Source organism: Streptomyces sp. Ag109_O5-1, assembly GCF_003814875.1.
GTDB classification, from domain to species: Bacteria; Actinomycetota; Actinomycetes; order Streptomycetales; family Streptomycetaceae; genus Streptomyces; species Streptomyces sasae.
Window position 1 is genome coordinate 4338914 of the sequence record NZ_RKQF01000001.1, and the last position, 114548, is coordinate 4453461.

The 114548-nt window shown below is 71.0% G+C and carries 103 protein-coding genes, 2 tRNA genes and 1 pseudogene (2 of these 106 running past the window's edge); 35 read left to right on the plus strand and 71 right to left on the minus strand.

The window, feature by feature from the left end; translation table 11 throughout:
• The 4 genes from EDD90_RS19660 to EDD90_RS19675 all read right to left on the minus strand — a co-directional run.
• Positions 1-2 (minus strand) — tRNA-Met (locus EDD90_RS19660); it reaches 72 nt to the left of the window's first position.
• A gap of 84 nt (positions 3-86) precedes the next feature.
• Entirely contained in the window at positions 87-1928 is a 1842-nt protein-coding gene (locus tag EDD90_RS19665; RefSeq protein ID WP_123974274.1) for an SEL1-like repeat protein, read from the minus strand.
• A 238-nt stretch (positions 1929-2166) separates the two neighbouring features.
• Positions 2167-2240, minus strand: a tRNA-Met gene (locus tag EDD90_RS19670).
• A 41-nt stretch (positions 2241-2281) separates the two neighbouring features.
• The gene (locus tag EDD90_RS19675; protein ID WP_123974275.1) at positions 2282-5254 is read right to left on the minus strand and encodes a UPF0182 family protein; all 2973 of its coding nucleotides are present in this window, start codon (positions 5252-5254) and stop codon (positions 2282-2284) included.
• 207 nt (positions 5255-5461) lie between these two features.
• Between EDD90_RS19675 and EDD90_RS19680 the strand changes: the two genes are divergently transcribed.
• Positions 5462-6004, plus strand: coding sequence for a PPA1309 family protein (locus tag EDD90_RS19680; protein ID WP_260327947.1), 543 nt, complete (start codon positions 5462-5464; stop codon positions 6002-6004).
• Positions 6005-6108: 104 nt separating this feature from the next.
• Here the strand turns inward: EDD90_RS19680 and EDD90_RS19685 are convergent, their stop codons facing one another.
• From EDD90_RS19685 to EDD90_RS19695, 4 genes are all read right to left on the minus strand, one after another.
• Positions 6109-7206, minus strand: a complete 1098-nt coding sequence (locus EDD90_RS19685) for a PDZ domain-containing protein (protein WP_123974276.1) — start codon at positions 7204-7206, stop codon at positions 6109-6111.
• Positions 7207-7265: 59 nt separating this feature from the next.
• Positions 7266-7430 carry a hypothetical protein gene (locus EDD90_RS55550; protein ID WP_185149156.1) on the minus strand — a complete coding sequence of 55 codons (165 nt, stop codon included), beginning with the start codon at positions 7428-7430 and terminating at the stop codon, positions 7266-7268.
• 116 nt (positions 7431-7546) lie between these two features.
• Complete coding sequence (locus EDD90_RS19690; RefSeq protein WP_123974277.1) at positions 7547-8008, minus strand: molybdenum cofactor biosynthesis protein MoaE; 462 nt, start codon at positions 8006-8008, stop codon at positions 7547-7549.
• A 173-nt stretch (positions 8009-8181) separates the two neighbouring features.
• Complete coding sequence (locus EDD90_RS19695; protein ID WP_123974278.1) at positions 8182-9294, minus strand: SDR family oxidoreductase; 1113 nt, start codon at positions 9292-9294, stop codon at positions 8182-8184.
• 192 nt (positions 9295-9486) lie between these two features.
• Here EDD90_RS19695 and EDD90_RS19700 point away from each other — a divergent pair, with 192 nt between their 5' ends.
• Positions 9487-10926 carry a zinc-dependent metalloprotease gene (locus EDD90_RS19700; RefSeq protein WP_123974279.1) on the plus strand — a complete coding sequence of 480 codons (1440 nt, stop codon included), beginning with the start codon at positions 9487-9489 and terminating at the stop codon, positions 10924-10926.
• A complete protein-coding gene (locus EDD90_RS19705; RefSeq protein ID WP_123974280.1) occupies positions 10923-11444 on the plus strand; it encodes an NUDIX hydrolase in 522 nt (173 codons plus the stop codon). The genes EDD90_RS19700 and EDD90_RS19705 overlap by 4 nt, the downstream gene beginning before the upstream one ends.
• A 67-nt stretch (positions 11445-11511) precedes the next feature.
• Here EDD90_RS19705 and EDD90_RS19710 read toward each other — a convergent pair whose 3' ends face one another.
• The 4 genes from EDD90_RS19710 to EDD90_RS19725 form a co-directional block, all read right to left on the minus strand.
• Positions 11512-12267 (minus strand): AIM24 family protein, encoded by a 756-nt coding sequence (locus EDD90_RS19710; RefSeq protein ID WP_123974281.1) that lies wholly within the window; start codon positions 12265-12267, stop codon positions 11512-11514.
• A gap of 17 nt (positions 12268-12284) precedes the next feature.
• A complete protein-coding gene (locus EDD90_RS19715) occupies positions 12285-12965 on the minus strand; it encodes an AIM24 family protein (protein WP_123974282.1) in 681 nt (226 codons plus the stop codon).
• Between the two features lie 11 nt (positions 12966-12976).
• Positions 12977-14644: a TerD family protein gene (locus EDD90_RS19720; protein WP_123974283.1), complete on the minus strand. Its 1668-nt coding sequence runs from the start codon at positions 14642-14644 to the stop codon at positions 12977-12979.
• 137 nt (positions 14645-14781) lie between these two features.
• Complete coding sequence (locus EDD90_RS19725) at positions 14782-15378, minus strand: M48 family metallopeptidase (RefSeq protein ID WP_123974284.1); 597 nt, start codon at positions 15376-15378, stop codon at positions 14782-14784.
• A gap of 236 nt (positions 15379-15614) precedes the next feature.
• On the opposite strand from EDD90_RS19725, the gene EDD90_RS19730 reads away from it, so the two are divergent.
• Together EDD90_RS19730 and EDD90_RS19735 are read left to right on the plus strand one after the other, a co-directional pair.
• Positions 15615-16820: a TOMM precursor leader peptide-binding protein gene (locus EDD90_RS19730; RefSeq protein ID WP_123974285.1), complete on the plus strand. Its 1206-nt coding sequence runs from the start codon at positions 15615-15617 to the stop codon at positions 16818-16820.
• Positions 16813-18201, plus strand: coding sequence for an AarF/ABC1/UbiB kinase family protein (locus EDD90_RS19735; RefSeq protein ID WP_123974286.1), 1389 nt, complete (start codon positions 16813-16815; stop codon positions 18199-18201). The genes EDD90_RS19730 and EDD90_RS19735 overlap by 8 nt, the downstream gene beginning before the upstream one ends.
• Before the next feature lie 19 nt (positions 18202-18220).
• Here the strand turns inward: EDD90_RS19735 and EDD90_RS19740 are convergent, their stop codons facing one another.
• The 5 genes from EDD90_RS19740 to EDD90_RS19760 all read right to left on the minus strand — a co-directional run bounded on the left by EDD90_RS19740 (position 18221) and on the right by EDD90_RS19760 (position 22110).
• Positions 18221-18433, minus strand: coding sequence for a hypothetical protein (locus tag EDD90_RS19740; protein WP_123974287.1), 213 nt, complete (start codon positions 18431-18433; stop codon positions 18221-18223).
• Positions 18434-18570: 137 nt separating this feature from the next.
• On the minus strand, positions 18571-18897 hold the full coding sequence (locus EDD90_RS19745; RefSeq protein WP_123974288.1) for a hypothetical protein: 327 nt from the start codon (positions 18895-18897) through the stop codon (positions 18571-18573).
• The gene (locus EDD90_RS19750) at positions 18894-19262 is read right to left on the minus strand and encodes a WhiB family transcriptional regulator (protein ID WP_123974289.1); all 369 of its coding nucleotides are present in this window, start codon (positions 19260-19262) and stop codon (positions 18894-18896) included. The genes EDD90_RS19745 and EDD90_RS19750 overlap by 4 nt, the downstream gene beginning before the upstream one ends.
• 172 nt (positions 19263-19434) lie before the next feature.
• Positions 19435-19716, minus strand: a complete 282-nt coding sequence (locus EDD90_RS19755) for a hypothetical protein (protein ID WP_394365605.1) — start codon at positions 19714-19716, stop codon at positions 19435-19437.
• A gap of 198 nt (positions 19717-19914) precedes the next feature.
• Positions 19915-22110, minus strand: coding sequence for an ATP-dependent DNA helicase UvrD2 (locus tag EDD90_RS19760; protein WP_260327948.1), 2196 nt, complete (start codon positions 22108-22110; stop codon positions 19915-19917).
• Positions 22111-22286: 176 nt separating this feature from the next.
• Here EDD90_RS19760 and EDD90_RS19765 point away from each other — a divergent pair, with 176 nt between their 5' ends.
• Positions 22287-22529, plus strand: coding sequence for a mycoredoxin (locus tag EDD90_RS19765; RefSeq protein ID WP_123974292.1), 243 nt, complete (start codon positions 22287-22289; stop codon positions 22527-22529).
• 53 nt (positions 22530-22582) lie between these two features.
• Here the strand turns inward: EDD90_RS19765 and EDD90_RS19770 are convergent, their stop codons facing one another.
• From EDD90_RS19770 to EDD90_RS19795, 6 genes are all read right to left on the minus strand, one after another.
• Positions 22583-23185: a bifunctional 2-polyprenyl-6-hydroxyphenol methylase/3-demethylubiquinol 3-O-methyltransferase UbiG gene (locus tag EDD90_RS19770; RefSeq protein WP_123974293.1), complete on the minus strand. Its 603-nt coding sequence runs from the start codon at positions 23183-23185 to the stop codon at positions 22583-22585.
• Between the two features lie 10 nt (positions 23186-23195).
• On the minus strand, positions 23196-24140 hold the full coding sequence (gene nudC / locus EDD90_RS19775; protein ID WP_123974294.1) for an NAD(+) diphosphatase: 945 nt from the start codon (positions 24138-24140) through the stop codon (positions 23196-23198).
• 152 nt (positions 24141-24292) lie between these two features.
• The gene (locus EDD90_RS19780; RefSeq protein WP_123974295.1) at positions 24293-25696 is read right to left on the minus strand and encodes a dipeptidase; all 1404 of its coding nucleotides are present in this window, start codon (positions 25694-25696) and stop codon (positions 24293-24295) included.
• Between the two features lie 10 nt (positions 25697-25706).
• Positions 25707-29306, minus strand: a complete 3600-nt coding sequence (locus tag EDD90_RS19785; protein ID WP_123974296.1) for a UvrD-helicase domain-containing protein — start codon at positions 29304-29306, stop codon at positions 25707-25709.
• Between the two features lie 45 nt (positions 29307-29351).
• Positions 29352-32645, minus strand: coding sequence for an ATP-dependent DNA helicase (locus tag EDD90_RS19790; RefSeq protein WP_123974297.1), 3294 nt, complete (start codon positions 32643-32645; stop codon positions 29352-29354).
• 266 nt (positions 32646-32911) lie between these two features.
• Complete coding sequence (locus EDD90_RS19795) at positions 32912-33298, minus strand: MGMT family protein (RefSeq protein WP_123974298.1); 387 nt, start codon at positions 33296-33298, stop codon at positions 32912-32914.
• Between the two features lie 162 nt (positions 33299-33460).
• On the opposite strand from EDD90_RS19795, the gene EDD90_RS19800 reads away from it, so the two are divergent.
• The 3 genes from EDD90_RS19800 to EDD90_RS19810 all read left to right on the plus strand — a co-directional run bounded on the left by EDD90_RS19800 (position 33461) and on the right by EDD90_RS19810 (position 39509).
• The gene (locus EDD90_RS19800) at positions 33461-36202 is read left to right on the plus strand and encodes a lysylphosphatidylglycerol synthase domain-containing protein (RefSeq protein WP_123974299.1); all 2742 of its coding nucleotides are present in this window, start codon (positions 33461-33463) and stop codon (positions 36200-36202) included.
• A gap of 62 nt (positions 36203-36264) precedes the next feature.
• Positions 36265-37803, plus strand: coding sequence for an alpha/beta hydrolase (locus EDD90_RS19805; protein WP_123974300.1), 1539 nt, complete (start codon positions 36265-36267; stop codon positions 37801-37803).
• A 158-nt stretch (positions 37804-37961) separates the two neighbouring features.
• Positions 37962-39509, plus strand: a complete 1548-nt coding sequence (locus tag EDD90_RS19810; protein ID WP_123974301.1) for an alpha/beta hydrolase — start codon at positions 37962-37964, stop codon at positions 39507-39509.
• Between the two features lie 62 nt (positions 39510-39571).
• Here EDD90_RS19810 and moeZ read toward each other — a convergent pair whose 3' ends face one another.
• From moeZ to EDD90_RS19865, 12 genes are all read right to left on the minus strand, one after another.
• Positions 39572-40750 carry an adenylyltransferase/sulfurtransferase MoeZ gene (moeZ, locus tag EDD90_RS19815; protein WP_123974302.1) on the minus strand — a complete coding sequence of 393 codons (1179 nt, stop codon included), beginning with the start codon at positions 40748-40750 and terminating at the stop codon, positions 39572-39574.
• 63 nt (positions 40751-40813) lie between these two features.
• On the minus strand, positions 40814-41563 hold the full coding sequence (locus tag EDD90_RS19820) for a spherulation-specific family 4 protein (protein WP_123974303.1): 750 nt from the start codon (positions 41561-41563) through the stop codon (positions 40814-40816).
• Positions 41551-42510 (minus strand): NAD(P)-dependent oxidoreductase, encoded by a 960-nt coding sequence (locus tag EDD90_RS19825; RefSeq protein ID WP_123974304.1) that lies wholly within the window; start codon positions 42508-42510, stop codon positions 41551-41553. The genes EDD90_RS19820 and EDD90_RS19825 overlap by 13 nt, the downstream gene beginning before the upstream one ends.
• A 217-nt stretch (positions 42511-42727) precedes the next feature.
• On the minus strand, positions 42728-43798 hold the full coding sequence (locus EDD90_RS19830) for a hypothetical protein (protein WP_123981394.1): 1071 nt from the start codon (positions 43796-43798) through the stop codon (positions 42728-42730).
• 257 nt (positions 43799-44055) lie between these two features.
• Entirely contained in the window at positions 44056-45795 is a 1740-nt protein-coding gene (locus EDD90_RS19835) for a DUF3492 domain-containing protein (protein WP_123974305.1), read from the minus strand.
• A gap of 194 nt (positions 45796-45989) precedes the next feature.
• Positions 45990-47582, minus strand: a complete 1593-nt coding sequence (locus tag EDD90_RS19840) for an ABC transporter ATP-binding protein (RefSeq protein WP_123974306.1) — start codon at positions 47580-47582, stop codon at positions 45990-45992.
• Positions 47579-48577, minus strand: coding sequence for an ABC transporter permease (locus tag EDD90_RS19845; RefSeq protein ID WP_123974307.1), 999 nt, complete (start codon positions 48575-48577; stop codon positions 47579-47581). Before EDD90_RS19845 ends, EDD90_RS19840 begins: the two co-directional genes overlap by 4 nt.
• Complete coding sequence (locus EDD90_RS19850; protein WP_123974308.1) at positions 48574-49632, minus strand: ABC transporter permease; 1059 nt, start codon at positions 49630-49632, stop codon at positions 48574-48576. Before EDD90_RS19850 ends, EDD90_RS19845 begins: the two co-directional genes overlap by 4 nt.
• Positions 49633-49636: 4 nt before the next feature.
• A complete protein-coding gene (locus tag EDD90_RS19855; protein WP_123974309.1) occupies positions 49637-51355 on the minus strand; it encodes an ABC transporter substrate-binding protein in 1719 nt (572 codons plus the stop codon).
• A gap of 166 nt (positions 51356-51521) precedes the next feature.
• The gene (locus tag EDD90_RS58595; protein ID WP_311737210.1) at positions 51522-51614 is read right to left on the minus strand and encodes an Ms4533A family Cys-rich leader peptide; all 93 of its coding nucleotides are present in this window, start codon (positions 51612-51614) and stop codon (positions 51522-51524) included.
• A gap of 56 nt (positions 51615-51670) precedes the next feature.
• A complete protein-coding gene (locus EDD90_RS19860; RefSeq protein ID WP_123974310.1) occupies positions 51671-53131 on the minus strand; it encodes a DUF3152 domain-containing protein in 1461 nt (486 codons plus the stop codon).
• A gap of 7 nt (positions 53132-53138) precedes the next feature.
• Entirely contained in the window at positions 53139-54182 is a 1044-nt protein-coding gene (locus EDD90_RS19865) for an alpha/beta fold hydrolase (protein ID WP_123974311.1), read from the minus strand.
• Between the two features lie 218 nt (positions 54183-54400).
• Between EDD90_RS19865 and EDD90_RS19870 the strand changes: the two genes are divergently transcribed.
• The 4 genes from EDD90_RS19870 to EDD90_RS19885 all read left to right on the plus strand — a co-directional run bounded on the left by EDD90_RS19870 (position 54401) and on the right by EDD90_RS19885 (position 56289).
• Entirely contained in the window at positions 54401-54625 is a 225-nt protein-coding gene (locus tag EDD90_RS19870; RefSeq protein WP_123974312.1) for a hypothetical protein, read from the plus strand.
• Between the two features lie 180 nt (positions 54626-54805).
• Positions 54806-55450: a TetR/AcrR family transcriptional regulator gene (locus tag EDD90_RS19875; RefSeq protein ID WP_123974313.1), complete on the plus strand. Its 645-nt coding sequence runs from the start codon at positions 54806-54808 to the stop codon at positions 55448-55450.
• A 163-nt stretch (positions 55451-55613) separates the two neighbouring features.
• Positions 55614-55841 carry a DUF3107 domain-containing protein gene (locus EDD90_RS19880; protein WP_185149157.1) on the plus strand — a complete coding sequence of 76 codons (228 nt, stop codon included), beginning with the start codon at positions 55614-55616 and terminating at the stop codon, positions 55839-55841.
• 175 nt (positions 55842-56016) lie between these two features.
• Positions 56017-56289, plus strand: coding sequence for a hypothetical protein (locus EDD90_RS19885; RefSeq protein ID WP_123974315.1), 273 nt, complete (start codon positions 56017-56019; stop codon positions 56287-56289).
• A 124-nt stretch (positions 56290-56413) separates the two neighbouring features.
• On the opposite strand, the gene EDD90_RS19890 is transcribed toward EDD90_RS19885, so the two are convergent.
• Positions 56414-57160 carry a ferritin-like fold-containing protein gene (locus EDD90_RS19890; RefSeq protein WP_123974316.1) on the minus strand — a complete coding sequence of 249 codons (747 nt, stop codon included), beginning with the start codon at positions 57158-57160 and terminating at the stop codon, positions 56414-56416.
• Between the two features lie 498 nt (positions 57161-57658).
• Between EDD90_RS19890 and EDD90_RS19895 the strand changes: the two genes are divergently transcribed.
• Entirely contained in the window at positions 57659-60205 is a 2547-nt protein-coding gene (locus tag EDD90_RS19895) for a DEAD/DEAH box helicase (RefSeq protein WP_185149158.1), read from the plus strand.
• 127 nt (positions 60206-60332) lie between these two features.
• Positions 60333-61229 carry an alpha/beta fold hydrolase gene (locus EDD90_RS19900; protein ID WP_123974318.1) on the plus strand — a complete coding sequence of 299 codons (897 nt, stop codon included), beginning with the start codon at positions 60333-60335 and terminating at the stop codon, positions 61227-61229.
• Here the strand turns inward: EDD90_RS19900 and EDD90_RS19905 are convergent.
• The gene (locus tag EDD90_RS19905) at positions 61226-62116 is read right to left on the minus strand and encodes an NYN domain-containing protein (protein WP_260327952.1); all 891 of its coding nucleotides are present in this window, start codon (positions 62114-62116) and stop codon (positions 61226-61228) included. The genes EDD90_RS19900 and EDD90_RS19905 overlap by 4 nt on opposite strands.
• Positions 62117-62285: 169 nt before the next feature.
• On the opposite strand from EDD90_RS19905, the gene EDD90_RS55555 reads away from it, so the two are divergent.
• Entirely contained in the window at positions 62286-62438 is a 153-nt protein-coding gene (locus EDD90_RS55555) for a hypothetical protein (RefSeq protein ID WP_185149159.1), read from the plus strand.
• Positions 62439-62554: 116 nt separating this feature from the next.
• On the opposite strand, the gene EDD90_RS19910 is transcribed toward EDD90_RS55555, so the two are convergent.
• From EDD90_RS19910 to EDD90_RS19925, 4 genes are all read right to left on the minus strand, one after another.
• Positions 62555-63160: a MarC family protein gene (locus tag EDD90_RS19910; RefSeq protein ID WP_123974319.1), complete on the minus strand. Its 606-nt coding sequence runs from the start codon at positions 63158-63160 to the stop codon at positions 62555-62557.
• Between the two features lie 56 nt (positions 63161-63216).
• A complete protein-coding gene (locus tag EDD90_RS19915) occupies positions 63217-64074 on the minus strand; it encodes a PHP domain-containing protein (RefSeq protein ID WP_123974320.1) in 858 nt (285 codons plus the stop codon).
• A gap of 216 nt (positions 64075-64290) precedes the next feature.
• Positions 64291-64932 (minus strand): DUF6758 family protein, encoded by a 642-nt coding sequence (locus EDD90_RS19920; protein WP_123974321.1) that lies wholly within the window; start codon positions 64930-64932, stop codon positions 64291-64293.
• A gap of 211 nt (positions 64933-65143) precedes the next feature.
• Positions 65144-65740, minus strand: coding sequence for a suppressor of fused domain protein (locus EDD90_RS19925; protein WP_123974322.1), 597 nt, complete (start codon positions 65738-65740; stop codon positions 65144-65146).
• A gap of 485 nt (positions 65741-66225) precedes the next feature.
• On the opposite strand from EDD90_RS19925, the gene EDD90_RS19930 reads away from it, so the two are divergent.
• Together EDD90_RS19930 and EDD90_RS19935 are read left to right on the plus strand one after the other, a co-directional pair.
• Positions 66226-67356, plus strand: a complete 1131-nt coding sequence (locus EDD90_RS19930; RefSeq protein ID WP_123974323.1) for a magnesium and cobalt transport protein CorA — start codon at positions 66226-66228, stop codon at positions 67354-67356.
• Between the two features lie 10 nt (positions 67357-67366).
• Positions 67367-67879, plus strand: coding sequence for a hypothetical protein (locus tag EDD90_RS19935; protein WP_123974324.1), 513 nt, complete (start codon positions 67367-67369; stop codon positions 67877-67879).
• Between the two features lie 519 nt (positions 67880-68398).
• On the opposite strand, the gene EDD90_RS19940 is transcribed toward EDD90_RS19935, so the two are convergent.
• Positions 68399-69124 carry a hypothetical protein gene (locus EDD90_RS19940; protein WP_185149160.1) on the minus strand — a complete coding sequence of 242 codons (726 nt, stop codon included), beginning with the start codon at positions 69122-69124 and terminating at the stop codon, positions 68399-68401.
• A gap of 199 nt (positions 69125-69323) precedes the next feature.
• On the opposite strand from EDD90_RS19940, the gene EDD90_RS19945 reads away from it, so the two are divergent.
• The 3 genes from EDD90_RS19945 to EDD90_RS19955 are packed head-to-tail and all read left to right on the plus strand — an operon-like array spanning position 69324 to position 72388.
• On the plus strand, positions 69324-70625 hold the full coding sequence (locus EDD90_RS19945) for a magnesium transporter MgtE N-terminal domain-containing protein (RefSeq protein WP_123974325.1): 1302 nt from the start codon (positions 69324-69326) through the stop codon (positions 70623-70625).
• Positions 70615-71211 carry a DUF1003 domain-containing protein gene (locus EDD90_RS19950; protein WP_123974326.1) on the plus strand — a complete coding sequence of 199 codons (597 nt, stop codon included), beginning with the start codon at positions 70615-70617 and terminating at the stop codon, positions 71209-71211. The genes EDD90_RS19945 and EDD90_RS19950 overlap by 11 nt, the downstream gene beginning before the upstream one ends.
• Positions 71212-71254: 43 nt before the next feature.
• Positions 71255-72388: an Mrp/NBP35 family ATP-binding protein gene (locus EDD90_RS19955; RefSeq protein ID WP_123974327.1), complete on the plus strand. Its 1134-nt coding sequence runs from the start codon at positions 71255-71257 to the stop codon at positions 72386-72388.
• Between the two features lie 134 nt (positions 72389-72522).
• Here EDD90_RS19955 and EDD90_RS19960 read toward each other — a convergent pair whose 3' ends face one another.
• The 5 genes from EDD90_RS19960 to sigE all read right to left on the minus strand — a co-directional run bounded on the left by EDD90_RS19960 (position 72523) and on the right by sigE (position 77907).
• Positions 72523-73194: a hypothetical protein gene (locus tag EDD90_RS19960; RefSeq protein WP_123974328.1), complete on the minus strand. Its 672-nt coding sequence runs from the start codon at positions 73192-73194 to the stop codon at positions 72523-72525.
• Between the two features lie 222 nt (positions 73195-73416).
• On the minus strand, positions 73417-73866 hold the full coding sequence (locus tag EDD90_RS19965; protein WP_123974329.1) for a sec-independent translocase: 450 nt from the start codon (positions 73864-73866) through the stop codon (positions 73417-73419).
• A gap of 201 nt (positions 73867-74067) precedes the next feature.
• Positions 74068-75585 (minus strand): S1C family serine protease, encoded by a 1518-nt coding sequence (locus EDD90_RS19970; protein ID WP_398928553.1) that lies wholly within the window; start codon positions 75583-75585, stop codon positions 74068-74070.
• 643 nt (positions 75586-76228) lie between these two features.
• Positions 76229-77194: a zf-HC2 domain-containing protein gene (locus EDD90_RS19975; protein WP_123974331.1), complete on the minus strand. Its 966-nt coding sequence runs from the start codon at positions 77192-77194 to the stop codon at positions 76229-76231.
• Entirely contained in the window at positions 77191-77907 is a 717-nt protein-coding gene (sigE, locus tag EDD90_RS19980) for an RNA polymerase sigma factor SigE (RefSeq protein ID WP_123974332.1), read from the minus strand. The genes EDD90_RS19975 and sigE overlap by 4 nt, the downstream gene beginning before the upstream one ends.
• A 250-nt stretch (positions 77908-78157) precedes the next feature.
• Between sigE and EDD90_RS19985 the strand changes: the two genes are divergently transcribed.
• Entirely contained in the window at positions 78158-78841 is a 684-nt protein-coding gene (locus EDD90_RS19985) for an O-methyltransferase (protein WP_123974333.1), read from the plus strand.
• A gap of 87 nt (positions 78842-78928) precedes the next feature.
• On the opposite strand, the gene EDD90_RS19990 is transcribed toward EDD90_RS19985, so the two are convergent.
• Positions 78929-79096: a DUF3117 domain-containing protein gene (locus tag EDD90_RS19990; RefSeq protein ID WP_069751535.1), complete on the minus strand. Its 168-nt coding sequence runs from the start codon at positions 79094-79096 to the stop codon at positions 78929-78931.
• A gap of 379 nt (positions 79097-79475) precedes the next feature.
• Between EDD90_RS19990 and EDD90_RS19995 the strand changes: the two genes are divergently transcribed.
• The gene (locus EDD90_RS19995) at positions 79476-80279 is read left to right on the plus strand and encodes an enoyl-CoA hydratase/isomerase family protein (protein ID WP_123974334.1); all 804 of its coding nucleotides are present in this window, start codon (positions 79476-79478) and stop codon (positions 80277-80279) included.
• Positions 80280-80360: 81 nt separating this feature from the next.
• Here the strand turns inward: EDD90_RS19995 and EDD90_RS20000 are convergent, their stop codons facing one another.
• Together EDD90_RS20000 and EDD90_RS20005 are read right to left on the minus strand one after the other, a co-directional pair.
• Positions 80361-80948, minus strand: a complete 588-nt coding sequence (locus tag EDD90_RS20000; RefSeq protein WP_123981400.1) for a DNA-3-methyladenine glycosylase I — start codon at positions 80946-80948, stop codon at positions 80361-80363.
• A gap of 14 nt (positions 80949-80962) precedes the next feature.
• Positions 80963-81322 carry a DivIVA domain-containing protein gene (locus EDD90_RS20005; protein ID WP_123974335.1) on the minus strand — a complete coding sequence of 120 codons (360 nt, stop codon included), beginning with the start codon at positions 81320-81322 and terminating at the stop codon, positions 80963-80965.
• A gap of 160 nt (positions 81323-81482) precedes the next feature.
• Between EDD90_RS20005 and folP the strand changes: the two genes are divergently transcribed.
• Positions 81483-82343: a dihydropteroate synthase gene (gene folP, locus EDD90_RS20010; protein ID WP_123974336.1), complete on the plus strand. Its 861-nt coding sequence runs from the start codon at positions 81483-81485 to the stop codon at positions 82341-82343.
• A 94-nt stretch (positions 82344-82437) separates the two neighbouring features.
• Here the strand turns inward: folP and EDD90_RS20015 are convergent, their stop codons facing one another.
• Positions 82438-83196, minus strand: coding sequence for a TIGR00730 family Rossman fold protein (locus tag EDD90_RS20015; protein WP_123974337.1), 759 nt, complete (start codon positions 83194-83196; stop codon positions 82438-82440).
• 104 nt (positions 83197-83300) lie between these two features.
• Positions 83301-84380: a succinyl-diaminopimelate desuccinylase gene (dapE, locus tag EDD90_RS20020; protein ID WP_123974338.1), complete on the minus strand. Its 1080-nt coding sequence runs from the start codon at positions 84378-84380 to the stop codon at positions 83301-83303.
• Positions 84381-84473: 93 nt separating this feature from the next.
• Here dapE and EDD90_RS20025 point away from each other — a divergent pair, with 93 nt between their 5' ends.
• Both EDD90_RS20025 and EDD90_RS20030 read left to right on the plus strand, forming a co-directional pair.
• On the plus strand, positions 84474-85472 hold the full coding sequence (locus EDD90_RS20025; RefSeq protein ID WP_185149162.1) for a heavy metal transporter: 999 nt from the start codon (positions 84474-84476) through the stop codon (positions 85470-85472).
• A gap of 319 nt (positions 85473-85791) precedes the next feature.
• Positions 85792-86226 (plus strand): ATP-binding protein, encoded by a 435-nt coding sequence (locus EDD90_RS20030; RefSeq protein WP_123974339.1) that lies wholly within the window; start codon positions 85792-85794, stop codon positions 86224-86226.
• A gap of 161 nt (positions 86227-86387) precedes the next feature.
• Here EDD90_RS20030 and EDD90_RS20035 read toward each other — a convergent pair whose 3' ends face one another.
• Both EDD90_RS20035 and fdxA read right to left on the minus strand, forming a co-directional pair.
• Positions 86388-87482, minus strand: a complete 1095-nt coding sequence (locus EDD90_RS20035) for a bifunctional succinyldiaminopimelate transaminase/glutamate-prephenate aminotransferase (protein WP_123974340.1) — start codon at positions 87480-87482, stop codon at positions 86388-86390.
• Positions 87483-87631: 149 nt separating this feature from the next.
• Complete coding sequence (gene fdxA / locus EDD90_RS20040) at positions 87632-87952, minus strand: ferredoxin (RefSeq protein WP_079659886.1); 321 nt, start codon at positions 87950-87952, stop codon at positions 87632-87634.
• Positions 87953-88092: 140 nt separating this feature from the next.
• Here fdxA and EDD90_RS20045 point away from each other — a divergent pair, with 140 nt between their 5' ends.
• On the plus strand, positions 88093-89124 hold the full coding sequence (locus EDD90_RS20045; RefSeq protein WP_123974341.1) for a GNAT family N-acetyltransferase: 1032 nt from the start codon (positions 88093-88095) through the stop codon (positions 89122-89124).
• Positions 89125-89168: 44 nt separating this feature from the next.
• Positions 89169-90026: a transglutaminase-like domain-containing protein gene (locus tag EDD90_RS20050; RefSeq protein ID WP_123974342.1), complete on the plus strand. Its 858-nt coding sequence runs from the start codon at positions 89169-89171 to the stop codon at positions 90024-90026.
• A 252-nt stretch (positions 90027-90278) separates the two neighbouring features.
• Here the strand turns inward: EDD90_RS20050 and EDD90_RS20055 are convergent, their stop codons facing one another.
• The 10 genes from EDD90_RS20055 to EDD90_RS20100 form a co-directional block, all read right to left on the minus strand.
• On the minus strand, positions 90279-90893 hold the full coding sequence (locus tag EDD90_RS20055; RefSeq protein ID WP_123974343.1) for a response regulator transcription factor: 615 nt from the start codon (positions 90891-90893) through the stop codon (positions 90279-90281).
• A complete protein-coding gene (locus EDD90_RS20060; protein ID WP_123981404.1) occupies positions 90890-92089 on the minus strand; it encodes a sensor histidine kinase in 1200 nt (399 codons plus the stop codon). Before EDD90_RS20060 ends, EDD90_RS20055 begins: the two co-directional genes overlap by 4 nt.
• A gap of 5 nt (positions 92090-92094) precedes the next feature.
• Positions 92095-92835, minus strand: a complete 741-nt coding sequence (locus tag EDD90_RS20065) for an ABC transporter permease (RefSeq protein ID WP_123974344.1) — start codon at positions 92833-92835, stop codon at positions 92095-92097.
• A complete protein-coding gene (locus EDD90_RS20070; protein WP_123974345.1) occupies positions 92832-93764 on the minus strand; it encodes an ABC transporter ATP-binding protein in 933 nt (310 codons plus the stop codon). Before EDD90_RS20070 ends, EDD90_RS20065 begins: the two co-directional genes overlap by 4 nt.
• Before the next feature lie 147 nt (positions 93765-93911).
• Positions 93912-96239: a hypothetical protein gene (locus EDD90_RS20075; RefSeq protein WP_185149163.1), complete on the minus strand. Its 2328-nt coding sequence runs from the start codon at positions 96237-96239 to the stop codon at positions 93912-93914.
• Positions 96240-96392: 153 nt separating this feature from the next.
• Positions 96393-96809 carry a DUF6113 family protein gene (locus tag EDD90_RS20085; protein WP_123974348.1) on the minus strand — a complete coding sequence of 139 codons (417 nt, stop codon included), beginning with the start codon at positions 96807-96809 and terminating at the stop codon, positions 96393-96395.
• Entirely contained in the window at positions 96806-97672 is an 867-nt protein-coding gene (gene mshB / locus EDD90_RS20090; RefSeq protein ID WP_123974349.1) for an N-acetyl-1-D-myo-inositol-2-amino-2-deoxy-alpha-D-glucopyranoside deacetylase, read from the minus strand. The genes EDD90_RS20085 and mshB overlap by 4 nt, the downstream gene beginning before the upstream one ends.
• On the minus strand, positions 97669-97809 hold the full coding sequence (locus EDD90_RS55560; protein ID WP_185149164.1) for a hypothetical protein: 141 nt from the start codon (positions 97807-97809) through the stop codon (positions 97669-97671). Before EDD90_RS55560 ends, mshB begins: the two co-directional genes overlap by 4 nt.
• Positions 97810-97900: 91 nt before the next feature.
• Positions 97901-98155 carry a hypothetical protein gene (locus EDD90_RS20095; protein WP_123974350.1) on the minus strand — a complete coding sequence of 85 codons (255 nt, stop codon included), beginning with the start codon at positions 98153-98155 and terminating at the stop codon, positions 97901-97903.
• Positions 98152-98391 carry a hypothetical protein gene (locus EDD90_RS20100; protein WP_260327953.1) on the minus strand — a complete coding sequence of 80 codons (240 nt, stop codon included), beginning with the start codon at positions 98389-98391 and terminating at the stop codon, positions 98152-98154. The genes EDD90_RS20095 and EDD90_RS20100 overlap by 4 nt, the downstream gene beginning before the upstream one ends.
• 97 nt (positions 98392-98488) lie before the next feature.
• On the opposite strand from EDD90_RS20100, the gene EDD90_RS20105 reads away from it, so the two are divergent.
• A complete protein-coding gene (locus tag EDD90_RS20105) occupies positions 98489-98680 on the plus strand; it encodes a DUF397 domain-containing protein (RefSeq protein ID WP_123974352.1) in 192 nt (63 codons plus the stop codon).
• Positions 98681-98920: 240 nt separating this feature from the next.
• On the opposite strand, the gene EDD90_RS20110 is transcribed toward EDD90_RS20105, so the two are convergent.
• Positions 98921-99115, minus strand: a complete 195-nt coding sequence (locus EDD90_RS20110) for a hypothetical protein (protein ID WP_046733847.1) — start codon at positions 99113-99115, stop codon at positions 98921-98923.
• A 190-nt stretch (positions 99116-99305) separates the two neighbouring features.
• On the opposite strand from EDD90_RS20110, the gene EDD90_RS20115 reads away from it, so the two are divergent.
• The gene (locus EDD90_RS20115; RefSeq protein WP_123974353.1) at positions 99306-101426 is read left to right on the plus strand and encodes a prolyl oligopeptidase family serine peptidase; all 2121 of its coding nucleotides are present in this window, start codon (positions 99306-99308) and stop codon (positions 101424-101426) included.
• A 247-nt stretch (positions 101427-101673) separates the two neighbouring features.
• Here the strand turns inward: EDD90_RS20115 and EDD90_RS20120 are convergent, their stop codons facing one another.
• The 5 genes from EDD90_RS20120 to EDD90_RS20140 are packed head-to-tail and all read right to left on the minus strand — an operon-like array spanning position 101674 to position 107272.
• On the minus strand, positions 101674-102762 hold the full coding sequence (locus EDD90_RS20120) for an ABC transporter ATP-binding protein (protein ID WP_123974354.1): 1089 nt from the start codon (positions 102760-102762) through the stop codon (positions 101674-101676).
• On the minus strand, positions 102755-103729 hold the full coding sequence (locus tag EDD90_RS20125) for an ABC transporter ATP-binding protein (RefSeq protein WP_123981406.1): 975 nt from the start codon (positions 103727-103729) through the stop codon (positions 102755-102757). Before EDD90_RS20125 ends, EDD90_RS20120 begins: the two co-directional genes overlap by 8 nt.
• A gap of 8 nt (positions 103730-103737) precedes the next feature.
• Complete coding sequence (locus EDD90_RS20130; protein ID WP_123974355.1) at positions 103738-104718, minus strand: ABC transporter permease; 981 nt, start codon at positions 104716-104718, stop codon at positions 103738-103740.
• Positions 104711-105634, minus strand: coding sequence for an ABC transporter permease (locus EDD90_RS20135; RefSeq protein ID WP_123974356.1), 924 nt, complete (start codon positions 105632-105634; stop codon positions 104711-104713). The genes EDD90_RS20130 and EDD90_RS20135 overlap by 8 nt, the downstream gene beginning before the upstream one ends.
• 6 nt (positions 105635-105640) lie before the next feature.
• The gene (locus EDD90_RS20140; protein WP_123974357.1) at positions 105641-107272 is read right to left on the minus strand and encodes an ABC transporter substrate-binding protein; all 1632 of its coding nucleotides are present in this window, start codon (positions 107270-107272) and stop codon (positions 105641-105643) included.
• A gap of 507 nt (positions 107273-107779) precedes the next feature.
• On the opposite strand from EDD90_RS20140, the gene EDD90_RS20145 reads away from it, so the two are divergent.
• The 5 genes from EDD90_RS20145 to EDD90_RS20165 all read left to right on the plus strand — a co-directional run bounded on the left by EDD90_RS20145 (position 107780) and on the right by EDD90_RS20165 (position 113885).
• Complete coding sequence (locus EDD90_RS20145) at positions 107780-108808, plus strand: ABC transporter permease (protein ID WP_185149165.1); 1029 nt, start codon at positions 107780-107782, stop codon at positions 108806-108808.
• An 81-nt stretch (positions 108809-108889) separates the two neighbouring features.
• On the plus strand, positions 108890-110647 hold the full coding sequence (locus EDD90_RS20150) for an ABC transporter substrate-binding protein (protein ID WP_123974359.1): 1758 nt from the start codon (positions 108890-108892) through the stop codon (positions 110645-110647).
• Between the two features lie 102 nt (positions 110648-110749).
• Complete coding sequence (locus EDD90_RS20155) at positions 110750-111730, plus strand: ABC transporter permease (RefSeq protein WP_123974360.1); 981 nt, start codon at positions 110750-110752, stop codon at positions 111728-111730.
• A 49-nt stretch (positions 111731-111779) separates the two neighbouring features.
• A complete protein-coding gene (locus tag EDD90_RS20160; RefSeq protein ID WP_123974361.1) occupies positions 111780-112817 on the plus strand; it encodes an ABC transporter ATP-binding protein in 1038 nt (345 codons plus the stop codon).
• A 24-nt stretch (positions 112818-112841) separates the two neighbouring features.
• A complete protein-coding gene (locus tag EDD90_RS20165; RefSeq protein ID WP_123974362.1) occupies positions 112842-113885 on the plus strand; it encodes an ABC transporter ATP-binding protein in 1044 nt (347 codons plus the stop codon).
• A 241-nt stretch (positions 113886-114126) separates the two neighbouring features.
• Here EDD90_RS20165 and EDD90_RS20170 read toward each other — a convergent pair.
• Positions 114127-114548 (minus strand): annotated as a pseudogene (locus EDD90_RS20170) (hypothetical protein); it runs 480 nt beyond the window's last position.

Sequence of the window (114548 nt, forward strand, 5' to 3'; positions counted from 1 at the left end):
CGTCGGTGAACTGAACATTACGTGAGGGACGCAGGCAGAGGCAAATCGATCTCGGTCAGCCCGTCTGACCTGCGAGAAGGCGCGGGCTATGCGGACAGCTCCTCCCGCAGCGCATCCCGCAGCCGGCCCGCCCGTTCCGCCACCTCCGCCGGTCCGAGCGCCACCGCCCGGTCGGCCCACTGCTGCCCCACCGCCAGCTCTCCCCGACGCGCGTAGACGAGAGCGAGCCGTAGCGCCGCCCGTCCGTGGCCCGCGTCGGCCGCCCGCTCCCACCACACGGCGGCCTCCGGCTCGCTGCCCTCCCGGGCCAGCAGCAGCCCCAGATTGAACGCCCCGTTCCGCGACCCGGCCTCGGCCGCCGCCCGGTACCACCGTGCGGCCTCCACCACGTCCCCGCGCGCCGCGGCGAGCATCCCGACCCGCACCTGGGCCCTGCGGTGCCCCTGCGAGGCGGCCCGCTCGTACCACTCTTCGCACTCGGTCTTCACGTTCAGCGACGACTCTCCCAGCTCGTGCTCGGAGACGGTCGGACGGCGCGCGTCGAGCACGGCGGCGAGCCGGTACGCGGCCTCGGGGCTCCCCCCGCCTGCCGCACACCGCAGATGCCGCTCGGCGGCCGCCTCGTCCCCGTCCCGCAGCCGGGCGATCCCGACCTGCAGGGCGGCCTCGGTGTGCCCGGCGGCGGCGGCACGCTCGTACCACCGCAGCGCGACCCGCTCCTCGCCCCTTCCGGCGTAGAGGATCCCGAGGTTGAACGCGGCGTCCACGCTCCCGGCCTCGGCGGCCTTGGAGAACCACGGCTCGGCACCGGTCGGGTCGCTGCCCTGGAGCAGCAGGATGGCCAGCGCGTTCGCCGCCTCCCGGTGTCCGGCGTACGCGGCCCGCCGGTACCACTGCTCGGCCTGCGCGGTCCGCCCCTGGTCGGCGCAGAGCAGCCCGAGGTTGTACGCCCCGTTGTCGTCGCCGGCGTCCATCGCCGCGCGGTACCAGCGCTCCGCGGTCTGTGTCTCGCCGCGCTCGGCGTGCAGCGCGCCGAGCGCGTTCGCCGCGTTGCCGTCGCCGTCCTGTGCGGCCCGCAGCCACCAGACGGCCGCGCTCTCGGTGTCCCCGGCGTCGCGCAGCAGGAAGCCGAGCGCACAGGCGGCGCGGGCCTCGCCGTCCTTGGCGGAGGTCAGATACCAGCGGCCGGCCTCCTTGAGCTCGCCCCGCCGCTCCAGGATCGCCCCGAGGTGCAGCGCGGCCCGCCGGTGTCCGCGCGCGGCGGCCTGCCGGTACCACTGCTCGGCCTCCTCGGTCTCCATGGCCCCGGCCGCGGCCTCCGCCCCGATACCGTTGTCACCCCCGGTCTCGCCCTCGTCCGTGACCGGTCTGCGGTCGAGCGCACGCGCCAGCCGGTACGCCGCCTCCCGGTGCCCGCGCTCGGCGGCGGCCCGCATCCACCGGCCGGCGGCCGTGTCCCCCCGGTGCTCCAGCAGGTCGGCCAGTGCGTAGGCGCCGAGCGCGTGTCCCTGCTCGGCGGACTGGCGCAGCCAGTACTCGGCGGCGGGCTCGTCCCCGCGCTCACGGTGGTGACGGCCCAGTGCGTGGGCGGCGGCCGCGGAGCCGGCGACAGCGGCGATCCGCCACCATCCGGCGGCCTCCTCGGGGTAGCCGCGCTGATGGAGGAGGACGCCGAGGTTATTGGCGGCGGCGCGGTCACCCGCGGCGGTGGCGGCACGCAACTGGGGTTCGGCTCCGTCGAGGTCGCCACGGCGCAGCAGCACGGCGCCGAGGACGCTCATCGCCTCGACGTCGCCGGCAGCGGCCTGCAGCCGACGGCGCGCCTCTTCGGCGGCCTCGGCGGCCTCGTCGCGGGTCGGCTCCTCGCCCGAAGGCTGCACAAATCGCCCTGTCTCGAACAGAGTTGCCTTGTCCCCCATAACGTTCATCGTCGCACCACCTGCAACCTGGATACACCCGGTATATCGCAACCCGAGAGGTCACTTCAGCGTTTTGTCGACATGCCCACAGAACGACAAGTCAAACACATCTCCGCCAACTCCCCACAGCGGCACGGCGACCATGCCCATCGGTACATGCGTTCGTCGTCCGCCCGGACACCACGAGCCGTCCCCACGCACACCACGAAGGCCCGGATCCCAAGAGGATCCGGGCCTTCGACTTGAGTAGCGGGGACAGGATTTGAACCTGCGACCTCTGGGTTATGAGCCCAGCGAGCTACCGAGCTGCTCCACCCCGCGCCGTTGCGTTGCAACCGTATCACGGCGCGGGGCGGAGCTGATCATCCGCTCGGACTGGGGCTTGGACTGGCACTGGCACTGGCACTAGGAGCGGCGCCGGCACTGGCGCTCGCGCCGGTGTCGGCGCTCGGGCTCGCGGTCCCGGCGCCGCCCTTGTCCGCGGCCTTGGACTGCGCCTCCTCGGCCCGCTTCAGCGCGTCCTGCAAGTCGGCCTGGGCCTTGCCGTACGCCGTCCAGTCGCCCTTCTTCAGAGCCTCCTGGCCCGCTTCGAAGGCCTTCTGGGCGTCGTTCAGCGCCTCTTGGACCGTGGCGTTGCCGGACGCCGGGGGTGTGGTCGTCCCGTTGTCCGAGGATCCCGTGTCCGAACCGTCCGTCCCGAACACCTTGTTGAGCGCCTCGTCCAGGGTGTCCTCGAAGGCGGTCTTGCCCTCGTAGGTGACCAGCACCTTGCGCAGAAGCGGGTACTTGACGCCGGCGCCGCGGACGTAGACGGGCTCCGCGTACAGCAGGCCCCCGTCCAGCGGCACGGTCAGCAGATTGCCGTACTCGACCTCGGAGTCGCCGCCCTTGAGGAGCTTGATGGCGGCGGCGATGTCCTGTTCGGAGTTGAACTTGCTCTGGACCTGTTTGGGTCCGTCGACGGTCGTACTGGTCGGAAGTTTCAGGATTCTGATCTTGCCGTAGTCCGGCGAACCGGCCTCGGAGTCCACCGACATGAACGCGCTGAGGTTGTTCCGGCCGTTGGGCGTGAACGTCGTCGACAGCGAGAACGCCTGCGCGCTCTGGTCCGGCATCTTCATGCTCAGGTAGTACGGCGGCACCGCATTGCCCGACTTGTTGGTCGGATCGTCGGGCACCTGCCACACCTCGCTGCCGGTCAGGAACGTCTGGGCGTCCGTCACGTGGTAGCGGGTGAGCAGCTCGCGCTGGACCTTGAACAGGTCCTGCGGGTACCGGAGATGGTCCATCAAGGACTGCGAGATGGCACTCCTGGGCTCCACCGTGCCGGGGAACGCCTTCATCCAGGTCTTCAGCACCGGGTCTTGGGTGTCCCACTGGTAGAGCTTCACCGCACCGGTGTACGCGTCGACGGTCGCCTTCACCGAGTTGCGGATGTAGTTGACCTGGTTCTGCTGGGCGACCACCGCACGGGAGTTGTTGGTCGCGGTCAGCGAGTCGGCGGTCGTGTCACCGAGGGTCGTACGGGAGGCGTACGGATAGCCGTTGGTCGTCGTGTAGGCGTCGACGATCCACTGGATACGGTGGTCCACCACCGCCGGATAGGCGTCGCCGTCGATGGTCAGCCAGGGGGCGACCGCCTCGACGCGCTCCTTGGGCGTGCGGTTGTACAGGATCCGCGAGCCCTCGCCGATCGCTCCGGAGTAGAGGATCTGCGGCTCGTTGAACGCCACCGCGTACGCGGCCCGGTTGATCGGGCTGGAGAGGCTGACCCCGCTCTTGCCCGCGTAACTGGTGGTCTTCTCGCCGCTGTCGTCGGAGTAGTCGATCTCCTTCTGGGGACCGCCGACGATCGAGTACGTGGTCGTCTTCTCGCCGTAGTAGACGCGCTGCTGGTACGTGCCCAGGTCACCGGTGGACGGCAGGTCGGACTCGGTGAAGACGGGCTGGCCCTGGGAGTCCGCCTCGGTGCCCTTGGCGGCGACCACGCCGTAGCCGTGGGTGTAACGGAAGTGGTCGTTGATCCAGTTGTTCTTCGGGACGCCGTCGAGGTTCAGTTCGCGCAGACCGAGGACGGTGTCCTGGACCTTGCCGTCCTTGGTGTAGCGATCCACGTCCAGATTGGTCGGAAACGCGTAGTAGTTCCACATCTGCTGGGCCTGCTGGAACGTCGGCGAGACGATGTTCGGGTCCATGATCCGGATGCTCGCCGTGGCGTCGACGTCGCCGCGGAGCTTGGTCTTGTCCGTGGTGGTGCTCTTGCCCGTGTACTCGCTGACCTCGGTGTCGTCGATGCCGTACGCCTCGCGGGTCGCCTTGAGGTTCTTCTGGACGTACGGGGCTTCCTTGGCCTGCTCGTTGGGCTGGACCTGGAACTTCTGGACGATCGCCGGGTAGAGGCCGCCGATGAGGATCGCCGAGAGGACCATCAGGCCGAAACCGATGACGGGCAGCTGCCAGGTGCGCCGCCACAGGGTGGCGAAGAACAGCAGCGCGCAGATGACGGCGATGCAGAACAGGATCGTCTTGGCGGGCAGATACGCGTTCGCGTCGACGTATCTGAGGCCCGTCCAGTTGTCGGTGGCCTTGAAGTCGCTCGACTTCACCGCCAGTCCGTACCGGTCGAGCCAGTATGCGACCGCCTTGAGGGCGACGAAGAAGCCGAGCAGCACCGAGAGGTGGCCGGTCGCGGCGCCGGTGGCGCGGGCACCGGGGCTGGTGACGCGCAGCCCGCCGTACAGGTAGTGGGTGAGCGCGGCGGCGATCAGGGACAGGATCGCGGTGGCGAAGCCGAAGCCCAGCAGGAAGCGGTACCAGGGCAGGTCGAAGGCGTAGAAGGAGACGTCGAGGTGGAACTGCGGGTCCTTCTGGTGGAAGGGCACGCCGTTGACCCACATCAGCCAGGTGCGCCACTGACCGGCCGCGGACGCGCCGGCGATCAGCCCGACCAGCGCGGTGACCGCGAGCAGCAGCCACCTCTTGTACGGCGCGATGCCCATCCGGTAGCGGTCGAGGCTCTGCTGTTCCATGGACATGGCGCTCAGCGGGGGCCGCAACCGGTGCGCGAGCCAGATGTTGAACCCCACCGCGGCCGCCATCAGCAGACCGAAGACGCAGAACAGCCCGATCTTGGTCCACAGGGTGGTGGTGAACACCGAGGAGTAGTGCACCGACCGGTACCAGAGCCAGTTCGTCCAGAACCCCGCGAACATGCTGAACGCCATGCCGAGTACGGCAAGGACGCCCAGTGTCATGAGCAGGGTCCGGACGCGCCGGGACGGGCGGCCCGCCGCTCTGATCCGTGGCCCCGTCGGGCCTCCGCCGCGGTCCGGCATCTGGAAAGCCAAGGTGCGCACCTCGAAGTCGCTGTTGATCCGCTGCTGGCTTGCAGCTGGTCTGCTGTTGATCCGCTTCTGTTCCGTCAGGCCCCCGTGCTCGTGGGCCCTCCGTGGCCCCCTGTGATCGCGGGGCCATACCTATGCAACTTACTCACGGTTTACTCGGTTCCCGATTCCGGCCATGAACGAGGCAGGATTGTGACCATGTCCAACACTCCCATGGCAGCGAACCCGCTCACCCGGGCCGTACTCGAGATCGACGAGTACGCCTCCGGCCTCGGCTGGGACCAGCCCGCTCGCCTCTTCGCCCTCGTCGACACCGCACGGCTGCGCACCCAGGAACCGGCTCTCGCCGCCCAGCTCGGACTGGAGGACGAGTCCGCGACCGCCGGTCTCACTCCGATCGAGCAGGACGAAGTGCCAACGGACAAGGCGCTCGACGAGTTCCTGGGCACCATCGCCTGGCCGGACGCGGTGGTCGGCTGCGCGCTCACGGTGGAGCGCCTGATGCTGCCCCCGTCCGCCGAGTCCCAGGTCCCGGAGGGGCTGAGCGGGGCCAAGCTGACCAAGTGGGTGGCGCAGCATCCCGACCGCCAGGAGGTCCGGATGACGGTCGCCGTGCTGCGCGACGGCAGCCGCGACTCAGCGGTGCGCCTGCGTGAGAAGGACTCGCCGACGGAGGTCCTCACCGGCCCCGACCTGGTTCCGGGCCTGGCGGAGGCCCTGAAGGCGACGTTCGAGGACTGAGGTCCTGTCCTGTCCTGGGGCACCGGGGGGGGTGCCCTCTCCTACGTCACCGGGGGCGCCCCTCGTCAGGAAGGGCGCCCCCGGCCTTTGTGACTCCTGCTTCCTCAGCCCTTGGTGCTGCACTTCGGCAGGGCGCCGGTGTCGCCGCTGCGGATGTCCTTCAGTGCGCCGAGGGCGTCGCCGATCGTGCTGACCTTGACCAGGGTGAGCCCGCTCGGGGTGTCCTGGGCGGCCTCGGCGCAGTTGTCGGCCGGGGTCAGGAAGTACTGGGCGCCCTTGCTGCGCGCGCCGATGGTCTTCATCGAGATACCGCCGATCGGCCCGACCTTGCCGTCGTCGTCGATCGTGCCGGTGCCGGCGACGAACTTGCCGCCGGTGAGGCTGCCCGGCGTCAGCTTGTCGTAGATCCCGAGCGAGAACATCAGCCCCGCGCTGGGCCCCCCGACGTCGGCGAGCTTGATGTCGATGGAGAACGGGAACGTGTGATCGGTCCCGGCGGAGATCCCGACGATGGCCCGCTTGGTACCGCTGTCGTCGGACGTGGTGGTCTTGATGGTGACGTTCTCGGTCTTGGTGGCCGTCTTGTTCGCCTTCTCGGCGGCGGCCTGCTCCTTGGCCCGCACGACGGTGAAGACGACGTCCTGGCCGGGCTTGTGCTTGGTCACCAGCGTGGAGACGTCGGTGGGCTGCTTGACCGCCGTACCGTCGACGGCCTTGATCACGTCACCGGCGTGCAGCCTGCCCTCGGACGGCGAGCCCTTGACGACCGTCGACACGATCACCCAGGAGTTCACCGGGACGCCCAGTTCCTTGAGGGCGGCGACCTTCGCGCTCTCCTGGGACTGGCTGAACTCCTCGGCGTTCTCCTGGGTGGACTGCTGCTCCGTCTTGCCGTCCGGGTAGAGGGTGTCGTGCGGCACGACCTTGTTGTCGTGCGACAGCCACCCGTAGACCGCCTCGACGAGATTCATCTTGTAGTCGGCACTGGTGACCCTCACCGTGGTCATGTTCAGGTGCCCGGAGGTCGCGTAGGTCTTGTGCCCGGAGATCTGCAGCACCGGCTCGCCGTCGTGGTCCCCCAGCGTGTTCACCGTCGGGCCGGGGGACATCTCCGAGTACGGCACGTTGATGAGCACTCCGGCGCACAGGAGTGCGATCAGCATCAGGGTGGAGGCGAGCATCGTCGCGGTGCGGCGTGGCATGCAACGACAGTACGGGACGCGTCTGTCAGCGCACCGTCAGGGCCGCCCACACACTCGCCTCAGCCGCCGGAGTGGGACTTCTCCATGGCCTCGCGAAACCGTGCGTACCCGTCCAGTTCGGGCCCGTCGCTCCGCACTCTCCTGGTCCGATTGGCCCAGCTGCCCCACAGACCGGCACCGACCGCGGCCACCAGCGGAATCAGCAACCAGACGAGCGCCGCCATGCCGACCTCCCAACCCCTTGAGCGTCCGCGACTGACTGATCAGCAGATTAACCATCCGCACTGACAACGCTCACGCTGGGGGTTCGGTTACGCAACCGGAGTCCGGACGGGGTCTTTCAGCAGGCCCCGACCCATTCCTCGGTACCGTCCGAGAACGTCTGGTGCTTCCAGATGGGCACCTCGTGCTTGAGGTCGTCGATCAGCTTCCGACAGGCTTCGAAGGCGTCCCCCCGATGCGGACACGACACGCCGACGACCACGGCGAGATCACCCACCCGCAGGTCCCCCACCCGATGCACCGCGGCCAGCGCCCGCACCGGGTACTCGGCGACGACCTTCTCCGCGATCCGCCGCATCTCGCTCTCGGCACTGGGATGACACGAATACCCGAGCGCGTCCACGTCGGCGCCCCCGTCGTGGTTCCGCACGGTCCCCACGAACAGCGCGACGCCTCCGGCGGCGTCGTCCCCCACGGCCGCGAAGACCTCGTCCACGGAGAGCGCGCTCTCCCGGATCCCGATCAGCCTGATGGGATCGTCAGCACCCTGCTCGCCGGGATGATCATTCATAGCAGCCATACCTCCATCGTGCCGCAAGCCCGGGAGCACTCGGAATACGCCTGACATCAGGCACACGCGCGTGCGGCTTTGGAGACTCCTACAGGAGTCCTGCGGGAGCCCTGCGGGAGCCCTGCGGAGTGCTGCGGGAGGGAAGTCCCGTGGCGAAGAGCGACGCCCTCCCGCAGCGGAGTTCAGATCCGCCGCCGGGCCTTCCGAGCCCGCCGCACCACAGCCGCCGCACCCAACAGAGCGACCGTCGCCCCCGCGGCCCCCGCGGCCGTCGCGTCCTTCCGTCCCAGCCGCCGCCCGACAACGGTGTGCCGCCCGGCCACCTCCTCCAGCAGCTCGGCCAGCACCTCCTCGTTCGTCCACCCCGGCCGCCACCCGGCATCGTGCAGCCGGCTCCCGCTCACCACCCACGGATACATCGTGTAGGCAAGATCCCCGGCCGGCGACGGCGTCAGCCCGATCCGGTGCAGCCGAGCCGCGGCGCCCAGCGCGACCGCCGACGGCAGCTCCATCCGCCGGATCCCGCTCAGCTCCTCGACCTCCTCCTGCTCCAGCCATCCGTCGCAGCCGACGGCGAGCTCCCCCTCGACCTTCTCCAGGACGGCGTACTCGAGCGCACTGCACAGATCCTCGACATGGCAGAACTGCCAGGCGGGCCGCGATCCTGCGACCACCAGCAGCCGGGGCGACTCGAAGTACCTGGTCAGCGCGGTGTCGGTGCCACCGACGAGCACCGCGGGTCGCACGACGGTGACATTGAGTCCAGGATGCGCGCGGGGCGCCCGGCGCGCGAGCCGCTCGACTTCGAGCAGGTCGCCGACCCCCGTGGCCTCCGCGGTCGCCCGCAGCTCCGCGTCCTCGGACAACGGCAGCTCGTTGTCCGGCAACGCGCCGTAGACCATCGAGGACGTGCACAGCACCACGCGGTGCACCCCGGCCGCGGCCGCCGCGGTCAGCACGGTCTGCGTCCCGCGCACGTTGTAGGCCGTACGGGCGGCGGGATCGGTCTCCAGATCCAGGTCGAGCGCGAGATGCACCACCACGTCGGCCCCGCGCAGCTTCTCCGCGATGGCCGGATCCCGCACGTCGAGGATGTGCCACTGGGCGTCCGGGCACTCCCCGCGCCGCTCGTCGATGGCGATGACCTGCTTGATCTGCTCCGACGCGGCCAGCCGCTCGGTGAGCAGCGCGCCGACCCCGGTCGCGGCGCCGGTCACGGCGACGACGGGCCCGCGCACGGCGGGAGGGGTTGAGTGGTTTCGCGCTGCGCGAACCTGCGGATCTGGGGAACTCACCGGGCGTCTCCAGCGGTTGTCTTCAGTACGGGCGCGAGTGACGCGTACGTACCAGGTGGCATCCATCCTGCCGCAGGCCGAGTGTCGGCGAAGCACCGAGGCCCGATCGGGCTCGGGTGTCTACGCTGGGTGGTGTTGTCGGGCAGCCGCGCCGCCGGAGAGAACCGGTGGCCTTACCAGCCGAGGATTCCCGTGAGTGACACCCCATTCGGTTTCGGCCTTCCGCCGGAGGAGCCGGAAGACGGCGACGAGGGCAAGAAGAAGGACCAGCAGAGCGGCGGTGGGCAGGGACCGGCCAGCCCGTTCGGCTTCGGCACGCCCGGAGCCGGCGGCTTCGGCAGCCCCGGCTCCGACAATCCGTTCGCTGCCATGTTCGGTTCGCTGAACCCCACCGACCTGGGCGCGGCCTTCCAGCAGCTGGGCCAGATGCTCTCCTACGAGGGCGGCCCGGTGAACTGGGACATGGCCAAGCAGATCGCGCGGCAGACGGTCTCCCAGGGCACGTCGGACGGCGTCAAGGACGCGAGCGTCGGCCCCGCCGAGCGCACGGCGGTCGCGGAGGCCGTGCGGCTGGCCGACCTGTGGCTGGACGACGCGACGTCGCTGCCGTCCGGTTCCGGTTCGGCGGTGGCGTGGTCGCGTGCGGAGTGGGTCGAGGCGACGCTGCCCGCCTGGCAGGAGCTGGTCGACCCGGTCGCCGAGCGGGTCGGCGCCGCGATGGGCGATGTCCTGCCGGAGGAGATGCAGGCCATGGCGGGCCCGCTGATCGGCATGATGCGCTCGATGGGCGGCGCCATGTTCGGCACGCAGATCGGGCAGGCCGTCGGCGTGCTCGCGGGCGAGGTCGTCGGCTCGACCGACATCGGCCTGCCGCTGAGCCCGGCCGGCAAGGCCGCGCTGCTGCCGGTGAACGTCGATGCGTTCGGCAAGGACCTGGGCGTGCCGAAGGAGGAGGTGCGGCTGTATCTCGCGCTGCGCGAGGCGGCCCACCAGCGCCTGTTCGCGCATGTGCCCTGGCTGCGCTCGCACCTGTTCGGCGCGGTCGACGGCTACGCGCGCGGCATCAAGGTCGACACGGCGAAGCTGGAGGACGTGGTCGGCCAGTTCGACCCGCAGAACCCCGAGCAGCTTCAGGACGCCCTCCAGCAGGGCATGTTCCAGCCGGAGGACACGCCCGAGCAGAAGGCGGCGCTGGCCCGTCTGGAGACGGCCCTGGCGCTCGTGGAGGGCTGGGTCGACGCGGTGGTCCACGCGGCGGCGAAGCCGCGTCTGTCGTCCGCCGACGCGCTCCGCGAGACCCTGCGCCGCCGCCGCGCCACGGGCGGCCCCGCGGAGCAGACGTTCGCCACGCTGATCGGCCTGGAGCTGCGGCCGCGCCGGCTGCGGGACGCCTCCCGGCTGTGGGCCTCGCTCACGGACGCGCGCGGTGTCGACGGCCGGGACGCGCTGTGGGCCCACCCGGACATGCTGCCGACGGCGTCCGACCTGGACGACCCGGACGGCTTCGTACACCGCGAGCAGCTCGACTTCTCAGAGCTGGACAAGATGCTCGGCGAGGCGGCGGAGAAGCCCGACGTGCGCCCCGACCTGCGCAAGAAGGACGACCAGGCAGAGGGCGACGACACCGAGTGAGCCTGTACGACGACGCGGTCCTCGTTCTCAAGGGGTACGAGGACCAGGACGAGCTGCGCCAGGCCTACCTGGACCACCTCGCGGCCCACCCGGACGGCATGTGGAAGGCCTGTCACGCGGGCCATCTCACGGCGAGCGCCCTGGTCGTCGATCCCGGGCAGGGCCGGGTGCTGCTGACCCTGCACAAGAAGCTGCGGATGTGGCTGCAGATGGGCGGCCACTGCGAGCCGGGCGACGCCACCCTGGCCGCGGCGGCCCTGCGGGAGGCGACGGAGGAGTCCGGGATCCCCGGCCTGACGCTGCTGCCGGGCGGCCCGGTCCGCCTGGACCGGCATCCGATCCCGGCGCCGTGCCACTGGCACTTCGACGTCCAGTACGCGGCCCTCGCCCCGCAGGGCGCCGCCCATGCGATCAGCGACGAGTCCCTCGACCTGCGCTGGTTCGCCTACGACGAGGTCGCGGCGGTCGCCGACGACTCGGTCGTACGACTGCTGGAAGCGACCCGCGCGCGGCTCTGAGCCGATGTTTCCGGGGACATGCATAAGGGGCGCCCTCGTTGTCGGGCGCCCCTTACTTTTCGGGCTCTCAGCTCCAGACGTTGCCCTGGTTCATCCCGCGCGCGCCCTGCTGACCCATGCCGAACTGGGCGGCGACACCGTGACCGATCTGGGCGTTCTGCGGTGGCAGCAGTTCACTCGGCTGGACCAACGCGAAGCCACTTCCCATGAAACTGAGCTCCCAGCCCTCCCCGGTGTTGCCCCGGCGCCGCCACACGCCCGAGGAATGCGTCTGGGCCTGCATCTGGACGCGCAGCCCGGTGGACCAGGCGACGATCGCGTCGGCGTCGCAGTTGACGTACTTGTCGGGCGTGACCTGCATCAGCAGCGGCGCGCCGGAGGTCATCAGGGCGACCTTGCCGCGTCCGGTGATGTTGAGCTGGTACTTCCCGGACCCGGAGATGCCGTACAGGCTGTCGACGGCGACGACCTCGTAGTGCAGCGAGGAGTCCATGGCGAGGACGTAGCCGCTGTCCACGGTCAGGCCGTCCTGCTCGACGTCCAGGACGTGGATGTGCTGGGCGAGGTTGGCGAAGTAGACCGTGCCCTGCCCGTGGCAGCGCATCAGGTCCAGGCCCTCGCCGGTGTACGCACGCGCGCGTGCCTGGTTGTGGCCCTGGTACTCGGCGTCGAACTCGACGAGTCCCTGGTAGGCGACCATGGTGCCCTTGCGGGCGAGGATGTCGTCGTGGCCCTCCAGGACGACCCGCAGCATCTGTTTGTTCTGGAGGCTGTAGCGGTCCCTGGCCTGGGAGTCGTTGAAGGCGAAAAGCGGGCTCTGCATGGTTTCCTGACTCCCCCTCAGCCCCGGAACCGGAGACGGTCGGTGCTGTCCTCACTGGGCTGAACAACGACGATGCCCTGGCCCGAGAAGGCCATCTGGTAGGCCTCGCCGCTGCCCCGGCCGATCAGCGACTGCGCCTTGAAGCTGCGCTTGCCCTTCACCTTGAGGTTCGGGGACCAGGCGACCAGCGCGTCCGGGTCGACGTACGTCTCGTCCTCGCCGCCGCCGCAGTCGACGACGATCGGCTTGCCCCGGGAGGTCAGCGCGACCCAGCCCTGCCCGGAGATCTTGGTGTTCCACAGCCCCTGCCCGGCGAACTTCGCAAGCCCCTTGACCCGTTCCACACCCCACGTCAGATGGGCGTCGAAGGCGAGCAGGTTGGTGGCGTTGACGGAGATGCCGTCGCCGTCGAGGTTGATGACGACGACGTTCGCGCCGTAGTCGGCGAGGTAGAGCAGCCCGTCCCCGGAGCACTTCATCAGGGGGGCGCCCTCACCGGTCATCCAGTCCCGGGCGATCTGGCGCACGGCCGGCGGGTTGGGTTCGTACTGGACGAAGCCCTCGTAGGCGACCATCGACCCCACGCGCGCGAGGAGGTCGTTCCCGGTCTGCATGGCGACCTTGAGCATGTGGTCGCCATGGTTCTCCATACGGGCGGTGACGGGTGCGGGGGCGTAGCCCGCGAGCGGCTGGTTCATGACGGGCTCCCTCAGACCTCGTACGGCTGGACGACGATGAAGTTCCCGGGCGCGCCGCGGAACTGCAGGTTGACGCTCTCGCCGGTGTCGCCCGGGTAGGCGTTGCGGCGCATCCGGACCTGGCTGGAGACGATCACCTGGGAGGCCGCCGACCAGGCGACGATCGCGTTGCAGTCGGCGAAGGTCGTCGGGGTCACGGGCAGCACGACGGGCGTGCCGTGCGTCTTGACGACGATGGTGCCGGTGCCCTGGAACTGCATCGTGAACAGCGCGCCGCCCGGGATGCCGTGGCCCTCGATCCGGCGGACCTCGTGCTGGAGGCTCTCGTCGAAGGCGAGGACGCTCTCGGCGGAGACGCAGATCGCGTCGCCCTGGAGTTCGATGGGGTGCAGATGGGCGGAGTTCTCGGCGAAGAACACCTGTCCGTTGCCGGTGCAGCGCATCAGCTGCATCTCCTGGCCGGTCGCGTTGCCCACGATCCGGCCGGCGAATCCGGCGCCCTTGTAGCTGAAGTCGACCTTGCCCTGGTAGAGCACCATGCTGCCCTGCCGGGCCAGCACCGGCTGGCCGCCCATGCCCAGGTCGGCACGGATGAGCTTGCTGTTCTGCGGCGTCCAGCGCTGCCCGGTGGGCGTCTCCTTGAACTTCTGGAGCGCGGCACCGACTCCGGCACCGCCCTGGGAAGCGCCTTGCGGGACCGCGTAGTTCTGCTGGCCGGGGACCTGCCCGAACGGCTGCTGCTGGCCGTAGCCCGGGGGCGGGGGCGGGGCCTGGGGGTATCCGGGCGGCGGGCCCGGGGCCTGGGGAGGCGCCGGGGGCTGGCCGTAGCCGGGTGGCATGGGCGCGTTCGGGGCGGGCGGCTGGCCGTAGGGCGCGGGCGCCGGACCCGGGGGCGGCACGGTACCGGTGGCGGGCGGGGTCATCGGGGCGATGAGGGTGGGCGCGGCATGCACGTTCGAAGCCGACGCGGGGCCGGGGGCCGGGGGCGGGGTGAAGCCCTGGGGGGCCGGCGTGGGGGCGGGGGCCGGCGCAGGAGTGGGGGCGACTGGGGCCGGGGCGGGCGCGGACGGGGCGCCGAAGGCGGGCGGCGCGAAGCCGGGCGCGGCCCCGGTCTGCGGCTGCTGGGGCGCGGGCGCGGCGGGCGCCTCCTCCTCCAGCACCTCGCCGCCGAAGTTCTTCAGCAGCGCCTCCAGACCGCCGTCGAAGCCCTGTCCGACGGCGGCGAAGCGCCACACGTCCTTCAGGTAGAAGTCGCCGAGCATCACGGCGCGCTCGGTGGAGAACTCCGAGCCGCTGAAGGAGTACCGGGCCACTTCCTCGCCGCCCGCGACGATACGGATGTATCCGGGAGCGACCTGCGACATCTGCCCGGTGCCGTCGACGGTCGCCGTGAACGACAGCTTCTGGATCTGCGGCGGGATCCGGTCCAGCGTGACCCGGAAGGACTCCGTGTCGCCCGCCTGCGCACCCAGCAGCTGGATGGACTCCTCGGGGGACTTCGGCTGGTTGAAGAAGACGAAGTAGCGGTCGTCCGACAGCCGTTCGTCGGCGTCGAGGCCGAAGCAGCTGATGTCGAAGGACAGTCCGGGCCCGGAGATCTGCACGCCTACGTACAGATCCGTGCCCGCCGTGAGGTCACTGATCCTGGCCTTGTGGCCGCGTTGGAATTCCCTGGCCATGCGTTACGACCGTCCCCCATCCCGAATGCGAGTGCGTCGCGCCAGGCTAACCGCTAACTCGGACATCGGAAGAAGTCGGTACAGACCCGGTACACAACCGCGCTCAGCGCCCCCGAGGGGAGCGCTCCCGGGGTGCGTCACTCATCTCGCGCGCCGGGCCCATGGGGCAGCCGGTCGGCGGCGACCACCCCTTCGAGGTAACCCCGGGCCCGCTCGGTGCGCGGATACGCCTCCAGCAACCGCCAGAACCGGGGGCCGTGTCCCGGCACCAGCAGATGCGCAAGTTCGTGGCAGAGCACGTAGTCGACGACGTACTCGGGCATGCCCTGGAGCCGGTGCGAGAGCCGGATGCTGCCCTCGGCCGGGGTGCACGAGCCCCAGCGGGTGTTCTGGTTGGTGACCCAGCGCACCGAGGCGGGACGGGCCCGGCCGCCGAAGTACTGGTCCGACAGCCGCTGGGCGCGCTCGGCGAGTTCGGCGTCGCCGAGCACTCGCTTGCTCTCCTGGGCAGCGAGCTTCTTGAGCATGACGGTCACCCAGCGTTTCTCCTCCGCCTCGGACATCCGGGCAGGGATCAGCACGACGGTGCGATCGCCCTCGCGGTACGCGGACACGGTCCGGCGGCGCCGGGCGCTTCTGCGAACCTCGATCGCGCTCGCCCCCGAGCCGCTGGGCGGCTGGCTCGTCGTGCTGCGCTGTCGGTTTCCGGCGCTGTGCAGTGGGTCGGCGGGCACGCCCCGACGTTACCCGCTGCACATGCGGGAAGTCCCGGGTCCGGGACGGTTCGATGCCGATCCCCCACCATGCGTTTGATTTGTACGACGAATGCCCACCGCCTGTGGACAACTTTCGGCACCCACCGGGCGGGCCGGGCATGCTGGCACTCGTCGCCACTCGTCCGCGGAGCACGACCGGCTCCACCGGCAGACGGGGACGTTCCATCACCTTTCGACGGCTACGGGGGCCTGTCATGCATCCTTTGATGAAGCCCGCGCTCCGGCGCGGCTGGCGTGATCTCAACACCGTGCAGTTCGGGATGACTCCGGCGCACGCGATGACACTCGGACCGATGGACACGGCGACCGGGAGCTTCCTGGACCTGCTCAACGGCACCCGGGGGCTCGCGCTGCTGCGCGAGGAAGGGCGCCGCATGGACCTGCCGGACGGGCATGTCGACGCGCTGGTGGAGCGGTTGTCCCGGGCCGGGCTCGTCGACGACGCGCATGGCGGCGGGCCGGCGGCACAGTCGCTGCGCGAGAGGAAGCAGGTGCTGGAGCGGTTGCGCCCCGATCTGGAGTCGCTCTCCCTGATCACCCCGGAACCGGGCGGCCCGCTCGGCCGGCTGGCGGCCAGGCGTGCGCTGCGGGTACAGGTGCGGGGCGCGGGCCGGGTCGGTGTCACGCTGGCCGCGCTGCTGTCCGGTACGGGTGTCGGCGAGGTCGACGTGCGGGACGTGGGCCGGGTCCAGCCGTGGGACGTGACACCGGGTGGGCTGCCGGCGGAGGCGGTCGGCGAGCGCCGGGACGAGGCCGCGCGCAGGGTCGTCCGCAGAGCGGCCCCGGACCGTCCGCCGCGCCGTCCGGACCCGGCCGCGGAAGAACCCGGTCTGGCCCTGGTGATCATCGCCCCGCGCGACGACGTCCTGGTGCACGCCCCGGACGCGCGCGCCGCCGAGCCGCTCATGGCCTCGGGGACCCCGCACCTCTATACGGGTGTGGTGGAGGGCACGGGCGTCGTCGGCCCGCTCGTCCTCCCCGGCGGGACGGGGTGCGCCCGCTGTCTGCACGAGCACCGTACGGACCGGGATCCTGCCTGGCCGCGCCTGGTCGCCCAGTGGCGTTCCGGACAGGCCCGCCGGGTCGGCGCCTGCGATCTGACGCTGGCTGCGGCCGTGGCCGGTCTGGCCGCCGCCCACGCCCTGGCCTTCCTCGACGGGGAGTCGCCGTCCGGGACGGGAGTGCGCTGGGAGGCGTCCGTGCCTGCTCTGCACTGGCACGCGCGCCCGGTCCGGCCGCATCCCGCATGCCCTTGCGGAGCTGCGGAGAAAGCCAAGGGGGAACACTCCTCAACGGACGGGGATCCACACGCGACAATGGTGGGGCAACGGCCGTCGGCGGAGCGACGAGAGCACGCGGACGCGGCGCGGCCGACTGGGACTTGGAGGGCGCATGTCTGATCTTCCCCGGAAGGCGGTCACCCGGACCGCCAAGCTCGCCGCGCTCCCGCTCGGCATCGCCGGGCGGGCGACCTGGGGTCTGGGCAAGCGCATCGTGGGTGAGTCCGCGGAGATCGTCAGCCGGGAGCTGCAACAGCGCACCGCGGAGCAACTCTTCAAAATTTTGGGAGAGTTGAAAGGCGGGGCGATGAAATTCGGGCAGGCCCTGTCCGTCTTCGAGTCCGCTCTCCCGGAGGAGGTCGCCGGTCCCTACCGGGCCGCCCTCACCAAGCTCCAGGACGCCGCACCGCCGATGCCGACCCGCACCATGCACGCGGTGCTCGCCGAGCGGCTCGGAGAGGACTGGCGTGAGCTGTTCCTGGAGTTCGAGGACAAGCCCTCGGCGGCCGCCTCGATCGGCCAGGTGCACCGGGCGGTCTGGCACGACGGCCGCGCGGTCGCCGTCAAGGTCCAGTACCCGGGAGCCGGCGAGGCCCTGCTGTCCGATCTGGGACAACTGAGCCGTTTCGCACGACTGTTGGGGCCGTTGATCCCCGGCATGGACATCAAGCCGCTGATCGCGGAGCTGCGCGACCGGGTCTCCGAGGAACTGGACTACGCCCTGGAGGCACAGGCTCAGGCGGCGCACGCGGAGGAGTTCACGGACGACCCGGATGTGGTGGTCCCCTCGGTGGTACACCAGTGCGACCAGGTCCTGATCACGGAGTGGATCGACGGGATACCGCTCTCCGAGATCATCTCGCAGGGTACGCCGGAGCAGCGCGACCGGGCCGGCCAACTCCTGGCCCGCTTCCTGTTCTCGGGTCCGGCCCGCACCGGCCTGCTGCACGCCGACCCGCACCCGGGCAACTTCCGTCTGCTGCCCGGTGAGCCGGAGGACGAGGAGGAGTGGCGCCTGGGCGTGCTGGACTTCGGCACCGTCGACCGCCTCGCCGGCGGCCTGCCCGCTCCGATCGGCGACTCCCTCCGGATGACGCTGGACGGTGACGCCGAGGCGGTCTACGAGCTGCTGTGCGCCGAGGGGTTCGTCAAGGAGTCCATAGAGCTGGACCCCGATGCCGTCCTGGACTATCTGCTGCCGATCATCGAACCCGCCCAGGTCGACGAGTTCACCTTCACCCGCAACTGGATGCGCAGCCAGGCGGCCCGTATCGCCGACCCCCGCAACCCGGCCCACCAGCTGGGCAAGCAGCTCAACCTGCCGCCCGCCTACCTCCTGATACACCGGGTGACCCTGAGCACCATCGGCGTGCTGTGCCAGCTGGGCGCGACGGTACGGCTGCGGGAGGAACTGGAGGCGTGGCTGCCGGGGTTCGTACCCGAAGAGGTCGAGTACGCGGAAGAAGCCGAAGCGGCAGAGGCGGCCGTGGAGGCGCAGTAGGGGCGGGCGGTGCCGGTGTTCACCACCAGGGCGAGTCGAGCCGGCCCTCGATCGCTCTGAGGTTCTCCCTGGCGCAGGCGTCGCAGAAGAACTGGCGGACGCCGTTCTCCACGGAGCAGGTCCAGGTGGTGGGCTGGGGGCCGTCGGCCTGGGTGCCACAGCGGGCGCACACGAGAGGGTGGGGCTCCGTGGCGGAGCCGCCGTGATCACTGCCTCCGGAAAGACTCGTCACCTGGTGACGATAACTCCGCCGCGGGCGGATCAGCGCGCACAACGCACCGCAGGGGCCGGTCCGTTCGGACGGACCGGCCCCCGCGGGGAGCATTCGCCTCCCTCGGCCGGGGAGGCCACCGCTTCAGGTGTTCGGGATCACTGCATGACGGCCATGGCGAGCGCACGGCGGGCGCGCATCGAAGCGCGCTCGGCCCGGCGCTGCATCCGGCGAGCGGTCGCCAGGCGCACGGCCCGGCGTTCCTGCTCGGCCTCGTACAGTCGCTCGTGCATATGCGCACGAGCCAGGGCTTCTGGGATGAGTTGCATCTCTCGGGTCCTGTTCTGACGCGAGCCGGTGGTCGTACCGGCGGTGGTGAAGTCTGGAGTCGCGGAGCCTGTGGGCTCGCTGGTGGACGGCTTCATCGGGGCCTGCTTCTTGGGGTCGTGCGTGAGGGGGCGGTCGATCGTTCCGAGGATGTTCATGCCGTGACCGGGTTCTTGCGCGGGCGGCCACGCGGCCGCTTCCGGGCGACGACGACACCCTGGACGAAGAGCTCGCCACCCCAGACACCCCAGGGCTCGCGCCGCTCCTGGGCACCGGCGAGGCAGGCCTCGATCAGCGGGCAGGTGCGGCAGAGGGACTTGGCGTACTCGACGTCCGCCGGCGACTCGGCGAAGAAGACCTCCGGGTCGTAGGAGCGGCAGGGGACGGGTACGCCGAGGTTCTCGATGGCGTCGTCGAGCGCGGTGAGCGCGGTGAGCGGGATCAAGGTGGAGTCCTCCGTGAGGCCGGGCGGGGGGATCGTTTCGGAAGGCGGTACGGACGGGGCGTGCGCTTCGAGTTGCACGGTTGGTCTTCCTCGTCTGGTCGTTCCGGTCCGGTCGGACCGGTTGGCGGCTGGTACCGGGTTCTGCTCTCGTCCCGAGGCTCCTTCGCTTTGCTCTCCCCGTTCGGGGAAAACAGAAGGGCCGCGGATCCCGGATGGGGTTCCGCGGCCCTGAAGGCGCCGGCCTGATCTATCAGGCTGGATCACTCCAGGGTTCTGGCCCACGGAAGGCCCACATCAGGTGGTGCTGCGTCGTCTGCTTCCGGCTTGCGGCACCGGCGGCCGTAAAGGCATAGGCCTTGGCCTGTGCCACTACTGCTTCCAGTGCCTTGGTCGGTCGCTCGTTCCGCTCACGGACGGGAAGACCCGCGAGAGAAACGGAGGACGCCGGACGCACGGCAGGAATGCCGGACACACCGGTGCCCCGGTTGGAGACGCCGAGCATGCACACGGAGACGGCCGAGAGATCGGTCATTTTGGCCGCGCTGATGTTGGTCTCGATGCTGATCACTGGACTCGCCTCCTCTCGGCGTCTAAGGAACTGGCTGGGCCAGTCCGTTCGGATATGCAAGTACATCACGGAACCGGGCCTTCGAGAAGGCCGCCGCTTCCGTGCCTAGAACCTATGGGGATTGCTGGGGCATGCGCAAACTATTTTTTCGACGAGTTGAAGTCATTCCGTCTCGGTGCCTCCCTCGGGCTCCTGGCCTGCGCAGATGGCCAGAACATCGGCTCCGTAACGGTTGAGCTTGCGCATGCCGACACCGGGGATGCAGGCCAGCTCGCGATCGTCGTCCGGGGCACTCTCGGCGATGGCCATCAGTGTCCTGTCGGTGAAGACGCAGAAGGCCGGCTGACCGCTGAGCCGGGCCTGGTCCGCGCGCCACTCCCGCAGCCGCTCGTAGAGGCCCTCGTCCATGTCGGAGGGGCAGCCGTCGCAGCGCATCAGTTTCATCTCGCCCGCGTCGGTGAGGGTACGTCCGCAGACCCGGCAGCGGGCGGGGGAACGCTGGGTGCGCCGGGGCACTGCCACGGGGCCGCCGGTGAAGCCGCGTTCGACACCTCCGCCGCCCGCGCCGGAGCCGCGGCCGACGGTGCCGGTGGAGCCGGGGCGCAGCCCGTCCAGGAAGTGGCTGGGCCTGCGGTTGGGCCTGCCTCCGGGGGTGCGGGAGAGGGACCAGGAGACATGGAGCCGTTCCCTGGCGCGGGTCACACCGACATAGAGGAGACGGCGTTCCTCCTCGACCTGCTCGTCGGTCTTCGCATAGGTGATCGGCATCATGCCCTCGGCGACCCCGACCAGGAACACGACGTCCCACTCCAGCCCCTTGGCCGAGTGCAGGGAGGCAAGGGTGACGCCCTGGACGGTCGGCGCGTGCTGCGCGCTGGCCCGCTCGTCGAGTTCGGCGACGAAGTCGGCGAGGGTGGCGGCGGGCCGGGCGGCGGAGACGTCGCGGGCGAGGTTGACCAGGGCGGCCAGTGACTCCCAGCGTTCCCGGACCGCGCCGGAGCCGGCCGGAGGCTCGGTGGTCCAGCCTTCCCCGGAGAGGACCGCACGCACCTGGGACGGCAGATCCACGGTGTCGTCGAGCAGCGCGTCGTTGCCGCCGAAGCGGGCCGCGGCACGCAGGGCGACGCCCGCCTTGCGCACCTCGGGCCGGTCGAAGAACCGCTCGGCGCCGCGCAGCTGGTAGGACACCCCGGCGTCCGCGAGTGCCTGTTCATAGGCCTCGGACTGGGAGTTGGTGCGGAACAGGACGGCGATCTCGGCGGCCGGGACCCCGGCGGCGATGAGTTCCCGGATGCGGCGGGCGGCGCCCTCGGCCTCGGCGGGCTCGTCGACGTACTCGGTGTAGACGGGCTCGGGTCCCGCCGGGCGCTGGGAGATCAGCTCCAGGCGGTGGTCGGCGGCCCGTCCGCTGGCCTGGGCCAGCAGACCGTTGGCTAGGCGGACGACCTGGGGTGTGGAGCGGTAGTCGCGGACCAGCTTGACGACGGTGGCACCGGGGTGACGGATGCGGAAGTCGAGCAGATGGTCGGGGGTTGCGCCTGTGAACGAGTAGATGGTCTGACTGGCGTCACCCACGACGCACAGGCTGTCGCGGTCGCCGAGCCACAGCTCCAGCAGGCGCTGCTGAAGGGGGCTGACGTCCTGGTACTCGTCGACGACGAAGTGCTGGTACTGGGCGCGGACCTGGTCGGCGATGTCGTGCCGGTCCTGCAGGACGGCGACGGTCAGCAGCAGGACGTCCTCGAAGTCGATGACCGCGCGATCGCGCTTGAGGTCCTCGTACACCGAGTAGATCTGGGCGATCTCGGCCGGATCACGGGGGGCCTCGCGGCCGGCCTTCACGGCGGCGAGCGGATAGTCGGCGGGGACGGTCTGGGTGACCTTGGACCACTCGATCTCGGCGGTGATGTCCCGCAGCTCACCCCGGTCGAGCCGGACACGGCAGGCGGCCGCCGCGTCGGCGACGAGCTGGATCTTGCGGTCGACGAGCCGGGGCAGGGAGCCACCGATCGCTTTCGGCCAGAAGAACTGGAGCTGACGCAGCGCCGCGGAGTGGAAGGTGCGGGCCTGCACCCCCTGGGCGCCGAGCTGACGGAGCCGGCCGCGCATCTCTCCGGCGGCGCGGTTGGTGAAGGTGACGGCGAGCACGCTGGACGGCTGGAGGATGCCGGCCCGCACCCCGTAGGCGATCCGGTGGGTGATCGCCCGGGTCTTGCCGGTACCGGCTCCGGCCAGCACGCACACCGGTCCGTGCAGGGCGGTCGCCACCTCGCGCTGCTCGGGGTCGAGTCCTTCGAGCACCGCGTCGGCCGAGTCCGGTGCCTGCGGGAAGAGGGAGGAGTGCGTTGCTGCTGTCACACGGCAATGCTGCCAGGTCGCCGGAGACGGCTGCGCCGGTTGTCCACAGGCAACCCCTTGCAGTCGTACCAATGCGACAGGCGTCACTCGGGGCCGGTGCTGCGGGAATGGCGGACGGGTCGCGTACGTTCCTTCCCTGGACGACCTTCCCGACCTGCCGAAGGAGCGCGAGCGAGATGCAGGGCACTGTGACGATGTACAGCACCACGTGGTGCGGCTACTGCCGCCGGCTGAAGAGCCAGCTGGACCGCGAGGGCATCGCGTACACCGAGATCAACATCGAGCAGGACCCGGAGTCGGCCGCGTTCGTGGAGAAGGCGAATGGCGGAAACCAGACGGTCCCCACGGTGCTCTTCGCCGACGGCTCGACGTTGACGAACCCCTCGCTGGCCCAGGTGAAGCAGAGGGTCGGCGCGTAGGTTTTCCGGCGCGAGGGCGGTCCCTGACCCGGTCAGGGACCGCCTTCGCGCGTTCAGCGTGGTTTGTCCCACACCGCCGTGTAGCGCCACAGCAGCCGGCGCCGGTACCGGCGTCCGGGGAGCAGGTGCGCGGTGGCCTGCCGGACCTCTCCCCAGTGCATGGGGGAGTCCTCGACGGGCATCCCCGCCGGGGCCCGCTTGCCGCCCCGCAGAAGCGCGTTCAACCGGCTCGCGGGCACTCCGCAGCCGCTGATCACCCAGTCCAGAGGGGTGTGGTTGAACGCCATGCCCACGATGACCAGCCGACCGCCGGGCGCCAGCAGGCTCACCAGCCGGTCGATCGCGTCGTCGAACGGCGCATGGTGGATGACGGCGACGGCGCTGACGAAGTCGTAGCTCCCCTCGCCGAGGAGGGCGTCGTCGAGATAGTCGCCCTCGAGGAAGGTGACGTTCCCGGCGTCCCGTTTGCCGGCCTGCCGGATCATCTCGGCCGACCGGTCCACGCCGGTCACCGACTCCGCCCTGGTCGCGAGCTTGGCGGCCAGCAGGCCGTCGCCGCAGCCGACGTCCAGGGCGGTACGGCAGCCGTCCGGTACGGCGTCCAGCACCAGCGGGTGGTAGTGGACGTTGTGGTTCCAGTACGTCTCGACAGTCATCGCGGAAGCCTCAGACGAAGCTCCTCGTGGGCAGTGGCTTGCCGTACCACATCTCGATCAGGCGGGCCGCGATGGAGATGCCGTACGGCGGCAGGACGTCACCCGAGTCGAAGGCGGCGCCCAGTTCGTCGCGGGAGAACCAGCGGGCCTCGTGGATCTCGTCGCCGTCGACGTTGACCTCGGTCGAGGTCGCGCGGGCCATGAAACCGAGCATGAGGCTGGACGGGAACGGCCAGGGCTGGCTGGCGACGTACTCGACCGGGCCGACGGTGATCCCGGCCTCCTCGAAGACCTCGCGGCGCACCGCCTGCTCGATGGACTCCCCGGGCTCGACGAAGCCGGCGAGCGTGGAGAAGCGGCCCTCGGGCCAGTGGACCTGGCGGCCGAGCAGGATGCGGTCGTCCTCGTCGGTGACGGCCATGATCACGGCGGGGTCGGTGCGCGGGTAGTGCTCGGCGCCGCAGGCGGGGCAGCGGCGGATGTGGCCGGCGGCGGCGATGACCGTGCGCTCGCCGCAGCGGGAACAGAAGCGGTGGGTGCGCTGCCAGTTCTCCAGGCCGACGGCATGCACCATCAGGCCGACGTCACGGGGTGACAGCAGCAGCCCGGCCTCGCGCAGGCCCGCGGGCCGCGCGGACTGGTCGATACGGCCGGGCAGGGCGTCCTTCTGGAGCGCGAAGTAGCTGACGCCGTCCTCGTCGGTGCCCAGGAAGTAGCGGTGCGCCTCGGTGAGGGGGGCCTCGAAGGAGGGGGTCATCACGAGTTCGGTCCGGCCGTCGGACGTCTCGTCGATGAGGACCTGGCCGCCGGAGACCACGAAGCAGCGGGTGTCGGGGTGGCTCCACGCCGCCGCGAGCCAGGCCTCGTCGAGCCGGTGGTGCGCGGCGCGGTCGATGCCGCTCGGGGCGGTGAGCGAGATGGGTCGGTCTGCGGTGCGGTCGGTCCAGGTGGTCACGGGTGCTTCCAACTCCCCCAGTGCAACGGTTGTTTCAGCGGGCGGTTCAGCGGGACGAAGGGCGGGAGGAGACCGGGTCGGGCGGCGGGGCGGGCGGGGCGGCCCTTCCAGTGTGCCCCGCGCGCGGTGCCGCTCCGGACGGCGCAGGCGGCTCAGGGCGCATGGCGCCAGTTCTCGGCGAGATCGCTCCACAGGTAGGCGCTGGTCTCGACGCCCTTGAGGAGGAGGTCCAGCTCGACCTTCTCGTTGGGGGCGTGCCAGCCGTCGGAGGGGACGGAGATGCCCAGGAAGAGGACGGGTGCGGCAAGGACGTCCTGGAGGTCCGCAGCGGGGCCGGAGCCACCCGAACGGGTGAACCGGATCGGTCCCTCGAAGGCCCGGCCCATGGCGCGGGCCAGCGACTGGAGGCCGGGGTGGTCCAGCGGGGTCAGGCAGGGGCGGGTGGCCGGCAGGAAGGTGATCTCGGCGCGGATCCCGGCCGGGATCCGCTCGGCGGCCCAGGCTCGGACGATCTTCTCGATGTGCTCGGGGTCCTGTCCGGCGACCAGCCGGAACGACAGCTTCAGCAGCGCCGAGGACGGGATGATCGTCTTGCTGCCCGGGCCCTGGTAGCCGCCGCCGATGCCGTTGACCTCGGCGGTGGGGCGGGCCCAGATGCGCTCCAGGGTGGTGTGCCCGGCCTCGCCCTCGGTGGCGTACGAGTGTGCTTCGCGCAGCCAGCTCGCCTCGTCGAAGGGCAGCTCGGCCCAGAGCCGCCGCTCGCGGTCGCCGAGTTCGACGATGCCGTCGTAGAAGCCGGGGATCGCCACGCGCGCGTGCTCGTCGTGCAGTGCGGCGACCAGGCGGGCGGCGACGGTGGCGGGGTTGGGGACGGCGCCGCCGAAGGCGCCGGAGTGGATGTCCTGGTCGGGGCCGTGCAGGACGATCTCGCACTCGGCGAGCCCGCGCATGCCGGTGCACACCGTGGGGGTGTCCTCGGACCACATGCCGGTGTCGGAGACGATCACGGCGTCGGCGGCGAGCCGGTCCGCGTGCTGCTCGACCAGCGCCCGGAAGTGCGGGGAACCGGACTCCTCCTCGCCCTCGATCAGCAGCTTCAGGTTGACCGCGGGGGCGGTGCGGCCGGTGGCGGCGAGGTGGGCGCGGACGCCGAGTGTGTGGAAGAACACCTGGCCCTTGTCGTCGGCCGCCCCGCGCGCGTAGAGGCGGTTCTCCCGGACGACGGGCTCGAAGGGCTCGCTGTCCCAGCCGTCCTCCCGGGTGGCGGGCTGCACGTCGTGGTGGCCGTAGACAAGGACCGTGGGCGCCTCGGGGTCGCCCGCGGGCCACTCGGCGAAGACGGCCGGGGCGCCCGGTGTCTCCCAGACCTCGGCGGTCGGGAAACCGGTCTCCGTCAGCTTGGCGGCGAGCCAGTCGGCGCTGCGGCGTACATCGGGGGCGTGGTCGGGCTGGGCCGACACGGAGGGGATGCGCAGCCATTCGGCGAGGTCGTCGAGGAAGGCGGCGCGATGCTGCCCGATGTACGTACGGACGGCGCTGTCCGGGGTCTGGCTCATGGTCACGAGCCTAGCGGCCCGCGCCGACATCCTCGGCGGGCGGTTCGTCACACTCCGCTTGTCCGACGATCAGCTTTTCCAGGGCCGCCCGGTCGGGCAGCCCCTCCGGGCGCTCGATCTCGCCGGTGCGTACGTGCACGAACGCGACCGTGACCGCCTCGGGCGGCACGCCCTGCTGCTCGGCCCAGCCGATCCGGTAGATCGCCAGCTGGAGCGGGTCGGCGAGACGGGTGCGGCTGGTCTTCCAGTCCACGATCTCGTACGTCGCCTCGTCGCCGTGCCCGGTCCTGTAGACGGCGTCGATACGGCCCCTGACGACCCGGCCCGCGAGGGCGAGCTGGAAGGGTGCCTCCACGCGGTAGGGCGTGCGGTGGGCGTACTCGGTGCGTTCGAAGGCCTCCTTGAGGGCTTCGAGGTCGCGTTCGTCGGCGATCTCGGCGTCACTGCCGGGGAGCTCGTCGGGCTCCAGCATGGGCAGCGTGAGCTCCTCGAAGCGCGCCTCGACCCAGGCGTGGAACCGGGTGCCCCGGCGTGCGGCCGGTTGCGGAGGGCGCGGCATGGGGCGCGCGAGTTCCTGTGCGAGCCCGTCCGGGTCCTCGGCCAGCCGCATCAGCTGGGTGGCGGAGAGCGTCGCCGGCAGGGGTACGTCGGTGACGGCCTGCCGGGCGCGCAGGAGCTCGCCGGTGAGGGCGTCGAGGTCACGGTCCCAGGAGGCGATGGCACGGGCCTCCTCGGGGGTGAGGGGGGCGCGGTCGTGGTCGGGCACGCGCGCATGCCCGGGCTCCAGGGCGCGCACGTGTTCGGGCTCCGGGGCGCGTCCGTGCTCCGGAGCCGCGGCGCGTCCGTGCTCCGAGGCCGGGGCGCCTTCCTGATCCCGCGCACGCGGGGGTGTGCGTTCGGCGGGCGCGGCCTGGTGCGGGACCGTGGGGCGGTCGGGGCTCCAGGAATCCCAGTCCGCCGAGTCCCCGTCCGGGAAGTCGTCCTCGTAAGGGTCGGGCTCCTCGTCCTCGGGCGGCGGGGGCCAGTCCGGGTCCTCGTGACCGCTCGGGTCATGGGCGGCCGGCGGGTGTACCGACGACGGATGGCCGTCCGCGTCTCCCGTGAGGGCGTCCAGGTGGGCGAGGACGGTCTCGGCGGCCGCGCGGCGGCGCGCCAGGGCGGCCTCGTCCAGGGGCAGGGGCCACACCTGGTCGGCGCTCGCCGTGTGCAGGGCCGGGTTCTCCTCGTCCTCCGCCGGTTCGTCGGCCCAGACCTCGATCTCGCCCTGTCCGGCGGCGCAGTGGTCGTACAGGTCCTGGAGGAAGTCGGAAGGACCGCGCGGTTTCTTCTGGTTGGGGCCCCACCAGTGGCCGGAGCCGAGGAGGAGGGACCGGGGGCGGGTGAAGGTGACATAGCCGAGGCGCAGTTCCTCGGTGTGCTGGTGCTCCTTCATCGCCTCGTGGAAGGCCTTCATGCCCCGCGAGTCCCAGGCCTCGACGTCGGGCAGGGTCTCGCGGTCGCCGCGCAGGGCGTGCGGGAGCACCTTCGCCTGGGCGGTCCACTTCTCGCGGCCCTGGCTGCTCGGGAAGGTGCCCTTGACCAGCCCGGGAACGGCGACGACGTCCCACTCCAGGCCCTTGGACTTGTGAGCGGTGAGCACCTTGACGGTGTTCTCGCCGCCGGGCAGGGCGTTGTCGAGGCCCTTCTCGTACTGGGCGGCGGTGCGCAGGAAGCCGAGGAAGGCGAGCAGGGTGGCCTCCTGGTCGCCGGCCGCGAAGGAGGCGGCGACGTCCAGGAAGTTGGAGAGCGTCTCACGGCGGCGGGCGGCCAGCGCGTGCGGGGACGCGGACAGTTCCACTTCCAGGCCGGTGACCGCGAGGACGCGGTACAGGACGTCCATCAGCGGGTCGGACAGGGCGCGGCGCAGTTCGCGCAGTTCGGTGGCGAGGCGGGCGAAGCGCACGCGCGCGTCCGGCGAGAACGGCAGTCCGTCGTCCTGCTGCCCGAACTGCTCGGTGCCGAGCGGCAGCTCCAGGAATGTGTCCAGGGCGTCCGCGAGCGATATCACCTCGGCGGGGTCGACGCCCTCGACGGCCTCGGCGAGCCGGCGGTCCGGGTCGTCGGCGTCGCCCACGCGCGCGTGCGTCACGAGCAGCCGGGCGCGGCGGCCGAGGAGGGCGAGGTCGCGGGGGCCGATGCGCCAGCGCGGGCCGGTCAGCAGCCGCACCAGGGAAGCGTTGGCCCCGGGGTCCTGGAGCACCTCGCAGACGGCGACGAGGTCGGCCACCTCGGGCAGGTGCAGCAGTCCGGAGAGGCCGACCACCTCGACGGGGATGTCGCGGGCGACTAGGGCGCCCTGGATCTCGGCGAAGTCGGTCGCCGTACGGCACAGGACCGCGATCTCGCCGGGCGCGGTGCCGGTGCGGACGAGGTGGGCGACGGAGTCGGCGATCCAGTCCATCTCCTCGGCGTGGGTGCGCAGCAGGGCGCAGCGGACCGTGCCGTCCTGTTCGGCGCCCGGGGCAGGGCGCAGGGCCTCCACGCCCGCGTGCATGGCGCGCAGCGGCTCGGCCAGGCCGTTGGCGAGGTCGAGGAGGCGGCCGCCGCTGCGGCGGTTCTCGCTGAGCGCCCGGCGGGTGGCGGGGCTGCCGTCGGCGTGTGCGAAGTGCTCGGGGAAGTCGTCGAGGTTGGCGACGGAGGCGCCGCGCCAGCCGTAGATGGCCTGGCAGGGGTCGCCGACCGCGGTCACGGGGTGGCCGGTGCCACCGCCGAACAGGCCCGCCAGGAGTACCCGCTGGGCGACCGAGGTGTCCTGGTACTCGTCGAGGAGTACGACGCGGAACTCGTCGCGCAGCAGCCGGCCCACCTCGGGGATGCCGGCCAGCGACGCGGACAGTGCGATCTGGTCGCCGAAGTCGAGCAGGTCACGTTCGCGTTTGGCGGCCCGGTAGCGCAGGACGAGCCCGGCCAGTTCGCGGCGTGCGGCCGCGGTCTCGGGCACCTTGCGCAGGTCGGCGTTGCTCAGCTTGGCGCCCGCCAGGGTGTTCAGCAGCCCGGCGTCCCAGGTGCGCAGGTCCTCGGGGCGTACGAGGTGCTCGGCGAGCTCGGAGTCCAGGGTGAGCAGGTCGCTGACCAGGTCGGCGAAGGAGCGGGTCAGGGCCGGGTAGGGGCCGGGGGCCTCGCGCAGCACGCGTGCGGCGAGCTGGTAGCGGGTGGCGTCGGCGAGCAGCCGGGAGGTCGGCTCCAGGCCGATGCGCAGACCGTGGTCGGTCAGCAGCCGGCCCGCGAAGGCGTGGTACGTCGAGATGACCGGCTCGCCGGGCGGGTTGTCCGGGTCGATGGCGTCGGGGTCGGTGACGCCCGCCTTGACGAGCGCCTTGCGGACGCGCTCGGCGAGCTCCCCGGCCGCCTTGTTGGTGAAGGTGAGGCCCAGAACCTGTTCCGGGGCGACCTGTCCGGTGCCGACGAGCCAGACCACGCGCGCCGCCATCACCGTCGTCTTGCCCGACCCGGCTCCGGCCACGATCACCTGCGGGGCGGGCGGCGCGGTGATGCAGGCCGTCTGCTCCGGGGTGAACGGGATGCCGAGGAGCTCCTTGAGCTGCTCGGGGTCGGTGATGAGGGCGGGCATGAGGAAAGAGGCTAGCGGTGGGCACTGACAATCGGGACACGGCGCTCACTCCACCACGTGCCGCCCCTCGGGCCGCGCGCTGCACGAGGCGCGGAAAGCGCAGTGCGTGCAGTGCTGGCCGGTGGTCGGGGTGAAGCGTTCGTCGAGGACCTTTCCGGCGGCGGTGGCCAGCAGGTCACCGACCCACTCCCCCTCCAGCGGCTCCTGTGCCTGCACCTTGGGCAGGGTCTCGCCGCCGTCGCGCTGGGCGGCGCCCTGTCTGAGGTGGACCAGTTCGGCGCCGCCGGGCTCGGGTCGTACGCCGTCGAAGGCCTCGTCCACGGCACCCTCGCGGACCGCGAGCTGGTAGACGGCGAGCTGCGGGTGGCGGGCCACCTCGGCCGCGCTCGGCGCCTGCTTGCCGGTCTTGAAGTCGACGACGTACGCGCGGCCCTCGCCGTCCGTCTCGACGCGGTCCATCTGGCCGCGGATGCGCACCTCGTAGTCGCCCGCTCCGAGGGTGACGTCGAAGTCCTGCTCGCTGGCCACGGGTGTGCGTTCGGTGCGGTCCAGGACGTGCCACTTCAGGAAGCGTTCGAGCGCCACGCGCGCGTTGTCCTTCTCCTGCGCCGACTTCCAGGGGGCGTCGAAGGCGAGCGCGTTCCACACCGACTCCAGGCGCTCCATGAGAACGGCGAGGTCGGCGGGGGTGCGTCCGGAGGCGACCTCGTCGGCGAGGACGTGCACGACGTTGCCGAAGCCCTGGGCGGTGGTGGCGGGGGCGTCGGCCTTCACCTCGCGGCCCAGGAACCACTGCAGGCTGCAGGTGTTGGCGAGCTGGTCGAGGGCGCTGCCGGAGAGCACGACGGGCTGGTCGCGGTCGCGCAGCGGCACCTTGCTCTCGGTCGGCTCGAACATGCCCCACCAGCGGTAGGGGTGGGCGGACGGCACCAGGGGGCGGCCGTCCTCGTCGGCGAGCGCCGCCAGCCGGGCCAGACGGCGGGCGGCCGCCTCCCGGAGGACGTCGGACGCGCGCGGGTCGACCGTGGTCGCGCGCAGCTCGGCGACCAGGGCGGCCACGGAGAGCGGGCGGCGGGGACGTCCGGTGATGTCCTGGGGCTCGACGCCCAGCTCGGTGAGGAACCGGGAGGGCTGGTCGCCGTCGTCCGCGGGTGCCTTCACCGCGGTGACGACGAGGCGTTCACGCGCGCGCGTGGCGGCGACGTAGAACAGGCGGCGTTCCTCGGCGAGGAGCGCGCCCGGGGTGAGCGGTTCGGCGAGCCCGTCGCGGCCGATGCGGTCCGCCTCCAGGAGCGAGCCGCGGCGGCGCAGGTCGGGCCAGAGTCCCTCCTGGACGCCGGCGACGACGACCAGGCTCCACTCCAGACCCTTGGCACGGTGCGCGGTCATCAGGCGCACGGCGTCCGGGCGTACCGCGCGGCCGGCGAGGGTGTCGGCGGCGATGTCCTCGGCCTCGATCTCCGCCAGGAAGTTCAGGGCGCCGCGGCCTCCGCTGCGCTCCTCCGCGCGGGCGGCGGTGGCGAACAGGGCGCACACGGCGTCCAGGTCACGGTCGGCGTTGCGGCCGGCCGCGCCGCCGCGCCGGGCGGTGCGCTCCAGGCGTGAGGGCCAGGGTGTGCCGTTCCACAGGTCCCACAGCGCCTCCTCGGCCGTACCGCCGCCCGCCAGGCGCTCCCTGGCCTTCCTGAGCAGCGCGCCGAGCCGCTGGGCCCCGCGCGCGTAGCCGGGGTCGTGGACGGCCAGCCGCTCGGGCTCGGCGAGCGCCCGCGCGAGCAGGTCGTCCGAGGGCGGCGGGAGCGCGTTGCCGGCCGCGCGCTCCTCGTCGCGCAGGGCGCGGCCGAGGCGGCGCAGGTCGGCCGCGTCCATGCCGGCGAGCGGGGAGGTGAGCAGGGTGAGGGCGGTCTCGGTGTCGAGCAGGCAGGCACCCTCTTCCGGATCCTGCGCGGCTTCCGCCTCCGCCACCGCCCGGAGCGCCGTCAGCAGGGGTGCCACCGCCGGTTCGTGGCGCAGCGGCAGGTCGTCGCCGTCGATGTCCAGGGGTACGCCGGCCGCGGTGAGGGCGCGGCGGACGGCCGGGATGGTGTGTGACCCGGCGCGCACCAGGACGGCCATGTCGCTCCAGCGGACGCCGTCCTCCAGGTGCGCGCGCCGCAGGATGTCGGCGATGTTGTCGAGCTCGGTGCCGGACGTCGGGTACGTGTAGACCTCGACGCCGCCCCCGTCCCGCGCCGCGGTCAGCTCCCGGTGGGCGCGCACCTTGTCGGCGGGCAGCCGGGTCAGCGGCATCCGACGGGTGAGCAGGCGGGTCGCGGCCAGCAGGCCGGCGCCGGCCCGGCGGGACGTGCGCAGCACCTCCACCGGGGCGGGACGGCCGTCCACGCGCGCGAAGGCCGACGGGAACTCCAGGATGCCGTTCACGTCGGCGCCCCGGAAGGTGTAGATCGACTGGTCCGGGTCGCCGAACGCGATCAAGGTGCGGCCGCCGCCGGCCAGGGCTTGCAGCAGTCGCACCTGGGCCGGGTCGGTGTCCTGGTACTCGTCGACGTAGACGGCGTCGTAGCGGCTGGCGAGGTCCAGGGCGACCTCGGGACGCTGGGCGAGCAGCACCGCGCGGTGGACGAGTTCGGCGTAGTCGAGGACGCCCTGGAGGTCGAGGACGTCGAGGTACTCGGCGAGGAACGCGGCCGCGGCCCGCCAGTCGGGGCGGCCGATACGGCGGGCGAAGGCGTCCAGGGCGGCCGGGTCCAGGCCCAGTTCGCGGCTGCGGGCGAGGACCGCGCGGACCTCGTCGGCGAAGCCCCGGGTGGTCAGGCAGGCGCGCAGTTCGTCCGGCCAGCGCACATGGTTCAGCCCGAGCCGCTCCAGGTCGGGCTGGCCGGCCAGCAGGTCGCGAACGGCGACGTCCTGCTCGGGACCGGACAGCAGCCGCAGCGGGTCCACGAACAGGCCGCTGTCCTGGTGGGCACGGACCAGGGCGTAGCAGTACGAGTGGAAGGTGGTCGCCCGGGGCGCGCGGGCCGCGCCCACGCGCAGGGCCATGCGGTCGCGCAGTTCGACGGCGGCCTTGCGGCTGAACGTCAGCACCAGGATCCGCTCGGGGTCCCCGCCCCGGGCGATCCGCGCGGCCACGGACTCGACCAGGGTGGTGGTCTTCCCGGTGCCCGGACCCGCGAGGACGAGCAGCGGCCCCGGCCCGTGGTCAACCACGGCGCGCTGTGCGGCGTCAAGACGAGGGGGATCCACATCGGCCGGCGGGGTACGGACCAGTCGGTAAGCGCCACGGCTCCCCTGTCGCACCTGGAGGTGCGACAGGCGCCTGGTGGAGGAAGAGGAGCTCACGTGGTTCGCCGGTCCTGGTGGGTGTGCTGGTTGACTCGCGGTCGCGCGTGCGCAGCGGTGGCCGCGGGGTGAGCGGGACACGTGCAGCCGACGCTACGCCGACGAACCGGACGGAAGCAGAGCTTCCGCTTGTTCCCGTCCGCCTCGGGCGGCACTCGTGGCACGTGCGCCCCGCGTCTCTCGAACGTACGTCATGCCACGGACGTCCCCGGTGTCCCTCGTACGGGCCATGGGTTCCCCTCGGGGGCCTCCGATGGCGGAAGCTGTCAGGTGTGAGCCTCCGTGTCCGCGCCGCCGTCCCACCGCGCCCGCTTCATGTCGAGCCGCGGCAGATGGCCCTCCGCGGCCCTGCTCGCCTCCTTCAGCGGTGTGCCCTCGGCGCGGTAGTGGTCCAGGGCGCCCAGTTCGTGCCCCGGGAGCAGCACCCCGTCGGAGCGCACCACACGCCACCACGGGACGGCACCGCCGTAGAGGGACATCACACGTCCGACCTGGCGCGGCCCTCCCTGCTCCAGCCACTCCGCGACGTCGCCGTACGTCATCACACGTCCGGGCGGGATCCGCTCCGCGACCTCCAGGACCCGCTCGGCGTACTCGGGCAGTTCGTCCGGGTACCCCTCCCGGGTGTCCTCGGGAAGGCTCTGCTCGCTCATTCGCCCCATCCTGCCGCACCCCACCGACAACCGGCGCGGTGCGCGTCAGGCCTCCGTCTCGCCCTCGGGCGGCGCTTCGGGCAGACTGTGCGCCCCCGCATTCTGCACCCTGATGCCCTCGTGTGTCGGTGGAGCATGCCACCATCGTGCGGGCGGTGACTGGTGATACGAGATCAAGAAGAGACGACCAAGCAGCAGAGCGTGCACCCCGACGGCGCGGCGGGCACCTCTGACGCCGCCGCACGCCCGGACGACACGCCCCCCGGCTCCGTGGAGCCGGACACCGCCGCCGGATCCGACGTCTCCGAGGCGGAACACGTGCCGGACGACGAAATGCACACCGACGAGGTGGAGGGCGACGAACCGCTGCTCCCCGCGCGCGTGCACCGCCCGTCCGACCTCATGCGGCTCCTGGTCGGCGTGCTCGCCATCGCCGTGCTGCTCGGGATCGCCGCGTTCGCGCACGGCACCACCTCGGGGCTGGAACAGGACATCAACAAGGGCACAGGGCAGGCACCCGACCTGCTCATCAGGTTCGCGGGGCTGGCCTCCAGCATCGCGATCCTGCTGGTGCCGGTCGCGTTCGCCATCGAGCGGCTGATCAAGCGGGACGGGCTGCGGATCGCCGACGGCGTGCTCGCCGCCGTTCTCGCACACGGCGTGACCCTCGCCACGGACCTGTGGGTGGCCCGGGCCGCCCCGGGCTCGATCCAGGAGGCGCTCACCCAGCCCTCCCCCGGTGACATCCACGCCCTCACCGACCCGGTGCACGGCTATCTCGCGCCCGTCATCGCCTATATGACCGCTGTCGGCATGTCACGGCGGCCCAGATGGCGCTCGGTGCTGTGGATCGTGCTGATGCTCGACGCGTTCTCCATGCTGGTCACCGGCTACACGACGCCGTTCTCGATCATCCTCACCGTGCTGATCGGCTGGACCGTCGCCTACGGCACGCTGTACGCGGTCGGCTCGCCGAACGTCCGCCCCACCGGGCGGACCCTGCTGGCGGGCCTGCGGCACGTCGGCTTCCACCCGGTCGGCGCGGCCCGCGAGGAGGTCCTGGACTCCGAGAACGGCGACCGGGGCCGGCGCTACTTCGTCACCCTTGAGGACGGCCCGCCACTGGACGTGACGGTCGTCGACCGGGAACAGCAGGCCCAGGGCTTCTTCTACCGCGCGTGGCGCAACCTGACCCTGCGCGGCTTCGCCACCCGCTCCAGCCTCCAGTCGCTGCGCCAGGCCCTGGAACAGGAGGCGCTGCTGGCGTACGCGGCGATCGCGGCCGGCGCCAACGCGCCCAAGCTGATCGCCACCTCCGAGCTGGGCCCCGACGCGGTGATGCTCGTCTACGAGCACACCGGCGGCCGCACGCTCGACTCGCTGGCCGACGAGGAGATCACCGACGAACTGCTGCGCAACACCTGGCACCAGGTGCAGGCGCTGCAGTCGCGCCGGATCGCGCACCGCAGGCTGGCGGGTGACGCCATCCTGGTGGATCGTTCCGGCAAGGTGATCCTCACCGACCTGCGCGGCGGCGAGATCGCGGCCGGCGAGCTGCTGCTGCGCATGGACGTCGCCCAGCTGGTCACCACGCTCGGCCTGCGGGTGGGTGCCGAACGGGCGGTGACCTCGGCGGTCGGCGTCCTCGGTCCCGACGCCGTCGCCGACTGTCTGCCGATGCTCCAGCCGATCGCGCTCACCCGCTCCACGCGCGCGACGCTGCGAAGACTGGCCAGAGAACGCGCCCAGCGCGAACGCGACGCGGTCCTGGAGGCGTCCCGGCAGGCCAAGCAGGCCCGCTCGGAGGAGGCCGAGAAACCCGACAAGAAGACGGTGCGGGCCGAGCAGCGGGCCGAGAAGCGGGCCCTGGACGATGCACTGGAAGAGGCCCGCGAGGAGGACCTGCTCACCCAGATCCGGCACCAGGTGCTGCGGATCAGGCCGCAGGCACCCGTCGAACCGGCCCGTCTGGAGCGGGTGCGGCCACGCACGCTGCTCAGCTTCATGGCCGGGGCGATCGGCGCGTACTACCTGCTCACGCAGCTCACCCACATCGAGTTCGGCACCCTGTTCGCGCAGGCCCAGTGGGGCTGGGTGCTCGCCGCGGTGGCATTCTCGGCGCTCAGCTACGTCGCCGCCGCGATGGCTCTGCTCGGGTTCGTGCCGGAGCGGGTGCCGTTCGTGCGGACGGTGGCGGCGCAGGTCGCCGGCTCCTTCGTGAAGATCGTGGCACCGGCCGCCGTCGGCGGTGTCGCCCTCAACACGCGCTTCCTGCAGCGCGCCAAGGTGCGCCCCGGTCTCGCGGTGGCGAGCGTCGGCGCCTCGCAGCTGTTCGGGCTCGGCTGTCACATCCTGATGCTGCTGTCCTTCGGCTATCTCACCGGCACCGAGAAGACGCCTTCGCTGTCGCCGTCCCGCACCGTCATCGCGGGCCTGCTGACCGTCGCCGTGCTGGTCCTCGTGGTGACCTCGGTGCCGTTCCTGCGGAAATTCGTCTCCACGCGCGTACGGTCACTTTTCGCGGGTGTCGTGCCGCGCATGCTGGACGTGCTCCAGCGACCGCAGAAGCTCGTCACCGGTATCGGCGGCATGCTGCTGCTGACCGCCTGCTTCGTGATGTGCCTGGACGCCTCCATCCGCGCGTTCGGCGACCAGTCGACCTCGCTCAGCATCGCCAGCGTCGCCGTCGTCTTCCTCGCCGGAAACGCACTCGGCTCCGCGGCGCCCACCCCGGGCGGTGTCGGTGCGGTCGAGGCGACCCTGACGGTCGGCCTGATCGCCGTGGGCCTCCCCAAGGAAGTCGCGGCACCCGCCGTGCTGCTGTACCGGCTGCTGACGCTGTGGCTGCCGGTCCTGCCGGGCTGGCTGGCCTTCAACCACCTCACGCGCAAGGGCGCGCTCTAGGGGCGTACCTCGTACGGCTCGTGCCCCGCGCGCGTGGTCGTGGGCAACCCCAGGATGGGAGCATGCCGAACCCCTTCCGGATCCGCGCCGCCCTGACCACCGCCCTGGTGCTGTCCTCCCTGCTGACCGGGTGCAGCGACGGATCCACGGACGGGGATCTGACGGCCCAGACACTGAACTGGAAGAGCTGTCCGGCGCCCGACGAGGCCGAGGGCGGCGGCGACTCCCCGTCGCCCCTGCCCGGTGGCGGCACCTGGCAGTGCGCCACCATGAAGGCGCCCCTCGACTGGGCGAACCCGAAGGGCCCCACCATCGGTCTCGCGCTGATCCGCGCCAAGGCCAGCGGCGATCCGAGCAGACGGATCGGCTCCCTGATCTTCAACTTCGGCGGGCCCGGCGGCAGCGGTGTCACCACACTCCCCGCGTTCGGCGAGGACTACGCGGCCCTGCGCACCCGTTACGACCTCGTCAGCTTCGACCCGCGCGGAGTCGGCCGCAGCGACCCCGTCGAGTGCCTGAGCGACGCCCAGCTCGACGACTACTTCCAGCAGGACGCGACACCGGACACCGACGCCGAGCAAACCGCACTGATCAACCGCACCAAGCAGTTCAACGCCGCCTGCGAGAAGAACTCCAAGACGATCCTGCCGCACGTACCCACCACCGACGCCGCCCGCGACATCGACCTGATGCGCCAGGTCCTCGGCGACAGGCAACTGCACTACTTCGGCATCTCCTACGGCACCGAACTCGGCGGCGTCTACGCCCACCTGTTCCCGAAGCACGTGGGCCGGGCCGTCTTCGACGCCGTGGTCGACCCCACCCAGAACCCCGAACAGAGCTCGCTGGGGCAGGCCAAGGGCTTCCAGCTCGCGCTCGACAACTTCGCCGAGGACTGCACGTCGAAGACGACGGAGTGCCCGATCGGCGACACCCCGCAGGACGTGAAGGACCGTATCGCCAAGCTCCTCACGGACCTGGACAGCAAACCGATCCCCGGCATCCTCCCCCGCCAGCTGACCCAGACCGCCGCTACCAACGGCATCGCCCAGTCCCTGTACTCCAAGGACTTCTGGGAGTACCTCACCGAGGGCCTGGAGGAGGCGTACGACGGCGACGGGAAGATCCTGATGCTGCTGTCCGACTCGATGAACGGCCGCAACCAGAACGGCGAGTACAGCAACATCACCGCGGCGAACATCGCCATCAACTGCGCCGACCAGAAGCCGCGCTACACCGCCGACTTCGTCCAGCAGCGACTGCCCGAGTTCCGCGCCGCCTCCCCGCTGTTCGGCGACTACCTCGCCTGGGGCATGGTCAGCTGCACGAACTGGGCGGTGCCGGGCGCCGCCGACCATCCCGACGTCAGCGCGCCCGGGTCGGCGCCGATCCTGGTCGTGGGCAACACGGGGGATCCGGCCACACCGTACGAGGGTGCGAAGAAGATGGTGGAGGCGCTGGGGAAGGGCGTCGGGGTGGAGCTGACGTACAAGGGACAGGGGCACGGGGCGTACGACAGCAAGAACAAGTGTGTGCAGGGTGCGGTGAACGGCTATCTGCTGGAGGGGACGGTGCCTGCGGCTGGGAAGGTCTGTGCGTAAGCGTCGCGCAACAGCCCTGCACCCCCATCACTGCGCTGCAGAACCGCAGGTCAGACGGTTATCCACAGGCTGAAACGGCATTCGCTCGATCCGCCTACTATGGCCTGACCGCTTTCCGCGACGAACCCGTGGAGAGCCTGTGTGGGGGGTGTGCGCGCATGTTGCGATGTGTACGGTGGGCGACCGCTGTTGCCGCGGGGCTGCTGGTGGCCGGGTGCAGTGGCGGGTCCTCGGGCGGAGGCGGGGATGAAGGGAAGGCACGGTCCGGACAACGATCACCCTCTTCCGTCGCCTCTGCCGCCCTGCCCGCTTCCCTCACCTCCCAGAAGCTCGACTGGGGCCGCTGCAAAGCCACTTCCGACTCCGCCGCACCCGGCGACGAGTGGCGGTGCGCGACGCTCAAGGTGCCGTTGGACTGGGCGAAGCCGGACGGTGCGACGATCGGGCTGGCGCTGATCCGGGCGCAGGCGAGCGGGGGTTCGGGGAAGCGGATCGGCTCGTTGCTGTTCAACTTCGGCGGTCCGGGCGGCTCCGGCGTCTCGACGATGCCGTACTACGCCTCCACCGTCTCCGCACTGCGCGCGCGGTACGACCTGGTGAGCTGGGATCCGCGCGGGGTCGGCGCCAGTGAGGGGATCCGCTGTCGCAGCGACAAGGACATCCAGTCCGCCGAGTCGATCGACGCGACGCCGGACACCCCGGCGGAGGAGACCGCGTACTTCCAGGACGCCGCGGACTTCGGCAAGGGGTGCGAGAAAGCCGCCGGCACGCTGATCGCGCATGTCTCGACGACCGACACCGCCCGCGACATGGACCTGATGCGTCAGGTTCTCGGGGACACGAAGATGCACTACTTCGGCATCTCCTACGGCACCGAACTCGGCGGCGTCTACGCCCACCTGTTCCCGAAGAAGGTGGGGCGGCTGATCCTGGACGCGGTGGTCGACCCGACGGCCGACTCGGTCGGCCAGGAGAAGAACCAGGCCGCCGGCTTCCAGCGGGCCCTGGACGACTACCTCAAGTCCACCGGCCAGGACCCGGACCAGGGTTCCCGGAAGATCGCCGGTCTGTTGAAGAGGCTGGACGCCACGCCGCTGCCCACGTCCTCCGGGCGGAAGCTGACCCAGAGCCTCGCGGTCACCGGCATCGTGCTGCCGCTGTACAGCCAGGACAGCTGGCCGACGCTGACCAGCGCGCTCAAGGCGGCCGGGGAGGGCGACGGCTCGGAGCTGCTGTCGCTCGCGGACCAGTACAACGAGCGGGACTCCTCGGGGCACTACGGCACGACCACGCACTCCCAACGGGTCATATCGTGCCTGGACGACAAGGAGCGGCCGACACTCGCCGAGACGAAGAAACGGCTGGCGGAATTCGAGAAGATCTCGCCCGTCTTCGGGGACTTCCTGGGCTGGGACTCGGCCGGCTGGTGCCACGACTGGCCGGTGGCGGGGCAGTGGGACACACCGGAGGTGAGCGCACCGGGCGCGGCGCCGATTCTGCTGGTCGGCAACACCGGCGACCCGGCGACCCCGTACGAGGGCGCCCGGAAGATGGCCGACGAGCTGGGCAGGGGCGTCGGGGTGGAGCTGACCTGGAAGGGCGAGGGGCACGGCGCGTACGGCAGCGGGAGCGACTGCGTGGACTCCACGGTGAACGCCTATCTGCTGAGCGGCTCGATCCCGAAGGACGGCAAGGTCTGCTCATGACGAAGGCGGGGGCTCCGGGCATCTGTCGTGCCCGAGGCCCCCGCCCACCGCGGAGTCTGTGCTCAGTAGACCGGCTTCGACGGCTCGATCTGGTTGACCCAGCCGATCACGCCGCCGCCGACGTGGACGGCGTCCGCGAAGCCCGCGGACTTCAGGACCGCGAGGACCTCCGCACTGCGGACACCCGTCTTGCAGTGCAGGACGATCTTCTTGTCCTGCGGCAGGCCCTCCAGAGCGGTGCCGAGGAGGAACTCGTTCTTCGGGATCAGCTTGGCGCCCGGGATGGAGACGATCTCGTACTCGTTCGGCTCGCGGACGTCGATGATCTCGATGTTCTCGCCGTCGTCGATCCACTCCTTGAGCTGCTTGGGAGTGATCGTCGAGCCGGCGGCCGCCTGCTGGGCCTCCTCGGAGACGACGCCGCAGAAGGCCTCGTAGTCGATGAGCTCGGTGACGGTCGGGTTCTCGCCGCAGACCGCGCAGTTCGGGTCCTTGCGGACCTTGACCTGGCGGTACTGCATCTCCAGGGCGTCGTAGATCATCAGACGGCCGACGAGGGGCTCACCGGTGCCGGTGAGGACCTTGATGGCCTCGGTGACCTGGATGGAGCCGATGGACGCGCACAGCACGCCCAGGACGCCGCCCTCGGCGCAGGAGGGGACCATGCCCGGCGGCGGGGGCTCCGGGTAGAGGCAGCGGTAGCAGGGACCGTACTCGGACCAGAAGACCGAGGCCTGGCCGTCGAAGCGGTAGATCGAGCCCCAGACGTACGGCTTGTTCAGCAGCACGCAGGCGTCGTTGACCAGGTAGCGGGTGGCGAAGTTGTCCGTGCCGTCGACGATCAGGTCGTACTGGCTGAAGATGTCCATCACGTTCTCGGCCTCGAGCCGCTCTTCGTGGAGGATCACGTTCACGTACGGGTTGATGCCGAGGACGGAGTCACGGGCGGACTCGGCCTTGGAGCGGCCGATGTCGGCCTGGCTGTGGATGATCTGGCGCTGCAGGTTCGACTCGTCGACCTCGTCGAACTCCACGATGCCGAGGGTGCCGACGCCCGCGGCGGCCAGGTACATCAGCGCCGGCGAGCCCAGGCCGCCGGCGCCCACACAGAGCACCTTGGCGTTCTTCAGCCGCTTCTGCCCGTCCATCCCGACGTCGGGGATGATCAGGTGGCGGGAGTACCTGCGGACCTCGTCTACGGTGAGCTCAGAGGCTGGCTCGACCAGGGGTGGCAGCGACACGGGGACTCCGTTGATCGGTCAATCACTACAGTTGTTCTCCCTGTAACACTGCCATGGCAATCTTCATTCCGAGACACCTGTCCCGACCCGCGAGACGATGTCGTCCCAGTAGCCGGGCATCGTCTCCCAGGGGTCGACGCGACCGCCGCGGTCCGTGCGGTCGGTGAAGTAGATCGTGGCCGCGCCCTGCCAGCGTGCGATCCGCAGCGCCTCGTCGAGGTGGCCGCGGGGCACGCTGTGCACGAAGTGGCAGAAGCGGTCGGGCGGGTAGTCGGCGGTCCACTCGGCCACCTGGGACCAGCGGTAGTCGGTCCAGGGGCCCGCGAAGGTCACCAGCTGGTCGGCGTTCTCGGCGTATCCCGGGTGGGGGTGGGTGCCGTGGCCGAGGACCACGTGGGGCTCGTCGCCGACGGTGCGCAGCGCGGCGACGGTGCGGCGGACCCAAGGGAGCGCGGTGCGGTCGGTGGGGCAGCGGTCCAGCAGGAAGCCGTCGACGCGGTACCAGTCGTGGTAGCGGTGGGCGTCGGTGATCAGGTCGCCGTGGGGCCGGGCGCCGTAGGCGGTGTCCAGGCGGCCCAGGACGCGGACGCCCGCGTTGCGGAGGCGGCCGGCCGCCTCCAGGCAGTGCGGGTCGGGGCGGCTGCCGGGGCCGCCCGCGACATCGAGGGCGACCCAGTGCAGGGGTATGCCGGGGCGGGTGAGTTCGGCCCACTGTGCGGGGGCGAGGAGGGGGTGGGCGTAGCCGGGGATGCCGAAGGCGGTGCGGACGCCGGTGGTCGCGGCGCCCGCCCTGGCACTGGTCAGATGCGGCATGCCGCCTCCATCCAGATGTCCGCCAAGGACTCCTCGAGGTTGATGCGGGGCCGCCAGCCGAGGCGGTCCCGGGCACAGCGCACGTCGGCCTGCTGCCAGCTTCCACAGCCGTCCGGGTACGGGTACGCGACCGGGGCCGCGTGGTCGGAGTCCAGACGGGGGTGGCCGATGGGGCTGCGCAGCGGGCCGGGCGGGCCGTCGAGTTCGTGCAGGGCGCCGCCGTACCCGGCGACGCGGGCGAGGACGGCGGCGGCGTCGCGGAGGCGGACGGCGCGGCCGGAGCCGATGTTGATGACGCCCTGGGCGGCGGAGAGCGAGGCCGCGTGGACGGCGCGGGCGACGTCGCGTACGTCGACGAAGTCGCGCTGGACGCCGAGGCCGCCGAGCTTGAGTTCGCCGTCGCCGGATTGCATGGCGCGGCGCATGGCCTCGGCGAGGCGGCCGAGCGGGGAGCCGGCCGGGGTGCCAGGACCGGCGGGCGAGAAGACGCGCAGGACGACGGCGTCCAGGCCGGAGCCGAGGACGAGTTCGGTGGCGGCGAGCTTGCTGACGCCGTACGGGCCGCCGGGGCGCGGTACGGCGTCCTCGGCCGTGGAGGAGCCGGGCTGGCTCGGGCCGTACTCGGCGCTGCAGCCGATCTGCACCAGGCGGGCCCCGCAGCCGCTGCGGCGCAGTGCCTCGCAGATGGTGGCGACGGCGACGGTGTTGTGCCGGGTGAGTTCCCGGGCTCCGCCGCGGGTGGCACCGGCGCAGTTCACGATGACGCCCGGGTGGACGGCGTCGAGGAAGCGGGTGAGCGCGCCGGGGCTGCCGGTGGCGAGGTCGAAGCGGACGTCGGCGTCGTCGCCGCGGCCGAGCGCGGTGAGCTGGACGGCCGGGTCGGCGAGCAGCCGGTCGGCGACGAAGCGGCCGAGGTATCCGTTGGCTCCGATCAGCAGAACCCTCATCGTGCGGCTCCCGGGGTGTGCGCTCCGGCGACTCCGGTGGTTCCGGACGCTCCGGGTCCGGGTCGGGAGGTGGTCATCTGGCGGTCTCCTTCTGGGGGTGTCCGGTGGATCAGGTGGGCTGTGAGAAGCAGCGCTATTCGGCCGGGCCGGGCGGGGTCGTGGGGGCCCTCCTCCGAGGGGGTGTGCGCCGGACCCCGCGACGCCCCGGTGGCTCGGCTCACTCCGGGTCTCCCGTCGGCGCGTGGGCCGAGGCCCGGGTGAGGGTGCGGGTCGCCCGGATCAGCAGCGCCAGGGCGGCGACGCCGCAGACGACGGCCGGGACGCTGCCCGCACCCCACGCGTCGACCAGGGCGTCGACGGGGACGGCCAGGAAGGCGCAGCCGGGCAGTCGGCCGGCCAGGACGAGGGCCATGGCTGCCGCTTCGGCCGCGGCGGCCGCGGCGAGGGCCTGGGCGGGGCCCTGGGTGACGTGGTGGACGGTGAGGAGGCGGGCGAGCAGCAGAAGGGCGCCGAGGGCGAGGGCCTCCGGGCAGCCGGCCGGTTCGCCCAGGGCGGCGCCGCACAGCGCGAGCAGGGCCGTGAGGGCGCTCAGGAAGAGGACGAACACGCCGAGCAGCAACGGCTGTACGGCCGCCGTGAACTCCTCCAGGCCCCGGCTGCCCGCCAGCCTGCGGCGGGCAGCCGCCGTGAGGAGATGGGCGCTCCAGGCCGCGGGGGCGCAGGCCAGAGTGAGGGCGAGGACCGGGGCGACGGTCACCGGCCAGGGGCCGTACGCGGCGCCCGTCGGGAGACCGTCGGGGCCGCCGTCGGCCACGGTGCGCAGAAGGCCGTTGCCGAAGAGGGCGTAGGCGAGGAGCCAGCAGGTCCACACCCGGGCGCCGGTGGCGGTGCGCCAGGCGAGTGCGCGGGCCGGGGCCAGGGGGCCTCGGCGCAGGGCCGGGCGTACGGCCAGGGCGACGGCGAGCACGCCGGCGACCGCCACCAGGAGACGGGGGCGGCCCTCGGTGAGCCGTACGCCGGTCACGACCGCTGCGCAGACGGCGCCCGGAAGGAGCGTGAGCAGCACCCAGTCGGCGCGTACTCGCGGCGCGGGCGCCGGTTCCGGGCGCGGGCCGGCTTCGCGGGGCACGCGGGCATAGAGCTCCTCGGCGAGCGAGAAGACATCGCGGTGCCGGAAGCGGACGGCGGCCCGGTCGGTGACGCCGTGCGCTTCGAGACCGGCCGCGATCTCCAGTGGGTCGACGGCCCGTTCGCAGAGCACGCGGTGACGGTGCATGAGCACCTTCACGGGGTCGGCGCCGCCTCGACGGGGGATGGTTCCACGGCTGTCGGCGGCGGTGTCCTTGACGGCGGCGGCCCGGATCTCCGGAGCGACCCCGGCCGAGACCGGCGACTCGCCTCGGGAGAAGGGATCACCCGAAGCGTCCTCCTCCGTACCCAGGAGCCATTCCTGCGAGCGCGCGTCCCAGGCGTCCGCCCCGCCGGGTTGCCCGGGCCGGTCCAGCTCCCCCGGAGCGGCGCCCGTCGCGCCGTCCTCGCCGCCGTTCACAGCGGCCCCTCCGCGGCTGCGAGCGGGGTGGCCCGCACCGGGGCGGGTCGGTTGGCGGCGGCCGACGCCCACCCGGGTCCGCCGCGCGCGACGACGCGGGCCGTGGGGCCGGTCCAGCGAACGGGAATGTGCGCCTCGGCCGGGACGGCGAACGGCAGGGGCTCACCCGCCGCGGAGAGGACGACCCGGCGCACCGGGCAGTGCGAGACGATCTCCAGGTAAATGCCGTGAAATGCCGTGATGTTCTGCTCGATGGTGAACAGTTCGAGCGCTCGGGCGCGCGCGGCGGCTCCGAGGCGCTCACGGCGCTCGGGATCGCGCAGCAGGGCGACGCACGCCTCCGCGAGCGCCCGCGGGTTGCGCGGGGGTACGACGAGACCGGTGCCGCCGATGGCCTCCACCACGGCGCCGACGTCCGTGGAGACGGTCGCGCGGCCGCAGAACATCGCCTCCACGAGGCCGACCGGGAAACCCTCGACGACGCTGGAGAGGACGACGACCGCGCCGGACGCGTAGGCGTGGGCGAGGGTCGGCGCCTCGGGGCCCCCGATCTCCTCGAAGGCGACCGGGTTGTCGCCGACGGCGTGCACGCCCTCGGCCTCGTCGGGGAAGAGCTGCGCGGCGAGCGCCTTGCAGTGGCCCAGATAGGCCTCGCCCTCCGGCCCGGCCGGGGCACCCAGGACCCGCAGCCGTGCCTTGGGGGCCTCCCTGCGGACCTCCGCGAAGGCGTGCAGCAGCGACACCAGGTCCTTGGACGGCTCGATCCGGCCGACCCACACGAGCGTGTCCGGGTCGGCGCGGTCCGGGGCCTCGCCGACCTCGGTGAAGCGGGAGGCCTCCATGCCGGGGTGGACGGTACGGATACGGGCGCGGTCGGCGCCGCAGCGCTCCTGCCAGCGGCGGGCGTGCGCGTTGCCGGGGGTGATGATCGCGGCGCGGCCGTAGACCTCGGCGGTGAGCCGGCCGTGGAAGGCGGCGAGCAGCGCGCGAACGACCGGGGTGGCCGTGTCCGGGCCGGAGGCGAGGTAGTGCGAGCGCAGTGGCACGCCGTACTCGGTGACCAGGAGCGGCACGTCGGAGAAGTGGCGGGCGAGAAGGCCGGGCAGGGCGGCCGTGCCGCCGGCGGTGGCGTGGCAGAGGTCGGCTGCGCCCAGGCCGTCGTCGCCGTACCAGTCGAGGGAGAGCGGGCGCAGGGCGCGTTCGAGGTGTGCGGCCACCGCGAGGAGGTCTGGCACGCGCGCCTCGCGCGCCGTCCCGAGTGCGCCGGGTGCGCGACAGGCGCGCTCCAGCGTGCGTACGGCGGTGTCGGAGCGGAGTGCGCCGACCAGTCCGCCCTCGTCACGGGCGAGTTCGGCGAGCCCGTAGAGCGCGCTGCCGAAACGGTCCGCCATATGACCGGGCTCGGCTCCGGAGCCGTCCGGGCCGTCTGCGCCGTCCGCGGCCGGGCCGGCGCACAGCACCCCTGCCAGCTCTCCGTAGCTCTCGACGAAGCGCCGGCGTGCGCGCCGCCCGTACGCGGCCCCGTCCTCCTCGGCGGTCCACAAGGGAGCCGTGCGCACCCGGCTGACGTGCGGCGGCAGTTCCAGCCGGCCTTCGTCCTCCTGGCGCCTGCTGCGGCTGAGCGCGTAGATGTCGAACTCGTGCCGCCCGAGCCCGCGCACGAGCCGGTCGCACCAGAGTCTGGCGTCACCGCTCACATACGGATAGCCACCCTCCGTAAGCAGTCCGATGCGCACGTGTGCACCCCCGATCGATCTCCCGTATGGGGAGCCGCCGTCGGCTTGGCGGCTCGCAGCGGGACGAACGTATGCGGACAAGGCGGTGGCGCGACGGACGGTTGTCCATCGCGCCACCAAAAGGGGTGAACGGTCGTAACTTTCCCGTGCGGGTCGCGTTCGGTCGCGCTAGGCCACCGAACGGCGGCGGAAGGTCACGCCGACGCCAGTTCCCGCCGTACCGCCCGCCGCCGGGCCGCGGCCTCGGGATCGAGGGCGGGTACGGCGGCCAGGAGCTGCCTGGTGTACGGGTCCTGGGGGTTGTCGTACACCTCGTCGGCGGGCCCGGTCTCGACGACCCGCCCGTGCCGCATGACCGCGACCCGGTCGCTGACCTGGCGGACGACGGCGAGGTCGTGGGCGACGAAGACCAGGGCGAGCCCGAGTTCGCGCTGCAGTTCGCCGAGCAGGGCGACGACCTGGGCCTGGGTGGTGACGTCCAACGCCGAGACCGGCTCGTCGCAGACGATGACGCGCGGGTCGGCCGCGAGCGCCCGCGCGATGCCCACGCGCTGGCGCTGGCCACCGCTGAACTCGTGCGGATAACGGTCGTAGTGCGCCCCTTCGAGCCCCACGCGCTCCAGTAGTTCGATCACGCGCCCCCGGATACGCCCCTCATCGTGTTCGCCACGCGCGCGAAGCGGGTCGGCTATCGACTCGCCCACGCTGCGGCGCGGGTTGAGGGAGGAGACCGGGTCCTGGAAGACCATCTGCACGGTCGGCCGCACGCCCACGCGCGCGTGCCCCTCGTAACGGACCTCCCCCGCCGTCGGCTCCAGCAGTCCGACCAGCATCCGGCCGAGCGTGGTCTTGCCGCTCCCGCTCTCGCCGACGATGCCGAGGGTCTCGCCGCGGCGGACGGTCAGCGACACGTCGTCCACAGCCGCGAACGCCCGTTTCCCACGCCCGAACTCGCGCCGCAGGCCGGTCGCCTCCAGGACGACCTCGTCGGAGGCCGCCGAGGGCGCGCGGGCCGCGTCCACGCGCGGGACCGCGGAGAGCAGTTCGCGGGTGTACGGCTGCGCCGGCGCCCCGAGCACGGCGGCGACCGGCCCCTGCTCGACCTCGCGTCCGTGCCGCATGACGAGCACCTGGTCGACGCTCTCGGCGGCGACGCCCACGTCATGGGTGACGAGCAGCAGGCCCATACCGGTCTCCTCGCGCAGCGTGTGCAGCAGGTCGAGGATCTGGGCCTGGACGGTCACGTCGAGGGCGGTGGTGGGCTCGTCGGCGATCAGCAGGTCGGGTTCGCAGGCGAGTGCCATGGCGATCAGCGCGCGCTGGCGCATGCCGCCGCTGAACTCGTGCGGACGGGACCGGGACCGGCGCGGGGCGTCCGGGATGCCGACCCGGTCCAGGACCTCCACCGCACGCGCGCGTGCGGCTCGTCGTGACCCGCGCGTGTGGACGCGGTGGACCTCGGCGATCTGGTCGCCGATCGCGTAGTACGGGTCGAGTGACGACAGCGGGTCCTGGAAGACCATGGCCGCCTTCGCGCCGCGCAGCCGCCGCAGTTCGCCGTCGGAGGCGGCCTGTACGTCGATGCCGGCGACGTCGATCGAACCGCCGACCCGCGCGCCCGTGCCGTGATGCAGGCCCAGCAGGGCCGAGGCGACCGTGGACTTGCCGGAGCCGGACTCGCCGACCAGGGCGAGGGCCGCGCCCCGCTCCAGCCGGAAGGAGAGCCCGTCGACGGCCCGCAGGGCGCCGAACTCGACGGTCAGGTCGGTGACTTGGACGAGACTCACGTCAGTACCACCCGTCGGTCGGCCACCGCGTACAGCACGTCCGCGACGGCGTTGGCGAGGACCACGAAGAAGCCGATGACCAGGACCATGCCCACGACGACGGGCAGGTCGACCACGCTGACGGCGTGGACGAGTTCCTGGCCGAGGCCGGGCAGTCCGAACAGCGACTCGGTGAGCACGGCGCCGCCGACGGCCGAGCCGAAGTTGTTGGCGTTCAGCGCGATGACCGGTGCGAACGCCCCGCGCAGGGCGTGCCGCCCGACGATCGAACGCTCGCTCACCCCGTACGCGCGGAAGGTGCGGATGTGGTCCTCCGCCAGCGTCTCCAGCATCGACGAGCGGGTCATCCGGGCGAACGCGGCGGACTCGATGAGGGCGAGGGAGAGCCAGGGCAGCAGCAGGTTCCATGCCCACTGTTCGGGGTCGTCGGTGAGCTTCACGTACTGCGGGAAGGGCAGGAGTTGCAGTTCGCCGCAGACGACGATCATCAGGACCAGGCCGATGACGAAGACCGGCGTGGCCCAGCCCGCCAGCGTGAGGCCGGTCAGCACCCGCTCGGTGAGCCGGCCGCGCCGCCAGACGGATAGCACGCCTGTGCCGACGCCCAGGAGCAGCCACAGCACCATCGCGCCGAACACCAGCGAGAGGCTGACCGGAAGCCTGGTCAGGATGATGCTCAGGACCTGCTGGTCGGTCTGGTAGGAGAGGCCGAGGCAGGGCGCCGAGCAGTGTTCCACGGAGGTGCCGGTGGAGTAGTCCTGGCCGGCGACCAGGCCCTGGAGGAAGTGCCAGTAACGCACGTACAGGGGGTCGTCGAGGTGCAGCTGCTGCGCCACCTGGTGCACCTGTTCCGGGGAACAGCGCGGGCCGCAGGTGATCTGGGCGACGTTGCCCGGGGTGACGTAGAAGACGACGTAGACGATCACCGAGATGGCGAGCAGGGTCGCCAGGGTGCCGATGCTGCGGCGCAGCAGGAAGCCGCCGAAGCCGTTCACGCGGATTCCTCCTTTGCCGAGGCCGACGACGCCGACGCCGACGACGCTGCCGCCGTCGTCGCGTTCGCCGTCGTCGCGGCCTCGCGCCTGCGGCCGGTGCCGACGCCGAGCCGGGAGGCGGCGCGCGGGTCCAGGGCGGTGCGGACGCCGTCGCCGAGGACGGTCAACGCGAGGACGGTCACGAACAGCGCACCGGCCGGCAGCAGCAGGTACTGCGGGGCCGCCTGGTACCAGACGTCGGCGGCGGTGAGCATCTGGCCCCAGGAGGGCGTCGGCGGCTTCACCCCGATGCCGAGGAAGGACAGGGCGGCCTCGGCGCTGATGTTGACCGGGATGAGGATCGAGGCGTAGGTGATGACCGGTGCGGCCAGGCCGGGCAGCAGTTCGCGGCGGGCGATGCGCCAGGCACCCCAGCCGCTGAGCCGCGCGGCGGCGACGTAGTCGAGCCCCTTCAGGGTGAGCGTCTGGGCGCGCACGATCTTCGCGATGCTGCCCCAGGAGATGAACCCGATGACGAGGGTGACCAGGACGGGCCGGGGAAAACTCTGCGGCACGATCGCGAGCAGCGCCAGCGACATGACCATCAGAGGCAGCGCGACGAAGATGTCCGTGATCCTGCTCAACAGTTGATCGGTCCATCTGCCGCCGAGCGCGGCCGCCACCCCGACGAGCAGCCCGAGGAGGACCTGGATCACGGTCGCCGAGAACGCGACGCCCAGGGAGACCCGGGCGCCGTACACGAGCCGCGCGAACAGATCACGCCCCGTCTGCGGTTCCACGCCCAGCCAGTGGTGGCCGGAGATGCCTCCCAGGGAGCCGGTCGGCACGCCGCCGCGCGCGGAGTCGATGAGCGACGGGTGGTAGGTGGTCGGGTCCTGGCCCTCAAGGGCGGTGAGCAGGGGGGCGGCGAGCGCGACCAGGACGAGCAGCGCGACGATTCCCGCCGCGACGGTGGCGGCCCGCTGCGTACGCAGCCGCCGCCAGAACTGACGAGCCCCCGAAGCCCCCGAGGCGGATGCCTCGGGGGCCCGGGTGGCGACAAGTGCCTCGCTCACGGCGCTACTTCACCGCGACCTGGGAGATGTCCAGGACACCGGTCCAGTCGCTGATCACGACGTTCCTGATGTCCTTGCCGACCAGCCGCTTGTAGACGGGGTGGAACAGCGGCACGGTCAGCGCCTGCGCGCCGATCTTCTTGTCCAGTGCACCCCACCGCTTGGCGGCCGCGTCAAGATCGGTCAACTTGTTGATCGCGTCAATCTCGGCGTTGACCGAAGCATCGTTGAGCTGGGAAGCGTTGAAGTTCGCGCCGTCCTTGACGATCTGCCGGCCGTCGAAGATCGGGGCGAGGAAGGGACCGCCGGACGGCCAGTCGGCACCCCACGCGGCGAGGAAGAAGCCCGGCTCGGTCTTCACGCTGTGGACCGTGTCGGAGTAGTTGTTGTCCTCAAGGCCCTGGAGCTTGACCGTGATGCCGGCCTTCTTCAGCGCGTCCTGGATCGCGGTCGCGATCTCGGGGCTCGTCTTGAAGTTCTGGGCGTTGTCGTGGGTCAGCGTGACCGTCAGCCCGTTCGGGTAACCGGCCTCCTTCAGCAGCTCCTTGGCCTTGGCCGCGTTGCCGGTGTCACCCGCCGGGAACTGGTCGTAGGGCGTGTAGCCGAAGGACTTCTGGTTCGGCAGGAAGGTGGTCGCGGGCTCGGCGAGGGCGCTGCCGCCCGCCGCGTTGATCACGGACGACCGGTCGACGGCGTACGAGATCGCCTCGCGCACCTTGGGGTTGTCGAACGGCTTGACCTTCGGGTTGAAGGCTATGTAGTTCGTGTAGCCGAAGTGGCCGGTGCCGACACGCGCGGCGAGTTCCTTGTCGCCGGTCACCTTGGCGAGTTCGGCCGGACCGAGGTTGGTGTCCGTCGTCACGGCGGCCGCGTCCGTCCCCTGGGACGCCGACAGCCGCTGGTTGATCACGGACGAGTCGAGGCCGGACTGCACGTCGATCTTGTCCGGGTACGCCTTGCGCTGGTCGTCGACGGCCGCGGACCAGTACTTGTTGCGCTCCAGGACCAGGTGCTCACCGTCGTTCTCGTTCTTCACGACCTTGTAGGGGCCGGACGAGACCGGGTGCTCCTCGTACTTCGTGCCCGTGTCCTTGGCCTGTGGGACGGGCGTGAACTGCGTCTGCGTGGCCAGGAACGGGAACTCGCCCTCGGGCTTGTTCAAGTGGAAGACGATGGTGCGGTCGTCCGGCGTCTCGATCGCCGAGAGCCCCTTCTTGTCCTTGTACGGCCCCTGGTAGTCGGCGGCACCGACCAGCCAGTCCCGCAGGTAGGGCGCGCCGCCGGAGAGCTCGGGGGCGAAGGAGCGCTCGATGCCGTACTTGATGTCGGCGGACGTGATCGCGGTCCCGTCCTCGTACTTGAGGCCCGTCTTCAGCGTGTACGTCCACACGGTCGCGTTCTTGCTGGGGCGCCCGGTGTCGGTGGCCAGGTCGGGGACGACCTTGGTGCCGGCGGCGCCGTTCGCGCGGTTGCGGGTGGTGAGCGTCCGGAAGACCAGGGAGGGCACGTTGCCGCCGCCCGAGGTGTACAGACGGGCCGGGTCGAAGTCCGTCTGGGGGTCGGAGTTCAGGACGGTGAGAGTGCCGCCCTTGTGCGGCGCGGAGTCGCCACCGGAGCCGTTGGCATCGTTGTCCTTCGGACCGCAGGCGGCGGCGCCCGCTGCCACGACCAGGCTGACGGATGCCACGGCCACGCGGCGCGCTGTGGCGGACGGTTGACGCATCGGAATGACGACCTCTCGGAAGGCGTGTCTCGATATATGAGACAGATTGACGAGGAGTGAGACGAAAGTGAACAGACGTCTGCCCGGGCGTCAGGTCGTCGAAAAAAGCCATGACCGAGTCACGGCAGCAGAAGAAGATCGCGACGCGAACGCCCTGGGGCGAGCGTCAGCGACAGTGGATGTCGGCCACGCAGAGCGCGGTCACGCCGATGAGCGCCAGCTCGATGGCGGCGCGCGAAGAGGCGTGGAGGGACGACATGCCCAGAAATATGTATGAACTTTCTGCCCATGTCAATGTGACGTATGCGCCACCTGTCAACCCTTGGGATACGGCCAGGAGTTGGGCAGACAGTGGATTCCGTCGTGATCCAGGAACTTGGTCTGCTGCTGCATGACCGGGGCCAGCTCGCCGTCCTTCTCGCAGGTCACATGCCCGTAGCCGAGGCGGTGGCCGACCTCGTGGTTGATCAGCATCTGCCGGTACGCGTAGATCTTGTCGCCGTAGGTCTTGCTGCCCTGGGCCCACCTGTACGCGTTGATCATCACGCGTTCGGTGGACGCCGAGTCACAGGACACGTTGTCCTCGGTCGTGTCCAGACCGGACTTGGCGCACCACTTGGCGGTGGTGCCGGGGCTGGCGAGCGTGATCACGAAGTCGGGCTCGCCGGAGGAGACGCGCTCGAAGGTACGGGCGCCGTCATGGGCCCAACTGCGGTCGTCGTTCAGCGTCTTCTGCACGGCCTCGGCGAACAGCTGCCCGTCCAGCCCGAGGCCCTGCTCCACGTCGACGCGGTAGGTGTACTTCCGCCCCTTGCCCGGCGCCTTGGCGCTCCCGGGCACGGTCTTGAATTTCCCCGACCCGGTCAGCGTGGCGCTGAGCGGGTACTTCGTACCCATCGCCTGCTCGTACGACAGTGTCGCCACGCGCGGCGAGGCGGAGACGGACGGGGTCGTACGGGCGTTGTCGCGCGAGGCGGCACTGTCGGTGGCCCGGGTGCCGCCGGCGGCCGACTCGGACCGTACGCCGCTGTCGCCGCCGCGGGCGACCTGCCCGGCGACGATCACCGCGAGCACGGTGGTGACTGCGGCGGCCGCGACGCCGGTGAAGGCCCGGCCCTTGCCGCCCTTGGGCTGCGTGGGCACCCCGGCGGGCGGCGCGCCTTCGCCGTCGTCCACACCGGGCGGGACCGGAGAGACCTGCGGGTCGGAGACCGGCGGATACGTTTCCGCGCGCTGGGCGCCGATGCCGGGGCGGGGCGAGAAGACGTCGGCGTCCTCGTCGAAGGCGTCGATGTATTCCTGCCGAAGCCCACCGGGCCCGCCCTGCCGCTGCCGCGGTATCGACGCACCGGCCGCGGCGGACCCACCGGCCCGCCCGCCCAACTCGCCCCAGCCACCGCCCGCTTCACGCTGCTGCGGATGACCGCCCCGAACCCGGGGGACACCGCCCGCGGGAGTCCCGTCAGGAAGGCGCGGGACACCGTGCGCGGGAGTCCCGTCGGCGAAACGAGGCACGCCGTGCGCGGGAGTCCCGTCCGGCAGACGCGGCAGCCCCTGGGCAGGCGTCCCGTCGGGCAGACGCGGCACTCCCCGACCAAGCGTCCCGTCGGGCACACGCGGCATCCCCCGACCGGGTGTCCCGTCGGCCGGGCGCGGCACCGCTCCGGCAGCCGCGCGCTCCGCCCCCTTCCGGCCGGCTTCCCGGGCCGCACCCGTGCCCGTTATGTCCGCGGCATCACCCTTGGGTGCCGGACCGCGGCGACTGTGGCGTCCCACCCGACCCTCAGCTCCCCATACCCGGCGCGGCCGAGCCGCTCGCCGAAGTCGCACCGGAACCGCCCGCGACCGCCCCCGCGGCCGAGCCGCCGGACAGCACGTCGTGGTCCGCGAGGAGTTCACGGAACGCCCCGGCCACCGCCTCCGGGTACTCCATCATCGCCACGTGCCCGGCGTCCGGCATGGACAGCAGCCGTGAGCCGCGGAAGCTCCGCGCGGCCTTCTGGGCCATGCGGTAGCCGACGAGCTGGTCGCGGCCGCCGTAGATCAGCAGGGTGGGGGCGAGGACGCGCTCGGCCTGGCGCCAGAGCCCGTGCTGGCCGCCCAGCGTGTACGCGTTGACGATCCCGCGCGCGGACCGTGCCATCGCGTCCCAGAAGTACGGGAGCCGCAGCCTCCGTTCCAGCTCCTCCACCGCGTACTCGAATGCCTCCGGCGTCACGCTGCCGGGGTCGCCGTAGCAGAGCGCCAGCACGCCCCGTACGCGCTGTTCCGCGGTCCATTTGCCGTTCGTGCGGGTGAGGAGTCCGGCGACGCCGGGCAGGCCGAGGATCACCGTCGGCACGGCCGTGCGCTGCACGCGCAGCTCGGGCAGGGCCGGCGAGACCAGCGTGAGCGTACGGACCAGGTCGGGGCGGACGGCGGCGATGCGGGTGCTGACCGCGCCGCCCAGGGAGTTGCCGAAGAGGTGGACCGGACCGCGGCCGGACGCGTCCAGGTAGCGGATGACCGCGCGCGCGTGCCCGGTGACGGAGTAGTTGCCGTCGTCCGGCGGCGGCGAGTCGCCGAAGCCCGGCAGGTCGACGGCCTCGCCGTCCACGACGCCTTCGAGCTGCTCCATCAGCTGCGACCAGTTCTGCGAGGAGCCGCCGAGTCCGTGGACGAACAGTGCGGGCGGCAGGCCCTCGCGCGCGGGCGGGCGTGAACGGACCGAAAGGGTGACGCCCGGCAGCCCCACCGACCGCAGCCGCTCGCCATCCGCGACTCTGACGGCCACCGCCTTCGGGAGCACGCTGGCGGGCGGCACGGACGGCAGCTCGGTCGAAGACATGGGCCAATGTTACGAGACGATCACACAGTGGTTCATGTGTTCGCCGTCACAGGGCGGCCCGGGCGAGCCGCCGCCGAGCCAGGCGAACGGCCGGCGACCCCGGCGAACGGCCGACGATGGCATAGCGTCCGCCTTCGGTGTCTCCTACGCTCATAAACAGGGCACCCGTTTGTGGCCCCCTGTTCTGCCAGGGCCGTTCGAAGGAAGGGAGCCCGACCATGGCCTATGAACCCACCGACCCCAACGTGCTCGACGATCTGAAGGCGGAGGACGCCCCGGAGATCGACGTCGAGGCCTCGGAGGGCGACGCAGCCGAGCAGCACACGGACATCGCACCGTCCCACGACGACCCCCTCACCGGGGTGAACCCGGACCGCGCGAACGAGGCCGATCTCATCGAGCAGGCACGTGTGGTCTCCATCGACGAGGACGACTACCGCTGACCGGCACCGGCCTGCGACGGGTCCATCAGTGCTGTCCGCATTTCCCGGTGCTTTTCCTGGTGCGGCTTTCGCCGCCGTCCGGTACGTGAAATTCTGCGCTCGCACCGCGCACAGGACGGTTACCGAAAAGTACGATGGCCGCGCGGAGCAATCCGCATGTGGACGACATTGGGAGGCGGCGTGACAGCCATCGAGCAGACAGAGGCGGCACGCCCGCGGGGCACTCGCCTGCCGCGCCGTGCCCGACGGAACCAGCTGCTGGGCGCCGCCCAGGAGGTTTTTGTCGCGCAGGGGTACCACGCGGCCGCGATGGACGACATCGCCGAGCGCGCCGGCGTCAGCAAGCCGGTGCTCTACCAGCACTTCCCGGGCAAGCTCGACCTGTACCTGGCGCTGCTGGACCAGCACTGCGACGCGCTGATCCATGCGGTGCGCGGGGCGCTCGCGTCGACGACCGACAACAAGCAGCGCGTCCGGGCGACCATGGACGCCTATTTCGCGTACGTCGAGGACGACGGCGGCGCCTTCCGTCTGGTCTTCGAGTCCGACCTGACCAACGAGCCCGCGGTACGCGAGCGCGTCGACAAGGTCACCACCGAGTGCGCCGAGGCGATCTGCGAGGTCATCGCCGAGGACACCGGTCTCTCCCGCGCTGAGTCGATGCTGCTGGCCTCCGGCCTCGGCGGCCTCGCCCAGGTGGTGGCGCGCTCCTGGCTGCACAGCGACCGCAGCGTCCCGCGCGACCAGGCGGTACAGCTGCTGGCGTCACTGGCGTGGCGGGGCATCGCGGGCTTCCCGCTGCACGGCATCGACTCCCATCACTGACGACCGTCCGCCGTCTTCCGCCGCCGTCGGCGCGGGGCATTCCCGTTCGCTGTTCGCTCCTGGCGTGCAGGCGCGCCGCGTGTAGGTCCCCTCACCGGGCTAATGTGTGCAGCGTACGGCGCGGAAGGTCGCGCACTTCACTGACCGTCGGAGGGACATAGCCGTGGAGGTCAAGATCGGCGTGCAGCACGCGCCCCGCGAGATCGTGCTGGAGAGCGGTCTGAACGCCGAGGAGGTCGAGCGCCTCGTCGCCGACGCGCTGGCCGGCAAGTCGCAGGTGCTGTCCCTGGAGGACGAGCGCGGCCGCAAGGTCCTCGTCCCGACGGAGCGCCTGGCGTACATCGAGCTCGGTGAGCCGACGGTGCGCAAGGTGGGTTTCAGCGCGATCTAGCCACAGCAGTGCGAGGGGGCCCGGCGGACGTGTGTCCACCGGGCCCCCTCGCCGTGTCAGGCCTCCACATCGGGCCCACAAGTCGCCCACAGAGGAGGATTGCATTCCGCAGGTCACGGGTATGACGGGCTACGACCGTGAAGCACGGGCCGGCCGTGGGAGGGACCCCCTCGTGATGCTCCTGGAAGTCCTTGGATCCGCCCTGCTCGGTCTGGCCCTGGCGTGGGCCGCGACCAGCCGCCTGGCGCACCGTCTCCCGGCCCGCCCCCTGGTCTTCTGCACAGGCGCCGCGGGAGCGCTCTTCGGCGACTTCGTCACCCACAGCGCGCTGGGCCCCGGTACGGCTTTCGTGAGCCTCGTGGGAGCGGCGATCGTCTCGGCGGCGTCCCTGTCCCTGCTCCTCCGCCCGACGGGCCGCCGCCTGCGCCGACGATCGATCCCGGCGTAGCTCCACCGGAGCGCCCCGAAAGGGGCGCTGGGGGTACCCCCGGCCGAAGGCTGGGGGAGGAACTGCGCGACCAGCCCCACCGGCCCGCAGCCGCGCAACCCCCCGAAACCACCCCCACAGGGCGTCAGGCGGCCAGGCCCAGCGCAGCCATCCGCTTCGTGTGGGCCTCGGTGATACGCGAGAACATCCGCCCCACCTCGGCGAGATCGAACCCGTCGGCCACACCGCCCACCAGCATGGTCGACAGCGCGTCCCGGTCGGCGACCACCCGCTGGGACTGCGACAGCGCCTCCCCCATCAACCGCCGTGCCCACAGCGCCAGTCGGCCTCCCACGCGAGGGTCCGCGTCGATCGCGGCCCGTACCTTCTCCACGGCGAACTCGGCGTGCCCCGTGTCGTCGAGGACGGCCAGCACCAGTTCGCGCGTGTCGGAGTCCAGCCGCGCCGCGACCTCCCGGTAGAAGTCGCTGGCGATGGAGTCGCCGACGTACGCCTTGACCAGGCCCTCCAGCCAGTCCGACGGCGCCGTCTGCCGGTGGAAGCCGTCGAGGGCGGCGACGAACGGCTCCATCGCCTGCGTGGCGTCCTCGCCGATCTCGGTCAGTCGGTTCCGCAGCCGCTCGAAGTGGTGGAACTCGGCCGACGCCATCTTCGCCAGCTCGGCCTTGTCGACCAGCGAGGGCGCCAGCTTGGCGTCCTCCGCGAGGCGCTCGAACGCCGCGAGCTCGCCGTACGCGAGCGCGCCGAGCAGGTCCACGACCGCGGCACGGTACTGCGGTTCGGCCGACGCCTGCGCCCAGTCCTGGGCGGCGACACCAGTCGGTGCGGCGGAGGCGTTCTCAGGCTTGTCAGAGCTCGTCATGAAGCGCACAATAGCCCGCTCTTCGCCCCCGGGAAGCCCCAGGTCATCCACTGTGACTACCACGACGTGACCAAATCGGCCATCACATGTGCGCGATTCCGGGGTATGGTGGTAATGCGCCTGCTGGTACGCCGACGTATTTCGACGTCCCTCGACAGGCCGCACGTATGAGGATGCCCGGTCGGTGGCCCGATCGGCTCCGACCCGACAGCCCTCCCGGCTCGTACGGCACTGTGCGTACGACGACCGGAGGGACACACCCTCAGCGGTACGAGCGCTAGAGCGTCGGCAGAGGTCCCGTGCACTACGGCGTGCCCCCCACGGCCCGCCCGTAAGGCAGCCGACGTCCCCGGCACGGTCCGTCAAAGACCCCCGCGCTCGCCTCGCGCCGCGACACACAGAAGAGGCAGCACCCTGACTACGACGTTTCGTGAACTCGGAATCCTTCCCGAGACCGCCGAGGCCCTGGAAGCCGTCGGCATCATCAACCCCTTCCCCATCCAGGAGATGACGCTCCCGGTCGCCCTGTCCGGCACCGACGTCATCGGCCAGGCCAAGACCGGCACGGGCAAGACCCTCGGCTTCGGTCTGCCGCTCCTGGAGCGCGTGACCGTCCCCGCCGACGTGGAGGCCGGCCGCGCCGCCCCAGAGGCCCTCACCAACGCCCCGCAGGCGCTCGTCGTCGTCCCCACGCGCGAGCTCTGCACCCAGGTCACCAACGACCTCCTGACGGCCGGCAAGGTCCGTAACGTACGCGTTCTCGCCATCTACGGCGGCCGTGCCTACGAGCCGCAGGTCGAGGCCCTGAAGAAGGGCGTCGACGTTGTCGTCGGCACCCCGGGCCGGCTCCTGGACCTCGCGGGCCAGAAGAAGCTCGACCTCAAGCACATCAAGTCGCTCGTCCTCGACGAGGCCGACGAGATGCTCGACCTGGGCTTCCTGCCCGACGTCGAGAAGATCATCGACATGCTTCCGGCCAAGCGCCAGACCATGCTGTTCTCGGCCACCATGCCGGGCGCGGTCATCGGCCTCGCGCGCCGGTACATGAGCCAGCCCACCCACATCCGCGCCACCGCGCCGGACGACGAGGGCGCGACCGTCGCGAACATCGCGCAGTTCGTGTACCGCGCGCACTCCATGGACAAGCCGGAGATGATCGCGCGCATACTGCAGGCCGAGGGCCGTGGGCTCGCGATGATCTTCTGCCGCACGAAGCGCACCGCCGCCGACATCGCCGAGCAGCTGCAGCACCGGGGCTTCGCCTCCGGCGCCGTCCACGGCGACCTGGGCCAGGGCGCCCGCGAGCAGGCGCTGCGCGCGTTCCGCAACGGCAAGGTGGACGTCCTCGTCTGCACCGACGTCGCCGCGCGCGGTATCGACGTCGAGGGCGTCACCCACGTCATCAACTACCAGTCCCCCGAGGACGAGAAGACGTACCTGCACCGGGTCGGCCGTACCGGCCGCGCCGGCGCGTCGGGTACCGCGATCACCTTCGTCGACTGGGACGACATCCCGCGCTGGCAGCTCATCAACAAGGCGCTGGACCTGAAGTTCCCGGACCCGGTGGAGACTTACTCGACCTCCCCGCACTTCTTCGAGGACCTCAAGATCCCCGCGGGCACCAAGGGTGTCCTGCCGCGCTCGGAGCGCACCCGCGCCGGGCTGGAGGCGGAGGAGCTGGAGGACCTGGGCGAGACCGGCGGCCGCGGTGGCCGCGGGCGCGGTGCCCGGGGCGGCCGGGGCGAGGCCCCCCGCTCCGAGGAGCGCGAGCGTCCGGCCCGCACCCCGCGTCGGCGCCGTCGTACGCGTGGCGGTTCGGCCCTGGATCCGGCGAACGGTACGGCGTCCACGGGGCCGGCCGCCGAGTCCGCGTCCTCCGTCGCCGAGGAGCCCACGGCCGCCCGGACCCCCCGTCGCCGTCGCCGTACGCGTGCCGGGGCTTCGCAGGAGCCGCTGGCGGCCGCCGCCCCGGCGGCGGCGACGCCCGCGGCCGTGACGCCGGAGACGGTCGTCGAGACGGTGGAGGCCGTCGTCGAGCCGGTCGCGCCGGAGACGCCGCGCCGCCGTCGCACCCGCCGGTCGGCCGAGGCCGCACCGGTGGCGGAGACCACGCCGGTGACCGAGGCCCCGGAGGCCGAGGAGGCGCCGAAGGCCCCCGCACGTCGCCGCACCCGCAAGGCCGTCGAGGCGCCCGAGGCCGCCGCCCCTGTGGCAGCCGTCGAGGCAGTCGAAACGGTCGAAGCGGTCGCGGAGCCGAAGCCGCGCCGCGCCCGTAAGACGGCGGCCGCCGCCGAGGCCGTGGTGGACACCGCCGAGGCCGTCGAGGCCCCGGTGGCACCGGCCCGCCGTCGCACCCGCAAGGCCGCAGAGCCGGCCGCGCCGGTGGTGGCCGCCGTGGAGCCGGAGGCCGCCGAGGAGCCCAAGCCGCGCCGCACGCGGAAGGCGGCAGCGACCGCCGAAGCCGCCGTCGACACCGCCGAAGGCACCGAGGCCAAGCCCCGCCGCACCCGCAAGACCGCGGCCGCCGCCCCCGAGGTCACCGAGACCGCTGAGGCCGTGGAAGCCAAGCCGCGCCGCACGCGGAAGACGGCAGCGACCGCCGAAGCCGCCGTCGACACCGCCGAAGGCACCGAGGCCAAGCCCCGCCGCACCCGCAAGACCGCGGCCGCCGCCCCCGAGGTCACCGAGACCGCTGAGGCCGTGGAAGCCAAGCCGCGCCGCACGCGGAAGACGGCAGCGACCGCCGAAGCCGCCGTCGACACCGCCGAAGGCACCGAGGCCAAGCCCCGCCGCACCCGCAAGACGGCAGCCGCCGCCCCGGAGGTCACCGAGACCGAAGCTGCGCCCAAGCCGCGACGGACCCGGAAGACGGCCGCAGCCGCAGCCGAGGCGGCCGTGGACACCGCCGAGGCCGCTGAGGTCAAGCCCCGCCGCACCCGCAAGACGGCAGCCGCCGCCACCGCGGAGATCCCGGCGCAGGCCAGTGCGGAGCCGGAGGCCAAGCCGAAGGTCCGCCGGACCCGGAAGGCCGCCGCCGCGGCTCCCGAGGCCTGATCGCGTCACGCACCACGACGGCCCGGCCCACTCCGTGTGGGCCGGGCCGTCGGCGTCCGTGCCCCGGGCTGCGGGATTCACCCACCGTCCCCCGGGCCGTCGCCGGCCTCCGGATAACCTCTCCCTCATGAGCAGGCCTCGTACCTTTGTCCCGCCCGCCGGTGCCCGGGCGTACGCGCTCGCCACCGAGCGGGGTGAGTTCGCCGTCGTCGACGCGCCCGTGGCCGCCGGGGCCGAGCCCAAGGGGACCGCGCTGTTGCTGCCCGGGTTCACCGGCAGCAAGGAGGACTTCAGCCCGCTGCTGACGGCACTCGGCGCGCGCGGGTACCGCACGGTCGCCGTGGACGGGCGCGGGCAGTTCGAGTCGGACGGGCCGGCTGACGACGAATCGGCGTACGCACAGGAGGAGTTGGCGCGGGACGTGCTCGCGCAGGCGGCGGCGGTCGGCGACGGCCGGCCCGTGCAGCTACTGGGGCACTCCCTCGGCGGTCAGATCGCGCGCGCGGCCGTGCTCCTGGACCACGCTCCGTTCCGTTCGCTGACCCTGATGGCGTCGGGCCCGGCGCAGATCTCGGCCTCCCAGCAGCAGCGCGTGAAGCTGCTGCGGGACGCGCTCGCCGTGATGTCGATGGCCGAGGTGTGGGATGCCATGCAGGCCATGGAGGCGCCCGAGGAGCTGGACGAGGGCCTGGTCGACGGCCTGGACGGGGAACCGGAGGACGGCGCGGATCTGCGGCGCCGCTGGCTGGGCAACAAGCCGGCCCAACTCATCGCCACCGGCCGCCAGTTGTGCACCGAGCCGGACCGCGTCGCGGAACTGGCGGCCGTACCGCTGCCGTTCCACGTGCTGTCGGGCGCGCGGGACGACACCTGGCCGGTGCCGCTGCTGGACGACATGGCGCTACGGCTGGGGGCGCACAGGACGGTCATCGCGGGGGCGGAGCACTCCCCCAACACCGAGCGGCCGGCCCCCACCGCGGAGGCGATCGCCGCGTTCTGGGACGGCACCCCCCAGCAGGGCTAGTACTGCGTCTGGAGGTGCTCCCAGAAGCCGTCCCGCAGGGCGCGGCGGAGGTCGGCCTGGCCGCGCAGGGAGTACTGGAGCATGCCCTCGGCCTCGACGAGGAGGTCCTGGTCGACCGGGCCGGGCAGGTAGGGATGGCCGGGCAGCAGCTCGACGAGTGCCTCGCGGCCGCGTGCGGACAGCCACTTCGCCGCGATCTGCGCGCCGACGAAGCGGACGTCCTCGCGGGTGGGCCGGGGGGTGCCGGTCTCGTAGGCGGCGGTGCGTCTGGAGACGTACGGCTTGAAGAACTCAAGGTCGAGGGTGCGCTGGCTGTCGACCTCCCAGAGCAGCGGCTCGGCCTGGTTGCGGCCCTCCGGGGCCTCGATGCCCCAGAGGTGGACGCGGGCGCCGTACCCCTGGGCGGCCTCGACCGCGGAGACCAGGTCCTCGTCGCCGCCGAGCAGGGCCGCGTCGCTGATCGCGCGGTGCCGGGCCAGTGACTCCAGGTCCGTGCGGATCAGGGAGTCGACGCCCTTCTGCTGGTTGTTGGCGTTGAGATTGCCGAGGCGGACCTTGACGTCGGGCAGCTCGGCGATGGTCTGCTGTTCGGCGGTGTGGATACGGCGGCGGGCGCCGTCGTACCAGTAGACGCGCAGCAGCCTGCTGTCCGCGAAGATCTGGCGGGCCTTGTCGATGAGCGCCTCGATCAGCCCCTCGGCGTCGAGGTCGAAGGCGCGGCGGTCCTCCGTCCCGGCGACGAGCCGGCCCGTGGCCGCGTAGAGGTACCCGGCGTCGACGAAGATCGCATGCGTCGAGGGCGTCTTGGCCACCTCGGCGAGCATGCGGGTGAGCAGCTCGTTCGTGTGGTCGATACGGGCCTGGAGGGCGGCGAGGTCGTCGTTCATCACCTCCATTGTCCCGGCGGTCACGCTGCGAACACAACCAGTCCCGGTCAGTCTCCTCGATACCTCGTACCGGTCAGTAATTAGTCGTTCGAAAAATTTCTTTAGCGTAGGGAATGTTTGTAACACGCAAGTCGTTGACTAGGGCAGAACAGCGACGAAGGGAGAGGCCATGCGCTTCGAGATCATGCGACTCGACGAGGTTGACGGCACGGCCGTGGACAGCACCGTCGTGGACGCCGCCTCCGTCAACAGGATCGTGCAGCAGGCCGCCGCCATCGGGCAGCGCCTGTGGATCCGACCGGCCGAGAACCAGGCTTCGTAACACGACGACGCAACACGAAGCAGTGAAGCAGTACTGACGCGCGGAACACCGCAGAGTCTTCAGAGCCCCCGTACGGCACCGATACCGTACGGGGGCTCTGCGTCTGCGCGGAGCGGCTACGCGCCCTTGATCACCTGGGTGACACCGTTGATGATCTGCTGCACGGCGATCGCGGAGAGCATCATGCCCGCCAGCCGTGTCACCAGCACCACGCCGCCGTCCTTGATGACCCGGATGATCAGCAGCGAGTAGCGCATCACCAGCCACAGCACCACATGGATCACGAGGATCGCGGTCCACACAGACACCTGGGCGGCGACGCTGCCGGCCTTCTGCACGGCGAGGATGACCGACACGATCGCACCGGGGCCGGCCAGCAGCGGCATGCCCAGCGGCACCAGCGCCACGTTCACGTCCTTGGTCTGCTTCGGCTCGTCGGTCTTGCCGGTGAGCAGGTCGAGGGCGATGAGCAGGAGCAGCAGCCCGCCCGCGATCATCAGCGCGGGCACGGAGACATGCAGATAGTCCAGGATCTGGTGCCCCAGCAGCCCGAAGACGGTGATCACGCCGCCCGCCACGCACACGGCCTGGAAGGCCATCCGCTTCTGCACCTTGCCGGGCCGGCCGGCGGTGAGGGCGAGGAAGATCGGGGTGATCCCCGGGGGATCCATGATGACGAAGAGGGTCAGGAAGAGGGAGCCGAAGACGGCGAGGTCGAACATGACGGAACTACGTGCCTTGCGTGGAGAAAGACGGACGGGAAGTGCGAGGGCCGGCCTCAGGCCCCGCCGGTCCCCGGCACCGGGAACGCGCCCGTCGCCCGGCGGGTGATCTCGCCGTACACCTCGGGGTCGGTCGTGTACTCGCCGAGCAGCACGGTCTTGCGGCTGCCGTGGTAGTCGGACGACCCGGTGACCAGCAGCCCCAGCTCCCCGGCGAGGCCCCGCAGCCGTGCGCGCGTGTCCTCGTCGTGGTCCATGTGGTCGACCTCGATGCCGTCGAGGCCGGCCGCGGCCATCTCGGCGATCGCGGACTCCGGCACGGTACGCCCGCGCTTGGAGGCCCCGGGGTGCGCGAACACGCACACCCCGCCGGCCTGCTTGACCAGCCGGATCGCCTCGAAAGGGTCGGTCTCGTGCTTCTCCACATAGGCCCGGCCGCCGTCGGCCAGCCACTCCTGCGTGAAGGCGTCGCTCACGGTCGGTACGACACCGAGCTCGACGAGCGCGGAGGCGACATGCGGCCGCCCCACCGAGCCGTCTCCGGCGATCCGCGCGACCTGCTCCCAGGTGACCGGCACGCCCAGCCCGTTCAGCTTGGCGATCATGCCGTGGGCGCGCGGTACCCGGTCGTCCCGGACCAGCTCACGCTCGGCGAGCAGATCGGGCTCCTCGGGGTCGAAGAGGTAGGCCAGCATGTGCATGGAGACGCCGTCGACCCGGCAGGACAGCTCGGCCCCGGTGACCAGGGTGAGCCCCTCGGGCAGCGCGGCGACGGCCTCGGCGTACCCGCGGGTGGTGTCGTGATCGGTCAGCGCGACGACATCCAGCCCGGCAGCGGCGGCATTGCGCACCAGCTCAGCCGGGGTGTCCGTACCGTCGGAGGCGGTGGAGTGGCAGTGCAGATCGATACGCACGACACGGACTCCAGCGGGACGGCACGGATAGGGAACGCGTCAAGGATAACGGCTTGACGGAGCTGCCCTGTCACACCCGAAACCTGTGAGCGACCTTTACGCAGCCAACCCAGGGGCGCTGGGGGTACCCCCGGCCGAAGGCTGGGGGAGGAACTGCGCGACCAGCCACACACCACCTGCTGCCGCGCACCGGCCGACACCCCACCCCCTTGGGCGCTACGGCTCAAGCAAGCGCGGCGACAACGCACCGCAAGGCACCAGGTCCACCTCGGCCCCCGCATCCCGCAGGTCCGTCAGCACCAGCTCGTCGTACATCAGCAACCCGGTCTGCTCGGGCCACACCACGATCCACAGCCACAGTCCCCGGGCCTCGCCTGCGAAAACGGCCCTGTCGTCCGGCGCCCCGGACACATGCCACAACGGCGTCGGCCGCCCGACGGCCAGCACCTTCGCCTGCGGCGGCTTCTCCACGTTCATCCCCGGCCCGGGATCCGGCCCGTCGATGCCCGCGTACCGCGCCCCGAGCCCGACGCCCAGTTCCTCGGCGACCAGGATCATCTCCCCTATGCCGCCGAGCGGCGCGGGTCCGGAGCAGGCGACGGCCGTCGCACGCCCCCCGCTGCGGTCGTCACCGGCGCACGCCACACCCGTGAACAGCCAGCCGACCGGCAACGGCCAGGGCATCCACACCGGCACCTGGGTGCGGTGCACCACCACACCGAGGGCCTCGACGCTGGGCGGGATCACGGGCTGTACCGGATGCACGGTCCCGTGCACGTCGCACTGCCAGGTGTCGGCGAAGAGTCCGGGAGCCCTGACCCGGCCACCACACTTCGGGCAACTGGGTTCGCCCCTCATAGGGCCCCACGGTCCTACCCGGAATCCCCCACGTCAAGGACGATCACCCGACCGGCGCACGCAACCTCACAAAGAGGCGGGCATCGGTGCGCGCCCTCCCGATCCGGTGGACGCCGGGCAGCCGGCGGAGGGCTTCGTCGCGGTCTTTGCCAACTGGCTTCTTCCGGACAGCGCTTGGTGAGCTTGCTCACCCCTCTGGCCGTCCGGCGGGTCAGTCCAGCGGGACGGACTTCCGGTTCGGATCCCGGAGGTCCGTCCCGTTCGCGAGCCAGCGCTCCTGGAGGGCCTGCGCGCCGTGCACACGCTTCCAGGCGGCCTCGTTCGGCGTCATCGGCAGCAGCGGCAGGAACCGTACGGGGTCGAGGGGCTCGTCCAGCTCCAGATCCTCGACGAGACCGCCCGGCTCGCCGACCAGGACCGAGGTGAAGGGGGCGCCGGGCCACAGCGGATCGCCGACGTCGAGGGATGCACCCGGTGCCACGATCAGACCCTCGACCTGCGGAGACGCGGCGAGTACGGCGAGCGCGCGGAGCACCTTGTCGGTCTCGGCGAGCCCGGCGCGGACCGACAGGACCAGCTCCGCCCGGGGTCCCTTGACGGGGTCGGCGACCATCGCGGTGGGGTCGGTCATGGGGTGTGCGGACATGCCGAGCGTGGCGTAGCGGGCGACCTTCTCGCCCTGGAGATCCTCGTGGAAACGGAGCACCTCGATACGGTCCGTACCGAGGAAGGTGACCGCCGCACGCGCGTCCGGTTCGCCCAGCGCGGTGCTCAACCGGGCCTCGACCAGAGGAAGAACATCAGCCATGTCGTGAGCATAGAACTCGTCAGTACCGGGCAAAGCAGCGCCTTGACACTGAGGGCTACTGCTACTCTGACCGCGGTGGTTCTGGGCAGCACGCAGCGCGTCGCGGTAAGTCCCCGACACCGTTGGCACTCCCTTACGAGGGACCGGCTGGAGGAGGTGGGGCTGTCATGGATCGAAGTCACCCGTGCAGTACCACTCGCTCTTCCGGCCTCTGATTTCTTCTCTGGCTGGCTGCCGCCTTTTCGTGCGCGTTGTCGTTCGGAAGAGCACTTCGTTTCGCTTGCCTGATCCCTCTGACTGATCCGCTCCGGATCGGTCTGGATCTGTTCGTCTGATCCGAATCAGTAGCGAAGACATCACCGCAATGGTGCGGTGCTCCCCGCTTTGTGGACGTGCCAAACATCCGCAGTCAGGACGTCCTCATTCCGGGTAGTTCCACCCGTTCACCGGTGATCTTTCGTTGCCTGTCGCGAAGGAGCCTGCCCATGTCGATGATCCGCGACCTCCGTGCCGTGGTCCGCCCGTCCCGTCCGTCCCTGCGCAAGAGCCTGCGGCCGGACACCGGGGCGTACGACACCACCCGCGACCCCGGTACGCCATCGGCCGTCGTCGACTGCGCCGTGTACCGCGACGGCGCCCGCGTCCAGACGGCGAAGCCGCTGACCCCGCACGAGGCGATGCGGCTGGTGCGCCGCGACGGCGGGTTCGTGTGGATCGGCCTGCACGAGCCGACCGAGGCCGAATTCGCCGGTATCGCGAGCGAGTTCGGGCTGCACCCGCTGGCCGTGGAGGACGCCGTCCAGGCCCACCAGCGCCCGAAGCTGGAACGGTACGACGACTCGCTCTTCACCGTCTTCAAGACCATCCACTACGTCGAGCACGACCAGCTCACCGCGAACAGCGAGGTCGTGGAGACCGGCGAGGTCATGTGCTTCACCGGCCGGGACTTCTTCATCACCGTCCGGCACGGCGGCCAGGGCTCGCTGCGGGCGCTGCGACACCGGCTCCAGGACGACCCCGAGCTGCTCGCCAAGGGCCCCTCGGCCGTGCTGCACGCCATCGCCGACCACGTCGTCGACGGCTATGTCGCGGTCGCCGACGCGGTGCAGGACGACATCGACGAGGTGGAGACCGAGGTCTTCACGCCCAGCCGCAAGGGCGGGGTCTCCCGAGGTGTCGACTCGGCGCGCATCTACCAACTCAAGCGCGAGGTGCTGGAGTTCAAGCGCGCGGTGTCGCCCCTGCTCCGCCCGATGCAGCTGCTGAGCGAGCGCCCGATGCGGCTGGTCGACCCCGACATCCAGAAGTACTTCCGGGACGTCGCCGACCACCTCGCCCGCGTCCAGGAGCAGGTCGTCGGCTTCGACGAACTCCTCAACTCCATCCTCCAGGCCAACCTCGCGCAGGCGTCCGTGGCGCAGAACGAGGACATGCGGAAGATCACGGCCTGGGCCGCGATCATCGCCGTACCGACGATGGTGTGCGGGGTGTACGGCATGAACTTCAAGTACATGCCGGAGCTGCACTGGAAGTACGGCTACCCGGTGATCATGGGCGTCACGGTCGTCATCTGTCTCGGCATCCACCGCACGCTCAAGCGCAACGGCTGGCTCTAGGGTGGGCGCCATGACAAGCGAGCTGCTCGACCAGGCCCTCGTCGAGGAGGCCACGAAGAAGTCCGGCCTCGTCTGGGTCCGGGGCGCCGGGGCGCCGGCCGCGCGTGCGGTGTGGCATGTGTGGGCCGACGGGGGCGTGTGCCTGGTCGGCGACGGGGCCGAGCAGCCATTGACGGGGCTGGCCGACGGGGGGTCGGCGGAGGTGACCGTCCGCAGCAAGGACAAGGGCGGCCGGCTGGTCACCTGGACGGCGACGGTGACGGAACTGTCCGCCGGTTCCCCCGAGTGGGAGGCGGCGGTGGCGGAGCTGAAGGGCAAACGCCTCAACGCACCCGACGGCGAGGCGATGACGGAGCGGTGGGCGAGAGAGTGCAGGGTGCTGCGCCTGACGCCGACGGGGGCGACGGGGTCACTGCCGACGGGGAACCTGGCGGAGGCACCGGTACCGACCCCGGTCACGACCCGCCACCCGGTCCCGGCCGGCCTGCCGCGGCTGCTCACCAAACGGAGAAAGCCCAAGTAGTCGAGGGCTGCGCAGAGTTCGGCACCGCCGGTCGAGGCCGTCGTGGCTGATCGTCGTCGCGGTGGAATCAGAGGGGCCCGGTACTTCAAGTCGAACCACCGCCCCCACCCCAACGACCCCGCCGACCCCAGAATCTCGCCGGTCCCACGAACCCACCGGCCTCAGGAACCCGCCGGCCTCATAACCCCGCCGCTCCCACGAACCCACCGGCCTCAAGAACCCACCGGTGCCACGAACCCACCGGCCGCAAGAACCCGCCAGCCTCATAACCCCGCTGGTCCCAGAAGCTCATCGGCCCCAAAGGCTCGTCGGTCCCATCGGTCCGTCGCGACGGCGCTCAGCCCCCACGGCGGCGACCGGCAGTGTCAGACCCACGGGTCCCGTCAGTCCACCAGCCCTGCCGATCCGCCCGAACTGTCAGTCCACAGCCTCGTCAATCCGCCGGTCCTCCCGATCCGCCGCGGCGGCGACCGGCGGTCCGAACCCGCCGTAAGTCGCCCCAGGCCACCCCGACGCCCCCTACGACGTCGGCAGTTGTCTCCCGTAGTCCACCGTCTCACCCTTCTCCGGCTCGGACACGCTGAAGTCCTTACCCCAGTCCGAGAAGGTGAGGGTGCCGGCGCCGCCGCCGCGCTCCAGGCGGAGGGGGTACGGCTTGCCGTCCAGGGAGACGTCGAGGGTGCCGCCCGAGCCGCCGTCGCCGGTGATGCGGATCGTGCGGGTGCCCGACTGTTCGTGATGACCCGCCGTCGAGAGCGGGCCGCGCAGGGTCAGCAGGCCTGAGAGGAGGAGATCCTTGTCCGTGAAGCCACTGAACTTCTTGTACGCGGGGTCCCCCTGCGGCACCTTCACGTACTTGCCGCCGAGCGTCCCGGCCGCACTCGTGTCGCTGCCGTCCGCATGGTTCCAGAAGTCTGCGTCGGCCTGCAGATACAGCCTCTCGCCCACCCGCAGCAACTGGAAGGTCGAGCCCTTCGAGGTGACCGACCCGGTTCCGCCGTCCTTGTTCAGGCGCATGTCCAGCCGGTACGTACGCCCGCTCGTCACCACGGTCCCCGCCATCCGTACCGTCTCCACCGACGTCGCCGCGGCCCGCGTCCTCGACTGGATCACGGCCGCGGACAGCTTCCCCACCCCGTTGGTCCCCGCGTCCGGATCCTCGCTGCAGCCCGCGAGGACGGCCAGTGCGCACACCGCCGTCACCACTGCGGAGCGGCGCATACGGCCCGGAGCGATCGTGGTCACAGACAGGGCCACCCTTCTGACGGATCCGGCACGGCGTACCGCAGCGTACCGGTGCCCCACCCGCCCGGCGGAGCGGGTCCGTCCGGACCGCCCACCAGGGCGTATCCGATCGGTACGGGCTAGCCTGAAGCCCACCGAGCGGGCAGAAAAGACAGGAAGAACATCAAGTGGCACGTCCGTAGGCAAAGGAAGCGAAACCATGGCAGCCGGCGCTCCCCGGATCTTCGTCTCGCACCTCGCCGGTGTCGCCGTCTTCGATCCCAACGGCGATCAAGTGGGCCGCGTCAGGGACCTCGTCGTCATGCTGCGCGTCGGCCGCAAGCCCCCGCGACTGCTCGGCCTGGTCGTCGAACTGTCCACCCGGCGCCGCATCTTCCTGCCCATGACCCGGGTGACGAGCGTCGAGTCCGGTCAGGTCATCACGACCGGCGTGCTCAACGTCCGCCGCTTCGAGCAGCGCCCCACCGAACGCCTGGTCTTCGGCGAACTCCTCGACCGCCGCGTCAAGCTGGTCGAGACGGACGAGGAGGTCACCGTCCTCGACCTGGCCGTGCAGCAGCTGCCGGCCCGCCGGGACTGGGAGGTCGACCGGGTCTTCGTCCGCAAGGGCAGGACGGGCACCTTCCGGCGGGCCAGGGGCGAGACGCTCACGGTCGAGTGGTCGCAGGTCACCGGCTTCTCCCTGGAGGAGCACGGCCAGGGAGCCGAGAGCCTGCTCGCCACCTTCGAGCAGCTGCGCCCGGCCGACCTCGCCAATGTGCTGCACCACCTCTCCGCCAAGCGCCGCGCGGAGGTGGCCGCCGCTCTGGACGACGACCGCCTGGCGGACGTGCTGGAGGAGCTCCCCGAGGACGACCAGATCGAGATCCTCGGCAAGCTGAAGGAGGAGCGGGCGGCGGACGTCCTGGAGGCCATGGATCCGGACGACGCGGCCGACCTGCTCTCCGAACTCCCCGAGCAGGACCAGGAACGGCTGCTGAGCCTGATGGAGCCGGCGGACGCGGCCGAGATGCGGCGCCTGATGTCGTACGAGGAACACACGGCGGGCGGCCTGATGACCACCGAGCCGATCGTCCTGCGCCCCGACGCCACCGTCGCCGACGCCCTCGCCCGGGTCCGCAACCCCGACCTCTCCCCCGCCCTCGCCGCCCAGGTCTACGTCTGCCGCCCGCCCGACGACACCCCGACCGGCAAGTACCTGGGCACCGTCCACTTCCAGCGCCTGCTGCGCGACCCCCCGTACACCCTGGTCAGTTCGCTCGTCGACGACGACCTGCAGACGCTCGCCCCCAACGCCACGCTCCCGGTCATCGCCGGGTTCTTCGCGACGTACGACATGGTGGCCGCGCCTGTGGTGGACGAAGCGGGGTCGCTGCTCGGCGCGGTGACCGTGGACGACGTACTGGACCACATGCTGCCGGAGGACTGGCGGGAGACCGAGTTCCACCTGGACGGGGAGGAGCAGACGGAGGAGAAGAGGGCGGGGACCCATGGCACCTGAACGTGAGAGCGGCCGTGAGCGGACGCCGTCGGGCGCCACCGCGGCCACCCGGCCCCGCGGGGCCCGCCTGGACCAGCCGCGCCCGCCGCGGCGCAGGCTGCTGCCCGAGTGGGATCCGGAGGCCTTCGGACGGCTGTCCGAGCGCATCGCACGGTTCCTGGGCACCGGACGGTTCATCGTCTGGATGACATTCGTGATCATCGCCTGGGTGCTGTGGAACATCGCGGCGCCCGGCAGGTTCCGCTTCGACGAGTACCCGTTCATCTTCCTGACGCTGGCCCTGTCCCTGCAGGCCTCCTACGCGGCCCCGCTGATCCTGCTCGCGCAGAACAGGCAGGACGACCGCGACCGGGTCAACCTCGAACAGGACCGCAAGCAGAACGAGCGGTCCATCGCGGACACCGAGTATCTAACCCGGGAGATCGCCGCCCTGCGGATGGGGCTGGGCGAGGTGGCGACCCGGGACTGGATCCGCTCGGAGCTGCAGGACCTGCTCAAGGAGATGGACGAACGGCGGAACGGGCATCACGAACATGCCGTATTCCCGGCAGAACGGTCGGTGAGGCGTGACGTAGACGACCGTTGACGGGCGTTATAGGGGCACGGCACCTCGCCGTACCATCGTGTGTATGGCTAGCGAAGACGCGGTGCGCGAGGCACTGGCGACGGTGAACGACCCCGAGATCAACCGACCCATCACCGAACTGGGGATGGTCAAATCGGTGGAGATCGGGGAGGACGGCGCGGTCGCGGTCACCGTGTACCTGACGGTCTCCGGCTGCCCCATGCGGGACACGATCACCCAGCGCGTCACGGACGCGGTCTCCCGGGTGGAGGGCGTCACCCGGGTCGACGTCACGCTGGACGTGATGAGCGACGAGCAGCGCAAGGAGCTGGCGTCCGCGCTGCGCGGCGGCCAGGCCGAGCGCGAGGTCCCCTTCGCCAAGCCCGGCAGCCTCACCCGCGTCTACGCCGTCGCCTCCGGCAAGGGCGGCGTCGGCAAGTCGTCCGTGACGGTCAACCTCGCCGCCGCGATGGCGGCGGACGGCCTGAAGGTGGGCGTCGTGGACGCCGACATCTACGGCCACTCCGTCCCGCGCATGCTCGGTGCGGACGGCAGCCCCACCCAGGTAGAGAACATGATCATGCCGCCGTCGGCGAACGGCGTGAAGGTCATCTCCATCGGCATGTTCACCCCGGGCAACGCCCCGGTCGTCTGGCGCGGCCCGATGCTGCACCGCGCCCTCCAGCAGTTCCTCGCGGACGTGTACTGGGGCGACCTCGACGTCCTCCTCCTCGACCTCCCGCCGGGCACCGGTGACATCGCCATCTCGGTCGCCCAGCTGGTCCCGAACGCGGAGATCCTGGTCGTCACGACCCCGCAGCAGGCGGCGGCCGAGGTCGCCGAGCGCGCGGGCTCCATCGCGGTGCAGACCCACCAGAAGATCGTCGGCGTGGTCGAGAACATGTCGGGCCTGCCCTGCCCGCACTGCGGCGAGATGCTCGACGTCTTCGGCACGGGCGGCGGCCAGCTGGTCGCCGACGGTCTGACCCGCACGACGGGCGCCACGGTCCCGGTCCTGGGCAACATCCCGATCGACGTCCGCCTCCGCGAGGGCGGCGACGAGGGCAAGCCGATCGTCCTGACCGACCCCGCCTCCCCGGCGGGTTCGGCCCTGCGCGCGATCGCGGGCAAGCTGGGCGGCCGGCAGCGGGGCCTGTCGGGGCTGTCGCTGGGGATCACGCCGAAGAACAAGTTCTAGGCCGAACGGGCTCCGAACGAGCTCCGGAGGCGATACGAAGGGGGCGCCGTCCGTCAGGGACGGCGCCCCCTTCGTCGTACGCCGTCCCGGCCAGTGCCCGTGGCCCTGCTCGCGCGGACGCGCGGCCGAACGCGTCAGGCGTACTCGGCGATGTCCTTGATCATGGCGAATCCGAGACCGTACGCGGACATCCCTCTGCCGTACGCCCCCAGATGCACCCCCTCCGACGTGGAGCCGGCCAGCACCCAGCCGAACTCCGACTCCCGGTAGTGGAACGGCGTGGACACCCCGTCCACCGGGAGGGACAGCGTCGACCACACGTCGCCCGCCAGGTCGTCGGCCAGTTCCCACGCGGTCTCGGTCTGCTGGTCCAGCCAGTCGTCCCGGAGGCTGTGGTCCATCTGGCCCGGCCAGGTGAAGGACAGCAGGCCGACGCCGGCCAGCCACGCGGCCGAGGAGACCGACGTGGCCTCCAGGAGACCCGTGCCGTCGGCGCTCCGCCGGGACGGACTCGCCGCGACGGTCACGACCACCGCGAACTTCTCCCTCGACTCGTTCGCGGCCGCGGCCAGGTGCTCGTTGCGCACCGACGGCTCGTCCCCGTGTCCGATCGACCCGTGCTCGACGGCCCCGTCGGCCGCCATGCCCACCTGCATCAGCCAGCGCGGTCCCGTGAACGCCTCGTCGAGGCCGTACCAAGGGAAGGGCGCCAGCAGGTAGCCGTCGACCGTGCGGCGGGCGGCGGCGAACTGCTGTCCGCCCTCCGTGACCAACGCCTGTCCGTCCACCCGACTTGTCGTCTCCATCTGCCGGACGCCTCCTCGCTCAGTCGGTCCGGGGCGGCCCGCCCCCCTTCGGGCGCACTCGTCCGGTCCGCACAACAACTCGGCAGCATATCGACACTGCCGGGACCAGCAGCGAAAGCGCCCGGCGGGTGGGTCGCGCGAAAGGCCGGATCAAGCCGTGAGCGGCGTACTCGCGCTATGAAACGCGTCACGTACGCCGCTGGTCCGGATGTGTGAGGAGGCTCAGGTGGCGTCCGCGTCGAAGGGCGGACGGTCGTCGTCGCCCGAGCCCTCGGGCTTTTTGGTCATGTCGATCCGGCCGCTCCCCGACGAGGACGGCGAAGAAGAAGACGAGGACGCGGAGTCGGCCTCGCGGCTGTTCACCGCGTCCGTGACCTCGGCCATCTCCTTCTTCAGGTCGAAGCCGTTGCGGATCTCCTTGAGCCCCAGTTCGTCGTTGTCGAGGTGCTTGCGGACGAACGTCTTGGGGTTGAGGTCCTCGAACTCGAAGTCCTTGAACTCAGGACCGAGTTCCTGGCGGATGTCCGCCTTGGCGCTCTCCGAGAACTCCCGGATCTTGCGGATGGTCCGCGTGATGTCCTGGATGACCTTCGGGAGCTTGTCCGGACCGAAGACGAGCACGGCGATCACAACGATGGTCACCAGCTCGAGCGGTCCTACGTCATTGAACACCTGAAGCTCCTTGCGATGTCCGCGGTCCTCGGCCCTCCGGTCGCTGTTGCGGGTGTTCCGTGGTCCGGGCCGGGTCCACGGTACCCGGCCCACCTGTCCGACCGGTACCGTCCCGGGCTCTCGGACTGCGTGTATACGACCGGTTTTCCGGGTTGTTTGCCTAGTCGGGGCCTGTATGGGGCCCCGCCTGTGAGGTTTCTGTCAGTTCCTGTCCGAAGAGCCCAGGACCAGCGCGAGCCGTATTTCGGCGCCGGCCCGCTCGACGGTGAGGCTCAGCCGGTCGCCGGGGCGGTGCGCCCGGGTGCGGACGATCAGCTCCTCACCGGAGTGGACCGGCTGTCCGTCGAGTCCGGCGATGACGTCGCCGGCCCGCAGACCGGCCCGTGCGCCGGGGCCGTCCGCGGCGACCGCCGGTCCGCCGTCGGCGGCCTTCTCGTCGATGCGGGCACCGTCGCCGGTGTAGTTCATGTCGAGGGTGATCCCGATGACCGGGTGGGTCGCCCTCCCGGTGCCGATCAGCTCCTCGGCGACGCGTTTGGCCTGATTGATCGGGATGGCGAAGCCGAGCCCGATCGACCCCGACTGCCCGTCGCCGAGGCCGTCCGCGCTGTCGGCGGAGCGGATCGCGGAGTTGACCCCGACCGCCCGGGCGCGGGAGTCGAGCAGGGGGCCGCCGGAGTTGCCCGGGTTGATCGGCGCGTCCGTCTGGAGCGCGTCGACGTACGAGACGTCGCTGCCGTCGCTGTTCTCGCCGCCCGCGGTGATGGGCCGTTCCTTGGCGCTGATGATCCCGGCGGTGACGGTGTTGGGCAGGTCGAAGGGGGCGCCGATGGCGACGACCGGATCACCGACGCGGACGTCGTCGGAGTCGCCGAGGGGCAGGGGCGTGAGGCCGCGGACGCCGTGCACCTGGACGACGGCCAGGTCGTAGCCGCTGTCCCGGCCGACGACGGTCGCCGTGGCGGCGGCTCCGCTGCTGAACGTCACCGTTATCCGGCCGCCGCCGGACACCGCGGGTGCGACGACGTGGTTGTTGGTGAGGATGTGGCCCTGCCCATCGAGCACGAAGCCGGTGCCGGTGGCCTGTTCGTCGGTGCCGGTGACATGCAGGGTGACGACGCTGGGCAGTGCCCGCGCGGCGATCCCGGCGATGCTGCCCGGCGGCCGCCCGGGAGGCGGCGGACCGGGCTGGGGCAGTTGTACGGCCTCCAGGCCGCCGGTGCGCTCCAGATAGGCGCCGATCAGCCCGCCGCCCACACCGGAGACCACCGCGAGCAGCAGCGCGCCCGCGGCGAAGGTCCGCCGACTGCGCGCACGCCGGCGCCCCGCTGCCGGCCCGCCCGCACCGGTCTGCCGGAGGTCCGTCTGCGCGGCCCAGGTGCCGTCGGCCGGCGGGGCCTGCTCGGCGGCGAGCGTGGCCGGGTGCTGAACGGGCGGAGCGGGGGCCCAGGGGCCGGGACGGCCGTAGGGCGGGCTGCCGTAGGGGGCGGGGGCGTGACGGGGCTGCTGGGGGCGATCAGCGGCCGGGACGGCTCCGGCAGCGGCAACGCCCTCCGCGGCCGGAGCGGAGTCCACGGCGGCGGCGTCCTCCGCAGCCGGACGGGACTCCACAACGACGGCGTCCTCCGCAGCCGGACGGGACTCCACAACGACGGCGTCCTCCGCAGCCGGACGGGACTCCACAACGACGGCGTCCTCCGCAGCCGGACGGGACTCCACAACGACGGCGTCCTCCGCAGCCGGACGGGACTCCACAACGACGGCGTCCTCCGCAGCCGGACGGGACTCCACAACGACGGCGTCCTCCGCAGCCGGACGGGACTCCACAACGACGGCGTCCTCCGCAGCCGGACGGGACTCCACAACGACGGCGTCCTCCGCAGCCGGACAGGACTCCACAACGGCGGCGTCCTCCGCGGCGGATGCGCGACCGGTAGCGGCGGCGCTCTCGACGATCACGTCCGGCGCCTCGGCCGGGTCCGGGAGCGTCTCGGCCTCGCCCGTCGGCGGCTTCGGTTGGAAGTCGCCCCCGCCTTCGGTGGCCTCCTGGACGTTCCCGGCGGGGGCCACCGCCGGGGCTGCGAGTCGGAAGTCGCCGTCGGTGTCTGCGGCCGCCCCGCTCGGCACGGCCGGTGTCACCTCCTTGGCCCGCTCCCCCGCAGCAGGCACCGAGTCCCCGGGTGTCTCCGGTGACGTCGGTATCGCCTCGTCCATGTCCTCCTCGCGGCTACCCCGCGGCCCCCACGCACGGGCGGGCTCGCGGAAGGTCGAATCCGTGCCCGGAGCGCTGTCTCGGGCATGGCTGGTTCACAGGATTCAACCAGGTTCGCGGCTCGCCGCGCAGGGACCGTTCGACAGGTGGTCAGTGGGCCGCGGGGGAGGACGGGGAGGGAGCGGGGGTCGTGTCGGGGACGGGTGCGGCGAGCAGGCTGGTGGCGGTCGCCCCTGGGGTGCCGGCCCACGAGGTGAGGGCGAACGGCGGGTTGGCGGTCAGCGGCCGTATCAGCGGGGAGACCGCGGCCACGCCGGCCATCACCGGTGCGGTCAGTTCCCGCAGCGCCTGCTGCGCCGCGGCCGGGGAGGGCACCCCGGGAAGCAGCGGAGCGGACACCGAGGTCGACGCCGCCGTGGCTGCCGCGGTCGTGCCGCCGAGGAACGTGCCGGACGCCGGCAGCGGGGTGAGCGAGCGGCGGCGCTGTGAGTCGGCGGCGCCGGTCGTGCCCGTGCCCGCGGTACCGGCCGGGGCGACGCTGCCGCCTCCGGTGGAGCGGGCGTCGGCGGCCGGGGTGCCGGGCATGCCCGCGGTGACTCCGCCGAGGGCGACGGCCGCCAGCGAGACCGCTCCTGCGGCGACGAACGCGAACCGGATGCCGCGCGAGGCGGAGCGGTCGCCGTCCGGGCGGCCGACGGGGTGGATGCGGAAGCCCCGGTCGGCGGCCGCGGCCGCGTCGTGCGGGTGGGCCGGGACATAGCCGAACTCGAAGCGGTCCTCCCGGCTCACGCCGAAGAGCCCGCTGTCGGATCTGCGTCCCGAGGGGCCTCCCTCGCCGAACGGCGAGCCGCCGTCCGTGTCGCCTCCCCCGGGCAGCCCCTGGAGACGGGCGAGGAAACTCTCGGAGGGCGGGGGCGGGGCGGCCTGCGCGAAGGCGCTCTTCAGTGCGCGCTGGGCGTCCGCCTCGGCCTTGCACCGGGCGCAGGTCGCCAGGTGGGCCAGGACGCGGTCACGCGACTCGTGACCGAGCTCTCCGTCCACCAAGGCGGAGAGTCGGTCTCCCAGGTGCTGCTCGGCGAGCTGTCGCTCGGCAGGTTTCGGTCGTGATCCACTCACGCGGTCGCGCCCCCTCCTCCCAGTGCGGGAACGCGGGGCACGAAGGAGCGCCGCTCGGCCTTGCGGGCCTCCGGGGAGCGGTGCGCGAGGGCCTTGCGCAGCTGCGAGCGGCCGCGGTGGATACGGGAGCGGACCGTGCCGAGCTTGACGCCGAGGGTCGCGGCGATCTCCTCGTACGACAGGCCCTCGATGTCGCACAGGACGACGGCGGCGCGGAACTCGGGCGCGAGGGTGTCCAGGGCCTGCTGGACGTCGGCGTCGAAGTGCGCGTCGTTGAAGGCCTGCGAGGGGGTGGGCTCGCGGCTGGGCAGGCGCTCGGCCGCGTCCTCGCCGAGGGCGTCGAAGCGGATGCGCTGCTTGCGCCGGACCATGTCTAGGAACAGGTTGGTCGTGATGCGGTGCAGCCAGCCCTCGAAGGTGCCCGGCGAGTAGGTCGACAGGGAGCGGAAGACGCGGACGAAGACCTCCTGGGTGAGGTCCTCGGCGTCGTGCTGGTTACCGGTGAGACGGTAGGCCAGGCGGTAGACGCGGCCGCTGTGCGTGCTGACGATCTCCTCCCACGTGGGCGGAGTCCATGCCTGCCCGTCCGCGTCGGTGGAGAAGGTCGCGGTCTGGGCCTCGCCCATGGCGAAGGCTTCGGCGTGGCTGGGGTCAGCAGCGGTGTCGTTCACGGATTTCGGCCTGCCTGCCGATCCGAGAAAGCGCCGCAGCACTCCTCCCCGATCCGCGGGTGCAGCCGCACCTCCCCTGTCGGCTCTGGTGGTGTCCAGTGGAGCCCCTACCATAGCCACCTCGCCCGTTAGCTCCGGATAAGCGGTTTTACGAGAATTTGATCTGTGCTGATAGGGCTCGTCCAGCCGCATCAGCAGGTGATCGACCGCTTCCCTGTCGTCGTGATCCATTCGTGTCCCCCCGCGTCGTCTTCCACCCCTCTAAACGCCCGGTCCCATCTGCGGGTTCCCGGTGCCAACGGATACAGTCACGCCCAGGCAACCACGGGGACAGGAGAGGGTCATTACCGGCAACCGGCAGACGAGCTGGGCGTTCGCCGACGCCTACGTCGCCGAGGACGAAGCACTGCGGTGGGCCCGTGACCGGGCCCGCGAGGCAGGACTGCGCTCGGTGTCGCCCGGCACGGGCGCCGCGCTGCGCATGCTCGCCGCCTCCGTGGACGCCAAGGCGGTCGCCGAGATCGGCACGGGGTGCGGGGTGTCCGGGATGCATCTGCTGCACGGGATGCGCCCGGACGGCGTGCTGACCACCGTGGATCCGGAGCCGGAGCACCAGCAGTTCGCCAGGCAGGCCTTCCGCGCCTGCGGCTTCGCCAGCAACCGGGCCCGCTTCATCCCGGGCCGCGCCCTCGACGTGCTCCCCCGTCTCGCGGACGCCGGTTACGACCTGGTCTTCTGCGACGGCGACCGCCAGGAGTACTCCGACTACCTCGCTGAATCGTTGCGCCTGCTGCGCCCCGGTGGCCTGGTGGTTTTCGAGGGCGTCTTCGCCAACGGCCGTACGGTCGACTCCGGACCCCAGCCGACCGAGGTGCTGCGGCTGCGCGAGCTGCTGCGCTCGGTCCGGGAGACCCCGGAGCTGGTGCCGTCGCTGCTGCCGGTCGGCGACGGGCTGCTCTGCGCCGTCAAGCGCTGACCGCGGCGGGGAGTACCCGGGGGTACGGCAACGCCCCGGCACCGCTTGCGGTACCGGGGCGGCCGAAAGGGTATGGTCGCTGACGCCTCAGCCGACGACGTTCTTGAGGGCGTCGGCGAGCGCCGCGGCCTCGTCAGGGGTCAGCTCGACGACGAGCCGACCGCCGCCTTCGAGCGGAACGCGCATGACGATGCCCCGCCCCTCCTTGGTCACCTCGAGCGGGCCATCACCCGTCCGCGGCTTCATGGCCGCCATGCTCGTTCCCCTTCCTGAAAACAGCTCATCGTCTACCGACGGCCCTGGAGGGCACGCGTGATCCTCGCGGGACACGCGACACCGGCATCGAACACATTGCTTCCAAGCCATTATCCCGCATCTCAGGACCCGATGACCAACATCAGTCGGCATCGCTTGGGCAACGCGCGCGAGCAAAACCACCCAATTCGGCGATGTGGCTGCGATACTGCGCCGCCGTGCGTCCTTACGCCGACCGAGTCGCCTCCGGTTTTCTTTGACGCAGGTCACACGTCGGGTCCGGGTCCGGGACCGCGATCTCCGCCATGCTGTCCTTCGGGCATCGACGTACTGAGCGGTACGTCAGCCGCCACGGCGAAGACGACGGAGGGGAAGCACCATGACCGACACCGTGCTCTACGAAGTGAGCGACGGGCTCGCGACGATCACGCTGAACCGCCCCGAGGCGATGAACGCGCTCAACATCGCGACGAAGGTCGCCCTTCGGGAGGCCGCACAGGAGGCGGCGGCCGACACGGCGGTCCGGGCGATCCTGCTGACCGCGGCCGGAGACCGGGCGTTCTGTGTGGGCCAGGACCTCAAGGAGCACATCACGCTGCTCGCGTCCGACCGGGAGACGGGGGCGGGGCAGACGATGACGACGGTCCGGGAGCACTACAACCCGATCGTGCAGGCGCTGGTGTCGGCGCGGAAGCCGGTGGTGGCCGGCGTGAACGGGGTGGCCGCCGGGGCCGGGTTCGGGTTCGCGCTGGCCGCGGACTACCGGGTGGTCGCCGACACGGCTGCCTTCAACACGTCGTTCGCCGGGGTCGCGCTGACCGCGGACTCCGGGGTGTCGTGGACGCTGCCCCGGGTTGTGGGGCCGGGTCGCGCCGCCGACCTGCTGCTGTTCCCCCGGAGCATCAGCGCGCAGGACGCGTACGAGTGGGGTATCGCCAACAAGGTCGTGCCGGCGGCGGAGCTGCGAACCGAGGCCGAGAAGGTGGCCCGGACGCTGGCCGCCGGTCCGACCGTGGCGTACGCGGCGCTGAAGGAGGCCGTCGCCTACGGGCTGTCGCACTCCTTGGACGAGACGCTGGAGAAAGAGGACGAGCTGCAGGCTCGGGCCGGGGCTTCCGAGGATCACGGGATCGCCGTGCAGGCTTTTGTGAACAAGGAGAAGCCAAAGTATTTGGGACGGTGACCCGTCGTGGGGAACTGCGGGTGCGTCGTGGCCGGTCGCGCCCGCGCGGCGGAGCCGCATATCGATGCGGCTCCGCGCCCCCTACAGGGCGCTACGCGCGACGCATGTTTCCAGGTGGTCGTTGACCAGGCCGCATGCCTGCATCAGGGCGTACGCCGTCGTCGGACCGATGAAGCGCAGGCCGCGCTTCTTCAGGGCCTTCGACAGGGCCGTGGACTCCGGGGTGACCGCCTGGACGTCGGACAGGGTCTTCGGCGCGGGGTAGGCGCCCGGCTTCGGGGCGTGCGACCAGATCAGCTCGTCCAGCTCGCCCGGCGCCCACTCCGCCAGGACCTTCGCGTTGGCCATCGTCGCGTCGATCTTCGATCTGTTGCGGATGATGCCCGGGTCGGCCAGCAGGCGCTCGCGGTCCTCCTCCGTGAAGGTCGCGACCTTCTCGATGTGGAAGTCGGCGAAGGCCGCCCGGAAGCCCGGACGGCGGCGGAGGATCGTGATCCAGGAGAGGCCCGACTGGAAGGCCTCCAGGCTGAGGCGCTCGTAGAGGGCGTCGTCGCCGTGGACCGGGCGGCCCCACTCCTCGTCGTGGTACGCCACATAGTCCTCCGTGGACAGGGCCCAGGGGCAGCGGAGCCTGCCGTCCGGGCCGGCCACGGCCGCGCCCACGGTCACCTCGCCGTCCTCGGTCACGGCCGGTCCTCCGGCGCGGGCTTGTCCAGCGAGGTGTGCGCGGTACGCGGCCCGGCCTGGACGCCGGCCAGCGCGGACTCCAGGTCGGCGATCCGGGCGTCGCGCTCCGCGAGCTCGGCGCCGAGACGGCTGAGCGCGTCGTCGACGTCCGCCATGCGGTAGCCGCGCGGGGCGAGCGGGAAACGGAGGCTGTCCACGTCCGCGCGGTTGACCGGGCGGTCCGGGGGCAGCGGGTCCTGGAACCGCTCCGGGGCGACCTCCGGCAGCGGGCTGCTCTCGCCGCCGCTCACCACGGAGAGCGTGACCGCGGCGACCACGACCGCGAGCGCGACGACCAGGAACAGGAACATAACCATCGCGGTGGCCCCCAGGCTCGATGAAGCTCGGTACAGCAGCACTCGTTGTACTCAGTGTGCTCGGTATCGAATGTGTCTGTGTCCGATCGTGCCATGCGAGTCTGACGGTTAGGGTCGCAGGCGGCCGTAGCGAGGCATTTACTACGAGAGGTCACAGGGGATGCTCAGGCTGGGCAGGCGGGAATTCGGACCGAACGAGCCGGTGATCATGGCGATCGTGAACCGGACACCGGACTCCTTCTACGACCAGGGGGCGACCTTCCGTGACGAGCCCGCCCTCGCGCGCGTGGAGCAGGCGGTCGCCGAGGGGGCCGCGATCATCGACATCGGCGGGGTGAAGGCCGGGCCGGGCGAGGAGGTCACCGCCGAGGAGGAGGCACGGCGGACCGTCGGGTTCGTCGCGGAGGTGCGGCGGCGGTTCCCGGACGTCGTCATCAGCGTGGACACCTGGCGGGCGTCGGTCGCGGAGGCCGTCTGCGAGGCCGGGGCGGATCTGCTGAACGACGCGTGGGGCGGGGTCGATCCGGGGCTGGCGGAGGTCGCGGCGCGGTACCGGGTGGGGCTGGTGTGCACGCACGCGGGCGGGGCCGAGCCGCGGACGCGGCCGCACCGGGTGACGTACGACGACGTCATGGCCGACATTCTGCGGGTGACCCTCGGGCTGGCCGAGCGGGCCGTCGCGCTGGGGGTGCCCCGGGAGTCGGTGATGATCGATCCCGGGCACGACTTCGGCAAGAACACCCGGCACAGCCTTGAGGCGACCCGGCGGCTGGACGAGATGGTCGGGACGGGGTGGCCGGTGCTGGTCTCGCTGTCCAACAAGGACTTCGTGGGCGAGACGCTGGACCGGCCGCTGAAGGAGCGGGTGATCGGCACGCTGGCGACGACGGCGGTGTCGGCGTGGCTGGGGGCGCAGGTGTACCGGGTGCACGAGGTGGCGGAGACCCGGCAGGTGCTGGACATGGTGGCGGCGATCGCCGGGCACCGGCCTCCGGCGGTGGCCCGGCGGGGGCTGGCGTAGCGGCCCGGGGGCTCCGCCCCCAGGCCCCCGAATCCCTCGCCGGCCCACCCACCCGGCCCGGCTTCTTGAGGAGCGGGCCTCGAAGTGCGTTCCGCTAGCGGGCCGCTTCCTTCGACACCAGCGCCACCGCCTCCGCCACGTCGTCCGTGACGTGGAACAGGAGCAGGTCCTTCTCGGACGCCTTGCCCTGGGCGATCAGCGTGTTCGTCAGCCAGTCGACCAGGCCGCCCCAGTACGCGCTGCCGAACAGGACGATCGGGAAGCGGGTGACCTTCTGGGTCTGGACCAGGGTGAGGGCCTCGAAGAATTCGTCGAGGGTGCCGAGACCGCCCGGGAGAACGACGAAGCCCTGTGCGTACTTCACGAACATCATCTTCCGCACGAAGAAGTAGCGGAAGTTGAGGCCGATGTCGACGTAGGGGTTGAGCCCCTGTTCGAAGGGGAGCTCGATGCCGAGGCCGACCGAGACCCCGCCCGCCTCCAGCGCGCCCTTGTTGGCCGCTTCCATGGCGCCCGGGCCGCCGCCCGTGATCACGGCCCAGCCGGCCTCGACCAGGCCCCGGCCGAGCTTCACGCCCGCGTCGTACTCCGGTGAGTCCACCGGCGTCCGCGCGGAGCCGAACACGCTGATCGCGGGCGGGAGTTCGGCGAGCGTGCCGAAGCCCTCGATGAACTCCGACTGAATGCGCAGCACCCGCCAGGGGTCCGTGTGGACCCAGTCGGAGGGGCCGCCCGCGTCCAGGAGGCGCTGGTCCGTCGTGCTCGCGGTCACCTGGCCGCGCCGTCGGAGGACCGGTCCCAGGCGCTGCTCGTCCGGCGGCACCTTTTTCCCCTCGGGGTTCCCGGTAGGCATATGTGCGCTCCCTCCGCTTGCAGGTGTATCCGCCCCAGCGTAGATCCGCGCGGGTTACGTGCGCGGGACGTCGGCATGTCGGGTGTGAAGCGCCAGTGTGCCCGTCACCTCGTCAGCCAGGCGCGGAGGCGCTCCTCGCCCGCCAGGATCTTGGAGATTACTACCCTTTCATCCCTTTTGTGCGCCAAGTGCGGGTTGCCGGGGCCGTAGTTGACCGCGGGGACACCGAGGGACGAGAAACGGGAGACGTCGGTCCAGCCGTACTTGGGCATCGGGGTACCGCCGACCGCCTCGATGAAGGCCGCCGCGGCCGGGTGGGAGAGGCCGGGCAGTGCGCCGGGGCTGTGGTCGTCGATCACGAACTCCGCGACTCCGCAGTCGGCGAAGACCTCGCGGACATGCGCGATCGCCTCCTCCTCGGAACGGTCGGGGGCGTACCGGAAGTTGACGGTGACCACGCACTCGTCGGGGATGACGTTGCCGGCCACCCCGCCCGAGATGCCGACCGCGTTGAGGCCCTCCCGGTACTCCAGGCCGTCGATGACCGGGTAGCGCGGCTCGTAGGAGGCGAGGCGGGCCAGGATCGGGGCGGCCGCGTGGATCGCGTTGGAGCCCATCCAGGAGCGCGCCGAGTGCGCGCGCTCCCCCTTAGTCCTCAGCAGCACGCGCAGGGTGCCCTGGCAACCGCCCTCGACCTCGCCGTCCGACGGTTCGAGGAGCACCGCGAAGTCGCCGGCCAGCCAGTCCGGGTGGGCCTCGGCGACGTGCTTGAGGCCGTTGAGATGGGCGGCGACCTCCTCGTTGTCGTAGAAGACGAAGGTCAGGTCGCGGTTCGGCGCCGGGACGGTGGCCGCGATGCGCAGCTGGACCGCGACGCCCGACTTCATGTCGCAGGTGCCGCAGCCCCACAGCACGCCGTCCTCGTCCAGCCGGGACGGCACGTTGTCGGCGATCGGGACCGTGTCGATGTGACCGGCGAGTATCACCCGCTCGGCGCGGCCCAGGTTCGTGCGGGCGATCACGTTGTTGCCGTACCGGTCGACCGTCAGGTGCGGCAGGGCCCGCAGTGCGTCCTCGATCGCGTCCGCGAGCGGCTTCTCGGTGCCGCTCTCCGAGGGGAAGTCGACAAGTTGCGCGGTGAGCGCGGCGGCGTCCAGCGTGAGGTCAAGCGAGGTGTCGGCCATGGCTTCGACCCTAGCGCGCTCCAGCCTGTGGACAGGCTCACAGGCTTCCGCACCCGGGGTTGAGCGGCTCGTACTCTCCAGTATGTTGTACGCGTGCCAGAGCCGTCCCCCACCCGCCCCAAGCGTTACCGCCGCCTCCTGCGCTTCATGTCGGGCCTGCTGATCCTGTGCGGCGTCGCGGCCTACCTGGTCGTCCAGTACGTCACCGGAGGCGGCGGTACCGAGGGCTGCAAGGTCGTCTCGGGCCGGAGCGACGGCGAGTCGTACCAGTTCACGCCCGAGCAGGCGGTGAACGCGGCGACGATCGCCGCCGTCGGCACCGGCCGGGGCATGCCCGAGCGGGCGGTGGCCATCGCCCTGGCGACCTCGATCCAGGAGTCGGGGCTGCTCAACATCAAGCACGGCGACCGGGATTCGCTGGGCCTGTTCCAGCAGCGGTCCTCGCAGGGCTGGGGTACCAAGGCGCAGATCCTGGACCCGGCGTACGCGGCGGGCATCTTCTACGCGCACCTGGCCAAGGTGCCCGACTACCAGACCCTGCCGCTGACGGTGGCCGCGCAGCGCGTGCAGCGCAGCGGCTACCCGGAGGCCTACGCCAAGCACGAGGAGGACGCCACGCTGCTGGCGGCGGCGCTCACCGGGCGGGCGGCGGCCACGCTGACCTGCGACGGGCGCCCCGCGGCCACGACCACGGCGACGGCCGTCGGCCCGGACGCGGTACGGACCGCCCTGGTACGGGACTTCGGGCGGGACGCGGTCGAGGAGGCCGGCGCGGAGGTCGGCGGTGTGCCGGTGAAGGCGCCGACGCCGACGCCGAGCGTGACCGCCACGGCGCACGGGCGGACCGTGACCGTGCCGGTGCCGGAGGGGAAGAAGACCGACAAGGCGGGGCGCACCGAGAGCGAGCGCGGCTGGCAGCTCGCGCACTGGGCGGTGGCCAACTCCACGGCGCTGCACATCCAGCGGGTGTCGTACGCGGGCCGGGAGTGGGCCGCCGGGAGCACGGACAGCCAGTGGCAGGCGACCTCTTCCCAGAGCACGGGCGGTGCGGAGAGGTCCGCGGGGTCGGTGCGGATCGTGACCGGGCAGTAGGCCGGGCAACAGACCGAGCAACGGACCGGGCAACGGACCGGGCAGCAGTTCGGGATTTCACTCCGGCGGGTCAGCCGGGACGGGACACGTACGTGGTGTGCGCAGGTTTTCGCACGCTCACTCGCGCATGCGCGAAATCCCTTGGGGACGCGGGGGCGTAAGGATTCTGCGGGGCCGCGCCGTCGACGCCCTTTGCCCGTTTTTATCCACACCCGATAATGCGATGCGTTATCAATTCTTTACCTTGGGCCTCCGCAACCTTCGCGGGCTTCGAGCGGTAGTCACGGCGATCACGTTCCCTCCCGTCGAATGGAGCATCATGTCCCTCCCTCTGACCCGCCGGATCGCCCGTGCCGCGCTGCTCGTCGCAGCGGGAGCGGCTGCCGGGGTCGGTGCGGCCGGCTCCGCCGGCGCGGCCCCGAGCCTGCCGGCCACCCCGAACCTGGGCGGTCTGACCGCCCTGGACGGGACGAGCGTCGGCAACACCGCCGACGGTGCGACGCAGCACGTCACCGGGACCCTCGGTCACACCGGAGGCAAGGCCGTGGAGTCGACGGTGCCGGCCGCGGCCAGGACCGGCGGCAAGGCCGTCAAGAAAGTGGCGCCGGCGGTGCAGCACACCGCGGGCGACGCGGCCGGCTCCGCGGGTGGGCTGCTGGGCGGTGCTACGTCCACGGCGACCAAGGGTGGGCTGCCGACGGATGGGCTCGCGAAGGGCGGCCTGCCGGTCAAGGGGCTTCCGCTGGGGGGCTGACGGCGGGGCGCCGGCGCCGGTGAGTTGAGAAGGGACCCGGGGTTTTCCCTGGGTCCCTTTCCGTTGTGCGTCGGGTGCGGGCCGGTGGGGGCCGGTCGCGCCCTCGCGGCGGAGCCGCATATCGATACAGCCCCGCGCCCCTACGGGGCGCTCCGCGTCCGTCAGCGGAGTCGTCCCACCGCTGCCTGGACGCGCTCGTCCGTTGCCGTCAGAGCGACCCGTACGAAGTTCTCTCCCGCCTCGCCGTAGAAGTCGCCCGGTGCCACGAGGATGCCTCGCTCGGCCAGGTGGGCGACCGTCTGCCAGCAGGACTCGTCCCGCGTCGCCCACAGGTAGAGGCTCGCCTCGCTGTGTTCGATGCGGAAGCCGTGGGACAGGAGGGCCTCGCGCAGGGCCGTACGGCGGGACGCGTAGCGCTCCCGCTGCTCCTGGACGTGGGTGTCGTCGGAGAGGGCTGCCACCACCGCCGCCTGCGTGGGAGCCGACGTCATCATGCCGCCGTGCTTGCGGATCTCCAGGAGCGGGCCCAGGACCGCCGGGTCGCCGGCCAGGAAGGCGGCGCGGTAGCCCGCGAGGTTGGAGCGCTTGGAGAGGGAGTGGACGGACACGATGCCGTCGTACGAGCCGCCGTTGACGTCCGGGTGCAGGACCGAGACCGGGTCGGCCTCCCAGCCCAGTTCGAGGTAGCACTCGTCGGAGAAGACCAGGACGCCGTGGGCGCGGGCCCAGGCGACGATCTCCGTGAGTTCCTGCCGGGAGAGGACCTTGCCGGTCGGGTTGGACGGGGAGTTCAGCCAGAGGAGCTTCAGGTTCGCCGGGTCCAGGTCGCGCGGGTCGTCGTAGACCTCGTAGTCGGCGCGGGCGAGACGGGCGCCGACCTCGTAGGTCGGGTACGCGAGGCGCGGGTAGGCGACCTTGTCACCGGGGCCGAGGCCCAGCTGGGTGGGGAGCCAGGCGACGAGTTCCTTGGAGCCGACGATCGGGAGGACGTGGCGGTGGGTGACGTCGCGGGCGCCGAGGCGGCGCTCGACCCAGCCGGTGATCGCGTCGCGCAGCGCCGGGGTGCCCCAGACCGTGGGGTAGCCGGGCGAGTCGGCCGCGTCGATCAGGGCCTTCTGGATCAGGTCGGGGACCGGGTCCACCGGAGTGCCGACCGAGAGGTCGACGATGCCGTCCGGGTGTGCCGCTGCCGTCTTTTTGTACGGTTCCAGCTTGTCCCAGGGGAAGGTGGGCAGACGGTCGGAGACTGCGGACACGGTTGCTTGCTCACTTTCTTCGGTACGACCGGGTACGACCGACAACGGCCGGTACGGCAAACGCCTCGGCCCCGTACGGCGCCGATCGGACGTGATCAGGCCGTACGGGACCGAGGCGGCACGGTGTTGCGGCGGGCCGCCGGTGCGGGTTACTCGGCCTGCGGCGGCAGCGCGGCGACGAACGGGTGGTCGCGCTCGATCAGGCCCAGCTTGCTGGCGCCGCCGGGGGAGCCGAGGTCGTCGAAGAACTCGACGTTGGCCTTGTAGTAGTCCTTCCACTCCTCGGGAGTGTCGTCCTCGTAGAAGATCGCCTCGACCGGGCAGACCGGCTCACAGGCACCACAGTCGACGCATTCGTCCGGGTGGATGTACAAGGACCGCTGGCCCTCGTAGATGCAGTCGACCGGGCACTCCTCGATGCACGCCTTGTCCTTCACGTCGACACAAGGCTGCGCGATGACGTAGGTCACGCTGTCGTTCCTCCTCGAATGGGCGCTGGCGGGCCTCCGTAGGCTCCGCCGCCTGGCGCGCGGGAGCGCGGCGTCGTCGATGCCCGCCCCTAGTATCTCCGTTCTTGGGCATGATCCGAACAGGAGGGGTGAACTGACCAGTGGAAATCTCTGCCGCGGGACGCTTCGAGGTCCGTATCACCGCTGCTGACGTGGGCAAACGGGTCTCTGTACGACGTTTGACCGGAAATGGCGTCACGGAGGAGAAGTTCACCGACACGGTGGGTGTTCTCACATCATGGGACGACGACGGCGTGCTGACGATCACACGCCGGGACGGGGAGACCGTCCGGATACCGGAGTCCGCGCTGGTGGCGGGCAAGGTGGTACCGGCCGCTCCGGCGCGCCGCCGGGGACCGGCGGCGACGTATCAGGAACTCGCGCGTGTCGTCGCACGCGGCTGGCGGCCGGTGGAGAGCGAGCGGCTCGGCGAGTGGGAGCTCCGGGCCGCCGGCGGCTTCACTCGGCGGGCCAACAGTGTGCTGCCGCTCGGCGACCCGGGGCTGCCGCTCGACGCCGCTCTGGACGCCGTACGGCGGTGGTACGGCGAACGGGGGCTGCCGGCGTACGTCCAGACCGCGACCGGCGCCGAGGGGACCCAGGAGCTGCTCTGCGCGGAGCTGGAGCGGCGGGGGTGGGTGCGTGAGGTGAGCGCCGAGCTGTGGGTCGGGGGGCTGGCGCCGGTGGCGGACCGGGCGGAGGGCGCCGGTGTGGTGCTCTCCCGGACGGCCGACGAGGCCTGGCTGGCGCGGTACCAGCGCAAGGGCGTGAGCGAGGTGGCGCTGCGGGTGCTGTGCGGCGGCCCGTCGGTGTGGTTCGCGACCGTTCCCGGCGGGTCCTCCGAGTCCGGGGACGCCCCCGCGGCCATCGGGCGGCTGGTGGTGGACGGCCGGTGGGCCGGGTTCGCCGCCGTCGAGGTGGATCCGGGGCTGCGGCGACGGGGGCTGGCCACCGAGGTCATGGCCGCGCTCGCCCGGCGGGCGCTGGCGGAGGGCGCGTCGGCGGCCTGGCTCCAGGTGGAGACGGAGAACGCGGGGGCGCGGACACTGTACGGGCGGCTGGGCTTCGCGGCGCACCACGCGTATCACCACCACCGGGAACCGGGACGGGAGCCGGGAACGGACGGCTTCTGAGGTTCTCGGCGGTACGGATCATTCCGGAAGGGCACGAAAGAGCTATGGGTTCCCCTCATCCGCACCCGCCGTCACCGGAGCGGGCCGCCGAGGTACGGCGGCGGTTCGCCGAGGAGGCGCGGTCCGAGCGGCCCGATCTGGCGACGCTGTGTCTGCTGCTGGGCGCGGCGGCCGACGGTTCGCTGGACGAGGCCGGGATCGACGCGGCGCAGATGGAACTGGACCGGCTGGCCGGGCAGCTGCCCTACCGGCCGGGCGGGCCGCTCGCCTGGGCCACGGCGGCGCGCCGGGTGCTGGGCGAACGGTTCGGTTTCCAGGGCGCCGCCGCGGACTACCAGCGGCTGGAGTCCTCGCTGCTGCACGAGGTGCTGCGGCGGCGGCGCGGGCTGCCGATCCTGCTGTCCGTGGTGTGGCTGGAGGTCACCCGGCGGGCGGGGGCTCCGGTGTACGGCGTCGCGCTGCCGGGGCACTTCGTGGTCGGCTTCGGGACGGCGGAGGAGCAGGTGCTGGCCGATCCGTTCGACGGGGGGCGGGTGCTGAGCGGGGCGGATGCGGAGCTGTTGGTGGTGGGGGCGGCGGGGGTGCCGCTGGAGCCGGCGATGCTGCAGCCGGCCGATCCGCTGGACGTCGTACGCCGCATCCTCAACAACGTACGGGCGTGGGCGGCGGCCCGCCCCGAGCGGTCGGACGTCGGCCTGTGGGCGGTGGACCTGTCGCTGCTGCTGCCGTCGCATCCGGCGCGGTTGCGGTACGAGCGGGCGCGGTTGCTGGTGGAGCGGGGTGACTTCGTCGACGGGGCCGAGGAGTTGGAGAAGTACGCGGGGTTGATCGACGTGGTCGACGAAGGGGCGGCGGAGAAGGTACGGGGCGAGGCACGGGCAGCCCGGGCTCGCCTCAACTGAGGGCGCGGATGCGCCTGTTCGCCGTAGGGGTGGCGGTGCGTGGGCGGCTGCGGCTGAGCGGGGGCTGATCGCGCGGTTCCCCGCGCCCCTTGGTCGGCTGCGCTAGCCGGCACCGATCGGGCACCGCCCTCCCACCTTCCATTCCACCCCGCCGGTCACCGTCGCTCCGCCGGTTCTTTTGATCCGCCGCAGCGGTGCTCAGCCGCTACGGCGGTGTACGGCGGTGCCCATCCGGGCGAGGCCCTCGGCCGGCTAAAGCCAGCCCTTCTCCCTCGCGATGCGGACCGCTTCCGCTCTGTTGCGGACCGCCAGTTTCTGGATCGCCGTCGAGAGGTAGTTGCGTACCGTCCCCTGGGAGAGGTGCAGCGCCGCTGCCAGCTCCGCGTTCGTGGAGCCGTCGGCCGCCGCGCGGAGGACCTCTCGTTCGCGGTCGGTCAGGGGGTTGGCGCCCTCTGCCAGCGCTGCCGCGGCCAGTGTGGGGTCGATGACGCGTTCGCCGGCGAGCACCTTGCGGACGGCTTCGGCGAGTTGGGCGGCGGGGGCGTCCTTGACCAGGAACGCGTCGGCGCCCGCCTCCATCGCGCTGCGCAGATAGCCGGGGCGGCCGAAGGTGGTGAGGACGACCAGTTTGACGGCCGGGAGCGCCTTGTGGAGCTGGGCCGCCGCCTCGATGCCCGTACAACCCGGCATCTCGATGTCGAGCAGGGCGACGTCGATGTCGTGCTGCTGGGCCGTCGGCAACACCTCGTCGCCGCGCGCCACTTGGGCCACGACCTCGATGTCGTCCTCGAGTCCCAGCAGGGCCGCCAGCGCCTCGCGGACCATCGACTGGTCCTCGGCGAGGAGGACCTTGATCGTGCTGCTCATGCACCGGATCCTACGGCCATGCCGGAGGAGAGCGGGACTCGGGCGACGAGACGGAAACCGCGCTTCAGGCGGCCCGCCTCCAGCGTGCCGCCGGCCTTCTCCAGGCGCTCGGTGAGACCGGTGAGGCCGTTGCCGGCCCCCTTGCCGGAGCCGCCCGAGCCGTTGTCCTCGACGGCGAGTTCGAGGACCCGGCCGTCCAGGGTCTGGCGGCGCAGCAGTTCGACCGTGCAGGCGGTCGCGCCGCTGTGCCGCACTACGTTGGTGATCGCCTCGCGCAGCGCCCACGCGAGGGCCGCCTCGCCGTCCTCGGACACGTCGGTGAGGTCGGGGTCGGCGGGGACCTCGGCGGTGACCGCCGCGGCGGTCAGCGCGACCTGCGCGCCCGCGAGTTCGGCGGCGAGCCGGGGCCGCCGGTAGCCGGTGACGGCCTCCCGGACGTCCACCAGGGCCTGCCGGCTGACCTGTTCGATGTCGGAGACCTGCTGGGCCGCCTTGTCGGGGTGGTCGGGGAGCATCCGGCCGGCCAGCTCGCTCTTCAGGGTGATGAGGGAGAGGGAGTGGCCGAGCAGGTCGTGCAGGTCGCGGGCCAGGCGCAACCGCTCCTCGTTGGCGGCCAGTTGGGCGACCGTGGCGCGGGCCTTGCGCAACTCGATCGTGGTGGCGACGAGTTGCCGGATGCCGGTCATGGAGTAGCCGACCAGGAGCACCACCAGGAACAGGCCCCAGGCCTCGTCCAGGTTGTGGGCGTGCCAGCCGGCCAGCATCATGGCGGCGGTGGTGGCCGGGATCGTCCAGTAGGCGACGCGGAGCGGGAAGGTGACCCCGCACATCACGGAGACGTACACGAACAGGCCGAGCCAGGAGCTGCCGAGGCTGAGGGCGAGGACGACCGCGAGCACCCACTGCACGGCGACCGCGACGGAGACGATCCCGCCGCGGAACGGCCGGCCCATCTGGCGGAAGACGATGGTCAGGTAGATCCCGACGAAGGCCGCCAGACCGGCCCAGCCGGCCACCGTGGCACCCATGCTGTGGTGGCCGGCGGTCAGGTCGCCCACCGGGGAGGCCAGGAAGACCAGCCACGGCAGGACCCACACCAGCTTGCGGATCGCCTCGCCGCGATTGCGGGGCGGCGCGCCGATCCGCATCAGCCGCTCCGCCCGGGCTTCCTCGTCGGGCCGCAGGTCTTCCGTCATCGTGCTCACGCCTTCAGCGTGTCCTTCCGGTACAGCCAGGCCGCGCCGCCGACGAAGAGGGCGAAGAAGACGACGAGGATGGCGATGTCCTGGGCTTTCGGGGCCTGGCTCTGTTCGATGGCCCGCCCCAGTGCAGCGTACGCGTGCGTGGGCAGCCACTTCGCGATGTCCTGGAGCCAGGTCGGGAAGGAGGAGGACGGCCACCACAGGCCGCCGAGGATCGACAGGCCGAAGTAGGTGATCATCGTGATCGGGCGGACCGCGTCGCCGCTCGCCAGATACCCGATGGCGACGCCGAGCGCGGCGAAGACCAGGCTGCCGGCCCAGATCGCGCCGGTAAGGGCGAACCACTGCCAGGCTTCCAGCCGTACGTGCTTGACCGAGGCGGCGACCAGGAAGACGACCACGATGGAGGGCAGGCTCACCACGGCGGCGCTGGCGGTCTTGGCGAGGACGTAGCCGCGCCCGGGGAGGGTGGTCAGCCGCAGCTGCCGTACCCAGCCGCTCTCGCGCTCCTTGGCGATGCGCTCGCTGTTGCCCATCAGGACGGCGGTCAGGGCGCCGAAGGAAGCCATGGAGACCATGACGTAGGCGGCGACGGAGAGGCCGGTCTTGTCGACGGTGGCGTTGCTGCCGCCCTGGCTGGCGACCAGCAGGAAGATCAGGGACGGGTAGATCACGGAGAAGAACAGGAACTTGCGGTTGCGCAGGGCCCGGGCGAGTTCCAGCTTGATGAGGGCGTTCATGACTGCTTGGCCTCCTCGGCCTCCGTGATGGCGACGAACGCCTGCTCCAGACCGAGCCCGGCGACTTCGAGGTTGCGGGGGTAGACACCGAGTCCGTAGAGCGCGTGGACGGTGGCGTCGGCGTCGGACGACTGGATGCGGACGGTCTGGCCGGAGACGTCTATGACGGTGAGGAAGGGCAGTGCCCGCAGCGGGGCCTCGTCGATCTCGCCCTCCAGGTCGAAGGAGATCCGCCGGGCGCCCGCCTTCGCCTTGATCTCGGCGGCGGTGCCGTCGGCGAGCAGCCGTCCCCGGTGCAGCACCAGCACCCGGTCGGCGATGGCGTCGGCCTCTTCGAGGTAGTGCGTGGCGAACAGGACCGTACGCCCCTGGTCGGCCTGTTCGCGCATGGTGGCCCAGAAGGCCTGGCGGGCGGAGACGTCCATGCCGGTGGTCGGCTCGTCCAGGACGATCAGGTCGCTGTCGCCGGCGGTGGCGAGGGCGAAGCGGACCCGCTGGGCCTGGCCGCCGGAGAGCTTGTTGACCTTGCGGTCGGCGATCTGCGAGATCCCGGCGCGGGCGAGGACATCGGCGACCTTGTACGCCTTGGGGTGCAGATCGCAGGCCAGCTTGACCAGTTCGCGGACGGTGACCTCGTCCATCAGGCCGCCGCTCTGCAGCATCGCGCCGACCCGTCCGGCGACGATGGCCTCGCGCGGGCTCATGCCGAAGACGCCGACCGTGCCGGTGTCGGCCTGCTTGAGGCCGAGCAGCAGGTCGAGCGTGGTCGACTTGCCGGCGCCGTTGGGCCCGAGCAGGGCCACGGTCTCCCCCGGGTGCAGCCGCAGCGAGAGCCCGTCGACGGCCCGCACACTCCCGTAGGTCTTGCTCACTTGGTCGAACCCGACGACCGGGGTACCGGTGGCCGTCGTCGCCGCTGTCGTTGTCATGTCTCCATGCTGGCGGCGGGCCCCTGTCCGGGGGCAGTGCCGACCGTCCGGAGACCCGCATGACAGATGTCATGGGCAGAGCGTGACACCACGAGAGGGGGCGCCCGGTGAGTACCGGGCGCCCCCTCTCGTGGTGTTCGGCTTCGGCTAGCTGGGGTTCGTCTCGATCACACCGACGCGTTCCGCCGTCGTCTTGCCGACGAGCGCCTTGCGGAGCGCGGAGACGACGTCCTGCGGGAGGACGGCGCGCTTGCCGGTCGCGGTCGTGATCTGGACGCCGTCGAAGGTGCTGCCGTACGCCGCCTTGAGGGCTTCCAGGTTGTACGTCTCCACGAGCTTGCCGCCGATGGCCTTGAATCCGAGGATCTTCGGCAGTGACAGGGCGCCGAACGGGATGCGGTGTGCCGCGTCCGTCTGCACGAAGACCTTGGCAGACATCGCCGGCTCCGCGAACGCCTTCATCTCGCGGTCGACCTCCGCGTTGGAGATCGTCGGCTGCTGGGTGGTCGTGGGGACGGTGACCGCGGCGGCGGTGCCCGTTTCCACCATCGTCTCGTACGCCTGCTTGACCGCGTCCACCGAGCCGGCCGGGTCGATGCCCTTGCCCGCCTTGCCGTAGACGGCGACGGCCTTGCCGGAGGTGAACTTGATCGTGCCGTTGGTGACCGAGCCGGAGCTGCCGCCGAGGTCCTTGAGGGCGGCCTGGAGCTTCTCCTCGTCGGTCGGCATGGCGGGGTCGACGACCCGCTTCTGGCCGAACAGGGAGCCGATCACGGAGATCGGGTTGTAGTCGCTCTTCGCGGCCGCGTCGACCGTCGACTGGATGTCGAACTGCAGACCCGCCTGGTCCGGCTGCAGCGAGACCGTCTTGCCGTCGACCGACAGCTTCAGCGGCTTGGTCATGTTCTTGCCGAACGCGTCGTCGAGCTTCTTGACGGCGTCGTCGCGGGTGCCGCCGCCGATGTCGACGCCGAGCACGGTGGTGCCCTTGGGGACGTCGGAGTGGTTCATGAGGAGCCCGGCGCCGTAGACACCGAGGCCGGCGACGACCACGACACCGCCGAGCAGCGGCAGCTTGCTGCGCTTCTTCTTGGCCTGGGTCTTGCCCTTGCTCTTGGAGTCGGCCGGGGGCGGCGAGACCGGCTCGGGCAGCTTCGGGGGCGTGTGCGGCAGCGGCCCGTCGGTGGGCGCACCGGGTGCGAACGGGGAGTTCAGGCCCGGCGGCACGACCGGCATGCCGCTGGTGACGGTGTGTCCGGAGACGTTGTCCGCCGGGGAGCCGTAGCCGGACATGCCGGGTTCGGGGGCCGGCTTCTGCGGGGTGAGGATCGCGGTGTCGTCGCTCAGACCGCCGCCGGGGCCGAGTCCGGCGCCCGCCGGGCGCGCGCCGGGTCCGGCCTGGGGGGTACGGCGGGCGGGGCCGCCCGGGCCTGCGCCGGGACCCGCGGGACCGCGCGGTGCTCCGAACGGCGCGCCGCCGTTGAAGGACTCGGCGCCGGGACCGCCCGGCGCGCCGAAGGGCTCACCGCCGCTGACCGGCGGGACGAACGGGCCGTCGCCGGTGACCGGGCCGCCGGTGGGGCCCGCCGGGCCCTGCGGGCCGCCGGGGCCACCGGGCTGACCGGGACCGCTGAAACCGCTGGGGCCGCCGGGACCGGCCGGGCCGCCGCCGGGCGCACCGGAGCCGGTCTGGGCGCCGTTCCGGCCGCCGTTCTCGGTGAAGTACGGCAGGTCGTCGCGGCGGGACTCGCCGCCGCTCTTCGCGCCGCCCCGGGAGCCGCCGAGCGGGCCCGCGGCGAGCGCCTCGGTGACGTCGAAGGAGCCGGTGCCGCCGCCGTGGCCGGGGGCCACCGGGCCGCCGGTCGCGCCCGTGGGCAGACCCGCGCCGTTGGTCGAACCGGGCCGGGACGTGCCGGGCACGCTCACCGAGCCGACGACACCACCGGGGCGGCCGCCGTTCGGACGCGCGGCTCCCGGGGTGCCCTGTGCGGCCGGACCGGCCGGACCGGCCGGACCGGCCGGCGTCGCGGCGGGCGAACCGCCGGGCGTTCCGGCCCCGTTGGTGGCGCCGCCGCGCTGACCGCCCTTGGCCGGACCGGACTTGCGCGGCGCGAACCAGTCGGTGGTGGGCGCGGGCGCCGGTTCGGCGGCTGGCGGCTCGGCATTGCCGGCCGACGTGGCGGCGCCCGTCGGCAGCGCGTGCGTGCCCGTCTCCTCGCTCACAGCGCTGTCGGCGTCCGCGACGGGGGTACGGACGACCACGGGCGGAATCGGCCGCGATCCGGGGATGTTGATCCGGATGCGGGTCGTCAGCGTGGTCTCGGTCTTGCGTTCCTCCGGCTGCGCGGCCGCACGGCCGGCGTCCGCGCCGTTCTCGGAAGCCATGGGGGTCCCGTACGGCGGCGTGCCCGAGGGGTATGCGGCTCCTCCGCGCCCGTTGGGCCCGGAGGACGGAGTGTCAGTTTCACGACTCAAGGCAGGTTCTCCCGGTTGGCTCCGCCGCCCGTCACGACCTTCGGGCGGCTCGGCGGCGCGCACCACCATACTGGCCGCATCTGGCGCTTATCCCATGACCGCCGGGGAAACCCACACCGGACTCGCACGTGCGCCCCACGGCGAAGTGGTACGTCACTTGCCAAGTCGGGCGCCGTCCGCTTCAGGTTGCCGCCCCAAACCTACTGTGGCGCAGATCACAGCCAGTGCCATGCCACCGAGCAGGAAGAGGTAGGAGCCGACTCCCGCGCCGAAGAGGAAGTCGCCTTCCGGCCGGCTGGTGGTGAGGAAGAGGACGGCGACGACCCAGCCGAAGGCGGGTGCGACCGCTCCGCCCCGGCTGCGCGTGGCCCGCGCCCCGCCGAGGAAGAGCCCGGCGGCACCGGCCAGGGCGAGCAGCAGCCCGCCCGGGAACCAGCCGGCCTGGACGAGGGCCCCGGCGACCCCGACCACGGCGCCGAGCACGATCAGCCCGAACAGGGCGGCGATCCGCCCCGCGGAGGGCGGTTGCAACGGTTGCGCGAGCATCGAGCCACGTCCGGCGGAACTCATGAAGCCTCCCCGAGGCCTGCGAAGAGATCGGTCTCGCGCGGCGCGCCCTGCTCGCCGCCCACCAACTCGTAGTACTCGGTGATGAATACGGGCTGCGCCAGTTCGTTGCTCAACGCGAAGTAGGGCACCGTGCCGGGTGCCACCTCGATCTGGGTGGCATGGGCGGCCATCGCCGCGGTCTTCGCAGCGGTGTACGCGGTGCCGTCGATCTCGGTGGTGACCCGGCGGTCGTCGACCACGCCCGGCACGTCGTCGACGGCGGCGGACTTGTCGAAGGGCAGCCCCGGCAGGTCGTCCTGGAGCCGGGCGAAGGCGGCCTCGGCGAGCGCGCGCGGGACGCGGTTCCAGTAGACCTTGGGGATGCGGTGGCCGGCCTCCGCGGCCAGTTCGACGGCGCGCATGGCGACGCGGTGGGCCTGGATGTGGTCCGGGTGGCCGTACCCGCCGTTTTCGTCGTAGGTGACGAGGACCTGGGGACGGGTCTCCAGGATGACCTCGACCAGATGCCGGGCGGCCTCGTCGACGTCGGCCTGCCAGAAGCAGTCGGGGGCGTCGTTCTCGGGCAGGCCCATCATTCCGGAGTCGCGGTAGCGGCCGGGGCCGCCGAGCAGCCGGAAGTCGGCCACGCCGAGCTCGCGCATGGCGGCGGTGAGCTCGCCCAGCCGGTACTCGCCCAGCGCGGGTCCGGTGAGATGCCGCAGCTCGGGCGGGATGACCTCGCCGCCCTCGCCGAGGGTGCAGGTGACCAGCACCACATGGGCGCCCTGGTCCGCATAGCGGGCCATGGTGACGCCGTTGTTGATCGACTCGTCGTCCGGGTGCGCGTGCACGAGCAGCAGACGCCGGGCAGGGACTTCCGTCATGGCCCCACCCTACGAAACGACACCGACAGTGCCACGCAGGCCCGGGGCTGCTCCCCACCCGGCCGTGACCCTTCCTCGTCGAGCACATGCGCGATGGCAAGGGCGATCCGCTCGATCCAGTCGATGGCATCGTTCACGGAGGCCTCGTCGATGGGACGGCGCTGCTTCAGGTCCCCTGTTCCGGCCGCTCCGTATCCGGATCACGCCCCTCCGGCTCTTCCTCGCACGTCAGTAGCCAAGCCAAGTGATCTGGACGACGTAGATACGTTCGCTGCGTACGACCTGGTACGTGAACATGCCCCCAGCGACGTCCACATCGCCACCCTTCGGGTCCACCCCCTCGTGGGCCCGGCCATGAACGTGGAGAGCTTCTGCCGCCCTGACCAGTTCGTCGGCCTTGCGCGCCACGGCGGCGAGGAAGTCTCCGGGAGCGGTACGGGCAGCTTCTTCGGCGCCGAAGGCGTACTCCCACTTCCAACTCACTCGCGAACTGCCTTCATCGCCTCGTCGAGTACCGCACTCAACTCGCGAAGCCCTTCCCACGCGAGGGCCGGATCCTCGTGTTCCAGGTGGCCCTGCGCCCAGGCGTAACGGGCGGACAGGTCCGGCCGACGGGCGATCTCGATGTCCCTGGCCCAGGCCAGAACCCAGCTCTGCACCGGGCTGAGAGACTGCCACTCGACGGCCTTGGCGAAGGCCTCGTCCTTCCCGGCCTGCATCTCGTCAAGACGCCCCGGAGCGAGGGCCGCACGGAGAGTATCCGGCGTCAACTCGGGACGGGGAATCAGCTCGTTTCCGTGATCGGCCTGAGTGCTTATGCTGTCCTCCAGAGGGTGCCTTGGCCAGGGTATCCGGCCAGGGTCCACGGGACCGGACAGAGCGATCTCACGCGGCGTCGGCGACGGAAGTGCGGACCTCCGCGACTCCAAGCACGCCGACGTCGGCCCCCGCCTCGCGCTCTCGCCCAAGGCCTGGACCGACTTCGTACCGTACGTGCCTCAGGGCTGACGGCGGCCACTCGACCTCCGCCGGCAGACCGCCGAGGTCGAAGAGGCGGCCGAGGACACCAGCCCGTGGAGCGCGTCGAGGCGGCCAGCCCCTCACGAACCGACCCGCTCCAGCTCCTCCTCACCCACCCCCGACCCGCCAAGCCCCCGCAGTCGGGGGTACGAAGCAGCGGAACAGGACAGGAGTGCATCGCCCGCCGGTCGCGTCATCAGCGTCCGACGGTCCTCACCGCAGCCCGGGTCAGAACTTGATGCTGCCGATCATGCTGGCCACGTTGGTCGTCAGGTCGCTGATCGTCGGTGCGACCGTCGAGGAGGCGAGATAGAAACCGAGCAGCATGCAGACGACCGCATGACCGCCCTTCAGACCCGACTTCTTGATCAACAAGAAGACGATGATCGCCAGCAGCACCACCGCCGAAATCGAGAGTGCCACGGCGGCTCACCTCCAAAGATCCCAGGGACGCGGGGGGTTCGGACTATGGGGGTTGTAGATCGGTACAGCAATTCCTCGCGGAAGCCAGCAGGTTCATACCCACCCAGCGGTAGTGATCATAACTATGCGTGCTCGCGCATCGCTCGGCGCACGGCCGCACAAGGGGGCGCATGGCCAATATGGTCAGGGCATGAAGACCGAGGCTGTCTCATTCCCCCGCCGGCACGCCCGCACCCAGCGTTTCACGCTCGGCGCGCCGCGCGCGTTCACCGTGGCCCCCGACGGCTCCCGCGTGGCGTTTCTGCGCTCCGGTTCCGGCACCGACCGGGCCAACTCCCTGTGGGTTCTCGATGTGCCGAGCGGCGAGGAACGCCTCGCGGCGGACCCGCGCACCCTGCTCGGCGGTGCCGATGAGCACCTTTCGCCCCAGGAGCGGGCCCGTCGCGAACGCAGCCGTGAGGGCGGTGCCGGCATCGTCGGCTACGCCACCGACGCGACCCTGGAACTGGCGTCTTTCGCCTTGTCAGGACGGCTTTTCACGGCGGAGCTCAGGGTCGGCACGGCGCGCGAACTCACGGTACCCGGGCCGGTGATCGACCCCCGTCCGTCCCCCGACGGCCGCCATGTCGCGTACGTCGCGGAGGGCGCCCTGCGGGTGGTGGGCGCCGAGGGCGAGGGCGACCGGGCGCTGGCGGAGCCGGAGTCGGAACAGGTCACCTATGGATTGGCCGAGTTCATCGCAGCCGAGGAGATGGGGCGTTCGCGGGGCTTCTGGTGGTCGCCCGGGTCCGACCGGCTGCTGGTCGCGCGCGTGGACGACACGCCGGTGCAGCGGTGGTGGATCGCCGACCCCGCCCACCCGGAGCGTGAGCCACATCATGTCGCGTACCCCGCGGCGGGCACGGCCAACGCGGATGTACGCCTGTTCGTGTGCGACCTCGACGGGGAGCGCAGGGAGGTCTCCTGGGACCGCGCGCGCTATCCGTACTTGGCGCATGTGCACTGGTCAGAGGCGGGTGCACCGCTGGTGCTCGTACAGGCGCGCGACCAGCGCAGCCAGCTGTTCCTCGCCGTGGACCCGGGGACGGGGGCGACCCGGATGGTGCACGCCGACGAAGATCCAAAATGGCTTGAACTGTTCGGCGGGGTGCCCTGTTGGAGCCCCTCGGGACAGCTGGTGCGGATCGCCGACGAGGGCGGCTCGCGGGTGCTCGCGGTGGGTGAACGGCCGCTCACGGGAGCCCAGTTGCACATCCGTGCGGTGCTCGACGTGACCGGCGATGACGTGCTGGTTTCCGCGTCCGCCGGCGAGGAGGCCGAGTCCCCGGAGATCGGCGAGGTGCACGTCTACCGGGTCAGCGAACTCGGTGTGGAGCGCGTGTCGCAGGAGCCCGGTGTGCACACGGCGGTACGCGCCGGGGGCGTGACCGTATTGGTGTCCGCCACCCTCGACAGCCCGGGCGCCCGTGTCCAGGTACTGCGCGACGCAAAACATCTGGCGACTGTCACGTCGTACGCCGAAGACCCCGCTTTGTCCCCGCGCGTGACGCTCACCGAGGGGGGCGCACGTCGAATTCCGTGCGCCGTGCTTATGCCACGGGACTACCACGGGGACACTCCCCTTCCGGTTTTGCTCGACCCCTACGGGGGTCCGCACGGCCAGCGCGTGGTCGCCGCGCACAACGCCCACCTCACCTCGCAGTGGTTCGCCGACCAGGGCTTCGCGGTGATCGTCGCGGACGGCCGGGGCACCCCTGGCCGCTCCCCCGCCTGGGAGAAGTCCATCAAGGACGACGTCGCGGCGACCGTCCTCCAGGACCAGGTCGACGCACTCCAGGCACTCGCCGCCGACTTCCCCCTCGACCTCACCAAGGTCGCGATCCGCGGCTGGTCCTTCGGCGGCTACCTCGCCGCGCTCGCGGCCCTGCGCCGCCCGGACGTCTTCCACGCGGCGGTGGTCGGCGCCCCGGTGACCGACCTGCGCCTGTACGACACCCACTACCAGGAGCGCTACCTAGGCGACCCGGTCGAACAGCCGGAGGTCTACCGCCGCAACTCGGTGATCGACGACGGGGGCCTGACCGAGGCGGCCGAACCGCACCGCCCGATGATGGTCATCCACGGCCTGGCGGACGACAACGTGGTGGTCGCCCACTCCCTGCGCCTGTCCTCGGCCCTGCTGGCGGCGGGCCGCCCGCACGAGGTGCTGCCCCTGTCGGGCGTCACGCACATGACCCCGCAGGAACAGGTGGCGGAGAACCTGCTGCTGCTCCAACTGGACTTCCTCCGGCGCGCCCTCGGACTGGCCTGAGCGGCAGAACTCCACGGAGCACCGCAACCAATAATTGAGGAACCACGGCGAAGCACCAGCCAGGTCCGCGAGAGCGGCGCCGGTTCAGGCGCAAAAAAAGGGGCAACGGGCCGGAGCGACATGGCGCGCTCCGGCCCGTTTACGGCACCCGCACGGCCGTACGCTGTTAAGCGTGCCGCGTCCGTATATCGGGGCCGGGTCGGCCAAGTTGCCTGCGTGTTAACGCGATTGGCCCCGGTTCGTCCAGCTATACACCCCCGTCACCAAGATCGTCCAGCGGCTCCTCCGGCGGAACCACCCGCTTCTCCTCCGCGAAATGGCACGCCGAGTCGTGCGCCGCCGGCCCCGACGTGAGCCGGAACGCGGCGGGCACCGCGAGCAACGGCACCTCCACGGCGCACCGCTCCTGCGCCTTCCAGCACCGCGTGCGGAACCGGCACCCCGACGGAATGTCCGTCGGCGAGGGAACGTCCCCGCTCAGGATGATCCGCTCCCGGTGTTCCCGTGCCTCCGGGTCCGGCACCGGCACCGCGGAGAGCAGCGCCTGGGTGTAGGGGTGGGTCGGGTGGTCGTAGATCTCCTTGTCCCTGCCGATCTCCACGATCCGCCCGAGGTACATCACCCCGACCCGGTCCGAGATGTGCCGCACGATCGACAGGTCGTGGGCGATGAAGACGTACGACAGGTCGAAGTCGTTCTGGAGCCGGTCGAGCAGGTTGATCACCTGGGCCTGGACGGACACGTCGAGGGCGGAGACCGGCTCGTCGGCGACGATCACCTCGGGCCGCAGCGCCAGCCCGCGCGCGATGCCGATGCGCTGCCGCTGGCCTCCGGAGAACTGGTGCGGATAGCGGTTGATGTACTCGGGGTTGAGGCCGACGACGTCCAGCAGTTCCTGGACCCGTCTGCGCCGGTCGCCCTTGGGGGCCGCCTCGGGGTGGATCTCGTACGGCTCCCCGATGATGTCGCCCACGGTCATCCGGGGGTTGAGGGAGGTGTACGGGTCCTGGAAGACCATCTGGATGTTGCGGCGGACCGTTTTCAGCGCACGTCCGCTCAGCCTGGTGATGTCCTCACCCTTGTACTTGATGAACCCGGCAGTCGGCCGCTCAAGATTGACCAGCATCTTGGCGACCGTCGACTTGCCGCAGCCGGACTCCCCGACGATGCCGAGGGTCTCTCCTTTATTGAGGACGAAATCAACACCGTCAACAGCCTTGACCGCACCGATCTGCTTCTTGATCAAGATGCCCTGGGTCAACGGGTAGTACTTGACCAGTCCACTCACTTCCAGGATCGGCTCAACACGTCGCCGCTCAACCACCTCGTCAACCATGGAGGCACTCCCTCCAGAAGTGACAGGCGCTGCCCCGGTGCGGGTCCACCTCGTACAGCGGTGGTTCGTCGGTGCGGCACACGTCCTGGGCCATGGGGCAGCGCGGGTTGAAGGCGCACCCCGGAGGGATGTCCATCAGGTTGGGCGGCAGCCCCTTGATGGCGTAGAGCTCCTGGCCCTTCTGGTCCAGGCGCGGGATGGAGTCGAGCAGTCCGCGGGTGTACGGGTGCGCCGGCGCCTTGTAGATGTCGTGCACCGGCGCCGACTCGACGATCCGCCCCGCGTACATGACGGCGATCCGGTCGGCGACGTCCGCGACCACACCCAGGTCGTGGGTGATCAGGATCAGCCCCATGTGGTACTCGCGCTGCAACTCGGCGAGCAGGTCCATGACCTGGGCCTGGACGGTCACGTCCAGCGCCGTCGTCGGCTCGTCGGCGATGATGAGCGCCGGTTCCAGGGCCAGCGCCATGGCGATCATGATGCGCTGGCGCATGCCCCCGGAGAACTGGTGGGGATAGTCCCGCACCCGCTGGGCGGCGCCCGGGATCCGCACCCGGTCCATCAGCTCGACGGCCCTGGCCCGCGCGTCCTTCCTGGACATCCCCCGGTGCACGACGAACATCTCGCCGAGCTGGTCGCCCACGCTCAGCACCGGGTTCAGCGCCGACAGCGCGTCCTGGAAGATCATCGCCATCCCGGCGCCCCGGATCTTCCGCCTCTCCTCTTCTTTCAGTTTCAGCAGATCCCGCCCCTGGAAAAGGATCTCGCCCCCGCCGATCCGCCCCGGTGGCATGTCGAGGATCCCCATCACGGCCTGGGCGGTCACCGACTTGCCGGACCCCGACTCGCCCAGCACGGCCAGCGTCTCCCCCGCGTCGACGGCGTAGGAGACCCCGTTGACGGCGTGGGCGACCCCGTCCCGGGTCCGGAACTCCACGTGCAGATCGCGCACTTCGAGCAGCACGGCGGCGCTCACCTCAGCTTCGGGTCGAGGGCGTCGCGCACCGCGTCGCCGAGCATGATGAAGGCCAGGACGGTGAGGGCGAGGGCGCCGGAGGGCCACAGCAGCGCGTGCGGGGCGTTGCGGATGTAGGGCGAGGCGGCGGAGATGTCGATGCCCCAGGAGACGCTGGGCGGCTTCAGACCGACGCCGAGGTACGACAGGGTCGCCTCCAGCGCGATGTAGGTGCCGAGCGCGATGGTCGCCACGACGATCACCGGGGCGACGGCGTTGGGCGCGATGTGCCGCAGCAGGATCCGGGAGTTGGAGGCGCCGAGGGCACGGGCGGCCTGGACGTAGTCGTTCTGCTTGGCGGTGATCACCGAGCCGCGGGCGATCCGGCAGATCTGCGGCCAGCCGAGCAGCACCATGAACCCGATGACCGGCCAGACCGTATTGCTGGTCACCACGGAGAGGAGGACGAGACCGCCGAGGACGACCGGGATCGCGAAGAAGATGTCGGTGATCCGGGACAGGATCGCGTCCCAGCCCCCGCCGAAGAACCCGGCGAGCCCGCCGAGCACCGACCCGAGCAGCGCGACCCCGAGCGTGGCGCAGACGCCCACCGTGACGGACGTACGGGCCCCGTAGACGGTCCGCGTGTAGACGTTGCAGCCCTGTCCGTCGTACCCGAAGGGAGCGCCCGGCTGGGAGCCCTCCTGGGCCTTGGAGAGGTCGCACTTGAGGGGGCTGCCGGAGGCGATGAGCGAGGGCCACAGGGAGATGACGACCAGGAAGAGGATGACGAGCGCGGAGATGATGAAGACCGGGTTGCGCCGCAGGTCCCGCCAGGCGTCGGACCAGAGCGAGCGCGGCTTGGCGGCCGGGCCGGTGCCGAGCGGTCCCCCGGGTGTCCTCTCCAGTGTCTCGGCCTCGGTCGTCGCGAGGTCCATCGCCCCGCCCGCCCCGGTTCCCGCGATCGCCCGGCCGGGCTCGAACGGCTGCTCAGGCATAGCGGATCCTCGGGTCGAGTACGGCGTAGAGAAGGTCGACCAGGAGGTTGGCGACGAGGAAGACAAGGACGAGGACGGTCACGAAACCCACCACCGTCTGGGTGTTCTGACGCAGGATCCCCTGGTAGAGCTGGTAGCCGACGCCGTGGATGTTGAAGATCCGCTCGGTGACGATGGCGCCGCCCATCAGCGCGCCGATGTCGGTGCCGATGAAGGTGACGACGGGGATGAGGGAGTTGCGCAGCAGGTGCCGGGTGATGACCCGGTGCCGGGGCAGGCCCTTGGCGACGGCCGTACGGACGTAGTCGCTCCGTCTGTTCTCCGCGATGGAGGTACGGGTCAGCCGGGTGACATAGGCGAGGGAGACGGAGGCGAGGACCAGTCCCGGCACGATCAGCTCGCCGAAGCCGGCGTCCGGGGAGACGGACGGTTTGATCCAGCCCCACTGCACGCCGAGCAACAGCTGGAGCAGCAGGCCGGTGACGAAGGTCGGTACGGAGATGACCACCAGGGTGGCCAGCAGCACCCCGGTGTCGACGGGCCGCCCGCGGCGCAGACCGGTCAGGACGCCGAGCGTGATGCCGATGACGACCTCGAAGACGATCGCCACGATCGTCAGCCGGATGGTGACGGGGAACGCGGTGGACATCAGCTCGGTGACCGGCTGCCCGTTGAACGCCGTACCGAAGTCACCGGTGAAGACGTTCCCCATATACGTGAGGTATTGCTGCCACACCGGCTTGTCGAGTCCGAACTCCTTCTTCAACTGGGCGGCGGTCGCGGGATCACAGGCCCGCTCGCCGCACAGTCCCGCGATCGGATCGCCCATCACATTGACCATCAGGAAGATCAGCAGCGTGGCCCCGACGAAGACCGGGATCATCTGGAGCAGCCGCCGGACGACATAGCGCCCCATGCCGGTTCAGCTGACCTTGATCTCGTTGTAGACGGGGACGCTGAACGGATTGAGCGCCACGTTCGACAGCCGCTCGGAGTATCCGGCGCTGCCGTTCTGGTACCAGAGCGGAATGGCGGCCATGTTGTCGCGGACGACGCCCTCGGCCTGCTGGAAGGTCGACACGGCCTTGGCGGTGTCGGTCTCGGCGTTGGCCTGGTCGACGAGTTTGTCGAAGTCCTTGTTGGACCACTTGCCGTCGTTGGAGGACGCGTCGGTGTAGTAGAGCGGCTGGAGGAAGTTCTGGATGAGCGGGTAGTCCATCTGCCAGCCCGCGCGGAACGGCCCGGTCATCTTGTGCTGGCCGATCTGGTTGCGGAAGTCGGCGAAAGTGCCGATCGGATTCCCGACGCACGCCTTGTCGTTGCCCAGTGCGTTGTTGATGGAGTTGCACACGGCGTCCACCCACATCCTGTGCGAGCCGGTGTCGGCGTTGTACGTGATCTTGAGCTGCCCGCCGGGCAGGCCCCCGCCCTCCTGGATGAGCTTCTTGGCCTGGGCGGGGTCGTAGTCGCAGGCGCTCCCGCACAGCCCTTCCTTGAAGCCGCCCTCCGCGCCGAGCACCGGCGAGGTCCAGTCGGTGGCCGGGGTGCGGGTGTTCTGGAAGATGGTCTGGGTGATCTGCTTCCGGTTGATGGCCATGGAAATGCCGGTGCGGACCTTGTCGGATCCGCTCTTGTTCCAGGCGCTGTCGTAGTAGGGGAAGGCGAGGGTCTGGATGATGCCGGCCGGGGTGTTGATGTAACGGTCACCGAGGTCGTTCTTGACGTTCTTCAGCTGCGAGGCGGGAACGTCGTCGACGAGGTCGAGGTTGCCGGCGATCAGATCGGTGTAGGCGGTGTCGCTGTCCGTGTAGACCTTGAGGGTCACCCCGGCGTTCTGCGCTTTGTCGTTCCCGGGGTAGCCGTCCCACTTCTTCAGGACCATCTGCGAGCCCTTGGTGTACGAATCGATGGCGTACGGCCCGTTGCCGACCGGTTGCTTCAGCCAGCCGGCGTGGTCGGTGAAGAAGGCCTGGGGCAGCGGGGCGAAGGCCGCGTACCCGAGGGTGTCGGGGAAGCTGGAGAACTTCTGGTTCAGCCGCACGGTGAAGGTCTTGTCGTTGACGACCTTCAGTCCGTCCAGCTTGTCGGCGGTCTGGGAGCCGCCGGCCGGGTGGACCTTGTCGTAGCCCTGGATGTAGCCGAAGAAGTAGGCGTTCTTCTGGTTGTTCCTGAGGCTCGCTCCGTAGTTCCAGGCGTCGACGAAGGACCTGGCGGTCACCTTTTCGCCGTTGGAGAAGGTCCAGCCGTCCTTGACGGTGATCGTGAAGTTCTGCGAGTCGCTCGTGTCGATCTTCTCGGCGAGCATGTTCTGGGCCTTGCCGGTCTTCGGGTCGTACTTCTTCAGACCCCGGAAGATCATGTCGAGGACCTTGCCGCCCTGGACCTCGTTGGTGTTGGACGGCTCCAGGGGATTCTGTGGGTCTCCCCAGGAGGAGCTGAGCACCCCGCTGCCGCCCCCTCCGCCACCGCTGCCGCCTCCGCCACCGCAGGCCGTGGCCGCGAGCGCCACCACCACCGCGCAGGCCGCCCCTCGGGCGTGCGTGGCTGAACGCATGGCGTGCCTCCTCCGTGAAGGGTGATCCGCGAATCATCCGTTATCGGCCAATATCGTCCCAATAGGTCGATACTGCCCATCCATCGGCCCGAACGGAGGCACCCCGAGGGCCCCACGGCGGCCTTTAGGGGGACACCTCACCCGATTGCAGGCACCCCCTCCGGAGGGGCTTGAGGATCTTCGGGCGGCGAGGCAATGGATCTCTGCGTAACGATGCCGAAACGTTGGATTGCGACCCGTCGATGTACGCATTTCGGCACCCACGCGTCCGCATAACGAACTCATTGCCCGTTTCGCCCGATTGGCCCGATCTAAAGCACGGACCGATTACGGCGCGCTACCCGCGTAGCTACGGAACGGTCAAAGCCGAGCAAAGATGGTAAAGAGAAACCCAAGTCGGCCGAGAATTTATTGACCTTGAATGAATTGCGTTGAAAAAGTCCGGCGTAGCCCGTAGGGGAGTGTGCCCTGCGGAGTCATCAGACCCTCCCTTGGGCCAGGAGCACCATGACCCCCCCAACTCCATCCACGGCTGCCCCGCTTGAGGTGACCGACGACACCGCAACGAAGTCGACCACTTCGGACGGCTCGAAGGGCAGCGAGAGCAGGTCGCCGGGCCGGCTGGCCTGGCGCCGCTTCAAGCGCGACCGCACGGGCGTTATATCCGCATACGTCGTGATCTTCTTCTTCGTGATCGCGATCGCGGCTCCGCTGATAGCGAAGCTGTACGGCAAGAACCCGTACACGACGTACGCCAGCGCCAACCCGGACCTCCTCGACGCCTTCTCGTACCCCGCGGGGCCCAACGGCGGAATGAGCTCGCAGTTCTGGTTCGGCATCGAGCCGCAGCTGGGCCGGGACGTCTTCACGTTCCTGCTGTACGGCATCCGGACCTCGCTGGGCATCGCGACCGCCGCCACCCTGCTCACCACCGTGGCGGGTGTCGTCATCGGTGTCACGGCGGGCTACCTGGGCGGCCGGACGGACTATTTCGTCAGCCGGATCATCGACATCGTGCTGTCGTTCCCGTCGACGCTGTTCTTCATCGCGTTCATGCCGGTGGTCTACGGCATCTTCGTTGCCCCCGACGACAACATCCCGACATCGCTGCGCGCCATCGCCCTGATCCTGGTGCTGTCCGCCTTCGGCTGGGCCTCCATCGCGCGTCTGCTGCGCGGCCAGGTGCTCGGTCTGCGCGAGCGCGAGTTCGTCGAGGCGGCCAAGGTCACGGGCGCGTCTCCGATGCGCATCGTGTTCAAGGAACTTCTGCCGAACCTGTGGACGCCGATCATCATCCAGTCCACGCTGCTGCTCCCGGCCTTCGTGACCACCGAGGCGGGCCTGGCCTTCCTCGGCGTCGGCATCATCGACCCGACCCCGGACTGGGGCGTGATGATCCAGCGCGGCGCCGAGTTCTACTCCCAGGACCTCACCTTCATGCTCTTCCCGGGCATCTCGATGGTGGTGTTCGTGGTCGCTTTCAACCTGCTCGGCGACTCCGTGCGCGACGCGCTCGACCCGAAGTCCAAGCGGTAGCAAACCAGTTCCACCCGGCCCGGTTCGATGACGTCCGGCTGGTTCCGACCATCCGACTTGACCCCAATAGGCAGGCTCAGCATGTCTTTTTCCCGTAGAAACTTCCTGATCGCCACTGGTGTGGCAGCGGCCTCCACGACCGTGCTGAGCGCCTGCAGCAGCGGTAGCGACAACAAGAGCACGTCCAAGGTCCCGTCCGTCACCGGCTCGAAGACCATGAGCATCCCGGTCGGCACCAAGGCCGACTCCACGGGTCCGGCCCCCGAGGTCGCGGGCGCGGTCAAGGGCGGAACCATCTACTCGCTCGACCAGTTCGACATGGACCACCTGGACCCGGCGCAGATCTACGTCGCCACCGAGGGCGCCATCACCCGTCCGATCCTGCGCGGTCTGACCGGCTACAAGGTCGACGACAAGGGCGGCTGCACCCTCGTCGGCGACGTCGCCACGGACGCCGGCACCATGAAGAACGGCGGCAAGACCTGGTCGTTCACCATCAAGGACGGCATCAAGTGGGAGGACGGCACCGACCTCTCCATGGACGACGTCCGCCACACCTTCGAGCGCCTCTTCGCCTCCTTCGTCACCGAGGGTCCGCGCTATGTCCAGACGTGGCTGGTCGGCGGTGACAAGTACAAGGGCCCCTACGACGGCAAGAGCCTCGCCTCCATCGAGGTCTCCGGCAAGACGATCACGTTCAACCTCACCGAGGCCCGCGCCGACTTCAACTTCACCCTGGCCATGCCCGGCTACAACCTGGTGAACAAGAAGAACGACACCAAGGAGAAGTACGACAAGCGTCCGTACGCCCTCGGTCCCTACAAGATCGGTGACCGCCAGATCGGCAAGTCGCTGACCTACGTCCGCAACGACCACTGGGACGCCAGCACCGACTCGATCCGCAACGCGTACCCGGACAAGTACGTCTTCCAGTTCGGCTTCGAGCTGGTCGCCTCCACCGACCGCTACGTCGCGGACAAGGGCAACGACCAGTACGCGATGTCGATCTTCAACGAGGTCGCCCCGGAGCGCATGCAGCAGGTCCTCACCAACGCCACGCTGAAGAAGCGCGTCCTCACCCAGGTCGACACGGTCACCTACTACTGGCCGATCAACATGACCCGGGTCAAGGACCTGAAGGTCCGCCAGGCCATCAACTACGCCTGGCCGCACCAGCAGCTGCAGACCGTCGCGGGTGGCAAGGCCAGCACCGAGATCGCCACCACGATCCTCAGCCCGGTCACCCCCGGCTACACCAAGTTCGACCTGTACGGCACGGACAAGACGCCGGGCGGCAACCCGACCAAGGCCAAGGCGCTGCTGAAGGAGGCCGGCAAGGAGGGCTACAAGCTGGTCATCGCCTACCAGCAGTCCGACACCGCGGTGAAGAGCGCCGTCGTCATCAAGAACGCGCTGGAGGCGGCCGGCTTCCAGGTCGTCAACAAGCAGGTCGACAAGTCGACCTTCTACACCCAGATCGGCAAGCTCGACAACGGCTTCGACCTGATGGCGGCGGGCTGGAGCCCGGACTGGCCGAACGGCTACTCGGTCTTCTACCCCTGCTGGAGCGGCAAGAACATCGCCGAGGGCGCCAGCAACTACGCTCAGCTGAACGACCCGAGCGTCAACAAGGCCATCGACGCGGCGGCCACGATCTCGGACACCGCCGCGGCCAACAAGGCCTGGGGTGCCATCGACAAGCAGATCATGGAGCTGGCGGCGGTCGTCCCGGACTACCACAAGATCCGCAACTGGATGTACGGCTCCAAGGTCGGCAACGTGGTCTACGACGCCGGCAACACCTGCGTCGCGCTCTGCAAGCTGTACGCCAAGAAGTAACCGCGTAAGACCCCAAGGGGGCGGCCACGACCCGGCCGCCCCCCTCCGGCCCACCCCCCTCTTACTCCCGGCGACGGCGCCCCGTCCGGAAAGTCACGCCCCATGTTCCGCTTCCTTGTCCGCCGAACCCTCGGCGCGCTGGTCATCCTGTTGATCATCAGCGCCGTCACCTTCTGGCTCTTCTACGCCATCCCGCGTGACCCCGCCATGATGTCCTGCGGCAAGAACTGCACGCCCGACATGCTCAAGCAGGTCCGGCACAACCTGGACATCGACCACCCGGTCCCGGTCCAGTACTGGTACTGGCTGAAGGGCATCTTCGTCGGACGGAGCTACGGCGACTTCGGCAACTGCAGCGCGCCCTGCCTCGGCTACTCGTTCGCCAACCGCGAGCCGGTCCTCGGCACGATCCTGGACCGTCTGCCGCTGACCCTGTCGCTCGCCTTCGGCTCGGCCGTCGTCTTCCTGGTCTTCGGCATCGGCTCGGGCATGATCGCCGCCGTCCGGCAGGGCAAGTGGCAGGACAAGGTGGCCAGCTCCGCCTCGCTGGTGGCCTCCTCGCTGCAGATCTACTTCATCGGCTACGTGGCGATGTACTTCCTCGTCGCGAAGCTCGGCATCCTCAACAACCCGTCGTACACCCCCCTCACTCAGAACCCGTTCGAGTGGGCCTCCGGGCTGCTGCTGCCGTGGCTGGTGCTGGCCCTGATCTGGACCGCCAACTACACCCGTATGACGCGCTCCCAGCTCGTGGAGACGCTCAGCGAGGACTACGTGCGCACGGCTCGGGCCAAGGGCATGTCGTCGCGCAGCGTCTTCTTCCGGTTCGCCTGGCGCGGCGCGATGGGCCCGATCGTCACCATCTTCGGCATCGACCTCGCCACGCTCATCGGCGGCGCGATCATCACCGAGTCCGTCTTCAGCCTCCAGGGTGTCGGCCGGCTCGCGGTGCAGTCCGTGAACCAGAGCGACCTGCCCATGGTCCTCGGCGTCACCCTGCTGTCCGCCGGCGCGATCGTGGTCTTCAACATCGTCGTCGACGCCGTCTACGCCGTCATCGACCCGCGGATCCGGCTCGCCTGACCTCCGCCCCACCCTCTACCTCTCGCATCACCCCCCCAGGAGCGTCACCGTGACGAGCACCGATCAGCAGCCGTTCCTCTCCGTCAAGGACCTCAAAGTCCACTTCTCCACCGAGGACGGCATCGTCAAGGCCGTCGACGGGCTCAGCTTCGACATCGCCAAGGGCCAGACGCTCGGCATCGTAGGTGAGTCGGGCTCCGGCAAGTCCGTGACCAACCTGACGATCCTGGGTCTGCACGACCCCGCGCGTACCCAGATCGACGGCGAGATCCTGCTGGACGGCAAGGAGCTGCTCACGGCCTCCGAGCGGGAGCTGGAGAAGCTGCGCGGCAACAAGATGTCGATGATCTTCCAGGACGCGCTGGCCTCGCTGTCGCCGTACCACACCATCGGTACCCAGATCTCCGAGGTGTACCGCAAGCACACCGGCGCCTCCAAGAAGGAGTCGCGGGAGCGGGCGATCGAGATGCTGAAGCGCGTCGGTATCCCGCAGCCGGACGTCCGGGTGGACGACTACCCGCACCAGTTCTCCGGCGGTATGCGCCAGCGCGCGATGATCGCCATGGCGCTGGTCTGCGACCCCGAACTCCTCATCGCCGACGAGCCCACCACCGCGCTCGACGTGACGGTCCAGGCCCAGATCATGGACCTGCTCAAGGACCTCCAGCAGGAGTTCGGCACCGCGATCATCTTCATCACCCACGACCTCGGTGTCATCGCCGACATCGCGGACGACGTGCTGGTGATGTACGGCGGCCGGTGCGTGGAGCGCGGCACCAAGAAGCAGGTGCTCTCCAGCCCCGAGCACCCCTACACCGTCGGCCTGCTCAACTCCATGCCGAGCCTGGACGGACCGGTCGACGTCCCGTTGTCGCCGATCCCCGGCTCGCCGCCGTCGCTGCTCAACCCGCCCACCGGCTGCCGTTTCCACCCGCGCTGCGCGTTCGCGGAGAAGGTGCCGGGCGGGAAGTGCTCCAGCGACCAGCCGACGCTCGAAGTGGTCGAGGGCCGTGGCTCGGCCTGCCACCTGGAACTGAGCCGGCGTGCGGATCTCTTCGCCGACTACGCCGCGACCAGCCACAACTGACGGACAAGACGGGACTTCACGATCATGAGCAACACGAACCCCCTCCTGGACGTCTCCGGGCTGACCAAGCACTTCCCGATCAAGGGCGGCTTCCCGATCAAGCGGACCGTCGGCGCGGTGCAGGCGGTGGACGGCCTGGACTTCCAGGTCGCCGAGGGCGAGAGCCTGGGCCTGGTGGGCGAGTCCGGCTGCGGCAAGTCCACGACCGGCCGCCTGATCACCCGCCTGCTGGAGCCGACGGGCGGCAAGATCAGCTACCGCGGTCAGGACATCACGCACGCCAACCGCAGGCAGCTGGCGCCGATCCGGTCCGAGATCCAGATGATCTTCCAGGACCCGTACGCGTCCCTCAACCCGCGCCAGACGGTCGGCAAGATCATCGCGGGTCCGATGGAGATCAACGACATCAACCCGCCCGGCGGCCGTGAGGCCCGGGTCCGTGAACTCCTGGAGATCGTCGGCCTCAACCCCGAGCACTTCAACCGCTTCCCGCACGAGTTCTCCGGCGGCCAGCGCCAGCGCATCGGCGTGGCCCGCGCCCTGGCCCTGCAGCCGAAGCTGATCGTCGCCGACGAGCCGGTCTCCGCCCTGGACGTCTCCATCCAGGCCCAGGTGGTGAACCTCCTCCAGAAGGTCCAGCGGGAACTGGGCATCGCGTTCGTCTTCATCGCCCACGACCTCGCGATCGTGCGGCACTTCTCACAGCGCGTCGCGGTCATGTATCTCGGTAAGATCGTGGAGATCGCCGACCGCGAGGACCTGTACGACAACCCGCGCCACCCCTACACGCGGGCCCTGCTGTCCGCCGTGCCCGAGGCGACGGTCGAGGCGGAACCGCGCGAGCGCATCCGCCTGGTCGGTGACGTGCCGTCCCCGATCAACCCGCCGTCCGGCTGCCGCTTCCGCACCCGTTGCTGGAAGGCGACGGAGAAGTGCGCGACGGAGGCCCCGCCGCTGGTCCAGGCCGACGGCAACAAGCCCGGCCACCTCACCGCCTGCCACTACCCGGAGGTGCAGGAGACGGTTCCCGCCCCGCGCCTCGCCAAGGACCCCGAGGCTGCGGCCTGACACACCCCTTTCCGTCAGCCGCCGCCTTCGGAACGGACTTTCACCGGCCCATTGACCCGAGCCCTGAACGTCCGCTCCAGGGGAGCAGGGGCCCGCACCTCCCCAGGTGCGGGCCTCTCTCATGCGTCGAGGAGGATCTCCGCGGCGTCTTTCACATACAACGCCCGGATCAACCAGGTCGTATGCTCGTCCGGATCCTTCGAACCACGCCACGCCCGCCGCACCAGGGCGGACCCGACCGTCACTTCTCGGCGAAGATCTCCGCAGCGTCCGTGGCGTGAGTTGCGCGCTGGGCCCAGACCTCGAGTTGGTCCAGATCGGTACAGGCGTTCACCCGCTCGCGGACGGCATCGCTCACCGGAACGCAGCGCCACTCCAGAAGCCGCAGCACCATCTCGGCACACTGCTGGACACGTCCCTGTTCACGTCCCTCCTCGCGTACCTGCTCGGCCAGCTCGTGCCGCCAGAAGTACTGGATCTCCGTCATCAGGTCCCTCCACATCTGCTTCGCCCGGGGATCACCCAGACACGAGTCGACGAACTGCACGAAGACCGCGGCGCTGTCACGGTCAATGGTTTTCAGGGCGGCTGCCAGGGATTCCAGTATGGCGGCGACGTTCCGGCCCTTGCCATGCGTCATGGCCGAAAGCACCGCAAGAGGTG

Coding starts and splice junctions, on each gene's coding strand:
- EDD90_RS20100 (WP_260327953.1), bottom strand. CDS start 98,391: ATGCAGGCCGGGAAGGACGAGGCCTTCGCCAAGGCCGTCGAGTGGCAG.
- EDD90_RS19685 (WP_123974276.1), bottom strand. CDS start 7,206: ATGCCACGCCGCACCGCGACGATGCTCGCCTCCACCCTGATGCTGATC.
- EDD90_RS19945 (WP_123974325.1), top strand. CDS start 69,324: ATGGCAGCCGGCGCTCCCCGGATCTTCGTCTCGCACCTCGCCGGTGTC.
- EDD90_RS20030 (WP_123974339.1), top strand. CDS start 85,792: ATGTCCCTCCCTCTGACCCGCCGGATCGCCCGTGCCGCGCTGCTCGTC.
- EDD90_RS19675 (WP_123974275.1), bottom strand. CDS start 5,254: ATGCCGGACCGCGGCGGAGGCCCGACGGGGCCACGGATCAGAGCGGCG.
- EDD90_RS20055 (WP_123974343.1), bottom strand. CDS start 90,893: ATGAGCAGCACGATCAAGGTCCTCCTCGCCGAGGACCAGTCGATGGTC.
- EDD90_RS19720 (WP_123974283.1), bottom strand. CDS start 14,644: ATGGCCAGGGAATTCCAACGCGGCCACAAGGCCAGGATCAGTGACCTC.
- EDD90_RS20130 (WP_123974355.1), bottom strand. CDS start 104,718: ATGCCTGAGCAGCCGTTCGAGCCCGGCCGGGCGATCGCGGGAACCGGG.
- EDD90_RS20085 (WP_123974348.1), bottom strand. CDS start 96,809: ATGAGTTCCGCCGGACGTGGCTCGATGCTCGCGCAACCGTTGCAACCG.
- EDD90_RS20165 (WP_123974362.1), top strand. CDS start 112,842: ATGAGCAACACGAACCCCCTCCTGGACGTCTCCGGGCTGACCAAGCAC.
- EDD90_RS19920 (WP_123974321.1), bottom strand. CDS start 64,932: ATGAGGGGCGAACCCAGTTGCCCGAAGTGTGGTGGCCGGGTCAGGGCT.
- EDD90_RS19785 (WP_123974296.1), bottom strand. CDS start 29,306: ATGCCCGCCCTCATCACCGACCCCGAGCAGCTCAAGGAGCTCCTCGGC.
- EDD90_RS20015 (WP_123974337.1), bottom strand. CDS start 83,196: ATGCCTACCGGGAACCCCGAGGGGAAAAAGGTGCCGCCGGACGAGCAG.
- EDD90_RS19825 (WP_123974304.1), bottom strand. CDS start 42,510: ATGAGGGTTCTGCTGATCGGAGCCAACGGATACCTCGGCCGCTTCGTC.
- folP (WP_123974336.1), top strand. CDS start 81,483: ATGCTCAGGCTGGGCAGGCGGGAATTCGGACCGAACGAGCCGGTGATC.
- EDD90_RS19950 (WP_123974326.1), top strand. CDS start 70,615: ATGGCACCTGAACGTGAGAGCGGCCGTGAGCGGACGCCGTCGGGCGCC.
- EDD90_RS58595 (WP_311737210.1), bottom strand. CDS start 51,614: ATGTCGTCCCTCCACGCCTCTTCGCGCGCCGCCATCGAGCTGGCGCTC.
- EDD90_RS20135 (WP_123974356.1), bottom strand. CDS start 105,634: ATGGGGCGCTATGTCGTCCGGCGGCTGCTCCAGATGATCCCGGTCTTC.
- EDD90_RS55550 (WP_185149156.1), bottom strand. CDS start 7,430: ATGGCGGCGCTCGTCTGGTTGCTGATTCCGCTGGTGGCCGCGGTCGGT.
- EDD90_RS20060 (WP_123981404.1), bottom strand. CDS start 92,089: ATGACGGAAGACCTGCGGCCCGACGAGGAAGCCCGGGCGGAGCGGCTG.
- EDD90_RS19690 (WP_123974277.1), bottom strand. CDS start 8,008: ATGGCTGCTATGAATGATCATCCCGGCGAGCAGGGTGCTGACGATCCC.
- EDD90_RS19930 (WP_123974323.1), top strand. CDS start 66,226: ATGTCGATGATCCGCGACCTCCGTGCCGTGGTCCGCCCGTCCCGTCCG.
- EDD90_RS19715 (WP_123974282.1), bottom strand. CDS start 12,965: ATGAACCAGCCGCTCGCGGGCTACGCCCCCGCACCCGTCACCGCCCGT.
- EDD90_RS19990 (WP_069751535.1), bottom strand. CDS start 79,096: ATGGCGGCCATGAAGCCGCGGACGGGTGATGGCCCGCTCGAGGTGACC.
- EDD90_RS19960 (WP_123974328.1), bottom strand. CDS start 73,194: ATGGAGACGACAAGTCGGGTGGACGGACAGGCGTTGGTCACGGAGGGC.
- EDD90_RS19855 (WP_123974309.1), bottom strand. CDS start 51,355: ATGCGTCAACCGTCCGCCACAGCGCGCCGCGTGGCCGTGGCATCCGTC.
- EDD90_RS20005 (WP_123974335.1), bottom strand. CDS start 81,322: ATGGTTATGTTCCTGTTCCTGGTCGTCGCGCTCGCGGTCGTGGTCGCC.
- EDD90_RS20120 (WP_123974354.1), bottom strand. CDS start 102,762: ATGGTTGACGAGGTGGTTGAGCGGCGACGTGTTGAGCCGATCCTGGAA.
- EDD90_RS19865 (WP_123974311.1), bottom strand. CDS start 54,182: ATGTCTTCGACCGAGCTGCCGTCCGTGCCGCCCGCCAGCGTGCTCCCG.
- EDD90_RS19710 (WP_123974281.1), bottom strand. CDS start 12,267: ATGCAGAGCCCGCTTTTCGCCTTCAACGACTCCCAGGCCAGGGACCGC.
- EDD90_RS19665 (WP_123974274.1), bottom strand. CDS start 1,928: ATGAACGTTATGGGGGACAAGGCAACTCTGTTCGAGACAGGGCGATTT.
- EDD90_RS19755 (WP_394365605.1), bottom strand. CDS start 19,716: ATGACCGATCTCTCGGCCGTCTCCGTGTGCATGCTCGGCGTCTCCAAC.
- EDD90_RS20070 (WP_123974345.1), bottom strand. CDS start 93,764: ATGACAACGACAGCGGCGACGACGGCCACCGGTACCCCGGTCGTCGGG.
- EDD90_RS19805 (WP_123974300.1), top strand. CDS start 36,265: ATGCCGAACCCCTTCCGGATCCGCGCCGCCCTGACCACCGCCCTGGTG.
- EDD90_RS19935 (WP_123974324.1), top strand. CDS start 67,367: ATGACAAGCGAGCTGCTCGACCAGGCCCTCGTCGAGGAGGCCACGAAG.
- EDD90_RS20155 (WP_123974360.1), top strand. CDS start 110,750: ATGTTCCGCTTCCTTGTCCGCCGAACCCTCGGCGCGCTGGTCATCCTG.
- EDD90_RS19925 (WP_123974322.1), bottom strand. CDS start 65,740: ATGGCTGATGTTCTTCCTCTGGTCGAGGCCCGGTTGAGCACCGCGCTG.
- EDD90_RS19910 (WP_123974319.1), bottom strand. CDS start 63,160: ATGTTCGACCTCGCCGTCTTCGGCTCCCTCTTCCTGACCCTCTTCGTC.
- EDD90_RS19810 (WP_123974301.1), top strand. CDS start 37,962: ATGTTGCGATGTGTACGGTGGGCGACCGCTGTTGCCGCGGGGCTGCTG.
- EDD90_RS19955 (WP_123974327.1), top strand. CDS start 71,255: ATGGCTAGCGAAGACGCGGTGCGCGAGGCACTGGCGACGGTGAACGAC.
- EDD90_RS19770 (WP_123974293.1), bottom strand. CDS start 23,185: ATGACTGTCGAGACGTACTGGAACCACAACGTCCACTACCACCCGCTG.
- EDD90_RS19745 (WP_123974288.1), bottom strand. CDS start 18,897: ATGAACATCCTCGGAACGATCGACCGCCCCCTCACGCACGACCCCAAG.
- dapE (WP_123974338.1), bottom strand. CDS start 84,380: ATGGCCGACACCTCGCTTGACCTCACGCTGGACGCCGCCGCGCTCACC.
- EDD90_RS19735 (WP_123974286.1), top strand. CDS start 16,813: ATGTCTGATCTTCCCCGGAAGGCGGTCACCCGGACCGCCAAGCTCGCC.
- EDD90_RS19995 (WP_123974334.1), top strand. CDS start 79,476: ATGACCGACACCGTGCTCTACGAAGTGAGCGACGGGCTCGCGACGATC.
- EDD90_RS20065 (WP_123974344.1), bottom strand. CDS start 92,835: ATGAACGCCCTCATCAAGCTGGAACTCGCCCGGGCCCTGCGCAACCGC.
- EDD90_RS20145 (WP_185149165.1), top strand. CDS start 107,780: ATGACCCCCCCAACTCCATCCACGGCTGCCCCGCTTGAGGTGACCGAC.
- EDD90_RS19795 (WP_123974298.1), bottom strand. CDS start 33,298: ATGAGCGAGCAGAGCCTTCCCGAGGACACCCGGGAGGGGTACCCGGAC.
- EDD90_RS19870 (WP_123974312.1), top strand. CDS start 54,401: ATGGCCTATGAACCCACCGACCCCAACGTGCTCGACGATCTGAAGGCG.
- EDD90_RS19905 (WP_260327952.1), bottom strand. CDS start 62,116: ATGAACGACGACCTCGCCGCCCTCCAGGCCCGTATCGACCACACGAAC.
- EDD90_RS19885 (WP_123974315.1), top strand. CDS start 56,017: ATGCTCCTGGAAGTCCTTGGATCCGCCCTGCTCGGTCTGGCCCTGGCG.
- mshB (WP_123974349.1), bottom strand. CDS start 97,672: ATGACGGAAGTCCCTGCCCGGCGTCTGCTGCTCGTGCACGCGCACCCG.
- EDD90_RS20140 (WP_123974357.1), bottom strand. CDS start 107,272: ATGCGTTCAGCCACGCACGCCCGAGGGGCGGCCTGCGCGGTGGTGGTG.
- EDD90_RS55555 (WP_185149159.1), top strand. CDS start 62,286: ATGCGCTTCGAGATCATGCGACTCGACGAGGTTGACGGCACGGCCGTG.
- EDD90_RS19680 (WP_260327947.1), top strand. CDS start 5,462: ATGTCCAACACTCCCATGGCAGCGAACCCGCTCACCCGGGCCGTACTC.
- EDD90_RS19765 (WP_123974292.1), top strand. CDS start 22,287: ATGCAGGGCACTGTGACGATGTACAGCACCACGTGGTGCGGCTACTGC.
- EDD90_RS19900 (WP_123974318.1), top strand. CDS start 60,333: ATGAGCAGGCCTCGTACCTTTGTCCCGCCCGCCGGTGCCCGGGCGTAC.
- EDD90_RS19820 (WP_123974303.1), bottom strand. CDS start 41,563: ATGCCGCATCTGACCAGTGCCAGGGCGGGCGCCGCGACCACCGGCGTC.
- EDD90_RS19780 (WP_123974295.1), bottom strand. CDS start 25,696: ATGAGCCAGACCCCGGACAGCGCCGTCCGTACGTACATCGGGCAGCAT.
- EDD90_RS20115 (WP_123974353.1), top strand. CDS start 99,306: ATGAAGACCGAGGCTGTCTCATTCCCCCGCCGGCACGCCCGCACCCAG.
- EDD90_RS20150 (WP_123974359.1), top strand. CDS start 108,890: ATGTCTTTTTCCCGTAGAAACTTCCTGATCGCCACTGGTGTGGCAGCG.
- EDD90_RS19730 (WP_123974285.1), top strand. CDS start 15,615: ATGCATCCTTTGATGAAGCCCGCGCTCCGGCGCGGCTGGCGTGATCTC.
- EDD90_RS20105 (WP_123974352.1), top strand. CDS start 98,489: ATGCTGTCCTCCAGAGGGTGCCTTGGCCAGGGTATCCGGCCAGGGTCC.
- EDD90_RS19895 (WP_185149158.1), top strand. CDS start 57,659: ATGACGCTCCCGGTCGCCCTGTCCGGCACCGACGTCATCGGCCAGGCC.
- EDD90_RS20050 (WP_123974342.1), top strand. CDS start 89,169: ATGGGTTCCCCTCATCCGCACCCGCCGTCACCGGAGCGGGCCGCCGAG.